This window comes from Sulfitobacter sp. G21635-S1 (genome assembly GCF_027213915.1).
In the GTDB taxonomy this organism is placed as follows: domain Bacteria; phylum Pseudomonadota; class Alphaproteobacteria; order Rhodobacterales; family Rhodobacteraceae; genus Sulfitobacter.
Map to the genome: position 1 here is coordinate 1 of NZ_JAPWGV010000008.1, position 110035 is coordinate 110035.

At 62.8% G+C, this 110035-nt stretch carries 110 protein-coding genes (1 of these 110 cut by a window edge); 50 read left to right on the forward strand and 60 right to left on the reverse strand.

Features of this window, described 5'->3' with window-relative positions; all coding sequences use genetic code 11:
* Positions 1–160: 160 nt before the first annotated feature.
* From O4H53_RS09750 to gpmI, 3 genes are read right to left on the reverse strand one after another with little or no spacing between them, the layout of a single operon-like run.
* Positions 161–1495, reverse strand: a complete 1335-nt coding sequence (locus O4H53_RS09750; RefSeq protein WP_269363359.1) for a S41 family peptidase — start codon at positions 1493–1495, stop codon at positions 161–163.
* Positions 1496–1498: 3 nt separating this feature from the next.
* Positions 1499–2641, reverse strand: a complete 1143-nt coding sequence (locus O4H53_RS09755) for a murein hydrolase activator EnvC family protein (protein ID WP_269363360.1) — start codon at positions 2639–2641, stop codon at positions 1499–1501.
* Entirely contained in the window at positions 2638–4155 is a 1518-nt protein-coding gene (gene gpmI / locus O4H53_RS09760) for a 2,3-bisphosphoglycerate-independent phosphoglycerate mutase (RefSeq protein WP_269363361.1), read from the reverse strand. Before gpmI ends, O4H53_RS09755 begins: the two co-directional genes overlap by 4 nt.
* Positions 4156–4388: 233 nt before the next feature.
* Between gpmI and O4H53_RS09765 the strand changes: the two genes are divergently transcribed.
* From O4H53_RS09765 to O4H53_RS09790, 6 genes are all read left to right on the forward strand, one after another.
* Positions 4389–4568 carry a zinc-finger domain-containing protein gene (locus tag O4H53_RS09765; protein ID WP_114274281.1) on the forward strand — a complete coding sequence of 60 codons (180 nt, stop codon included), beginning with the start codon at positions 4389–4391 and terminating at the stop codon, positions 4566–4568.
* A gap of 226 nt (positions 4569–4794) precedes the next feature.
* Positions 4795–7920 (forward strand): ABC transporter transmembrane domain-containing protein, encoded by a 3126-nt coding sequence (locus O4H53_RS09770; RefSeq protein ID WP_269363363.1) that lies wholly within the window; start codon positions 4795–4797, stop codon positions 7918–7920.
* Positions 7917–8810: a CPBP family intramembrane glutamic endopeptidase gene (locus tag O4H53_RS09775; RefSeq protein WP_269363365.1), complete on the forward strand. Its 894-nt coding sequence runs from the start codon at positions 7917–7919 to the stop codon at positions 8808–8810. The genes O4H53_RS09770 and O4H53_RS09775 overlap by 4 nt, the downstream gene beginning before the upstream one ends.
* Before the next feature lie 57 nt (positions 8811–8867).
* A complete protein-coding gene (accD, locus tag O4H53_RS09780; RefSeq protein WP_269363367.1) occupies positions 8868–9845 on the forward strand; it encodes an acetyl-CoA carboxylase, carboxyltransferase subunit beta in 978 nt (325 codons plus the stop codon).
* Entirely contained in the window at positions 9842–11116 is a 1275-nt protein-coding gene (locus O4H53_RS09785; protein WP_269363368.1) for a bifunctional folylpolyglutamate synthase/dihydrofolate synthase, read from the forward strand. Before accD ends, O4H53_RS09785 begins: the two co-directional genes overlap by 4 nt.
* A 114-nt stretch (positions 11117–11230) precedes the next feature.
* Complete coding sequence (locus tag O4H53_RS09790) at positions 11231–11419, forward strand: hypothetical protein (protein ID WP_269363370.1); 189 nt, start codon at positions 11231–11233, stop codon at positions 11417–11419.
* Between the two features lie 16 nt (positions 11420–11435).
* Here O4H53_RS09790 and zapE read toward each other — a convergent pair whose 3' ends face one another.
* Positions 11436–12494 carry a cell division protein ZapE gene (gene zapE, locus O4H53_RS09795; protein ID WP_269363371.1) on the reverse strand — a complete coding sequence of 353 codons (1059 nt, stop codon included), beginning with the start codon at positions 12492–12494 and terminating at the stop codon, positions 11436–11438.
* Between the two features lie 256 nt (positions 12495–12750).
* Between zapE and O4H53_RS09800 the strand changes: the two genes are divergently transcribed.
* The gene (locus O4H53_RS09800; protein WP_269363373.1) at positions 12751–13992 is read left to right on the forward strand and encodes an MFS transporter; all 1242 of its coding nucleotides are present in this window, start codon (positions 12751–12753) and stop codon (positions 13990–13992) included.
* 39 nt (positions 13993–14031) lie between these two features.
* On the opposite strand, the gene O4H53_RS09805 is transcribed toward O4H53_RS09800, so the two are convergent.
* The 6 genes from O4H53_RS09805 to O4H53_RS09830 all read right to left on the reverse strand — a co-directional run bounded on the left by O4H53_RS09805 (position 14032) and on the right by O4H53_RS09830 (position 18808).
* Positions 14032–14946, reverse strand: a complete 915-nt coding sequence (locus O4H53_RS09805) for an alpha/beta fold hydrolase (protein ID WP_269363375.1) — start codon at positions 14944–14946, stop codon at positions 14032–14034.
* Positions 14943–15863, reverse strand: coding sequence for an ornithine cyclodeaminase family protein (locus O4H53_RS09810; RefSeq protein ID WP_269363377.1), 921 nt, complete (start codon positions 15861–15863; stop codon positions 14943–14945). Before O4H53_RS09810 ends, O4H53_RS09805 begins: the two co-directional genes overlap by 4 nt.
* Positions 15860–16480, reverse strand: a complete 621-nt coding sequence (locus O4H53_RS09815; protein ID WP_269363379.1) for an HAD-IA family hydrolase — start codon at positions 16478–16480, stop codon at positions 15860–15862. Before O4H53_RS09815 ends, O4H53_RS09810 begins: the two co-directional genes overlap by 4 nt.
* A gap of 54 nt (positions 16481–16534) precedes the next feature.
* Entirely contained in the window at positions 16535–16987 is a 453-nt protein-coding gene (locus tag O4H53_RS09820) for a YaiI/YqxD family protein (RefSeq protein ID WP_114274290.1), read from the reverse strand.
* Positions 16984–17817, reverse strand: a complete 834-nt coding sequence (gene fghA, locus O4H53_RS09825) for an S-formylglutathione hydrolase (protein ID WP_269363381.1) — start codon at positions 17815–17817, stop codon at positions 16984–16986. The genes O4H53_RS09820 and fghA overlap by 4 nt, the downstream gene beginning before the upstream one ends.
* Positions 17818–17878: 61 nt before the next feature.
* Entirely contained in the window at positions 17879–18808 is a 930-nt protein-coding gene (locus O4H53_RS09830; protein WP_269363627.1) for an AEC family transporter, read from the reverse strand.
* 115 nt (positions 18809–18923) lie between these two features.
* Here O4H53_RS09830 and O4H53_RS09835 point away from each other — a divergent pair, with 115 nt between their 5' ends.
* On the forward strand, positions 18924–19541 hold the full coding sequence (locus O4H53_RS09835; RefSeq protein ID WP_269363383.1) for a TetR/AcrR family transcriptional regulator: 618 nt from the start codon (positions 18924–18926) through the stop codon (positions 19539–19541).
* A gap of 22 nt (positions 19542–19563) precedes the next feature.
* Positions 19564–19845 carry an I78 family peptidase inhibitor gene (locus O4H53_RS09840; protein WP_269363385.1) on the forward strand — a complete coding sequence of 94 codons (282 nt, stop codon included), beginning with the start codon at positions 19564–19566 and terminating at the stop codon, positions 19843–19845.
* An 825-nt stretch (positions 19846–20670) separates the two neighbouring features.
* Here O4H53_RS09840 and paaK read toward each other — a convergent pair.
* Positions 20671–21981, reverse strand: a complete 1311-nt coding sequence (gene paaK, locus O4H53_RS09845) for a phenylacetate--CoA ligase PaaK (protein WP_269363387.1) — start codon at positions 21979–21981, stop codon at positions 20671–20673.
* Positions 21978–22418, reverse strand: coding sequence for a hydroxyphenylacetyl-CoA thioesterase PaaI (gene paaI, locus O4H53_RS09850; RefSeq protein ID WP_269363388.1), 441 nt, complete (start codon positions 22416–22418; stop codon positions 21978–21980). Before paaI ends, paaK begins: the two co-directional genes overlap by 4 nt.
* Positions 22419–22535: 117 nt before the next feature.
* Between paaI and O4H53_RS09855 the strand changes: the two genes are divergently transcribed.
* A complete protein-coding gene (locus O4H53_RS09855) occupies positions 22536–22883 on the forward strand; it encodes a DUF2794 domain-containing protein (RefSeq protein WP_114276068.1) in 348 nt (115 codons plus the stop codon).
* Between the two features lie 17 nt (positions 22884–22900).
* Here the strand turns inward: O4H53_RS09855 and O4H53_RS09860 are convergent, their stop codons facing one another.
* The 3 genes from O4H53_RS09860 to O4H53_RS09870 form a co-directional block, all read right to left on the reverse strand.
* A complete protein-coding gene (locus O4H53_RS09860; protein WP_269363392.1) occupies positions 22901–23692 on the reverse strand; it encodes a C40 family peptidase in 792 nt (263 codons plus the stop codon).
* Positions 23689–25071 carry a leucyl aminopeptidase family protein gene (locus O4H53_RS09865; protein WP_269363394.1) on the reverse strand — a complete coding sequence of 461 codons (1383 nt, stop codon included), beginning with the start codon at positions 25069–25071 and terminating at the stop codon, positions 23689–23691. Before O4H53_RS09865 ends, O4H53_RS09860 begins: the two co-directional genes overlap by 4 nt.
* A gap of 66 nt (positions 25072–25137) precedes the next feature.
* Entirely contained in the window at positions 25138–25500 is a 363-nt protein-coding gene (locus O4H53_RS09870; RefSeq protein ID WP_269363395.1) for a hypothetical protein, read from the reverse strand.
* A gap of 162 nt (positions 25501–25662) precedes the next feature.
* On the opposite strand from O4H53_RS09870, the gene O4H53_RS09875 reads away from it, so the two are divergent.
* Complete coding sequence (locus O4H53_RS09875) at positions 25663–26313, forward strand: carbonic anhydrase (protein WP_269363396.1); 651 nt, start codon at positions 25663–25665, stop codon at positions 26311–26313.
* Positions 26314–26359: 46 nt separating this feature from the next.
* On the opposite strand, the gene O4H53_RS09880 is transcribed toward O4H53_RS09875, so the two are convergent.
* The 6 genes from O4H53_RS09880 to O4H53_RS09905 form a co-directional block, all read right to left on the reverse strand.
* Positions 26360–27982 (reverse strand): DUF4139 domain-containing protein, encoded by a 1623-nt coding sequence (locus O4H53_RS09880; protein ID WP_269363397.1) that lies wholly within the window; start codon positions 27980–27982, stop codon positions 26360–26362.
* Between the two features lie 206 nt (positions 27983–28188).
* Positions 28189–29211 carry an aspartate-semialdehyde dehydrogenase gene (locus tag O4H53_RS09885; RefSeq protein ID WP_114276074.1) on the reverse strand — a complete coding sequence of 341 codons (1023 nt, stop codon included), beginning with the start codon at positions 29209–29211 and terminating at the stop codon, positions 28189–28191.
* Between the two features lie 86 nt (positions 29212–29297).
* Complete coding sequence (locus O4H53_RS09890; protein WP_269363400.1) at positions 29298–30473, reverse strand: MFS transporter; 1176 nt, start codon at positions 30471–30473, stop codon at positions 29298–29300.
* Positions 30473–31246: an HpcH/HpaI aldolase/citrate lyase family protein gene (locus O4H53_RS09895; protein WP_269363402.1), complete on the reverse strand. Its 774-nt coding sequence runs from the start codon at positions 31244–31246 to the stop codon at positions 30473–30475. The genes O4H53_RS09890 and O4H53_RS09895 overlap by 1 nt, the downstream gene beginning before the upstream one ends.
* Positions 31247–31345: 99 nt before the next feature.
* Complete coding sequence (locus O4H53_RS09900) at positions 31346–32020, reverse strand: winged helix-turn-helix domain-containing protein (protein WP_067290416.1); 675 nt, start codon at positions 32018–32020, stop codon at positions 31346–31348.
* Position 32021: 1 nt separating this feature from the next.
* A complete protein-coding gene (locus tag O4H53_RS09905) occupies positions 32022–32312 on the reverse strand; it encodes a hypothetical protein (protein WP_269363404.1) in 291 nt (96 codons plus the stop codon).
* Between the two features lie 165 nt (positions 32313–32477).
* Here O4H53_RS09905 and O4H53_RS09910 point away from each other — a divergent pair, with 165 nt between their 5' ends.
* The 3 genes from O4H53_RS09910 to O4H53_RS09920 all read left to right on the forward strand — a co-directional run bounded on the left by O4H53_RS09910 (position 32478) and on the right by O4H53_RS09920 (position 34971).
* Positions 32478–32996, forward strand: a complete 519-nt coding sequence (locus tag O4H53_RS09910) for a hypothetical protein (protein ID WP_269363406.1) — start codon at positions 32478–32480, stop codon at positions 32994–32996.
* A 153-nt stretch (positions 32997–33149) separates the two neighbouring features.
* Complete coding sequence (locus O4H53_RS09915; protein ID WP_269363407.1) at positions 33150–33755, forward strand: ribonuclease HII; 606 nt, start codon at positions 33150–33152, stop codon at positions 33753–33755.
* Positions 33756–33870: 115 nt separating this feature from the next.
* Entirely contained in the window at positions 33871–34971 is a 1101-nt protein-coding gene (locus O4H53_RS09920) for a site-specific DNA-methyltransferase (protein ID WP_269363409.1), read from the forward strand.
* Between the two features lie 128 nt (positions 34972–35099).
* Here O4H53_RS09920 and O4H53_RS09925 read toward each other — a convergent pair whose 3' ends face one another.
* The 3 genes from O4H53_RS09925 to mutY form a co-directional block, all read right to left on the reverse strand.
* Positions 35100–35927, reverse strand: coding sequence for a DUF1194 domain-containing protein (locus tag O4H53_RS09925; RefSeq protein ID WP_269363410.1), 828 nt, complete (start codon positions 35925–35927; stop codon positions 35100–35102).
* A gap of 173 nt (positions 35928–36100) precedes the next feature.
* Complete coding sequence (locus O4H53_RS09930) at positions 36101–37252, reverse strand: alkane 1-monooxygenase (protein WP_269363412.1); 1152 nt, start codon at positions 37250–37252, stop codon at positions 36101–36103.
* 309 nt (positions 37253–37561) lie between these two features.
* Positions 37562–38647, reverse strand: a complete 1086-nt coding sequence (mutY, locus tag O4H53_RS09935; RefSeq protein WP_269363413.1) for an A/G-specific adenine glycosylase — start codon at positions 38645–38647, stop codon at positions 37562–37564.
* Positions 38648–38730: 83 nt separating this feature from the next.
* Here mutY and O4H53_RS09940 point away from each other — a divergent pair, with 83 nt between their 5' ends.
* From O4H53_RS09940 to O4H53_RS09950, 3 genes are read left to right on the forward strand one after another with little or no spacing between them, the layout of a single operon-like run.
* Entirely contained in the window at positions 38731–39237 is a 507-nt protein-coding gene (locus O4H53_RS09940) for a DUF721 domain-containing protein (protein ID WP_269363414.1), read from the forward strand.
* Positions 39238–39259: 22 nt separating this feature from the next.
* Positions 39260–39931: a DsbA family protein gene (locus tag O4H53_RS09945; RefSeq protein ID WP_269363416.1), complete on the forward strand. Its 672-nt coding sequence runs from the start codon at positions 39260–39262 to the stop codon at positions 39929–39931.
* On the forward strand, positions 39931–41043 hold the full coding sequence (locus O4H53_RS09950; protein ID WP_269363417.1) for a CaiB/BaiF CoA transferase family protein: 1113 nt from the start codon (positions 39931–39933) through the stop codon (positions 41041–41043). The genes O4H53_RS09945 and O4H53_RS09950 overlap by 1 nt, the downstream gene beginning before the upstream one ends.
* A 55-nt stretch (positions 41044–41098) precedes the next feature.
* Here O4H53_RS09950 and lpxK read toward each other — a convergent pair whose 3' ends face one another.
* The 7 genes from lpxK to O4H53_RS09985 form a co-directional block, all read right to left on the reverse strand.
* A complete protein-coding gene (lpxK, locus tag O4H53_RS09955) occupies positions 41099–42088 on the reverse strand; it encodes a tetraacyldisaccharide 4'-kinase (RefSeq protein ID WP_269363419.1) in 990 nt (329 codons plus the stop codon).
* A complete protein-coding gene (locus O4H53_RS09960) occupies positions 42088–43314 on the reverse strand; it encodes a 3-deoxy-D-manno-octulosonic acid transferase (RefSeq protein ID WP_269363420.1) in 1227 nt (408 codons plus the stop codon). Before O4H53_RS09960 ends, lpxK begins: the two co-directional genes overlap by 1 nt.
* Before the next feature lie 7 nt (positions 43315–43321).
* Positions 43322–43564, reverse strand: a complete 243-nt coding sequence (locus tag O4H53_RS09965) for a DUF4170 domain-containing protein (protein WP_269363422.1) — start codon at positions 43562–43564, stop codon at positions 43322–43324.
* Positions 43565–43615: 51 nt separating this feature from the next.
* On the reverse strand, positions 43616–44392 hold the full coding sequence (locus tag O4H53_RS09970) for a 3'(2'),5'-bisphosphate nucleotidase CysQ (protein ID WP_269363424.1): 777 nt from the start codon (positions 44390–44392) through the stop codon (positions 43616–43618).
* Complete coding sequence (locus O4H53_RS09975) at positions 44379–45725, reverse strand: TldD/PmbA family protein (protein ID WP_269363425.1); 1347 nt, start codon at positions 45723–45725, stop codon at positions 44379–44381. The genes O4H53_RS09970 and O4H53_RS09975 overlap by 14 nt, the downstream gene beginning before the upstream one ends.
* A 284-nt stretch (positions 45726–46009) precedes the next feature.
* Complete coding sequence (locus O4H53_RS09980; RefSeq protein WP_269363427.1) at positions 46010–46885, reverse strand: alpha/beta fold hydrolase; 876 nt, start codon at positions 46883–46885, stop codon at positions 46010–46012.
* 265 nt (positions 46886–47150) lie between these two features.
* Entirely contained in the window at positions 47151–48677 is a 1527-nt protein-coding gene (locus O4H53_RS09985) for a hypothetical protein (RefSeq protein WP_269363429.1), read from the reverse strand.
* 149 nt (positions 48678–48826) lie between these two features.
* Between O4H53_RS09985 and O4H53_RS09990 the strand changes: the two genes are divergently transcribed.
* The 4 genes from O4H53_RS09990 (at position 48827) to O4H53_RS10005 (ending at position 52835) form a co-directional block, all read left to right on the forward strand.
* On the forward strand, positions 48827–49576 hold the full coding sequence (locus tag O4H53_RS09990; protein WP_114276090.1) for an SDR family oxidoreductase: 750 nt from the start codon (positions 48827–48829) through the stop codon (positions 49574–49576).
* A complete protein-coding gene (locus O4H53_RS09995) occupies positions 49573–50187 on the forward strand; it encodes an enoyl-CoA hydratase/isomerase family protein (protein WP_269363431.1) in 615 nt (204 codons plus the stop codon). Before O4H53_RS09990 ends, O4H53_RS09995 begins: the two co-directional genes overlap by 4 nt.
* A 141-nt stretch (positions 50188–50328) precedes the next feature.
* Positions 50329–51660, forward strand: coding sequence for a mechanosensitive ion channel family protein (locus O4H53_RS10000; protein ID WP_269363432.1), 1332 nt, complete (start codon positions 50329–50331; stop codon positions 51658–51660).
* Positions 51657–52835 (forward strand): TIGR03862 family flavoprotein, encoded by a 1179-nt coding sequence (locus O4H53_RS10005; protein WP_269363434.1) that lies wholly within the window; start codon positions 51657–51659, stop codon positions 52833–52835. Before O4H53_RS10000 ends, O4H53_RS10005 begins: the two co-directional genes overlap by 4 nt.
* A 262-nt stretch (positions 52836–53097) precedes the next feature.
* On the opposite strand, the gene O4H53_RS10010 is transcribed toward O4H53_RS10005, so the two are convergent.
* From O4H53_RS10010 to O4H53_RS10030, 5 genes are all read right to left on the reverse strand, one after another.
* On the reverse strand, positions 53098–53691 hold the full coding sequence (locus O4H53_RS10010; RefSeq protein WP_269363436.1) for a glutathione S-transferase family protein: 594 nt from the start codon (positions 53689–53691) through the stop codon (positions 53098–53100).
* 11 nt (positions 53692–53702) lie between these two features.
* Complete coding sequence (gene holA, locus O4H53_RS10015) at positions 53703–54701, reverse strand: DNA polymerase III subunit delta (protein ID WP_269363437.1); 999 nt, start codon at positions 54699–54701, stop codon at positions 53703–53705.
* A complete protein-coding gene (gene lptE, locus O4H53_RS10020) occupies positions 54698–55180 on the reverse strand; it encodes an LPS assembly lipoprotein LptE (protein WP_269363439.1) in 483 nt (160 codons plus the stop codon). Before lptE ends, holA begins: the two co-directional genes overlap by 4 nt.
* Complete coding sequence (gene leuS, locus O4H53_RS10025; RefSeq protein ID WP_269363441.1) at positions 55167–57713, reverse strand: leucine--tRNA ligase; 2547 nt, start codon at positions 57711–57713, stop codon at positions 55167–55169. The genes lptE and leuS overlap by 14 nt, the downstream gene beginning before the upstream one ends.
* Positions 57714–57799: 86 nt before the next feature.
* Entirely contained in the window at positions 57800–58288 is a 489-nt protein-coding gene (locus tag O4H53_RS10030) for a DUF3576 domain-containing protein (RefSeq protein ID WP_269363443.1), read from the reverse strand.
* 288 nt (positions 58289–58576) lie between these two features.
* Between O4H53_RS10030 and O4H53_RS10035 the strand changes: the two genes are divergently transcribed.
* Together O4H53_RS10035 and O4H53_RS10040 are read left to right on the forward strand one after the other, a co-directional pair.
* A complete protein-coding gene (locus O4H53_RS10035) occupies positions 58577–59476 on the forward strand; it encodes a porin (RefSeq protein WP_269363445.1) in 900 nt (299 codons plus the stop codon).
* Positions 59477–59579: 103 nt separating this feature from the next.
* Positions 59580–60233 carry a YggS family pyridoxal phosphate-dependent enzyme gene (locus tag O4H53_RS10040; protein WP_269363448.1) on the forward strand — a complete coding sequence of 218 codons (654 nt, stop codon included), beginning with the start codon at positions 59580–59582 and terminating at the stop codon, positions 60231–60233.
* Between the two features lie 119 nt (positions 60234–60352).
* On the opposite strand, the gene O4H53_RS10045 is transcribed toward O4H53_RS10040, so the two are convergent.
* The 3 genes from O4H53_RS10045 to ribA are packed head-to-tail and all read right to left on the reverse strand — an operon-like array spanning position 60353 to position 62353.
* Positions 60353–60847 (reverse strand): L,D-transpeptidase family protein, encoded by a 495-nt coding sequence (locus tag O4H53_RS10045; RefSeq protein ID WP_269363450.1) that lies wholly within the window; start codon positions 60845–60847, stop codon positions 60353–60355.
* Positions 60847–61251 (reverse strand): GFA family protein, encoded by a 405-nt coding sequence (locus O4H53_RS10050; protein WP_269363452.1) that lies wholly within the window; start codon positions 61249–61251, stop codon positions 60847–60849. The genes O4H53_RS10045 and O4H53_RS10050 overlap by 1 nt, the downstream gene beginning before the upstream one ends.
* 13 nt (positions 61252–61264) lie before the next feature.
* On the reverse strand, positions 61265–62353 hold the full coding sequence (ribA, locus tag O4H53_RS10055; RefSeq protein ID WP_269363453.1) for a GTP cyclohydrolase II: 1089 nt from the start codon (positions 62351–62353) through the stop codon (positions 61265–61267).
* A 164-nt stretch (positions 62354–62517) separates the two neighbouring features.
* Between ribA and O4H53_RS10060 the strand changes: the two genes are divergently transcribed.
* The 5 genes from O4H53_RS10060 (at position 62518) to O4H53_RS10080 (ending at position 66072) form a co-directional block, all read left to right on the forward strand.
* Positions 62518–63204: a response regulator transcription factor gene (locus O4H53_RS10060; protein ID WP_269363454.1), complete on the forward strand. Its 687-nt coding sequence runs from the start codon at positions 62518–62520 to the stop codon at positions 63202–63204.
* Between the two features lie 258 nt (positions 63205–63462).
* Complete coding sequence (locus O4H53_RS10065; protein WP_269363455.1) at positions 63463–64251, forward strand: exodeoxyribonuclease III; 789 nt, start codon at positions 63463–63465, stop codon at positions 64249–64251.
* A gap of 55 nt (positions 64252–64306) precedes the next feature.
* On the forward strand, positions 64307–65221 hold the full coding sequence (locus tag O4H53_RS10070) for a thioredoxin family protein (RefSeq protein WP_269363456.1): 915 nt from the start codon (positions 64307–64309) through the stop codon (positions 65219–65221).
* Positions 65222–65248: 27 nt separating this feature from the next.
* Positions 65249–65893 carry an LON peptidase substrate-binding domain-containing protein gene (locus tag O4H53_RS10075; protein ID WP_269363457.1) on the forward strand — a complete coding sequence of 215 codons (645 nt, stop codon included), beginning with the start codon at positions 65249–65251 and terminating at the stop codon, positions 65891–65893.
* Entirely contained in the window at positions 65890–66072 is a 183-nt protein-coding gene (locus O4H53_RS10080; protein ID WP_114276106.1) for a Trm112 family protein, read from the forward strand. Before O4H53_RS10075 ends, O4H53_RS10080 begins: the two co-directional genes overlap by 4 nt.
* A gap of 40 nt (positions 66073–66112) precedes the next feature.
* On the opposite strand, the gene O4H53_RS10085 is transcribed toward O4H53_RS10080, so the two are convergent.
* On the reverse strand, positions 66113–67339 hold the full coding sequence (locus O4H53_RS10085) for an FAD-dependent monooxygenase (protein ID WP_269363458.1): 1227 nt from the start codon (positions 67337–67339) through the stop codon (positions 66113–66115).
* Between the two features lie 79 nt (positions 67340–67418).
* Between O4H53_RS10085 and O4H53_RS10090 the strand changes: the two genes are divergently transcribed.
* The 4 genes from O4H53_RS10090 (at position 67419) to O4H53_RS10105 (ending at position 74157) form a co-directional block, all read left to right on the forward strand.
* Positions 67419–68747: an amidase gene (locus tag O4H53_RS10090; RefSeq protein WP_269363460.1), complete on the forward strand. Its 1329-nt coding sequence runs from the start codon at positions 67419–67421 to the stop codon at positions 68745–68747.
* Positions 68748–68864: 117 nt separating this feature from the next.
* Positions 68865–70052: an aminotransferase class I/II-fold pyridoxal phosphate-dependent enzyme gene (locus tag O4H53_RS10095; protein WP_269363461.1), complete on the forward strand. Its 1188-nt coding sequence runs from the start codon at positions 68865–68867 to the stop codon at positions 70050–70052.
* 17 nt (positions 70053–70069) lie between these two features.
* Positions 70070–73066 (forward strand): DNA translocase FtsK, encoded by a 2997-nt coding sequence (locus O4H53_RS10100; protein WP_269363462.1) that lies wholly within the window; start codon positions 70070–70072, stop codon positions 73064–73066.
* A gap of 491 nt (positions 73067–73557) precedes the next feature.
* Positions 73558–74157, forward strand: a complete 600-nt coding sequence (locus tag O4H53_RS10105; protein ID WP_269363464.1) for a LolA family protein — start codon at positions 73558–73560, stop codon at positions 74155–74157.
* Between the two features lie 37 nt (positions 74158–74194).
* Here O4H53_RS10105 and O4H53_RS10110 read toward each other — a convergent pair whose 3' ends face one another.
* Positions 74195–74779, reverse strand: coding sequence for a transglycosylase SLT domain-containing protein (locus O4H53_RS10110; protein ID WP_269363465.1), 585 nt, complete (start codon positions 74777–74779; stop codon positions 74195–74197).
* Positions 74780–75118: 339 nt separating this feature from the next.
* Between O4H53_RS10110 and hspQ the strand changes: the two genes are divergently transcribed.
* Entirely contained in the window at positions 75119–75445 is a 327-nt protein-coding gene (hspQ, locus tag O4H53_RS10115; RefSeq protein ID WP_114276113.1) for a heat shock protein HspQ, read from the forward strand.
* Positions 75446–75583: 138 nt separating this feature from the next.
* Here hspQ and O4H53_RS10120 read toward each other — a convergent pair whose 3' ends face one another.
* The 3 genes from O4H53_RS10120 to O4H53_RS10130 form a co-directional block, all read right to left on the reverse strand.
* Positions 75584–77161 (reverse strand): gamma-glutamyltransferase family protein, encoded by a 1578-nt coding sequence (locus tag O4H53_RS10120; protein WP_269363467.1) that lies wholly within the window; start codon positions 77159–77161, stop codon positions 75584–75586.
* 294 nt (positions 77162–77455) lie between these two features.
* Entirely contained in the window at positions 77456–77956 is a 501-nt protein-coding gene (locus tag O4H53_RS10125; protein WP_269363469.1) for an ATP-binding protein, read from the reverse strand.
* Entirely contained in the window at positions 77949–78287 is a 339-nt protein-coding gene (locus O4H53_RS10130) for an STAS domain-containing protein (protein ID WP_269363471.1), read from the reverse strand. The genes O4H53_RS10125 and O4H53_RS10130 overlap by 8 nt, the downstream gene beginning before the upstream one ends.
* A 93-nt stretch (positions 78288–78380) precedes the next feature.
* On the opposite strand from O4H53_RS10130, the gene O4H53_RS10135 reads away from it, so the two are divergent.
* The 10 genes from O4H53_RS10135 to rarD all read left to right on the forward strand — a co-directional run bounded on the left by O4H53_RS10135 (position 78381) and on the right by rarD (position 88682).
* Positions 78381–79553: a thiolase family protein gene (locus tag O4H53_RS10135; RefSeq protein WP_269363473.1), complete on the forward strand. Its 1173-nt coding sequence runs from the start codon at positions 78381–78383 to the stop codon at positions 79551–79553.
* Positions 79554–79629: 76 nt separating this feature from the next.
* On the forward strand, positions 79630–80088 hold the full coding sequence (locus tag O4H53_RS10140) for a GAF domain-containing protein (RefSeq protein WP_269363476.1): 459 nt from the start codon (positions 79630–79632) through the stop codon (positions 80086–80088).
* A gap of 65 nt (positions 80089–80153) precedes the next feature.
* The gene (locus O4H53_RS10145; RefSeq protein WP_269363478.1) at positions 80154–80726 is read left to right on the forward strand and encodes a helix-turn-helix domain-containing protein; all 573 of its coding nucleotides are present in this window, start codon (positions 80154–80156) and stop codon (positions 80724–80726) included.
* Between the two features lie 9 nt (positions 80727–80735).
* Positions 80736–80894 (forward strand): hypothetical protein, encoded by a 159-nt coding sequence (locus tag O4H53_RS10150; protein WP_269363480.1) that lies wholly within the window; start codon positions 80736–80738, stop codon positions 80892–80894.
* 3 nt (positions 80895–80897) lie between these two features.
* The gene (locus O4H53_RS10155) at positions 80898–81281 is read left to right on the forward strand and encodes a GFA family protein (RefSeq protein ID WP_269363482.1); all 384 of its coding nucleotides are present in this window, start codon (positions 80898–80900) and stop codon (positions 81279–81281) included.
* Positions 81274–83724 (forward strand): GcvT family protein, encoded by a 2451-nt coding sequence (locus O4H53_RS10160; RefSeq protein ID WP_269363484.1) that lies wholly within the window; start codon positions 81274–81276, stop codon positions 83722–83724. Before O4H53_RS10155 ends, O4H53_RS10160 begins: the two co-directional genes overlap by 8 nt.
* Positions 83721–84356, forward strand: coding sequence for a LysE family translocator (locus O4H53_RS10165; RefSeq protein WP_269363486.1), 636 nt, complete (start codon positions 83721–83723; stop codon positions 84354–84356). Before O4H53_RS10160 ends, O4H53_RS10165 begins: the two co-directional genes overlap by 4 nt.
* Positions 84353–85234 carry a homocysteine S-methyltransferase family protein gene (locus O4H53_RS10170; RefSeq protein ID WP_269363488.1) on the forward strand — a complete coding sequence of 294 codons (882 nt, stop codon included), beginning with the start codon at positions 84353–84355 and terminating at the stop codon, positions 85232–85234. The genes O4H53_RS10165 and O4H53_RS10170 overlap by 4 nt, the downstream gene beginning before the upstream one ends.
* A gap of 11 nt (positions 85235–85245) precedes the next feature.
* On the forward strand, positions 85246–87690 hold the full coding sequence (locus O4H53_RS10175) for a GcvT family protein (protein WP_269363489.1): 2445 nt from the start codon (positions 85246–85248) through the stop codon (positions 87688–87690).
* Positions 87691–87758: 68 nt separating this feature from the next.
* Complete coding sequence (rarD, locus tag O4H53_RS10180; RefSeq protein ID WP_269363491.1) at positions 87759–88682, forward strand: EamA family transporter RarD; 924 nt, start codon at positions 87759–87761, stop codon at positions 88680–88682.
* A 457-nt stretch (positions 88683–89139) separates the two neighbouring features.
* Here the strand turns inward: rarD and O4H53_RS10185 are convergent, their stop codons facing one another.
* Positions 89140–89796 carry a peroxiredoxin gene (locus O4H53_RS10185; protein ID WP_269363493.1) on the reverse strand — a complete coding sequence of 219 codons (657 nt, stop codon included), beginning with the start codon at positions 89794–89796 and terminating at the stop codon, positions 89140–89142.
* A gap of 157 nt (positions 89797–89953) precedes the next feature.
* Between O4H53_RS10185 and O4H53_RS10190 the strand changes: the two genes are divergently transcribed.
* Positions 89954–91393, forward strand: a complete 1440-nt coding sequence (locus O4H53_RS10190) for an aldehyde dehydrogenase family protein (RefSeq protein ID WP_269363495.1) — start codon at positions 89954–89956, stop codon at positions 91391–91393.
* Between the two features lie 101 nt (positions 91394–91494).
* Here the strand turns inward: O4H53_RS10190 and O4H53_RS10195 are convergent, their stop codons facing one another.
* On the reverse strand, positions 91495–92160 hold the full coding sequence (locus O4H53_RS10195) for an FkbM family methyltransferase (protein ID WP_269363497.1): 666 nt from the start codon (positions 92158–92160) through the stop codon (positions 91495–91497).
* A 76-nt stretch (positions 92161–92236) separates the two neighbouring features.
* On the opposite strand from O4H53_RS10195, the gene O4H53_RS10200 reads away from it, so the two are divergent.
* Positions 92237–93079 carry an alpha-1,2-fucosyltransferase gene (locus O4H53_RS10200; protein WP_269363499.1) on the forward strand — a complete coding sequence of 281 codons (843 nt, stop codon included), beginning with the start codon at positions 92237–92239 and terminating at the stop codon, positions 93077–93079.
* 120 nt (positions 93080–93199) lie between these two features.
* Here O4H53_RS10200 and O4H53_RS10205 read toward each other — a convergent pair whose 3' ends face one another.
* Positions 93200–93847, reverse strand: a complete 648-nt coding sequence (locus tag O4H53_RS10205; protein WP_269363501.1) for a pseudouridine synthase — start codon at positions 93845–93847, stop codon at positions 93200–93202.
* Between the two features lie 58 nt (positions 93848–93905).
* Between O4H53_RS10205 and O4H53_RS10210 the strand changes: the two genes are divergently transcribed.
* The gene (locus O4H53_RS10210; protein ID WP_269363503.1) at positions 93906–94316 is read left to right on the forward strand and encodes a nuclear transport factor 2 family protein; all 411 of its coding nucleotides are present in this window, start codon (positions 93906–93908) and stop codon (positions 94314–94316) included.
* A gap of 21 nt (positions 94317–94337) precedes the next feature.
* Here O4H53_RS10210 and O4H53_RS10215 read toward each other — a convergent pair whose 3' ends face one another.
* The 11 genes from O4H53_RS10215 to rbfA form a co-directional block, all read right to left on the reverse strand.
* Complete coding sequence (locus O4H53_RS10215; protein ID WP_269363504.1) at positions 94338–95045, reverse strand: glycosyltransferase family 25 protein; 708 nt, start codon at positions 95043–95045, stop codon at positions 94338–94340.
* 282 nt (positions 95046–95327) lie between these two features.
* Entirely contained in the window at positions 95328–95888 is a 561-nt protein-coding gene (locus O4H53_RS10220; protein ID WP_269363505.1) for a L,D-transpeptidase, read from the reverse strand.
* Positions 95889–96048: 160 nt separating this feature from the next.
* Positions 96049–98184: a polyribonucleotide nucleotidyltransferase gene (gene pnp / locus O4H53_RS10225; RefSeq protein WP_269363507.1), complete on the reverse strand. Its 2136-nt coding sequence runs from the start codon at positions 98182–98184 to the stop codon at positions 96049–96051.
* 231 nt (positions 98185–98415) lie between these two features.
* The gene (locus O4H53_RS10230) at positions 98416–99537 is read right to left on the reverse strand and encodes an aminodeoxychorismate synthase component I (protein ID WP_269363508.1); all 1122 of its coding nucleotides are present in this window, start codon (positions 99535–99537) and stop codon (positions 98416–98418) included.
* A gap of 37 nt (positions 99538–99574) precedes the next feature.
* A complete protein-coding gene (locus tag O4H53_RS10235; RefSeq protein WP_269363630.1) occupies positions 99575–99868 on the reverse strand; it encodes a Dabb family protein in 294 nt (97 codons plus the stop codon).
* A gap of 157 nt (positions 99869–100025) precedes the next feature.
* Positions 100026–100295, reverse strand: coding sequence for a 30S ribosomal protein S15 (gene rpsO / locus O4H53_RS10240; RefSeq protein WP_269363510.1), 270 nt, complete (start codon positions 100293–100295; stop codon positions 100026–100028).
* Between the two features lie 178 nt (positions 100296–100473).
* Positions 100474–101445, reverse strand: a complete 972-nt coding sequence (locus O4H53_RS10245; RefSeq protein ID WP_269363512.1) for a calcium-binding protein — start codon at positions 101443–101445, stop codon at positions 100474–100476.
* Between the two features lie 100 nt (positions 101446–101545).
* Positions 101546–102079 (reverse strand): DUF1643 domain-containing protein, encoded by a 534-nt coding sequence (locus O4H53_RS10250; RefSeq protein ID WP_269363514.1) that lies wholly within the window; start codon positions 102077–102079, stop codon positions 101546–101548.
* 20 nt (positions 102080–102099) lie between these two features.
* The gene (gene truB / locus O4H53_RS10255; protein WP_269363516.1) at positions 102100–103023 is read right to left on the reverse strand and encodes a tRNA pseudouridine(55) synthase TruB; all 924 of its coding nucleotides are present in this window, start codon (positions 103021–103023) and stop codon (positions 102100–102102) included.
* 102 nt (positions 103024–103125) lie between these two features.
* Complete coding sequence (locus tag O4H53_RS10260; RefSeq protein ID WP_269363518.1) at positions 103126–103860, reverse strand: phosphodiester glycosidase family protein; 735 nt, start codon at positions 103858–103860, stop codon at positions 103126–103128.
* Positions 103857–104285 (reverse strand): 30S ribosome-binding factor RbfA, encoded by a 429-nt coding sequence (rbfA, locus tag O4H53_RS10265; RefSeq protein ID WP_269363519.1) that lies wholly within the window; start codon positions 104283–104285, stop codon positions 103857–103859. Before rbfA ends, O4H53_RS10260 begins: the two co-directional genes overlap by 4 nt.
* An 81-nt stretch (positions 104286–104366) precedes the next feature.
* On the opposite strand from rbfA, the gene dapB reads away from it, so the two are divergent.
* Positions 104367–105188 carry a 4-hydroxy-tetrahydrodipicolinate reductase gene (gene dapB, locus O4H53_RS10270; protein ID WP_269363521.1) on the forward strand — a complete coding sequence of 274 codons (822 nt, stop codon included), beginning with the start codon at positions 104367–104369 and terminating at the stop codon, positions 105186–105188.
* A 136-nt stretch (positions 105189–105324) separates the two neighbouring features.
* Complete coding sequence (locus tag O4H53_RS10275) at positions 105325–105639, forward strand: dihydrodipicolinate reductase (protein ID WP_269363523.1); 315 nt, start codon at positions 105325–105327, stop codon at positions 105637–105639.
* 49 nt (positions 105640–105688) lie between these two features.
* On the opposite strand, the gene O4H53_RS10280 is transcribed toward O4H53_RS10275, so the two are convergent.
* Entirely contained in the window at positions 105689–105970 is a 282-nt protein-coding gene (locus O4H53_RS10280) for a DUF1674 domain-containing protein (protein ID WP_443069598.1), read from the reverse strand.
* Positions 105971–106056: 86 nt separating this feature from the next.
* Between O4H53_RS10280 and O4H53_RS10285 the strand changes: the two genes are divergently transcribed.
* Positions 106057–107331, forward strand: a complete 1275-nt coding sequence (locus O4H53_RS10285; protein WP_269363524.1) for an RsmB/NOP family class I SAM-dependent RNA methyltransferase — start codon at positions 106057–106059, stop codon at positions 107329–107331.
* Between the two features lie 276 nt (positions 107332–107607).
* On the opposite strand, the gene O4H53_RS10290 is transcribed toward O4H53_RS10285, so the two are convergent.
* The gene (locus tag O4H53_RS10290) at positions 107608–108360 is read right to left on the reverse strand and encodes a phosphate/phosphite/phosphonate ABC transporter substrate-binding protein (RefSeq protein ID WP_269363526.1); all 753 of its coding nucleotides are present in this window, start codon (positions 108358–108360) and stop codon (positions 107608–107610) included.
* A 253-nt stretch (positions 108361–108613) separates the two neighbouring features.
* Between O4H53_RS10290 and O4H53_RS10295 the strand changes: the two genes are divergently transcribed.
* Positions 108614–110035, forward strand: partial view of a heparinase II/III family protein gene (locus tag O4H53_RS10295; RefSeq protein ID WP_269363528.1) — the 5' portion only. The gene runs 342 nt beyond the window's last position; 1422 of the gene's 1764 nt are visible here — the first part of the coding sequence; it begins with the start codon at positions 108614–108616; its stop codon lies off the right edge, out of view.

Genomic DNA, 110035 nt, shown 5'->3' on the forward strand with positions numbered 1-110035 from the left:
AATGCGCCCTCCCAGGCTCGGGCGCGGCCCTTCGTTCGAAAACGTAACGCTGAGCGCAGAAGAACGATTTACCTCCGACGGCAGCCGTTTCAGGGTTTGTCAGCAATCTGGGGCCCGCCATCTCTGGCGGGCCTTTTGCATTTTCGGGATCAGCCGGGGCTCAGTCGTTGGGACCCAGCGCCGAGAGGCCCTTGAGGATGTCGATGGCATAGGCGAGCTGGTAATCTTCCTCGCGCAGTTCGGCGGCCTTTTCGGCCTTGGCCCGGTCTTCCTCGATCTGTTTGATCTGGTCCTCGGTCAGGCTGTCGTTGTTCAGGCTGCCGCGCAGGTCCGCTTCGGACCGCAACAGGCGGCGCGGTGTTTCCTCTTCCTCGGTTTCGGGGCGCGCCGGGGGCTGGGCGACGATGATGTCGGGCGATACGCCCAGCGCCTGGATGGACCGGCCCGACGGCGTGTAATACCGCGCTGTCGTCAGGCGCATTGCGCCCTCCCCGCGCAGCGGCATGACCGTCTGCACGGACCCTTTGCCAAAGCTCTTGGTGCCGATGACAACCGCCCGGCGGTGATCCTGCAAGGCGCCCGCAACAATTTCAGAGGCCGAGGCAGAGCCGCCGTTGATCAGCACAACCAGAGGCTTGCCCATGCTCAGGTCGCCCGGTGTTGCGTTGACCCGGTCACCGTCGGCCGGATCGCGGCCCCTTGTGCTGACGATCTCGCCTTCCTCAAGGAAAGCATCCGACACGGCAATCGCCTGGTTCAGCAGCCCGCCCGGATTGTTCCGCAGGTCGATGACAAAGCCGTTTACCTTTTCGATGCCGCCGGCCTTTTCAACCTGCTCGTCGATGGCTTCCTTCATCTTGGGGTAGGTCTGTTCGTTGAAGGTGGACAGGCGCAGGACAACGGTATCCCCCTCGATCCGCGAGCGGACAACGGTCAGCTCGATGGTGTCGCGGATGATCGACACGTCGAAGGGCTCCTGTTCGCCTTCGCGTACCACGGTGATCACGATTTCGGATCCGACCGGCCCGCGCATCAGTTCGACCGCATCGTCCAGCGCAAGGCCCAGCAGGCTTTCGCCGTTCACATGGGTGATGAAATCACCGGCCTCCACGCCCGCCTCGTCCGCCGGTGTCCCGTCGATGGGAGAGACCACTTTGACAAAACCGTCTTCCTGGGTGACTTCGATGCCGAGACCGCCGAATTCGCCGCGTGTCTGTTCGCGCATCTTCAGCGCGTCCTTGGGGGACAGATAGCTGGAATGCGGGTCAAGCGAGGTCAGCATCCCGTTGATCGCGGCTTCGATCAGGTCGCTGCTGTCCACTTCCTCGACATATTGGGCGCGGATACGTTCGAAGATATCGCCGAACAGATCCAGTTGCTCATAGACATTTTCGGTCTTGGCGGCCTCTTGCGCGAGAAGCGGGGCCGCGATCTGGGTGGTGGCGATCACGCCTGCGGCCGTACCGCCCAAAGCGGCCATCAAAAATCTCTTCATTGCCTATTCATCCTTCTCGGTCCGGAACCAGGCTTCTGGGTCCTGTGGAATGTTGTCTCTTCTTACTTCTATATAGAGCGTTTCTGTGCGGTCAGTGCCAGTGCCTTCACGATCAGGTGACAATGACGTGCCGCTTTCTGCCGCCTGCCTTGCGTCTTTTTCACCCATCAGCCCAATCGGTGTGCCGCCTGCGATTACTTGACCCGCCTCGCCATAGACCACGTCCAGCCCCGCCAGCACAAACAATGTGCGCGCTTCGGGTTCCAGAATCACCACATTGCCAAAGTCCAGCAACGGCCCGGTGTATCTGATGGTGGCGGCAGCAGGGCTGGTCACGATGGCCCGCGCGCGGGTCGCCATGATGATGCCGGGGCGCTTGACGCCTGCCGCATCGGCCTGACCGGCACGGCGCAGGACCAGACCCTGGACCGGCAGGGGCAATTCGCCGATCCGGCCCTGCAAGGTGACCGGGGCCGGTTCCACCTCGTCCGTGATGATCTCTGCCAGGCCGGAGGCGAAACCATCCAGCGTTTCGGTGGATGCGATCAGGATCGCGGTGCGCACCGGGTCGGCGGTGAAACGGGTCGGCAGTTCGGTCCGGTTTGCCATCGCCTGGTTCAGAGCGGTGCGCGCCGCCTGCACCTGGGTCAGACCGGCCTGCAACCGCTCGGCGGCATCGACCTGCAGCAGGCGCAGGGTCTGCACATCTTCCAGATCGCGGCGCAGGGCGTCTGCCTGCCGGTTCAGGGCCGGTGTCAGTTCCGCCAGCAACATGCCCGCGCGCGCGGTGCCCACCGGGCCATCGGGGTGCAGAAATGCGGTGGGCGATGGGTTGCCGCCAATGCTTTGCAGGACACCGAACAATTGCGCCACTTCGCCGTCGCGCGATCGCAGCTTTTTCGACAGTTGCGCCTCGTTGATGGCGGCCTGCCGCAGCCCGTCGCGCATGGCGCCGAGCCCTTTTTCAAAGGCCTGAATGGTTTCGGTCAGCGCCATCACCCGGTCCCGCGCCCCTTCGGCCTTGTCCAGCATTTCTGCTGCCGCCTCCAGCTCTGCCGCTGCCGCGCGCGCCTGGGTGGTCGCCGCGGTTTCAGCGGCAGCGCAGATCGGCCAGACCAGCAGAGCAAGGGCAAGGAGGCGGATCATGACAGCAGGTTTTTCCCCGTCATCTCTGCGGGCTGGGGCAGGCCCATCAGATGGAGCACCGTGGGCGCGAGATCGGCCAGGCGTCCGCTGGCCAGATGCGCATCCGGCGCGGCACCAACCACGGCTACCGGCACCGGGTTCAGCGTATGTGCCGTATGCGCCCCGCCGGTGTCGGGGTCGATCATGGTTTCGCAATTGCCGTGATCCGCTGTCAGGATCATCGCGCCGCCAGCCGCCTCCAGCGCCTGCATCACCCGGGCCAGACCGGAATCCACGGCCTCGCAGGCGGCAATCGCCGCGTCCAGATCGCCGGTATGGCCTACCATGTCAGGGTTGGCATAATTCACCACGATCAGGTCATAGCCATCCTTGATGGCCTTCACGAAGGTATCCGTCACCTCGCCCGCCGACATCTCCGGCTGCAGGTCATAGGTCGCGACATTGGGGGATTTCGGCATGTGGCGGTCCTCGCCCTCCGATGGCACTTCCTCGCCACCGTTCAGGAAAAAGGTCACATGGGGATATTTCTCTGTCTCAGCCAGCCGGAACTGACGCTTGCCGTGCTGTGCCACCCAGGCGCCCAGCGTGTTGGGCAGGTCGGGCTTGTGGTACATGGTGGTCATGTAACCCGCATGTGCGTCTGAGTATTTCGCCATGCCCATGCAGGCCGCCCAGCCGGGCCGTCCGGCTGTTTCAAAGGCGTCAAAATCCGGGTCGGCCAGCGCCGCCATGATCTCGCGCGCGCGGTCGGCGCGGAAATTCAGGCAAAAGAATCCGTCACCATCCACGGCACCGGTATAGTCGCCGATGATCGTGGCGGGGATGAATTCGTCATCGGTTCCGTTGTCATAGGCCGCCTGCACCGCCGCGCGCGGGCTGTCCGCCTGCTGGCCTTTGCCCCGGATGATCGCGTCGAAGGCGGTCTTCACACGGTCCCAGCGGTTGTCACGGTCCATCGCGTAATACCGCCCGGTGACCGTAGCGATCCGCGCGCCCGCGGGCAGGGCGGCTGTCAGGGTCTCGAAATATTCCAGCGCGGACCGTGGGACGACATCGCGCCCGTCCGTCAGCGCATGGACCACCACAGGCACCCCGGCCGCAGTAAGCGCCCCGATTGCCGCGATCATATGGTTGAGGTGCCCATGCACCCCCCCGTCCGAGACGACGCCCATCACATGGGCCGTGCCCTTGCTGTCCTGCATGGCGCTGATGAAATCCAGCAGCGGCGGGTTCTTTGCAAAATCGCCCTGTTCGATGGCCAGGTCAATCTGGCCCAGGTCCATCGCCACCACCCGGCCTGCGCCGATGTTGGTATGGCCCACCTCGGAATTGCCCATCTGGCCGCTGGGCAGGCCGACGTCCGGCCCGTGGGTGACCAGCGTGGCATGCGGGCAGGTTGCCATGATGCGGTCGAAGGTCGGGGTTCTGGCCAGTGCAGGGGCGTTACCGGTCCGGTCTTCGCGTACACCCCAACCGTCAAGGATACACAGAACCACGGGTTTCGGGATGCTCATCTGGGGCTGCTCCATCTTTTGTTTTGATGGCCTTTTAGCTGCTGTCGCGCCCGCCGTGAACCTCTTTCCTGTCACGATTGGCTGATGCGCGACATTCGGAGCGGGGCAACTTGCGCATCTGTCAGCGCGGAGGGCCAGGCTGACTGACAGGAGGCGGGTTGCAGGTCTTGTCCATGACCCGCAGTTTGGGCATAACGGGTCCTGCAACCGCCCTTTAGCCAAGGACCTCCTCCATGAGCCAGCCTGCGCCCGAAACCCGGATCGTGAATACCTATCGCATTGCCTGTGATGGCGGCGAAGGGGGGCTGGGCCATCCGCGTGTCTGGCTGCAGATCCCGCGTGACAGCGGTTGGGTCGAATGCGGCTATTGCGACTGCAAGTTCATCCACAGCGATTTCGAAGGCAAGCTCTGAGGGCATTGCCCCGGATGGCGGTGCCGCACGGCGGATTGTCCTGCTGATGAGAGCATTTCGCGCAGCTTGAGCAAATGACCGGCCTGGCGCGCAAAGCGCCAGCTTCGGGACAATCTTATGTCACGGATCACGGCAAGTGCTGCCGGTGATGTTGTAATGGGCCGGCCCCGCGCATAAGTTGCAGCGACCCCGTCAGTACGATGGGTCCCCAGCGAAAGTCCGGTGCATGGAACCCAGCATTTTTTCCTTTATCTGGAAATACTCGCGGCGTGACCAGCTTTACCTGCTGGCCTTCACGCTGTTCACCTTTCCGTTTCTCTACGCCACGCTGGAACTGCCCAAGCGGATCATCAACGATGCCATCGGCGCAGAGAGTGACAGGGTTTCGGTATTTGGTTTCGAGATTACCCAGGTGCAGTTCCTGCTGGCCCTGTGCTTTACCTATCTGATCGCCGTCATCGTGCACGGCTTGCTGAAAATGCGGCTGAACACTCTGAAAGGGGTCCTGTCGGAACGCCTGTTGCGGCGGTTTCGCTATCAGTTGATCAGCCGGATGATGCGGTTTCCGCGCAGTTATTTCCGCAAGACCTCGCAGGGGGAACTGGTCAGCATGGTCACCTCGGAGGCGGAGCCGATGGGAGGCCTGATGGGCGATTTCATCGCCCAGCCGATGTTCCAGGCGGGTCAGATGCTGATCATCGTGATTTTCCTGTTCCTGCAAAGCTTCTGGTTCGGTCTCGCCGGGGTTGCCCTTATCCCGCTCCAGGCCTGGATCATCCCGATGCTGCAGCGGCAGATCAACGAGCTGAACAAGGTCCGGATCAAGGAAGTGCGCCAGTTCTCGGCCGAGATCGGGGAAACCGCTGCGGGCATCGCGGATCTGCGCAGCAACGGTGGCTGGCGCTACCGGCTGGCGGCCTTTACCGACCGGCTGGGTCTGTTGTTCGACGTGCGGTTCCGCATCTACCAGAAGAAATTCTTCATGAAGTTCCTGAACAACTTCATCACCCAGCTGACGCCATTTTTCTTTTACGCGGTGGGCGGCTATCTGGCGATTCAGGGGCAGATTACCGTGGGTGCGCTGGTTGCGGCGCTGGCCGCCTACAAGGACCTTTCGAGCCCCTGGAAGGAGCTGTTGACCTACTACAACCAGACCCAGGACATGTCGGTGCGTTGGGACGTGGTGATAGAACGCTTCAACCCGCCAAGGATGATCGACGAAGCGCTTTTTGAGGGCAGCCCGGAAGAGATCCCGCATCTGCGCGGCGATATCGCGTTTGACAGGGTGACGGTGCGGGACGAGGACGGCACAAACATCCTGCAGGACCTGAGCTTTACCATCCCCGCGGGCAGTTGTGTTGCCATCGAAGTCCCGAGCCAGTCGGAGCGGACGGCGCTGGCAGATGTGCTGACCCGAGAGGTGATCCCGTCACGGGGGCATGTCCATATCGCCGGATACGATCTGGCAGGTCTGCACCAGGCGGTGATCGCGGCGCGAATCGGCTATGCGGGTTCGCAGCCCTATATTTTCCAGGGAACCGTGGGGGACAACCTGCTGATGCCCCTGATGACGCATCCGTCGACCGTTCTGTGGGACCCCAAGATGAGCGACCGGACCACGATCGAGGCGCGCCGATCCGGCAACAGCCCGGACAGCACCAAGGCAGAATGGCTCGACCCGTCGATCGCGGATCTGGAAACCAGGGAGCAGATCGTCGATTTCTGGTACAAGATCACATCGGCGGTGGGTACCGCCGATCTGATTTTCCACAACATGCTGGATTCCCGCATGGACCCGGACAAACATCCGGAACTGGCCCGCCGGATCGTGGCGCTGCGCGATGAGGTGCACCAGCGGCTGAAGGCCGACAAGCTGGACAAGGCCGTGTATCGTTTCGATCCCGAGGCTTTCAACCCGGCGGTGCCCCTGGGCGGCAACCTGATGTTTGCCGCGCCGCGCCGGGCGATCACCCAGAAAGGGCTGGTCGAAGAGGGCGGTTTCCTTGGCATGATCATCGAACAGGGCCTGGCGGAGCAGGGCATCGCCATTTCCCAGACCCTGATCGAGACGCTGCACGATACCTTTGGCCGCGACGGCACGGATCATCATCATCCGCTGTTCACCGCGCTGGGGATTGAGGATACCTTGTATGAGCAACTGGTCGACATCGCGCAGCGCCGCCGGGACAAGGGCGATGCAGCACTCACCGAGCAGGAATTCGCGCTGCTGCTGACGGTGCCTTTCGCCTTTACCGCCGAACAGATCGGCCCCGGTTTTCCCGAAAGCTTTAAACGGGAAATCCTGTCGATCCGCAAATCGCGCGGGCCCAAGCTGCGCGAAAAGGCGAAAGATCTGTTTGTCGAGATTGCGCCCGAAAATTACCTGCCGCGGCTGACCATACTGGAGAACCTGATCTACGGTCGTTTTTCAGCCATGGCAGGGTTGCAGGCCGATCTGGTCCGTGACGCGGTGGTCGAGGTAATGGCGGCACATAACCTCATGCAGATGGTCTCGGCCAACCTCTTTGACGTTCCGACCGATATCGGCGGGGCCAATCTGCCGGTGCTGTTTCAGGAGCGGGCGGCTTTTGGCCGGGCGGTGATCAAACAGCCGGATGTGCTGGTGTTCAATCAGGTCCTTGCCGGAGCCGATGCCCAGACCCAGAAGCAGATCAGCGACCGCCTGAGCGACCTGCTGCCCCATACCACGCAGATTTTCCTGAATGACAAGTTCGCGGATGTGGAGGCCTATGACGTGCATATCGAAATCCGCAATGGTCGTCTGGACGGTGCCTCCGAGGCCGAAGACAGCGACATGGACGAAGGCGCATCGGACGATCTGCGCCGGAAACTGCGCATCATCGCAAGCAACAGCCTGTTCAGCACGCTTGAACCGCGCCAGCAGCGTTTGCTGGCCTTTGCCGCGCAATGGTACAGCGCGGAGGCGGGCCAGGTCATCTTTTCCACCGGCGAGCGGGCTGATGCCGCTTATCTTTGCCTGTCAGGCAATGCGGAAATCGTCTGGGCCGGAAAGAACGGTGACACGCACCATGTCGCCGACGTGGGGCCGGGCCGGTTGATGGGCGATCTTTCGATCATTCTGGACGAACCCCGGCAGATGAACCTGATTGCGACCGAGCCCTGCCTGTTCCTGCGCATCGGGGCAGAGCAGTTCCGCTCTGTTCTGGAAAGCGACAAGACCTTGCTGCTGACCCAGTTGCGCACGGTTGCCGGCCATCTGACCGGCGCGGCCGAACTGATGCGCGCGGCGGGGCTGGAAGTGCCACGGGATTTCGGGCCGCCGCTCCCGCCCGCCATTCCGCAGGAGCCCGAACAGGGGCAAGAACCTTGACCGGAAATTATTCCGGTCTGGGGTCCTTTGTCGCCCCGGCGCGGGAAAAGTCGGAACTGTGGCGTTTCGCGGTGGGTGTGGTCATCGCGATTGCGGCCTATTTTGCCTTGAACCGGCTCTTTTTCGGCGCGGTTTACCAGATTGCCGGAAACCGGAGCAACGCGCTCTACAACAATCTGGTCACCGGGGAGACGCCCCTGGCGATGTTCCTGCTGCTGTCCAGCTTTGCCTGTATGGTGTTGAGTGTGGCCCTTGTTGTGCGTGTGCTGCATCGGCGTCCGGTTCGCAGCCTGATCGGACCTATGCCCCTGGCATGGAAGGATTTTCGCGCGGTCACGCTGATGCTGGCGGGTCTCAGCCTGGTGATCGCCCTGCTGCCGCCCTGGGACATGGGCGGCCCTTTCGTGTCCAACATGCCTTTCGGGCAATGGCTGGTGTTGCTGCCCCTATCCCTGTTGGGTGTTTTCGTGCAGGTCAGCGCGGAAGAGATCTTCTTTCGCGGCTATGTCCAGCAGCAACTGGCGGCGCGGTTCCGCTCTCCGCTTGTCTGGATGATCGCGCCTTCGGCATTGTTTGCACTGGGCCATTATCTGCCTGATTCAGCTGGTGAAAACGCCTTTGCCATCGCGCTTTGGGCTGGTGTTTTCGGGGTGCTCATGGCGGATCTGACCGCGCGGTCGGGGTCACTCGGGCCTGCAATCGCGCTGCACTTTTGCAATAACGTGTCGGCGATCCTGATCGTCTCCCTGCCCGACAGCCTGTCGGGCCTTGCGCTCTACCTCACGCCCTTCGGCATGCAGGACACCGAGATGCTTGCAGACTGGTTGCCCGTGGATTTCGCGATGATGCTCGTGTTCTGGCTGGCTGCCCGAGTCGCGATCCGCCGTTGATTGCATTTGTCGCACTCGGGGCTTATCTGGGGGCAAACAAGTCGTCAGGGGCCTGATATGAACTGGATCACGAACTATGTCCGTCCGCGGATCAATTCGATCTTTTCGCGTCGTGAAACGCCGGACAATCTGTGGACGAAATGCGATGACTGCGGCACCATGCTGTTTCACCGCGAGGTATCGGATAACCTGAACGTCTGTACCAACTGCGGCCACCATATGCCGATTTCCCCGCGTGACCGCTTTCGCGCGTTGTTCGACGGTGGCATTTATACCGACATCAAGGTGCCCGTGCCGCCTGCCGACCCGCTGCAGTTCCGGGATCAGAAACGCTATCCTGACCGTCTGAAGGCGGCACAGCGCGAGACCGGCGAAACCGAGGCGATGCTGGTGGGCACCGGTGAAATCGGCCGCACGCCCATTGTCGCGGCCTGTCAGGATTTTTCCTTCATGGCCGGGTCGATGGGCATGTATGTGGGCAATGCGATCATTGCTGCCGCCCAGGAAGCGGTGAAGCTGAAGCGCCCGCTGATCCTGTTTTCCGCTGCAGGCGGTGCGCGGATGCAGGAAGGCATCCTGAGCCTGATGCAAATGCCGCGCACCACGGTGGCGGTGCAGATGCTGAAAGAGGCCGGTCTGCCCTATATCGTCGTGCTGACCCATCCGACCACCGGTGGGGTGACGGCCAGCTATGCCATGCTGGGCGACGTTCAGATTGCGGAACCCAACGCATTGATCTGCTTTGCCGGGCCACGGGTGATCGAACAGACCATCCGTGAAAAGCTGCCTGACGGATTCCAGCGTGCGGAATACCTGCTGGATCACGGCATGCTGGACCGGGTGACACCCAGGACCGAGCTGCGCGAGGAGCTGATCGGCATCACCCGGATGCTGCTGGGGCTGCCGCCTGCCGTGCGCGGCGATCTGCCCGCGCCCGAAGAGGAGGGCGGGGAACTGGCGCATGCGCTGACAGGCGCGGAAGCCAAGCCCGCGGACGCGTCCAAGAAGGACGCCCCAAAAGCCGAGAAGAAATGACAGCCCCGACATCGGACGCCATCCTTGCGCGGATGATGGCGCTGCACCCCAAGATCATCGACCTGACGCTTGACCGGATGTGGCGGCTGCTGGAAGCACTGGGCAATCCGCAAAACGATCTGCCACCGGTGATCCATATTGCCGGCACCAATGGCAAGGGGTCGACCCAGGCCATGATTCGCGCAGGCCTTGAGGCGGCGGGCAAAGATGTGCACGCCTATACATCTCCCCATCTGGCGCGGTTTCACGAGCGCATCCGGCTGTCTGGCGAGTTGATCGCCGAGGATGCGCTGACCGAGGTGCTGGATGAATGCTACGCCGCCAACGGCGGCGGCAACATCACCTATTTCGAGATCACGACCGCGGCGGCGCTGCTGGCATTTGCCCGCACGCCTGCGGATTACACGCTGTTGGAAGTCGGTCTGGGCGGACGACTGGACGCGACCAATGTGGTGGAAAAACCCGCGCTGAGCATCATCACCCCGGTGTCGGTGGACCATCAGCAATACCTTGGTGAAACACTGGCCGAAATCGCCGGCGAAAAGGCGGGGATCATCAAGCGGGGCGTGCCCTGCATCGTGGGACCGCAGGAGGAAGCGGGCCTTGAGGTGATCGAGGCACGGGCGGCGCGGCTGGGCGCGCCGGTACTGGCATACGGACAGCAATGGCATATCGGCCAGGAAGCCGGGCGCATGGTCTATCAGGATGAGCGCGGTCTGCTGGACCTGCCGCTGCCCAATCTGCCCGGTGCGCATCAGGTGATGAACGCCGGGGCGGCGCTGGCCGCTCTGCGGCATCTGGGCGTGAGCAACGAGGCCTGCGAGGCTGCGGTAACCGGTGCCTACTGGCCCGCACGGATGCAGCGGCTCAGAACCGGGCCGCTGGTCGATCTTGCGGGCGCGGCCGATCTGTGGCTTGACGGGGGCCACAACCCGGCGGCGGGCGAGGCTATCGCGGCATTGCTTGCCGAGGCGCCCGACCGCCCCACCCACCTGATCTGCGGCATGCTGAACACCAAGGATATCGGCGGTTACCTGCGCCCGCTGGCGGCACATGCGCGGTCGCTGCATGCGGTTTCCATCCCCGGCGAAGCCGCGACACTGCCCGCTTCGGAAACCGCGAAGGCCGCGCGGGCGGCAGGGCTGGAGGCTGTGGAATCACCCGATGTGGCACATGCGCTTGCTGATATCGTGGCGCAGGACCCCCATGCACGGGTGCTGATCTGCGGGTCGCTTTACCTTGCCGGTGTGGTGTTGCGCGAAAACAGCTAACGGGCGATATTTCGTTGCAGATGCTCCTCTGGGGGCCAGATGTGGTATGATGTACCTCAATTCACACGTGGTTTGACCACAAGAACATATTGAGGACGACACCGGAGCAGCACCATGGCACATCAATCGAACACCATCTCCGAAAAGCAGAGCGACGACCGTGGCCTGTCTCAGGCGATCTTTATCATGGTTGGCATCGGCATCATCCTGGGCGGTCTTTGGTTTCTGTATCAAAGCACCGCGCCATATCATCCGGACGTCACCGGCGGGCAGGAAGAGATCTATCTGTCCACCGACAGCTAGGATCCCGGTCCAGCGCCTAGCTGCCCCAGCCTTCGGCCTGCATTTCGCGCAACCGTGATGCAGTGCGTTCGAATTCAAAGGTGCCTTCGCCTTCGAGGTAGAGCATTTCCGGCACGGCAGCGGCAGAGCAGATCAGCCTGACGCGCGCCTCGTACAGGGCGTCGATCAGGGTGACGAAACGTTTCGCCTCGTTGAAGTTGCTGCGGCCCAGCTGCGGGATGTCGTCCAGCAGAAGAACCCGCACGGCATCGGCCAGCGCGAGGTAGTCAGCCGCACCCAGCGGTTTGCCGCATAGCCCGTGAAACCCGGCCCGCGCCATACCGTTGCGAAAGGCCGGTATCTCGACCTCGCGGCCCTTGACCTTGAGGATCAGGGGCGCGCCCGGTCCGCCGGCCAGATCGTTCCAGACCGCATCCATGGTCGCGCGGCTTTCGGCATTCACCGGTGTGAAATAGACCTGACTGCCCGCCAGCCGGTCCTGCCGGTAATCCCTGGGGCTGGCCAGTTCATGCACCACCATGCGATCCTTGATCAGATCGATGAAGGGCATGAACAGATTCCGGTTCAGCCCATCCTTGTACAGGTCGTCCGGCACCCGGTTCGACGTGGTCACCACCACGACACCGGCGGCAAAAAGCGCCTGGAACAGGCGGCCCACGATCATCGCATCGGTGATGTCGGTGATCTGCATTTCGTCAAAGGCCAGCAAGCGGACGGATTCGGCCACTTCGGCCGCGACCGGGGCAATGGCATCGTCAACGCCGGTCTTGCGGGCCTCGTGCATGGCGCTGTGGATTTCCTGCATGAAGGCATGGAAATGGACCCGTCGCGACGGAATGTCGCCCATATGATCAACAAACATGTCCATCAGCATGGATTTGCCACGCCCCACTCCGCCCCAGAGGTAAAGCCCCCTGGGCGGTTCGGGTGCCTTGCGGAACAGACCCTTCTTGACGGGGTGCAACAGGGCGCTGCGGATGCGGTCGAATTCCGGCAAAACGGCCTGTTGCGCCGGGTCCGCTGTCAGCTTTCCCTGGGCAATCAGGTCATCATAGGTTTCTTGCAGTGTCGGCATGGGGATTTCTTACAGGCCCGCGCCGGCGATGGAAAGCAGCGGCGCCTGCGCCCGTCGCATAAAGCGCCCCGTCTTAGACCTGCATCGCCAATACCCTGCTGCACTACGCACTCTCGGGACATTGCCGATGTGATCGGTCTCAGGTCAAAGGCTGGACGCGATAGGTCAGGAAATGTGGGTGTATCAACACATTTGATCATTTGACGCGACAATTGGTTTCGGTACTTTTGAGACAAATTCAAATGGCGGATCTGACATGCAAGAACGGACATCCATTTTCACCCCCGTTCTCTTGGTCGGGTGTTTCATCATCATGGTCAGCTTTGCGGTGCGCGCGTCTTTCGGTGTTTTCCAGATCCCGATTGCAGAAGAATTCGGCTGGCTGCGCACGGAATTCTCGCTCGCCATCGCGATCCAGAACCTTGCCTGGGGTGTCGGGCAGCCGATATTCGGCGCTGTCGCCGAAAAGATCGGCGACCGGCGTGCCATCATCATCGGCGCGGTTGTCTATGCGCTGGGGCTGATCCTGTCGGCCAATTCCGGGACCCCGCTGGAGCATCAGGCCTATGCCTGGCTGGTGGGATTCGGCATCGCGGGCACCGGGTTCGGCGTGATCCTGGCGGTTGTGGGCCGGTCGGCTTCCGATGAAAACCGCTCCATGTCACTGGCGATTGTCACGGCGGCGGGATCGGCGGGTCAGGTGTTCGGCGCGCCGACAGCCGAATGGCTGCTGACATTTCTGAGCTGGCAGAGCACCTTCCTCGTCTTCGCGGCGGTCATTCTGGCGATGATCCTGACACTGCCACTGATGCGCGCGCCCGCGATGGCCAGCAAGGCGGAGCTTGAGGAAAGCATGGGCCAGATCCTGGTCAAGGCCTTCCGTGATCCATCCTATACGCTGATCTTCCTGGGGTTCTTTTCCTGCGGATATCAGCTGGCCTTCATCACCGCGCATTTTCCGGCCTTCGTGACCGAGATGTGCGGGCCGATTCTGGCGGGCGGGGTGCTGCATAACATCGGGATCACGACTACATCGGCACTGGGCGCCGTGGCGATTTCGCTGATCGGTCTGGCGAATATCGCGGGGACACTGGCCGCGGGCTGGGCGGGCAAGCGCTATTCCAAGAAATACCTGCTGGCGGGCATCTATGTGGGCCGCACGGTGATCGCGGCGATGTTCATCATGTTTCCGATCACGCCGGTTACGGTGATCCTGTTCTCTGTCGGAATGGGCGCGCTCTGGCTGGCGACGGTGCCGCTGACCTCGGGCCTTGTCGCGCATATCTACGGGCTGCGCTACATGGGCACGCTCTATGGCATTGTTTTCTTCAGCCACCAGTTGGGCAGCTTCATGGGCGTTTGGCTGGGCGGGCGCATGTATGACGCCTATGGCAATTACGAAGCCGTGTGGTGGATCGGCGTGGCCGTGGGGGCTTTCAGCGCCATCGTGCATCTGCCGATCCGGGAAAAGCGGCTGGCAGGGCTGGTGACGGCCTGATCCGGGCGGAGGGCAGCGTTACGTGACCCAGGTCTTGCGTCAGACGCCATAGCCCCGCAGGATTTCCAGTATCTCGTCTGAATGGGTGTAGGTCAGCCCGTGCCCGGCCCCTTCAAGCACCTCATGCGCCGCCTTGCTGTTCAATTCCGCCAAAGTCCCGATGGCGGCGGCCGGGATCACCCTGTCGGCACCGCTCCAGATCGCCAGCACCGGCAGGCCTGCCGACTGCAGCTTCACGTGTTCGGATTCCTGTGTTTTGGACAGCAGCCCACGCAGGCTGGCCAGCACCGCAGGGGTAAACCCCTGATACTCCGTTTCTTTGGTCTGAAGCAGGGTGACGTCCGGCACCGCAGTGGGCAGATCGCGCTCGGCCCGGACGCCTTTGCGATGCATCCGGGGAAACAGGGCCAGCATCAACCAGTCGCCGATCAAGGGGGTGTCGATGATGAACCGCATCAGTTTGCCACGCGCCAGCCCCATACCCGCCGGTGCCAGCAGAACCAGCCGGTTGACCCGGTCGGGATGTTCCGCCGCGAAGGCCGTGCTGATCGCCCCGCCCATCGAATACCCGACAAGTGTGATGTCACCCTCGACCCCCTGATGGGCCAGCAACTCGCGCAGCTGGTCGAGAAAGAACGCTCGGTCCTGCGGCGCCCTGGGCCGGTCGGAATAACCGCGACCGTAGAGGTCATAGGTCAGCACCCTGTAACCCCGCTCGACAAGGCCGGGGGTCAGGCCGCCCCAGACGAAACTGGGCGTGGTCAGACCGTGCACGCAGACGCAGACCGGCCCGTCCGCCGGGCCATGCCAGTTGAAATGCGTGACCCCCTTGCTGAGCCGCACAAACTGCCCCGGTGCCGTGCCGCGCGCGCTGTCGTCCATGCGGCGGCGGTTCCATTCGATCAACGGCGGCAGGGCGATGACCGCCGCCAGAATCAGCAGGACCCAGATCACTGGCCTGCGTTCCAGCGGTCCAGAATATAGCGGCTGGTCATCAGATCCAGATGCGCGCCGCCGCCGTTCTTGAACAGCGTGATCTCATCGCGGGACTCTCGGGTAAACCGGGCAAGGTCGTAGTAATCCGCAATCAGATCGTCGCGGGTGATTGCCCCGGATTCCAGCGGGATATTGATTTCGCCGATATGGCCGATGGTGGTGTCAAAACTGTCGACAAAGATGCGCGCCCGCTTCAGTGCCGCATCATCGGTTTCGCGCATGTCGGGTCGGTAGGCGCCGATCAGGTCGATATGTTGCCCCGGTTGCAGCCAGTCGCCCCTGATCAGGGGTTGGGTCGACATGGTGGCCGAGGTGACAATATCCGCGCCGCGCACGGCGGTTTCCAGATCCTCGGCAACCGCCAGTCCCGGCAATTCGCTGGCCATGGCCTGAGCGTTCTCCGGGGTTCTGTTCCAGACGGTAAAGGCGGCATCCGGAAAGGCGGCGGAATAGGCTGCATGCAGCGCCCTGCCTTGGGTCCCGGCCCCGACGATCAGGATGTTGCGGCTGTCCGGGCGGGCCAGCCTGCGGGCAGCCAGCAGGCTGTCTCCGGCGGTCTTCCATTTGGTCACCAGATGGAAATCGACAATGGCGGCCATCTGGCCTGTGTCGTCCGCATAAAGGCAGACACCGCCGTTCACCATGGAACGGCCCTGGGCCGGGTTGCCGGGAAAGACAGTGGCCGATTTGACCGCGATGCCCAGGCCGTCGATCCAGGCGGCGCGGTTGAGCAGGGTATCCTTGCCCCGGTAAAGGAATGTATCCCCGATCTCTGCCTTGGGCAGATCATGGCCTGCGGCCAGCGCATCGGTCAGTCCGATCCAGTCAAGCAGCGCCTCGCCCGCATCGAAGGGGATGTTCGGGACATCGGTCATTGCGCTTCCTCCTCGCTCAGCAGGTCTGCCGCGACAAGGCGGCGGGCCCATCCTTCGGGACCTTCGAACAGATGGGTCTGCCATCCCCGCGCGGCAGCGGCGGCGATATTGGCCGCGCTGTCATCGGTGAACAGCAGGGCGGCCGGGTCAACGCCGCTTTCCCTTTCCAGATGGGCAAAGATGGCCGGGTCCGGCTTCATCATCTTCAGATGACCGGAGATGAAATCGCGGTCGAAGGCGCGGAAAAACGGATAATGGGTTGCGGCCAGATCATAGGTTTCGATCCCGAAATTGGTCAGCGAAAAGACCGGCACACCGTTCTTCTGCAAGGCCTGCATCAGCCGTACCGAACGGTCGATGGCAGGTGTTGCCATGTCCATCCAGTGCTTTTGCCACAGCAGGATTTCGTCGTACCACTCCGGGTTGGCCCTGGCGGTGGCCTGCACCAGATCGCCAAAGGGTTCGCCCAAATCGACCCGGCGATTCATGTCGAAAAGGTCTACGGAAGCGAACAGCGCCTGCCGGCGTTCAGCCCCGATCAGGCGGTCATAGACCGGGAGCGGATCCCAGTGGATCAGCACGTTGCCAATGTCGAAAACGACGGCCTGCGGTTTCATCTGTCTTTATCTCCCCTGCCTGGAAATCCCGGGCGTTCTTTGCAACGAGAAAGGCTATTGCTGCTGTGCCGCGCGCAGGGCGCGCTCCAGCGCGTCCAGAAAACGGGAGCGGTCGGCCTTTGTAAAGCTCTTGCCGCCGCCCTGCCGAAACGGATCGGCGGCACGCAGGTCGGCCATCAGGTCGCGGGTGGCCAGCACGTTGCCGATGTTGGCCCCGGTCAGGGCCTCACCGTTGTGTTTGAGCACCTTTGCCCCCGCCGCCACGCATTTCGCCGCAAGCGGGATATCACCCGTCACCACGACATCGCCGGTGCCCGCGCGTTCCGCGATCCACATGTCCGCGACATCGGGCCCATCCGGCACGATCACCGTCTCGACCAGCGGGTTCTGTGAAGGCCGCAGGCCACCGTTGGAGACGACGAACATCCGCACCTTGTGGCGGGTTGCCACGCGCTCTGCCTCTGCCTTGACCGGGCAGGCATCGGCGTCGATGTAGAGCGCGGTCATGCGCCCCACAGTGCTTCTGCATGGAAGGCGATGTGATCTTCCATGAAGCTGGAGACAAAGAAATAGCTGTGGTCATAGCCCGGCTGCATCCGGAAGGTCGCCTGCTGGCGTTTGGCGGCGATGGCGGCTGCCAGCGCTTCGGGTTTGAGCAGGTCAAGGAACTGGTCGGAAGCGCCCTGGTCGATCAGGATCGGCCCGTCAAATCCCTTGTCTGCCATCAACAGGGTCGCGTCATGGCGCGCCCAGGTTGCCTCGTCGCTGCCCAGGTAGGCAGCAAGCTGTTTCCGGCCCCAGTCGCTTGCGGTGGGGTGCGCAATGGGGGCAAAGGCGGAGACCGATTTGAACCGCCCTTCGAGGTTCATCGCAAGGGTCAATGCGCCATGCCCGCCCATCGAGTGACCGGTGATGCCCTGCCGGTCCAGGTCGATGGCGAAATTTTCGCCGATCAGCGCGGGCAGTTCCTCGGCGATATAGTCCCACATGCGGAAATGAGGTTTCCAGGGGTCTTCGGTCGCGTTCACGTAGAAACCGGCACCTTTGCCAAGGTCATAAGCCTCGTCGTCCGCCACATCCTCGCCGCGCGGCGAGGTGTCGGGAAAGACCAGCGCGATTCCGTGATCCGCCGCCCAGCACTGTGCGCCGGCCTTTGTCATCGCGTTTTCATGGGTGCAGGTCAGGCCAGACAGATACCACAGCACAGGCACCGGCCCGTCGCGGGCTTCGGCGGGCAGGAAGAGGCCGAACGTCATGTCGCAGCCGCAGGTCGTGGAACTGTGCGAATAGACCCCCTGCGTGCCGCCGAAACAGGCGTTTTCAGAGATCGTTTTCATGGTGTGTCCTTTCGAGGTTTCGGGTCTCATGGAATGATGGAAAGCGGCGCGAACCCCGGTGTCAAACCTGGGTGATCCAGCCCACGACAAGGCTGACGGTCAGGATGCTGACGGCGGTGGACAACAGGATCGCGGTCGAGACCCGGACCGGGGCGACGCCGTAATGCTGGGCAAGCATATAGACGTTTCCGGCCACGGGCAGCGCGGAAACGGCGATGATGACGCCTGCCTTGAACGGGTCCACGCCGAACAGGAACAGCGCCGCAAAGGCGACAAACAGCGGGTGCAGCACCAGTTTGCAAAAGCTCAGCCAGCCCGCGATGTGAATCCGCTCGGGCTGCGTCAGCGCCAGTGAGGCGCCGATGGCAAACAGGGCGCCCGGTGTCGCGGCGCCGCCGAGGATGCTGAGAAAGTCGTTCATCGGGTCCGGGATGGGGATCTGCAGACCCGACCAGACGAAGCCCAGAACGATGGCGACGATCATCGGGTTGCGGATCAGGCCCAGCCCGATGGGCCGTAGCATCTGCATCGGTGCCAGACCGCCACGCGAACCGGTAATCAGGATGACGATCAGGCTGGAGAAGACAACCAGGTCTATCGCCAGCGCCAGCAGCACCGGGCCGACCGCCTCCGGGCCCAGCAGCAGGGCGAGCATCGGAACACCGAGGAACCCGGTGTTCCCGATCACCGCGCATTGCGCCTCAATCGCGGTTGTCGGCACGTCCTGGCCGCGCAGGAAACCGACAAGCGTGGCGATCCCGTAGACAAAGCTCGTCCCCCAGAGATAGGCGACCACAAGGCGGGTATCCCAGACCTCGGCCAGTGACAGATTGGCGGAAAACCGGAACAGCATTGCCGACAGGGCAAAGTAGAAGACAAATTTGGTCAGATATGCGGTGGCTTCGGCACTGAAGAACCTGGAGCGTCCTGCCCAGAAGCCCAGCCCGATCAGGGCAAAGAAGGGCAGAGTTTTCATGAAGATCGCCAGCATGTCCCAAGGGGTATCCAGCAATGCGGTCCGGTGCAAGCGTCCTGCTGCACGGAAATACCGCTTGGAACTGAACGATTCGGTTTATATTGTTGTACCTCAATGTTTCGGAGCAGAAATGAACGTTGCCCCCCCAAAGGTTCGCAAGGGCCGGAAATTCGATCAGGTGCTGGAAGGCGCGCGTTCCGTGTTCATGGCTGACGGTTTCGAAGGGGCCAGCGTCGATGAGATTGCCCGCGTTGCCGCGGTGTCCAAGGCGACGCTTTACAGCTATTTTCCTGACAAGCGGTTGTTGTTCATGGAGGTTGCCAGCTCCGAATGCGCCCGTCAGAGCCAGGAAGCGGTCAAGACCATCGACATGTGCGCCCCGCCCCGCGCGGTGCTGGGCCAGGCCGGGCGGCACTTCCTGCGGTTTCTGACCTCGACCTTCGGGCAGCAGGTGTTTCGGATCTGCGTTGCCGAATCGGATCGGTTTCCCGAGCTGGGCCAGAAATTCTACAGCACCGGTCCTGCGGTTGTGCGGGCCGAGATGGTTGCCTATTTCCAGGGGGCCGAGGCCCGGGGCGAACTGCGGATCGAGGATCACGCGCTGGCCGCCGACCAGTTTGGCGAGCTATGCAAGGCCGACATCTGGACGCGGCTGATCTTTGGCGTGACAAAGACCGTCTCTGACGCCGAAATCGACCGGGTGGTGGACAGCGCGGTCGAGACCTTTCTGGCCCGGTACGAAGCATGAGAACGAGATCAAGGAACAGGACATGAAAACACAGATCGCACTTGTCACCGCCGCCGCGCTGGCGGCCTGCGGCCCGCAACAAAACGGCGGCGCCTCGTCTGATGCAGGCGCGGGCGGTGCTGACACCTGTAACGCGGCGGCCTATGCCGGAATGATCGGTCAGGACGCGGTCGTGGCGCTGTCCATACCGGACCCCAAGCGTCAATACCGCCTGGGCGATCCGGTCACGATGGATTTCAACGCGTCCCGCGTGAACATCGTGCTCAACGATACGGATGTGATCATCGACATCACATGTGGCTGAGCGGTCCAGCTGTCTGACCTGCGGCATGGCGCCTTTGACCTGAGGCAGATCGGCAAGCTTTTGAATCGTATCAGTGGGTGGTGACAGACCATTCCGACCCGGACCCGACTTTCGCCCAGATCTGCGCGAAGGTCGGCTGTGCGGGACAAAGCGGCCGTCCACCAAAGCCCGGAGTCAAGGTGCGCAGCACCGCCGGGCAGCGCCCGACCGCCCCATGGGCGGGCGCTTTCTCACCGTATTGCGGTTCATCATCCCCACGCCAAAGATTAGAAATAAAGTGGCACCCACGGACGTTCCGCTGCCCACCCGCGGTCAGGCGCTGCCCTGTGTGGTTAAGTCACTCCGGACTCTTTCCGGTCCTTCGCTGCATTTTTCACAAATGACCGCTCGGCTCCAGCCCCCTCCTTCGGACGCCGGGCAGCGCACAGGCCCTTTATATCCCGTAACACTTCGGCAAGGGCCTTTCTCGCCCCCCGCGCGGTGTGAACCGAATAAAATTTTTATTAACAATGTATTGAGTACCCCGCGGGGAACGCGGCAGCTTCTCGTTGCTGATGTCAACACGACCTAGTATGGCAGAAACGAAATGCGCATCATTTCCCACTGCCCCGGATCGCTTGCGATCCGGTTCGCACCCGACCCCGCCCCCGTCAAACCGCAGGTTTGCCTTCGGCAAAACGGCGGGTGCGAAACTCCGACCTCGCAAGGTGCTGCGAAGTATGGAAAAATGGAGATGCCCCGCCAAATGGAGGGCCGCCCTCGGTTTCGGGTGCGAACCTGCCGTTGAGAGCTGCATTCAATGAACCGAATTTTGAGTCCGGGTGACTAGGACTTGGGGCGGTTATCCACGATCCGCACGGCTTTGCCTTCGGATCGGGGGACACCGCCGACATCGGCCACATCCACTTTGACGCTGATCCCGACGGTCTGCTTGATCTGGGCAGACAATGCCCTGGCCGCATCGGCGCGCAGCGCGTCCGAGACCGAGGCATCCGCGCATTCACACAAGATCCGCATCTGATCCATGCGGTCGGGACGGGACAATTCAATCTGGAAATGCGGGGCAAGGCCGCTGGTTGCCATCAGCGCCTCTTCGATCTGGGTCGGAAAGACGTTCACGCCGCGCAGGATGATCATGTCATCCGACCGGCCGGTCACCTTTTCCATCCGCCGCATGGACCGTGCCGTGCCGGGCAGCAGGCGGGTCAGGTCGCGGGTGCGGTAGCGGATGATCGGAAAGGCCTCTTTCGTGAGCGAGGTAAAGACCAGCTCGCCCTGTTCACCCTCGGCAACCGGTTGCCCGGTTTCGGGGTTGATGATCTCGGGATAGAAATGATCCTCCCAGATGTGCAACCCGTCCTTTGATTCCACGCATTCCATCGACACGCCCGGCCCCATGACTTCGGACAGGCCGTAGATGTCGACCGCATGCATGTCGAAGGCCTGTTCGATTTCAAGGCGCATCGCATTGGTCCAGGGCTCGGCACCGAAAATGCCGACTTCGAGCGAGCTGGCGCGCGGGTCGATGCCCTGCGCGGCGAATTCATCCAGAATGGACAGGGCATAGGACGGGGTGACGGTGATCCCCTTGGGCTTGAAATCCTCGATCAGGCGGACCTGGCGCGGTGTCATCCCGCCCGAGATCGGGTAGGTCGACAGCCCCAGCGCATCGGCACCCAGATGGATGCCCAGCCCCCCGGTAAACAACCCGTAGCCATAGGCGTTGTGCAACATGTCGCCGGGGCACATCCCCGCCGCACGCAAGGACCGCGCCACCACGCTGGCCCAGTTGTTCAGGTCGGCCTGCGTGTATCCCACGACCGTCGGCTGACCCGTGGTGCCCGAGGAGGCATGGATGCGGGCCACTTTCTCGCGCGGGACGGCGAACATGCCAAAGGGGTAATGGTCGCGCAGGTCGGTTTTGACGGTGAAGGGGAACTTTGCCAGATTGGCAAGCGATGTCAGGTCATCGGGATGTACGCCAGCCGCGTCAAAGCTGGATTTGTAGAACGGCACATTGTCATAGGCATGGCGCAGGGACCATTTCATGCGCTCCAGTTGCAGCGCCTCGATCTCGTCCCGGCTGGCAATCTCGATCGGATCAAGGGTGGATCTTTCTGGCGTCAGGTCTTTCATTCTTGGGTCCCCTCCTCAGGAAAATGCTGGCCTTTGACACTGCGCGACAGACCACGGAACAGCGCGACCGTGCGCCCGTCCGCGCCCGTCACGGTGACGTCGTAGATGCCCGACCGCCCGGTTCTGGATGTCTCCACCGCGCGGGCGGTCAACACCTCGTCAGCCCGGCCGGGGCTGAGAAAGGTGATCTGGTTCTGCTGGGCGACGACGAGCTGGTTGTAGCTGTTGCAGGCAAAGGCAAAGGCGCTGTCGGCAAGGGTGAAGATATAGCCGCCGTGGCAAATCCGGTGCCCGTTCAACATTTCGGGCCGGACCTTCATGGTCAGCGTGGCCTGTCCGGGTGCGACCGCCGTGATGGTCATGCCCAGCCCGGCAGAGGCCTGATCAGCGGCAAACATGATCTCTGTCGATTTTTCCGCACGTTCCTGGGGGGTCATTTGGCTGGCTCTTTATGTTTCATAATTTCTGAGAATTCCACAGTGCTGTAACTCTTTCAATCATTATCATCTACGCAGGCTCTTGAATTGGGCGGCGAAGGGCGCAACTGTAGAAACATGACAGTGCAATTTCCTCCGCAAGTCACCCCCTTTGAGCGTCCTGCCGAACAGGTCGCGTTTCACCGCACCGAACTGTCATTGATCCTGTCGCTTTACGGACGGATGGTTGCGGCGGGTGAATGGCGCGATTACGGCATATCATGTCTGCGCGACGTGGCGGTGTTTTCTGTTTTCCGGCGCACCGCCGAGATCCCGCTGTACCGGATCGAGAAACGCCCGAAACTGCGCAGCAAGCAGGGGATGTATGCGGTGATCGGGACAAACGGTCAGGTGCTGCGCAGGGGCCATGACCTGAAAGCGGTCCTGCGTGTGTTGGAGCGCAAGCTGATCCGCGCGGTGGAATAGACCTCCCGGTCGGAAGCTCAACTTGAGGCCAGCGAAAGGCGCCGGTGCGCCGTCACGTTGCCGTCGCCCTGTTCGCGGATGCGGGTGATCGCCTCGGCAATCGGTTCGTAAACGGTCTGCATGGCGTGGACATTGGCGTGGATCAGCGTTTCGGGGTCAGCAACCAGCGCCACATGCCCCTTCCAGAACAACAGGTCGTTGCGGCGGTAGGGGCCGGATGCCGGTTCCCCCAGGATATGCTGCTGGTCGCTGTCGCCGGGGCAGGGGATTCCACAGGCCAGCAGGGCGGCCTGCACCAGCCCGGAACAATCAATGCCCCAGCGGCTGTTGCCGCCCCAGAGGTACGGGGTGCCAAGGAACAGCTTGGCGATGGCGGCGGGATCGTCAAACAGCAGGTCGGCCTCGCGCAGGTGGACCAGGGGAATGTATCCGATGGAGGTGACGGCAAAGCTGCCCTTTGTGCCGGTCACCGCCACTGCGCTGCCAAAGCTGAGGCTCTGGCGTTCCAGCGATTTGAAATCCGCCGAGGTATAGGCATGGGTGGCAGGCGCGCAGACCCTGTGGGTCGTCTTGGCCGCGCTGCCCAGCGCGCCGGTGCTGACATGGCCACAATAGCCGTCCTTGTCCGCCTGAACATAGGTATATCCGGCAAAATCCTCGCCCAGCAGGGTCAGGGTGTCACCAAACAGCAGCTGGCGGTCTCGCGCCCCACCGGGGCTGCGGCACAGGTCGGTGACGGCGGCGGTGACCTGACCCGGTTCCGACCGTGTCACCAGCGAAGCAACGGGTGTCAGACGCGGGTCGCTCATCGGTTGAGAATCGGCAACAGAGCTGCGTGAAGCGCCCGTGTGGCCTGACCGGTGCCGCCCTTGGGGCGGGCAGGGGCAGCGGCAGGTTGCCATCCATAGATGTCGAAATGCGCATAGGGGCTTTCGGTGACGAAACGGCGCAGGAACAGGGCGGCAGTGATGCATCCGGCAAAACCGCCCTTGGGCGCATTGTCCAGATCCGCGATGCCCGGTTCGATCATCGCCTCATAGGGATCGTGAAAAGGCATCCGCCAGACCGGATCGGCGGTGGCGGCTGCCGCCGCCTCAAGCGCCGAGACAAAAGCCGGGTCATCGCTGAAATAGGGGGCGAGATCGGGCCCGACCGCCACCCGTGCGGCCCCGGTCAGGGTCGCCATGGAGATGATCTGGTCCGGCGCGCCCTCATCGGCGTAAGCCAGCGCATCGGCCAGCACCAGGCGGCCTTCGGCATCGGTATTGTTGATCTCGACCGTCAGCCCCTTGCGCGATGTCAGTATGTCCTGCGGGCGGAAGGCGTTGCCGGAAACAGAATTCTCAACTGCCGGAATCAGCACCCGCAATTGCAGGTCCTGCCCCGTGGCCATGATCATATGCGCCAGCCCAAGCACGGCAGCAGCTCCGCCCATGTCCTTTTTCATCAGACCCATGGAGGCACCGGGTTTCAGGTTCAGACCACCGGTGTCGAAACAGACCCCCTTGCCGACAAGGGTCAGCTTCGGCCCAGTCTTGCCCCAACGCATGTCGATCAGCCGCGGGGCGCGGTCGGCGGCGCGGCCGACGGCGTGGATCATCGGAAAATTCTGCGTCAGCAGGTCATCCCCGACGATGACTTCGATCTCGGCACCATGCTGTTTTGCCAGTGCCAGCGCAGCATCGGCAAGGTCGGGGGGGCCCATGTCCGATGCAGGTGTGTTGATCAGGTTGCGCGTCAGCACCTCGCCCGCCGCTATGGCCTCGATCCGGGCCACATCCAGATCCGCCGGTGCGACAAGCCTTGCCCGCAGGGGCGATTGTTCGCGGTAGCGGTCAAAGGCATATCCGGCCAGGAGCCAGCCCAGTGCCTCGGTCTCTGCCGCGTCCTCGGGCAGGCCGCTGACGATTTCATAGCTGCCTTCGGGCAAGGCCGTCGCCGCACCGGCCAGGTGGAACCGGCCCCGCAGGCGCACCTTCGGTGAGCCGTATCCGACAAGGGCCATGGCGGGTTTGCCCTCGGCATCGGCGATCACCAGCGATTGGCCAAGGGCACCGGTAAATCCATTCGCGCCGATCCAGTTCAGAACCGCTGCCGGCTGATCGGCGGACCAGCCCGTCAGCGCATCTTCGGAAAGAACGTGCAGCGGCAGGGTATCGGCGGTTTTCGGGACAAAGGTGCAGGGCATGGTACGCTTTCGATTTCGGAACAACCTGCGGCGCAGCCTATCCTTTCCAGCGATGCCCGCAAGCCATCAGCTCGGGTTTTCGTCGCTGTGCCAGACCGCGCAAAGCGATCGCTCGCCAACCCGCAGCAAGCGCGAAAGCGTGGCGGCGGTGGCAATGGAATCCCCCCGGTCGATGCAGGTCACGACATCTGTGGCAACGCGGGTCATGGCCAGCATCCCGATCTGGTCACCCACCGCGATCAACGTCCTGGTGTTCTTGCGCAATGCCACCAGTTTCTTGTCATGATACAGGTCCGAACAATGCGACAGCCGCAGCGCGATGTCCTCCAGCGCCCGGCACAGAATGTCTTCGGCATCGGCTTCGCCCAACTGGCGATAGAGCGCGTTCAGCCGTGTTTGATCAACACATACGTTTTCCATAGGTTTCATTTGCAGAACCAGCATAGTCTCACCCCTTGATCAGCCCCCACGGCTGTGGCGTGACTATGCCGTGCAAGTGTTTGAAAAGGGTTGCCGCGCCCTACCTTTTCGCTCGAATTCGCCATTGATTTGGTCTAACTCTGCGGGACCGAAAACAAAGGGATCAGCGCGATGAACAGGGCAAAACCACTGCCGGGCTACCTGATACAGCGGTATCACGGCTGGAAAGCAACGAGCTATGCGGACAACGCATCTTGGTATCGCAGGCTGGCCGACGAGGGCCAGCGGCCACGGGCGATGGTGATCTCATGTTGTGACAGCCGGGTGCATGTGACCTCGATCTTCGGGGCCGACCAGGGCGAATTCTTCATCCACCGCAATATCGCCAACCTTGTCCCGCCCTATGAACCCGATGGCGATCATCACGGCACCTCGGCGGCGGTGGAATATGCGGTGCGGGTGCTGAAAGTTGCCCATCTGATCGTGCTGGGCCATTCCAACTGCGGTGGCGTCAAGGGCTGTATCGACATGTGTCAGGGCAACGCCCCCGAGATGGAGGCGAAAGACAGCTTCGTTGGCCGCTGGATGGACATCCTGCGCCCCAAGTATGAAGAGGTCTCCAAACTGCCCGATGGGGTGGAACAGGAACGTCAGCTGGAAAAACTGGCGGTGATGACATCGCTTGAGAACCTGATGACATTTCCCTTTGTCGCGGAACTGGTCCAGAGCGGCCAGTTGACGATGCATGGCCTCTGGACCGACATCGGCGAAGGCGGGCTGGAATACTACAGCGCGGAAAGCAAGCGTTTCCAGCCGGTATAACCGGGGCGGCGTATCGGGCAGGCGCCACTGGCGCCCGCCCTGTCTCTTATCTCAGGACCATGCCATCGGGCCAGTTCAGCTCTTGCTGGATCTCGATTTCGCTGGTTTCACCGGCCGCCACGTCGATGTTCCATTGCAGCACCCCGCGCTGATCCTCGACATTGGTCTCATCCGGTTCCGGGGTCGCGCTCCACTGGATGACCAGGTCATCCTGAATGGTATAGGGAACGGCCGCCTGAACCTCGACGTCCCAATCGGTTGTACCCAGATTCTCGATGTCCACGCGGACCCGCTGACGCTGGGCATTGGACCGGCTGATGATGCCGCGATCGCCTTCGGACTGGTTCAGGATCGTATAGGTCAGTTGCAGGTCCTCGATGGGGCCAAAGGGGACATCCCCCTCGCCGCCTGCCGGAACCTGCGGGAAGGGCGCGCGCCCGACCAGCGTGTTGTCGATGTAAAGCGCCGCCTCATTCGCCGCCAGCAGGGGTTCCTGCGTGGTATTGGTGAATTCGGCCATCAGATAGGCCGTGGTGTCGAATGCCGGGGCTGCATGGGCATAGCGGCGCGCGTCAAAGCTGAGCTGGTCCAGATTGACCCGGGTCGCGTCGACGCCACTGGCCAGATCAAGCGGGCGCGCCACGGTGTAGGTCACACCCGGCCCGTCAAAGGAGGTCGCGACACTGTCGTTGAACCGGACCGCCGATTCCATGACAGGTGCCGCTGCATCCATGCTGCCGCCTTCCTTGCGCAGGGAGGCCAAGGGGCGCGGCGGCTCAGGCTCTTCGATCCGGCGCAGTACCGGTGCCACGATGCTGGGGCTGATCTGTGATGCGGGTGCCAGCGTCGAAAGGGTGACCGCCACATCCTCCCAGTTCTCGCCGCTGTACTGCGCGATCATGGCCCCCCGGGTGATTTCCAACGTCGAAGGGTCCTGGCCCCGCAGGTATAGGTCATAGACCGGCCGCCAGCCTGCATCGACGGGATAGCTCAGGGACAGGGTCAGCTCGGCCTCGGCCTCGGCTGTGACGGACAGGGTCAGCTGCGACACTTCCTTGGCCGGCGGCGTGAGCGCGGCAAGGGCGGCTTTCGCGTCGTTCAGTTCCTTGTCCAGATCCTCGCGGTCTCTCTCGATGTCCCGGGCGCGCTGCTGCGCCACAAGGGCGGCCTGCCGGGCGGCCAGTGTCTCGGTTTCGACCATCCGGGCGATATCGCTCAGGGTTGTCACATCGCTTGGCAGCCCCTCGTTTGTGCCCAAAGCTCCCAGAAAGCCGACCTTTGCCTCTGCTGCTGCAGCGGCAAGACGGGCCTCGGCAACCCGGTCCTCAAGATCGGTGATCGCGCGTTCGGCGGCCTTGATCCGGTCCTTTGCTGCGGTGATTGCCGCGCTGTCGGTATCGGGACGCGGGGGAATGGCAGAGGAACGGAATTGCGTCGCCCCAAGGCGCGCGCCATCAAGGCTGACCCGCAGCATGTCGCCCTGCAGCCAGGCAGGCAGGTCGGGCAGGATGACCTCATGCGTGCCCGCAGGAACGCTAAAGGCGACCTCGCGCGTGACCTGCGCGCCGTAGCCGTAGACGACCGCGGCAGTGGGGGCACTGGCAAGGGTGAAAGTGTCGGCCTGGGCCATGACGGGCAGGCCCAGGAGGCATGCAGCAACAATACGCATCGGGTAATCCCTGTGATCAAAAACTGATCATATTGTGCAAGTCTGCCGGGCAAAAGAAAAGGGGCCACAAGGCCCCTCATCCCGGTCAAAGCGAAAGCCCGCCTAGCGCATATCGCTCAAAAGTGGGAACCGGTTTTGGGCTCCCCGGATATGCGAAATCAATAGGTTGGAGCGCGTCGCGTGCATGTAAATGAACGCGAAACGCTCTAGCCCTTTTTCAGAACCTCACGGCCCAGCAGTTCAGCGATCTGCACAGCGTTCAGGGCGGCGCCCTTGCGCAGGTTGTCGCTGACGCACCACAGGTTCAGACCGTTGTCGATGGTGCTGTCCTGACGGATGCGGCTGATGAACGTCGCGAAATCGCCCACGCATTCGATCGGCGTGACGTAACCACCGTCCTCGCGCTTGTCGATGACCATGATTCCGGGTGCCTCGCGCAGGATGTCGCGGGCTTCATCCTCGTCCAGGTGATCCTCGAACTCGATGTTGATCGCTTCGGAGTGGCCCACGAAGACCGGCACGCGCACGCAGGTTGCCGTGACCTTGATCTTTGGGTCCACGATCTTCTTGGTCTCGGCGACCATCTTCCATTCTTCCTTGGTCGATCCGTCTTCCATGAAGACGTCGATATGCGGAATCACGTTGAAGGCGATCTGCTTGGTGAACTTGCGCGCGGGCTTGTCATCGACCGGGTTGTAGATCGACTTGGTCTGATCCCAGAGTTCGTCGATGCCTTCCTTGCCCGCACCGGATACGGATTGATAGGTGCTGACCACCACCCGCTTGATCGTCGCGCGGTCATGCAGCGGCTTGAGCGCCACAACCATCTGCGCGGTCGAACAGTTCGGGTTGGCGATGATATTGCGCTTTGCGTAATCATGGATCGCCTGCGGGTTCACCTCGGGCACGATCAGCGGCACATCCGAATCGTAGCGGTAGAGCGACGAGTTGTCGATCACCACGCAGCCGGCCTTGGCGGCGCTGGGCGCGTATTTCTTGGTCGCGTCGGACCCCACGGCGAAAAGCGCCATGTCCCAGCCCGTGAAGTCGAACGTGTCCAGATCCTTGCATTTGAGCGTCTTGTCCCCATAGCTGACTTCCGTACCCATGGACTTGCGGCTGGCCAGGGCCACGATCTCATCCACGGGGAACTGGCGCTCGGCCAGAATGTTCAGCATTTCGCGGCCCACATTGCCTGTGGCGCCCACGACGGCGACGCGATAACCCATCTGAATTCTCCAATGTTATATGTGATGGTGGCTGCCCTTTATCCCGCCTGTCGGCAAAGGGAAAGGGCTGCGCGATATGCAAGCCCTCAGGCGGTGCGGTCGCTGCTGAAAAGGTACACCAGCAGCCCCGCGAACAGGCAGCTGCCCAGCAGGACAAAGACCATCGCATAAGGCAGCACCACATCACCCGTGCCCGCGTAGTTGTGATAGACGCGGGCAGAGGCGAATTGCAGGATGCCGACCCCGCCGATGCTGAAAAGGTTGAGCATGGTCACCCCCCGCCCGATCAGATGCGGCGGCAGAAAACTGCGCCCATGTGCCATGATCACGGCATAACCGCTGCCAAAGAAGCCGATGACACAGATCAGCCCCACCGACAGGGCCAGCGAATGCGCGGGCAGCAAGATTACGGCAAAGGTTGTGAAGCTGGTGACCATTGCGCCGCCCGCCAGCATCCATTTGCGCGAGGGAAAGAGCCGGTCGGCAAAGCCGTAGAACAGAGTGCCGGCGATCATCGCGGTGCCCATCAGCAGGCTGGCAACGCCCACCGCGCTGGTGCCCGCCCCGAACACATCCGTCAGGTAGGGACCGATCCAGAGGCCCCGCACCGCGCCCGGCAGCGCATAGTTGACGCCCATCAGCGGAAAGATGAACCAGAGCGCCCGCAGCCTGAAAAGCTCTGCCAGCGATCCTTTGCTTTCGCCTTCAACCTTGGCAGGGTCCCTGACCCACAGATAGATCGACAAGGCCACCAGCGCGCAAAGGCCGCCCAGCCCCCAGAGCGAGTTGCGCCACCCCAGCAGTTCCGCCGAGAGCGCCATCGGATAGGAGGCCACGAGGTTGCCCAGGCTGCCGACCCCGACCATGACGGACGCCAGAAGGGCAAACCGCATCGGCGGGTATTCGCGGGCGAAGATATAGTAGGAGGCCATCAGCACCGGCGCGCAGCCGAAGCCGATCAGCGTCATGGCGATGGTGATATGCAGCGGGCTGGTGGCCAGTGCAAACACGGCTGCCCCGCCGCCGCCCCCGAGCAGAAGCAGCCCGGCCGCAGTCCGGCGGGGTCCGATGCTGTCCAGGGCCGCGCCGATCGGGATCTGGGCCGCCGCAAAGGCCGCGAACCACATGCCGGAGGCCAGCGCCAGGTCATCGGGCGTGGCACCGATGTCCTGCTCAAGAAGCTTGGCAAGAACCGCCAGGAAGGCGCGAAAGAACTGGCTCAGCACATAGGCGAGCGCCAGCAGGATCAAACCAATATGCATCAGTCGCGGGGTATCCATTTCCGCGCCAGAGCCTGCGCGTTTTGGCTGAGCAGCAGGACATCGGCACCGACAGCAACGAACTGCGCGCCTGCCGCCAGGGCGTCATTTGTCATCTCGTCCCGGGTGGAGAGGATTCCCGGGGCCTTGCCTGCCGCCTTGATCCGGCGCAGGGCGTCCATGATTGCGGCCTGGACATCCGGATGCTGGGCATTGCCCATATGCCCCATGTCCGCCGCCAGATCGGCCGGTCCGATAAAGACCCCGTCCACCCCTTCGACCGCGAGGATGTCATCAAGCGCGGCCATCCCCTTGCGGTTCTCGACCTGGAGCAAAAGGCAGATCTGCGCATCGGCAGTGGTGCCGTAGTCGGTGATCCGGGAAAAGCGTGCTGCACGGGTCAGGGAATATCCGACACCCCTGTCGCCGTGGGGCGGATAGGTCACATCGCGTACCAGCTGCCGCGCCTGCTCGGCGCTTTCGACCATCGGAACCAGAATGGTCTGCGCGCCTGCGTCCAGCATCTGTTTCATCAGATAGGTTTCGCCCACCGGGACCCGGACAATCGGGTGACTGGGCGAGGCGGCAAGGACCTGAAGCTGGGCCAGGATCGACCGCAGGTCGTTGGGCGCATGTTCGCCATCAATCAAAAGCCAGTCGAACCCGGCGGTGCCCATCAGTTCCGCGCTGAAGGTGTCGGCAAGGCCAAGCCAGCAGCCAAAGACGGTTTCGCCCGCGCTGAGGGCCTGTTTGAACGGGTTCACGGGTACGGGCATGATAAGGATCCTTGCAGTTTCTGCCGGACCCTACGCCGTGTCGCGTGGTCTTGACCAGAGGCTGCGCATGCGGGCGCGGCTCTCATGCGGGTGGCGGGGTCAGATGACCTTGATCACGTCCTTGTCGATGGCCAGCATGTAGCCGCGCCGCGCGATGTTCTTGACCAGCAGTTCGCTGACGATCTGGTTGCCCAGCGTGTCGCGCAGCCGCTTGATCCGGGTGGCCCCCGCGGCCTCGTCGCAATCGGCGGCGTTGCGGCCGGAAATGACCCCTTCGATCTCGGAGCCGGACAACACGTCGTCGTCCATCCGGGCCTCGGCCAGCACGCTCATGGTTTCCATCGCCGCATCGGTCAGCTTGAAGCCGAGGTTGTTGAGGTAGACGGTATTCTCTTCGCGGCTGATCAGCAGCGAATTCACCTGGATCCCCGCCCGCTCGATCTGGGCCATGCGGCGGTTGAAGCCGACCAGCATGATCAGAAAGACCAGCGCCGCCACCAGCATCGCGGTGGCAAAGACCAGCAGCACAAAGATCACCATGCGGTAGCTGTTGAGCGTTTCGGAAAAGGCCGTGCCGGATTGTGCCAGAATTTCCAGCAGCTTGATCTCCGTCCCGGAGGTCAGATCGTCGTTCTCGACAAAGATGCGTGTGACTTCGGCGTTGAAGGCATTGGCATCGGGCAGGGACCAGAACAGCAGCCCCGCAGCGATCAGCAAGGCCGCGACAATTGCGGTAATCCCGGCACCCACGATGCGGCCGCCAAAGCGGCGCATGTCAGAAGCGGAGGTAGTTTGATCCTGCACTGTCTCTCCTCTGTGCCAACCCGTCCTCACCAAAGACCGACAGGATATTGAGCAGGGTCCAGCCCTGCGCCGAAAGCCGGGCGGAAAGCTCCGCCTTGGCGGCGCCTGCATTGCAGGCCCCGTTGATCTGCGCAACGCCGTAATGCAGGCGCAGCGGGTTGTCTTGCTTGGCCTTGTAATCGGCATAACACCCGGCCGCCGAGGCGGGCAGGGCGGCAGCGATCAGGGCCGCAGACAGAAAGGAAAGGATGAGGTGTTTCATGCAATATCTCTGCGCCTTTGTGCGCTGATATTCAATATCCAAAGGGGGTTAGCGCAGCTGTTATCCAATAACATCCCCCTGATATTGCCTGTCTGAGCCCCCTGACCCCAGGTTGATCCCATCAGCAGGCGACACCCGTCTGCGCCCTCAAAAAGGATCAGACACATGTATCGCCGCTTTATCGCTACCATCGCTGCCGCATCCATCGCGATCACCGCCATTGGCGCCATTCCCGCCCATGCCGGAGATCGCGACACCGTGCGGGCCCTTGCCGCCATTCTTGGCGTTGCCGTCGTGGGCAAGATCATTCACGACAACAACAAGAAGAAACGCGCCAATCACCAGCCCGCGCCGGTCTATGACCACCCGCGCAGCGCGCCGCCGCGCTATCATCCGCCGCGTGGCGTCCAGCCGCACCACAATCCGCCCCGCTATCATCCGCAGCCGCGCCCGCTGCCGCGTCATGTGAACAACAAGCTGCTGCCCAAGCAGTGCTTCCAAAGTTTCGACACGCGTCGCGGCACGATCCGGATGTTCGGCGAACGCTGCCTGCAGCGCAACTTTCGCCACGTGAAATCCCTGCCCCAGAACTGCCACTACAAGTTCGGGACCCCGAACGGCCTGCGCAGCGGCTTTGAAGCGCGCTGCCTGAGGGATGCGGGATACAGATTGGCCCGCGGGTAAAACCGCAGGCCATACCCCGCAGGCCAGGTCCCTGACCTGCGGGAAACTGGGGGAGGTGTTCGGGCACTTCCCCCACCTTTTTCAAACAGCCAGCAGATGATTTCAGACGGTCCGGGCCTTGCGGCGCGGGCCGTCTTGGGTTTTGGAGGGGTCATGATTCCGGATTACACATTTGAACAGGCAGCCCGGGGCCGGGGGTTCCTTCGGATCGCCGGGGTGGACGAGGTCGGTCGTGGCCCCCTGGCCGGTCCCGTCACCGCAGCCGCAGTGGTGCTGGACCCTGCGCGCATCCCCGAGGGGCTGAACGATTCCAAGAAACTGACCAAGCGGGCCCGCGCGCGCCTCTATGAAGAGCTCATGCAGGTGGCTGATGTCAGCATCGCCCATGCCAGCGTGGAGGAGATCGACAGGCTCAACATCCTGCGGGCCAGCCACCTGGCGATGATGCGCGCCCTGGCTGGTCTGAAAATCCCTGCGGATTATGCCCTGATCGACGGCAACATGCTGCCCCGCGATCTGACCCTCCCGGCGGAGGCGATCATCAAGGGCGACGCCCGTTCCCAGAGCATTTCGGCCGCCTCAATCATGGCTAAAACATGTCGAGATTGTGTCATGTTGTCCCTGGCGCAACAGCATCCCGGATATGGTTGGGAGACCAACATGGGATATGGATCAAAAAGCCACATGATGGCGCTTCAAAATCTTGGTGTGACCCCACACCATAGACGTTCGTTCAAACCCGTACACAATATGTTGTAGCAAGGTAATTTCTTAAGCATTTGATTCAAAAAAGAAATTGACCGCGATTCGCCTTTGACTCATCCTGATGCTCAACCAACGAGTGCAAAATGCACCGGGCACAGAGGCAGAATTGATGAAGACCATGACAAAGGGTGCGGTGGCACTTCCCTTGAACGAAATCCTTGCGGGTGATTGCATCGACGTGATGAACGCCCTGCCGGAGAACAGTGTTGATCTGATCTTTGCGGACCCGCCCTATAACCTGCAATTGCGCGGCGATCTGGTGCGTCCCGACAATTCCAAGGTGGATGCGGTCGATGACGAATGGGATCAATTTGCCAGTTTTGCCGTCTACGACAAATTCACCCGGGCCTGGCTGAAGGCCGCCCGCCGCCTGCTGAAACCCAACGGGGCGATCTGGGTGATCGGCAGCTATCACAATATTTTCCGTGTCGGCGCTGCGCTGCAGGATGAGGGGTTCTGGATCCTCAATGACGTGGTCTGGCGCAAGTCCAATCCGATGCCGAACTTCCGGGGCAAGCGGTTCACCAACGCCCATGAGACGATGATCTGGGCCGGCAAGGACGAGAATGCGAAATATACCTTCAACTACGAGGCGCTGAAGGCACTGAACGAAGGCATCCAGATGCGCAGTGACTGGGTGCTGCCGATCTGCACCGGGCATGAGCGGCTCAAGGACGAAGCCGGCGACAAGGCGCATCCGACGCAAAAGCCCGAAAGCCTGCTGCACCGCATTCTGGTCGGATCGACCAATCCGGGCGACGTGGTGCTTGACCCCTTCTTTGGCACCGGGACCACGGGTGCGGTTGCCAAGATGCTGGGCCGCGATTTCATCGGCATCGAGCGCGAGGAATCCTATCGCAAGGTGGCCGGCAAACGCATCGCCAATGTACGCCGCTTCGATCGCGACGCGCTGCAGACCACAACCTCCAAACGCGCCGAGCCCCGTGTGCCCTTTGGCCAGTTGGTCGAGCGGGGGATGCTGCGCCCGGGCGAGAACCTCTATTCCATGAACAACCGTCACAAGGCCAAGGTGCGCGCCGATGGCACGCTGATCGGCGATGACATCAAAGGTTCTATCCACCAGGTCGGAGCGCATCTTGAGGGCGCGCCAAGCTGTAACGGCTGGACCTACTGGTGCTTCAAGCGCGAGGGCAAGACCGTGCCGATCGACGTCTTGCGCCAACAGATCCGCTCCGAAATGGCGAACTGAAACACCTTCACCTTATCCGAACACCGCCGGTGCCTGCGGCCTTCCAGATGAAGGTCCGCCTATAAGGGCACTCACCTTAGCCCCGCCCTTGTGGCGGGGCCTTTTTTGTTTGACGGCGCACGCCCGCATCATGGCAGAAAACCACCCTGCCCATCGGAAAAATCGCGCCAGATCTTTTCACCGACCTGGCAATCGCGCGGATTCCGGGCCTGTGCCGGGATCACCCGTGCCGCCGGGGACAGTCCCGCGATTTCCAACACCAGTTTGCGTTTCACCGCATCCGCAAAATCGGGCCAGTCGGTGACCGGGATGACAAAGGCACCCGGCCCCCCGATGACGCAGGTCTGGTAATAGATGTCGAGCTGCGGCAGGTCGAACTGCGAATAGGCGCCGTCGCTGGTCATCAGCGGCAGCCCGTTGATGGTGATGCCCCGCGCAAGAACCGCATCCCGGGCAAGGGCCACCGGGCCGCCAAGGTTGTTGGGGCCATCCCCGGAAATGTCGATCACCCGGCGCAGACCGGCATAGGCGTTGGTCTCGATCAGCTCCGCGCCGAATTGCAGCGCGCCCGAGATCGAGGTGCGGCGCAGGCCGGGATCAAGTTTGGCGGTCAGCCGCCGCGCGAAATCGGCCAGATCGGCGCGCGAGGTGACAACACGCCAATCCACCACGACCTGCTGCGTTCCGGCCCATTGCACATAGGTCAGGGCGACGTTCTGAAGCAGGCCGGACTGCACCGCCGCAAAGACTTCGGAAGACCCGAGCGCCGCGGCATAGCCCCGGCGTTGCAGCTCAAGTTCCGCCTGGGACATGGAGCGGGAGACATCGACCAGCAGGACCAGTTCAAGGTCCACTTCAACCACCTGCGTCTGGGCAACTGCGGTGCGAAAGCCGCCCGACATGCAGGCAAGAACCAGGGCCAGCAGGCCGGGAATCAGGCGAAGGCGACAGAGCATTCCGAAACGTTAAATCGTTTCGGGATAAACTTGAAACATCCCACATCACTTTTCGCGTTCGACCGAAGGGAGAGGCAGCGAACAAGTGATTCAGATTTATCCCGAAACGTTAGGAAGTCACCCTGCCTGTGTAAATTGCCCCTTGCCTGACATCACGGTCATTTCATGCGGGCTCAGCGCGGTTCGGGTGTGCTGTGCCTGTTGTAGGGCGCCCAGTCGGTGATCTCGGGATAATACATTGCCCGCCATTTGCGGACCCTCGGGTTCATGATGCGCCGCCAAAGTGGCGGGATCATCGCCGCCAGCGTCATCACCGGATAGCCATGGGGCAGTTGCGGTGCTTCATCAGGGCCATAGTTCTGCAGGACGGGGAACCGCCTGTCGGGTTTGTAATGGTGGTCGGAATGACGCTGCAGATTGATCAGCAGCCAGTTCGATGCCCTATGCGCCGCGTTCCAGGAGTGGCGCGGCTGGACATGTTCATATCTGCCGTCGCCCAGGTGCTTGCGGGTCAGCCCGTAGTGCTCAATGTAATTGACCAGTTCCAACTGCCAGATCGCCACCCCCGCCTGCACCAGGAACAGCACCTGCCCGGACCAGCCGCCCAGCAACAGGGCCAGCGCCAGCAGCGCGGCCTGAAACCCCCAGTATTTGAAGAACGGGTTGGAAAGGTCGGTCCAGGGCAGGGACTTGCGCGCCAGCATCGCCTTTTCTGCCGCAAAGGCCGAGATCAGCGATTCACGCAGCACACGGGGATAGAAGCGGTGGAACCCTTCGTTGTATCGCGCCGTCACCGTATCGCGCGGTGTTGCCACATAGCGGTGGTGCACCAGCAGGTGTTCGGACCGGAAATGCGAATAAAGCACCATCGCCAGAAGCGCATCTGCCAGAAACCGCTCCAGCCGGTTCCGCTGGTGCATCAGCTCATGGGCATAGTTGATCCCTATGGTGCCGGTGATAACACCGACCCCGAAAAAGACCATGAAGCGTTCGAAGGTGCCAAGGTGCTCGGCCTGCGGGACGTACCAGATCAGTCCGAACAGCGTCAGGAATTGTGCAGGAACCCAGATCAGGGTGACAAGCCGATACCAGAACAGGTCGCTTTCCGAGGCAGAGAGGTCTGCGTTGTCCAGGTTCAGCCCCACGACAGCATCCAGCAGCGTGAACAGATACCATGTGATCAGCGGCAGCAGGACAACCGTCCACCCCCCGCAGATCGCCGTGATCCAGGCCAGCGGGATCAGCCCCAGCGACAGCCAGAACGGCAGCGCCCGCGTCACGCGGGCAAGCTCCTTTGGCGCTAAGGTTTTACCTTGTATGGTCATGGTATCGGTTCTCTTTTCGCAATCCGATCCTAGTCACCCGGACTCAAAGTTCGGTTCATTGAATACAGTTCTCAACAGCAGGTTCGCGCCCGACCCCGAGGGCGGCTCTCCATTTGGCGCAGCACTTCCATTTTTCCATACTGGGCAGCATCTTGCTAGGTCGGAGTTTCGCACCCGCCGTTTTGCCGAAGGCAAACCTGCGGTTTGACGGGGGCGGGGTCGGGTGCGAACCGGATCGCAAGCGATCCGGGCGCGGGAGGAAATGATGCGCATTTCGTTTCCGCCATTCTAGCGCAGCTTGCCTGCCGGTCAAAGGCCCGTAACATCCTCTGACTGCGACAAATCGAACGCCTTGCGCATCACCGTCGGCAGATCGGAAGGGCGGAAGTCCTGCCTTGGGACAAAGTCGCCGCGTTCGGGCTGCACCTTTGGCCCGACGCGGGCCGTCCGGACGGAAAGGATCAGGTGGAAATGGGTAAAGGTGTGGCGCACTTCACCGGCCAGGTCACGCCAGCAGGCGGTGACCGGCGGCGTACCCGCTGGCCGCTCGGTCGCAATGTCCAGCCAGTCCGAACCGGGCCAGCCCAGCATGCCGCCCAGCAGCCCCTTGTCTGGGCGTGTCTCCAGCAACCACGCCCCATCGTTCCTCTGCGCTAGGTAGAGCGTGCCGTGGCGCACCGGCTTGGGCTTCTTCGGTGTTTTCATCGGCAGCAGCGGGGCGGTGCCCTCGCGCCGCGCCTTGCAGGGATCGCGCCAGGGACAGATCCCGCATGCGGGCGATTTCGGAGTGCAGATCGTGGCCCCCAGATCCATCACCGCCTGCGCGTAATCGCCCGGCCTGTCACGCGGTGTCAGTGCCGCCGCTTTCTCCATCAGCACCGGTTTGGCCCCGGGCAGGGGCGTGTGAATGTCGTAAAGCCGCGCCATCACCCGCTCCACGTTGCCGTCCAGCACGGTCTGGGGCAGATCAAAGGCGATCGACGACACGGCCGCCGCCGTATAGGGGCCGATGCCTGGCAGGGCCAGCAAGGCCGCATGATCGGCAGGAAAGACCCCATCGTGTTGCGCAACCACGGCCCGTGCGCACTTCAGCAGGTTGCGCGCCCGGGCGTAATAACCCAGTCCGGCCCATTCGCCCATCACATCGGCATCCGGTGCTGCGGCCAGCTCCGCCACCGTCGGCCAGCGCGCGACGAAGCGCGCGAAATAGTCCCGCACCGTGGCAACGGTGGTTTGTTGCAGCATGATTTCGCTCAGCCAGATGCGGTAGGGGTCAGGCCGGATGCCCGCCCTGCGCTCTGCCGGGCCGGTGCGCCAAGGCATCTCCCGCGCATGGAGGTCATACCATTCCAGCAAGATGTGCGGCAGGTTGCCGGGGGACGGTGTTTCACGCAATGTTTATAGGTCCTCGGCGGTGATGGGGTGGCGCAACGGCATCAGACCGCTATGGTATGCTGCACGTTCGGAGATACAAGCCCATGCCACCGCGCCGCACCGGAACCTATGGTTTCAAACGCACCGACAGCCTTTTGTCCGGCCAGATCCGGAAGGCCTCCGAATCGCGTGGCTTCGCGCAGTCGCGGCTGCTGACCCAATGGGTTGAAATTGTTGGCAAGGACATTGCGGAAATCTGCCAGCCCGTCGAGATCAGCTATGGCCGGGGCGGATTGGGGGCGACGCTGACCCTGCTGACAACCGGCTCCCATGCCCCCGTGCTGGAGATGCAGAAAGAGAAACTGCGCGCCAGGGTGAACGCGGTCTACGGATACAACGCCATCGCACGGGTGCGCGTCACCCAGACCGCCGCAACCGGTTTTGCCGAAGGGCAGGTTGCATTCGCCCACCAAAGCCCCGGACCGAAGGCGGCACCAGACCCGGCGCTGCGCGCAAAGGCGACAGCGGCGGCGGGCCAGGTTTCGGACAACGGATTGCGCGAGGCACTTGCGCGTCTGGGTGAGAACATATTGAACAAGAACAACCGCTGAAGAGCTGACAAAGGAATATCACATGCAACGTAGAAATCTGATTCTGGGCGCTGTCGCCGTCGCGGGCCTGGGCGGCTGGGCACTGACCCGCACCTCGGCAACCCCCGGTTCGACCGCCATCGTTGGCGCGGCGAATGCCCAGTCGAGCGATGCGGATGTCGATACCTCCACAATCACCGAGATGGTGATGGGCGATGCGGATGCGCCGGTCACGATCATCGAATATGCCTCTTTCACCTGCCCGCATTGCGCGGCCTTCCATCAGGGGCCATTCAAGCAGCTCAAGGCCGACTATATCGACACCGGCAAGGTCAGGTTCATCTACCGCGAAGTCTATTTCGACCGTCCCGGCCTCTGGGCCTCCATGATGGCGCGTTGCGGCGGCGAAGCAAAGTTCTTTGGCATTGCCGATCTGATCTACAAGGGCCAGTCCGACTGGGTCCGCGGCGGCGATCCTGCGACCATTGTTGAAGGGCTGCGCAAGATCGGCCGCCTGGCGGGCATGGACAACGACACGCTGAACGCCTGCCTGCAGGATGCCGACAAGGCGCAGACGCTGGTGGCCTGGGAAACAGAGAACCGCGAAGGCGATGACATCACCTCGACCCCCAGCTTCATCATCAACGGCACCAAGCAGTCGAACATGTCCTATGCCGATTTCAAGACATTGATCGACGCTGAGCTCGGCAGCTGATGCGCGCACCGCTTGCCGGCCTGAGGGTCATCGAACTCGCAAGGGTCCTTGCCGGGCCCTGGGCGGGTCAGACGTTGTCGGATCTGGGATGCGAAGTGATCAAGGTGGAAAGCCCTGCCGGCGATGACACGCGCCAGTGGGGCCCGCCCTTTGTCACCCGCGATGACGACCAGTCGGCAAGCTATTTCCACTCCACCAACCGGGGCAAGGCATCCGTTACCGTCGATTTCCGGACTGACGCGGGCGTGGCGCAGGTCAAGGCGTTGCTGAAAGATGCCGATATCCTGATCGAGAATTTCAAGACCGGCGGGCTGGCCAAATACGGGCTGGACTATGCCAGTCTCAAGGAAGAATTCCCGCAGCTGATCTATTGTTCGATCACGGGTTTCGGCCATACCGGCCCCTATGCGCACCGGGCGGGCTACGATTTCATCATCCAGGGCATGTCCGGCCTGATGTCGGTCACCGGGGAAGCTGACCGGCAGCCGCAGAAATCGGGCATGGCGATCACCGATATCTTTACCGGCATCTATGCAACCACCGCGATACTGGCTGCCGTGCATCAGCGCAGCCAGACCGGCCGGGGGCAGCATATCGACATGGCGCTGCTGGATTGCGCGGTGGCGATCATGGGCAATCAGGCGATGAATTACCTGACCACCGGCAAACCGCCGGGGCGTATGGGCAACGCCCACCCGAACCTGACCCCCTACGAAGTCTTCGAATCCTCAGACGGTCACCTGATCATCGCCACCGGCAACGATGGCCAGTACCAGCGGCTGTGCCGCCTGCTGGGGCTGGATGACATGGCGGAAGCGTCGGACTATGCCAGGAACGCCGACCGTGTGGCCAACCGGCCCGAGATGATCCGCCGCCTGAACGGCGCAACGCGCCTGCGCGAGCGGGACGACCTGCTGGCCGCCTGCGAAGCGAACAATGTGCCTGCCGGGTCAATCAACGATCTGTCCGATGTCATGGCCGACCCGCAGGTGGTTGCGCGCGGCATGCAGATCGAACTGGACGGGGTGCCGGGCCTGCGCTCGCCCTTCACCTTCTCGGATGCCGAACTGGCGCTGCACCGTCCGGCCCCGAAACTGGGCGAGGACAACTGAGGCCCGCCGATCTTTTCAAAAAGATCGGACCGGAATTTTCGAAAATTCCGCCGTGTCATGCGGGGCGGGGCAGCGCATCCAGCGCTTTGAACAGTGCGTTGTCTTCGGCGAATTGCAGGCGGACGGGCAGGGTGATCACCTTGCTGCGGAAGCTGTCCGGCAGCCTGACGGCATCCTTTTCCGTCGTGACCAGCTGCGCGCCCCGTGCGCGGGCATCACTTTCCAGCCGGGTCATCAGCGCCGCGGTCAGCGGCTGGTGATCGTCCAGTGCTTCGGCATGGACCAATGTCGCGCCCAGTGCCCGCAGCGTGGCAAAGAACTTCTCCGGGTGGCCGATCCCGGCAAAGGCAAAGGCAGTGGTATCCGCCCAGTTCATACCGGTCTGCAAGGGGGCAAGGACAGCCTGCACATGCGGCACGGCAGGTGGCAGGTCCGGTGCCGCAAAGCGATCCTGCGCGGCCGCTGTTCCGATGGACAGCAAGATGTCAGCCCGGCCCAGACCGGCCGTCGCCGGTTCGCGCAGCGGGCCCGCGGGCAGGCACAGGCCGTTGCCAAATCCTTTTTCCGCATCCACCACCACGATGGCCAGGTCATGATGCAGCGCCGGGTTCTGGAAGCCGTCATCCAGCACGATCACCGTTGCCCCGGCCTTTTGCGCGGCCCTGGCCCCGGCAGCGCGGTCCCGTGCCACCCAGACCTCGGCAAAGGCGGACAGCAGCAGGGGTTCGTCCCCGACCTCGGCCGCGCTGTGGCGCGCAGGATCGACCTGCACAGGCCCTTCCAGGGTTCCGCCATAGCCGCGCGACACGATATGCGGTGTGTGAAACAGGTTGCGCAGGTGATCCACCACCGCCATGACCGTTGGGGTCTTGCCGGTGCCGCCCGCGTTGATGTTGCCGACGCAGACCACGGGCACCTCAAGCCGTTCGCGCGCGCCCTGCGCCAACCGGCGCGCGGTGGCCAATGCGTAAAGAGCGCCCAGCGGCTGCAACAGCCGTGCGCGCCAGTCGGGCCGGGGAAGATGCCAGAAAGCCGGTGCCCGCATCAATGCGCCCTTACCACATCATCAAGCGCATCCTGCACAAGATCGGTCACCCGATCCATCAGCGCCGCACCCTGGCTGATCACATCCCATCCCGCATGGGCCATGGTTGCGGCCTGATCCGGGGCGATCAGGCGGGAAACGGCAGTGCCGAGCGCATCGGCATCATTGACGATGCGCGCCGCGCCTGCGGCCGCCAGCCTTGTGTAGGATCCCATGAAATGCCGCACCTTGGGACCGTAGAGCACCGAAGACCCCAGCGCCGCCGCGTCAAAGGGGTCACAGCCGCTTTCGCCCTGCACCAGGGAGGAGCCCAGAAAGGAAACCGGTGCGAGCCGGAAGAACAGGCCCCGGTCACCGGGGTCATCGGTCACGAGGACCTGCGTTGCCTCGTCGGGAAACGTGCCGTCGCTCCAGTTCACGGTCACGAAGCCGCGTGCCTGGGAAAGCTCGATCGCCTCGGCGGTTGTTCCAGGCTCTGCCGCCTGCAGGATCAGCAACAACCGGTGCGACAGGCGCATGGCCTGCCGGTGCGCCGAAAGGATCGTGGGAAATTCCCTGGCCTGCAACTGGGTGGCAAACCAGACCGGCCTGCCGCTGATGACCGCAGAGAGTTCCGTCAGATCCGAATCCACGCAAGGCAGGGCCTGTCCGCCTGCCAGCAGCGGGGAGGTGATTTCAATCTGCTGGCGCGTCAGCCCGAGTTGCAGCAACCGTTGCAGCCCCGGTTCCGACCGGGTCAGGACGTAGTCGAACTGTGACAACATCCGGTAGGTCAGATCGGAAAGCCAGCGGTCGCGGCGGCCGTCAAAGCCCCGGGTGTCGGCGTCAATCAGGAACATGGCGCACTGCCGGGCGCCGGTTTCCAGCACAAGGTTGGGCCGCAGCGCGCCCCAGACCCAGATGCAGCAATCGGGTTTCCAGTGATCGTGAAATGCCTTGACCGTCGACTGGTGTTCGCCGGGCACAGGCTGGACGATCACGTTGTTGTCTGTTTTGGCCAGCGCGGTAACATCCGCGCCCTCCGGCAGGGTGATCAGCACGTTCAACCCGGTCCGCACCGCGCAAAGCCGCAGGGCAAGGTCCTGCACCGCCAGCAGGTTCCCGGATTCAGCGGCGTGAATCCAAACCAGTTCACCGGGGGGCCGCGGCCCGGAGGGCGGGACCACATCCGCCGTCCCGTGCCGGATCATGGCGCGATATGCCGCGAGCCCCAGCGACCGCGCCATGGCCGGTTCAGCCCAGCTCTTCGGTGGGTGAGGCAGGGGCTTCCTCGTCCCGCAGGCGGTGCAGATGCGCGATGAAATAGCGCATATGGGCATTGTCCACCGTGCGTTGTGCCTCGTTCTTCCAGGCGTCGAATGCAGTGGCATAATTGGGGAAAATGCCAACGATATGGATGTCATCGACGTTCTTGAACGCGGTTTCCGTGGGATTGACCAGTTCACCGCCGAAAACGAGGTGCAAGCGTTGTGTCATGGAATTTCCTTTGTCACTTGGGAGTATCCCTGTCGTACCAGAAGAAACGTTTCAGGCAAGTGCAGCGATCAGCGCGGCCTGGGCGGGTGCGCCCCCGGCCACCACCCCGTTCAGCCGGGGATCGGCATTGTTGAAGACCAGCGGCCGGCCCGTCTGATCGGAACAGGTGCCGCCTGCCTCCGTCACGATCAGGGCGCCGGCTGCGATGTCCCATTCCCAGCTGCGGCGCAGGGTGATCATCGCATCGAAACGGCCCTGTCCCACCAGCGCAAGGCGGTAGGCCAGCGAAGGCCGGTAGCTGCGTTTGAAGGTCGGGGCGCTGCGGGATTTCCAGTAGTGGTCCATCAAGGCGGGTTTCGCGGCCAGTACGGTGGTCTGCGACAGGTCGGGCTGATGCGCGGCCCGCAGGTCCTTGCCGTTCAGGGTCGCCCCCTCGCCCTTTGCCGCGGCATAGAGCTTGTCCCGCATCGGCAGGAACACAACTGCCGCGGTGATCACCCCCGCCTCTGCCACAGCCAGCGAATGCGCCCAGGTGTTCGACCCTTCGACAAAGCTGCGGGTGCCGTCGATCGGGTCGATGATGAACACCCTGTCCTTGCCCAGTCTTTCGGTGGTGTCTTCGGTTTCCTCCGACAGCCAGCCGTAATCGGGCCGGGCAAGCCGCAATGTGGTCTGCAGCACATCGTTCACCGCCAGGTCGGCCTCGGTCACGGGGCCCGCATCGCCGGGTTTGTCCCACCGCCGCGCCGTCTTGCCGACAAAGCTGGTGGCGACCCGGCCGGCAATGCGCGCCGCGTCGATCAGAAGGGGCAGATCACGCGCCGGCAAGGGTCATCCCCGGCACCAGCAATGACGGCACGACCCGGCTCAGGTGCGGACGCCCGTCATTGGCAGGGATCATCGCACGCAGCATGTCCCGCAGGTTGCCCGCGATGGTGCATTCGTTGATCGCATGGGTGATCTCACCGTTCTCGACCCACAGGCCACTGGCCCCGCGCGAATAATCCCCGGTGTTGGGGTTGATCGTCGATCCGATCATCGAGGTGACAAGCAGACCGGTCCCCATCTCGCGGATCAGGTCGTCCCGGCTGACCGCGCCCTGGGTCAGGGCGATATTCCAGGTGGTGGGGGAGGGACCCGAAGAAGTGCCGCGTGCCGCGTTGCCGGTCGGCGCCATGCCCAGTTTGCGCGCCGTGGCCAGATCGAGGGTCCAGCCCATGAGCACGCCGTTCTCGACGATCATGCGGCGCTGTGTCGGCAATCCTTCACCGTCGAAGGGGCGCGATCCGCCGACGCGGGGGCGGTGCGGGTCTTCGATCAGCGACAGGTGGTCGGGCAGGATGGCCTCGCCCAGCGCATGCCGCAGATAGGACGCACCGCGCGCAATGGCATTGCCGTTCACCGCACCCAGCAGGTGGCCGATCAGGGAGGATGCGACGCGTTCGTCGAACAGGACAGGATAGGTCCCGGTGGGCGGCTTGCGCGCATCAAGCCGGGCAAGGGCGCGCTGTGCGGCGGTCTGGCCAATGTCGGCGGCATCCCGCAGATCCGATTGGAAGATGCGGTTGTCGCCATCGTAGTCTCGTTCCATCCCGCTGCCGCTGCCCGCGATGGCAACACAGGACAGCCCGCGGTTGGTGCGGCCAAAGCCGCCTTCGAAACCGTTTGTCGTGGCCAGAAAGATCTGCTGCCTGCTGTACCCGGCGCTGGCGGATTGCACCTGGCTGACGCCCTTGACGGCCAGTGCCGCGGCTTCGGTCGCGGCGGCATCCTCCTGCAGGGTCTCGGGCGAGGGTTCCTCCGCCGGATCGACCAGTTGCAGGGCTTCGGCGTCCCAATGCTGCGCAAGCTGCTCTGGCTCGGCCAGCCCGGCATAGGGGTCTTCGGGAGCCTCGCGGGCCATGGCAACCGCGCGGACCGCCATTTCCTCAATCGTGCGTTCGGATGTGTCCGAGGCCGAAACCGTCGCGGATCGTTTCCCCACAAAAACACGCAGCCCGATGTCGGTGCCTTCTGCCCGCTCGGCCTGTTCCAGCATGCCGCCGCGCACGTCGACAGAGACCGAGGTCGCGCGGACAGCCTTTGCATCTGCCGCATCCGCGCCTGCCTTGCCGGCGGCAAGCAACAGGGATTTGGTCAGCGAATCGAGGGGCTGGGACATGAGGCAGGCTCCAATCGGGGTTGGCGCAGAGGTAATCGCCTATGGCCATAAGGGCAAGAGCAGCGCCCCGATTGGGCGCTCCGGGCGCGGGAATGGCCGGGTTGGCGGCCCTTGTTGTCCATGAATTGAACAAAGCTGCGCTTTGCCCCCGGGGCGTCAGATGCCAGGCAAAGCCGACTTTGCGTCACATCGCAGCCCCGGCGTGTGGCGCTATGTCCGAAGGACGCGGCAGGAGACAAGCGGTCAGTCGTGAGAATGCAGAGAATGGCGGGATCGGGTCCAACCTACGTTTTCAGGAATCCTGCTATCTGGGCATTTACTTCATCAGGGGCATCCTCCTGAACGATATGCGACGCATTGGGTATTATGCGATGGATCGCATTGGGCAGCCTGTCAGCCAAAGCATCATTCAACCGCCGAAAAACAACCGGGCTTGAGTTTCCGCTAAGCAACAGGACGGGCATCGTGACACGTGAGAGTGGAACGTTACGCAAATCGGGAAAGCCATGATATAAAGCCTGCGCTCTGTCCGGTCCCCGATTGTCCCAGACCTGCTGGTAGCGCTCTTCTGAGAGGCCGTCAAAGGCCCGATCCCCCAAAACGCCCCGGCCAAAATGTGCAATGGCGGCTTTGTCGTCCCCCTTTCGAAATGCCTTTTCCGCTGGCCCAAATGTCCCTGCACCCAGTTTCGCGATCGCAAAGGCAAGTTTCGGGTTCGAAAGGAACAGCTTGAGCAATTGCAGCGGCTTTGGCGGGATTTCCAGATGAACGGTTACGCTCGGTGCTTCGATCAGAACCAGGCTTCGACACATCTCGGGGCGTTGCGTCGCCAGGACGAGTGCAATCAGCCCGCCCCACGAATGCGCCACAATATGGGTTGGGGCCGTCCCAAGGTGGTCGATCAGCGCGGCCAGATCGTCCACATGGGTTTGGAACGTATCCGGCTGGTCTGGCGGAATGGGGGCGTTCGGTGCGTGAAACCGGCGACTATAGCAGAGAACCCGGAAATCCCTCGACAATGCGGACATCTGACCGGTCCAGCTTCGGAGGTCCGATACACCACCGTGGACAAGCGTGACAGGGTCGCCGCGACCTTGTTGGAATGTGGCGAGGCTGGTTCCGTTCACCTCGATCATAGTGGTGTCATTGAGGTCAAGCATGCAGGACAATAGCATATGTGCCTGAACTTTCCGAACGGCAACTTCGTCTGCCAGCAGGAACTTGCGCGCCCTGCGTCGAAGGTCCTCTCTGGATCGCAAACGCCTGACAGTTGGGCCAGGATTGCCTGGCACGGCCTCCTGTCAGGATTCAGAAAATTCGCCAGCAAGAGCCAGAATTGCGCGGCATGCGCCGCCCCGGGGCACATAGCAAATGAAAAGAGGCGCGGACAGCGCCGCGCCTCTTCGTCCATTCGAAGCGCGCAGCTTACTTGATACGCTGCCCATTGGCCAAGACCTGGCCATCTTCGGTGAATTCGATCTTCGAGCTCAGGGTATCCGGTTCGGTGCCGGGCACTGCGAAGAGGCCCATCATCATCCGTGCGCCCATCGCCTGTTCTTCCGGCAGCATGCCCATCCCGACCAGCTTGTCCAACAGGCCGTTGCCGCCGACAAGCGACAGGTCAACGGCGCCCACAGGCTTCGGCATGCCGGGGAATGTGGTCTGATCCGTGTTGTCGAAGGTCACGTCGCCCTGACCTTCGAGACGCGCACCGGCGGCATCCACCACCAGCGTGTTCACCGTCAGCGCGTTGACCTCGCCCGGAGGGCCCGCAAGGTTTGCCGCGGCTTCCGGGTCCATGTAGTTGACCAGCAGCTTGGCCTGACCGCTCAGATCCAGCTCGATGGTTGCCGGGTCACGCGGCAATTGGCCGGTGGGGTCGAAGATGCCCCAGATCATGTCGGACATGACGAAATCGCCCAGCGTAATCCCAAAGGCAAAATCCTGCGGGTCGTCGGATTTGACCACGGGCGCTTGCAGCTTGAAACCGGAACGCGCCATGCTCAGGTCGATCGGGAACGGCAGATCGGCCACCTTGATGTTCATCTTGGTGTCTTTCTGGGACCCGGCATAGGCAATGCCGCCCGGGCCCATCTCAACGCTCAGATCGCCGCCCTGCGAGGATGTGGTGGCGGCGAAATCGCCTTCGGTTTCATCCTGGAAATTGATGTCGGTGTTGCCGGCGCCATAGGTGATGGAGCCCGACATATCAAAGCCCGCCGCGATCATTGCCGCCATATCTGCCGCATTCAGGTTGTCGAGCGGGATCAGCCCACCCCCCTCAAGGGTCAGTTCGGACATGCTGCCGACCATGGCAAGCTGGCCGGTCTGTTCGGGGTTGTGCACAAACAGGTCATAGCTGACGCTGCCGATCTGGCCGGTCTGCTCATAGCTGCGCATGTCGCCGATGGCCATTGTTGTCCGGCTGGTGAAGTCGGTCGCAACGACGTCGATCTTGGCGTTTTCTTCGCCATAGCTTTTGTCATCCACCATCAGCTCGGTCAGCTTCAGGCCGATGGTGCCCGCATCATAGGCATAGGTCATGTTCTCGGGCGTCCCGCTGACCGTCATGCTGTGGTCGGACTGGGTGTAGTCCAGGTTCATGGTAAAGCCGGGGTCGGTATCGGTGCCGGTGGCGGAAATTGTCATGGGCAATCTGTCCGGCATCACGATTGCCACCGATCCATCGCCATTCGCGATGAATTCGAAGGTGCCCATGGTCATGGTGACAGCAGCGCCTTCATCGGGCATCGGCATGTCCAGGGTCAGATCGCTGACAGTCAGGTTGCCACCTGACTCAGTTTCAGAGGCGCTGATGCCGTAGCCCATCCCCTCCATATACTGGCGCCAGTCGCCCCAGACCTGTGACGGGGTCAGATCGGCCCAGGCGGCAGAAGACAACAGCATCGCGGGCAACGCGAGGCCAATGGAAGCGGAGTTCAGACGAAACATGGGAAAATCCTTATCGCAAATGTGGCCAGAGCCTCTGACAAAGGGCGCGAAGGGTCAAGTACCGTGCAGGGGTGGACCATCGCATTTCACAGCTTTACCACAGGGCAACGACCCTATGCAAAACATCCCCCGATCAAAGGAGCGATCCAATGGATATGACCGGCAAGACAGTTATGATCACAGGTGCGAGCCGTGGCATCGGCGCCGAAACTGCGCGGGTTTTCGCCCAGGCAGGGGCAAATGTCGTCTTGCTGGCGCGTTCTCAGGACGCGCTGAGCGATCTGGTGGGGGAAATCGGCGACAAGGCGATTGCGATTCCCTGCAACGTGGCGCGCTATGGTGAAATGTCTTCGGCGGTCGCCACCGCCCAAAGCGCATTCGGCAGTCTGGACGTGCTGATCAACAATGCCGGCGTGATCGAGCCGATTTCCCGGCTCGCCGACGCCGATCCTGCCGGTTGGGGTCAGGTGATCGACATCAACCTGAAGGGCGTGTTCAACGGCATCCATGCGGTGCTGCCTGCGATGCGCGAAGCGGGCGGCGGGTCGATCCTGACAATTTCTTCCGGTGCCGCCCATGGCGCGATCGAAGGCTGGAGCCACTATTGCGCCTCCAAGGCGGCGGTCAACATGCTGAACCGCTGCCTGGACAAGGAAGAGGCCGAACATGGCATCCGCGCCATTGGCCTGTCGCCCGGCACTGTCGCCACCCAGATGCAGCGCGAGATCAAGGCCTCCGGCATCAACCCGGTCAGCAAGCTGGCCTGGGAAGATCACATTCCCGCCGACTGGCCCGCACGCTGCCTGTTGTGGATGTGCAGCGCGGAGGCGGACCGGTTCAAGGGAGACGAAATTTCCCTGCGCGACGAGGACATCCGCCGCGCCGTCGGCCTGATATGATCCTCTGCGACCGCGCAGACGGTATCTGGACCGTCACCATCAACCGCCCGGACAAGGCCAATTCGCTGACCCATGCCATGCTCAGCGACCTGGCAGAGGTGATGGAGGCGGCAACAGAGGCAAGGGCGGTGATCCTGACCGGCACGGGCCGCGTTTTCAGCGCCGGTGCCGATCTGGAGGCTGCCCGCGCGGGGCTGGCCACCTCCGATGTCTGGGAACGGCTGTCCGGGGCGGTTGCCTCCCTGCCGGGGCTGACCATCGCGGCGCTGAACGGCACCCTGGCGGGCGGTGCCATGGGCATGGCGCTGGCCTGCGACATCCGCATCGCCGTGCCGGAGGCCAGGTTTTTCTATCCGGTGATGAAGCTGGGGTTCCTGCCGCAGCCGTCCGACCCGCTGCGCATGGCGGCCCTCATCGGGCCTGCGCGCACCAAGCTGATCCTGATGGGCGGGCAAAAGATCACGGCAGAAGAAGCACTGTCCTTTGGCCTGATCGACCGGATCGTCGCGCCTGAGGAACTGTTGGAACATGCCCGCGACCTGAGCGCCGACACGGTTGCCGCCAAGCCCGAGATCGCAGCCGGGATCAAGCGGATGTGCCGCTCAGGCTAAGGACCCCTTTGCTGCACGCCGCTGCATTCGGACGGACCAATCCGGATGCGGCGGGTTCTGACCCTTTGCAATATCCTTGATCCTTTGCCGCTGTCCGGGCATGAGGATGGCGTATTTGCTTTTTGTTACAAGGGTCCGGTGATGGAGTTCGACCTTTCTGCGCAACCTGAAATCGTGCAGCAGACCTATGGCTATGCCGTGCAGGGCTGGGAACTGGCGCTCAGCTGGTTGTTGAGCCCGGCGGCCTGGTCCCAATTCGCATTGCTTGTGGTCGCATGGCTGCTTGCGGTGCTGATTTCGACTCGGATGAAGCCTGCGTTGCAGCGGCTGATAGAACCTGGCGACAGTGCCGGTGTCTTCGCCACGCCGCGCCGGTTTGTCCTGCGCTTTCTGCCGTTGCTTTCACCGCTGCTGGCCTATGCCCTGACGGGCATCGGGGAAAGCATCGTCAGATCCCTGTTCGATTCCGGCGCCGTCATCGCCTTTGGCAAGCGGGTGTTCCTCTTCCTGGCCGCGCGGGCGCTGGTCCGCGACATGATCACCGATCCGCTGCTCAAGACCATGGGCCGCTTTATCCTGCTGCCGATCATGGCGATTTATGCCGTGGGGCTGATGGATGTCGTGAACACGGCGCTGACCGAAACCATCGTGGGCGTCGGCAACATCCGCTTTTCGCTGATCACCGTCGTGCGCGGGGTCATCGCCGGGACCTTCCTGTTCTGGCTGGGGCAATGGTCGAACACCCAGACCACGCAGATCATCGCCCAGAAAGAGGAGATGCGCCCGTCGATCCGGCAGTTGCTGATCAAGACGGTCGAATTCACCATCTTTGCCGTGGCCTTCCTGCTGCTGATGAACATCATGGGCATCAACCTGGGGGCCCTTGCCGTTCTGGGCGGCGCCATCGGTGTGGGGCTGGGGTTCGGCCTGCAAAAGATCGCGTCGAATTTCATTTCTGGCGTGATCCTGCTGGTCGAGGGGCAGGCGACAGTCGGTGATTTCGTGGAACTCGACGGCGGCGAAGCAGGCACAATCGTCAAGATGATGGCCCGGGCCACGATTCTGGAAACCTTCGATGGCCGCTGGATCGTGGTGCCGAACGAAGATTTCATCACCACCCGTGTGGCGAATTACTCCGATTCCGGGTCGGCCAACCGATACGAGGCGGCATTCTCTGTCAGCTATGACACCGACATCAACAAGGTGCCGGCCCTCGTGGAGGCCGCAGTGGCCACGCATCCGGAGGTGCTGGATGAACCCTATCCGCCCGATTGCGAGCTGCGCGGCTTCGGTGACAGCGGTGTGGATTTCGCGGTGGAGTTCTGGGTCAACGGGCTGGACGACGGGCCGAACAAATACACCTCCGACGTCCTGTTCCTGATCTGGAACGCGCTCAAGGACGCGAAGATCGAGATTCCCTATCCCCAGCGCGTGGTCGAGATCAAAGGCGGTTTGCCCAAGGCAGGGGCATGAGCCGCGCTGTGGTGATCGGGGCAGGCCCGGCTGGTCTGATGGCGGCAGAGATGCTGGGACGTGCCGGTCTCGCGGTCACGCTCTGCGATGCCAAGCCATCGGTGGGCCGCAAGTTCCTGATGGCCGGCAAATCCGGCCTGAACCTGACAAAGGACGAGCCGTTCACACCCTTCATGGAAGCCTATGCCGAGGCACGAGCCCCATTGTCCCCGATCATCGCGGCATTTGACGCCAGCGCCGTGCAGGCATGGGCGCGCGGGCTGGGCCAGGAGGTGTTCTCCGGATCGACAGGCCGGGTCTTTCCGACGGCGATGAAGGCCTCGCCATTGCTCAGAGCCTGGCTGGAACGCCTTGCCGGGCTTGGCGTGCAGACCCGCACCCGGTGGCACTGGCAGGGCTGGCAGGGCGCGGCACTGGCATTCGACACCCCCGGGGGCGTCGAGACGCTGCAGGCAGATGTGACCGTGCTGGCCCTTGGGGGCGCAAGCTGGCCCCGGCTGGGCGCGACCGGCGCATGGGCCGACATATTGCGCGCCCGTGGTGTCGATCTGGCGGGTTTTGCCCCTGCGAATGCCGGCGTGGCAGTGGATTGGTCTGACCACATGGCCAAGCACTTCGGCGCGCCGCTCAAAGGCGGGGCATGGTCCGCCGGCCCCTATCAATCGCGGGGCGAGGCGAGCCTGTCGGCGCGCGGGCTGGAGGGCGGCGGGATCTATTCGGTCTCCCGCGGTGTCCGTGAAGGGCATGATCTGTTGCTTGACCTGTTGCCGGATCTCTCCGTGCCGGAGATCACGACACGCCTGGCAAAGCCGCGCGGCAAGGCCAGCCTGGCCAATCATCTGCGGAAGGTGTTGAAGCTGACACCGGCGCAGATCGCGCTGATACAGGAAATGGCGCGGCCCCTGCCCGATGGCCTGCGGGCCACGGCGCGGGTGTTGAAGGCGCTACCGATAAGCCACGCCGGGCTGCGCCCGATGGCGGAGGCCATCTCGACCGCCGGGGGCGTCCGTTTTGGCGCGCTGGATGACAATCTGATGCTGCGCGCGGTGCCGGGTGTCTTTGTGGCAGGGGAAATGCTGGATTGGGAGGCGCCGACAGGGGGCTATCTGATCAATGCCTGCCTTGCGACCGGGCGCTGGGCCGGGCAGCAGGCCGCAACCTGGGCCGGGGTCTGATCCGGGGGCTCGCGCTAATCGGCAGTCGCACATCCGGCTATCGAGCCGCGGTTCCGCAACGCCATCCAATAATGGTAATGGGCACTCCCGGTTGATGAACCGTTTTTCCGCAACGCGATGGAAAAGCATTAACGTTCCGTAAATGAAGACATGTCATTTTTGACATGTCTTCATTTGCAGGTGTGACTGCCGTCTGTGTGAATGCCGAAAGCGTGACTGCACCTTGAGGGGCCGAAGCCTTCCGCATCCGAAACGCCAGATCTTACCCCGCACCCTTTTCCTGCGCGGCCTTGAACGCGGGCCGGTCCCGCATCCGGGCGGCCCAGGCGCCGAGCTTGTCATTCAGACGCGGAAACTTCGCACCGATCGACCAGTTCACGCAGTGACAGGCCAGGATATCCGCATGGGTCATCTGGTCCCCCATCAGGAACGGCCCTTCCAGCCGCTCCGCCAGCACATCGGCCGAGCGCAACAGCTCCGCCTTCAGGCTGTCCTTGATCTCGGGCACCCGGCGGTCTTCGGGAAAAACGAAACTGTGTTTGGCGGCCGCCCAGAGAATCGCGTCGAATTCATCGACCAGCCAGAAGGTCATTGCATCCTGCCGGGCCCGGGCAGGGGTGCCTGCCGTGGCCGTCAGCTTGCCATGTTTGTCGCCGAGGTAGGTCATGATCGCCACGGAATCGGTCAGGATCTCATCGCCGTCGACAAAGGCCGGGATCTTGCCCAGCGGATTGTATTTCAACGCTTCTTCGGACCGCGGCCCGGCATCCACCTGTTGGTAATCTTCGCCCAGTTCCTCCAGCATCCACATCACCCGGAAAGCGCGGGATCTGGTCGCACCAATCACCTTGTACATCGTTGTTCCTTTCAGCGTTGAGCGCCCAGCATCGCGAGGCGGATAAAGGCGCGTTCGACCAGTGCCAGCGCCGGCGCGGTCTGCGCTGCCGACCGCAGGGTCAGGTCGGTATCGGTCAGAACCGTCAGCGCGGTTTCCAGCTTTGCCGCACCCCAGGCCTTGGCCTGCCGCATGGCGCGGTCCCGGTCGCGCACCCCATAGACGGGCGCGCCGGGGGATGCCGCAATGCGGTAAAGCGTGCGGAAATGGCGGATCGCCATGATGGTCAGCGTCACCGGGTTCACGCCCTGTCCCTGCAACTTGCTCATCACCGGCCCGATGTCGCCCGCGCGGGCCTCGGCCACCACATGCAGGATGTCATCCACATCCGCCTCGGTCGACGTCGGCGCGCAGGCGGCAACATCCTGCCCGGTCAGGGCGGTTGGGTCATTCAGCTTGTAAAGCGACAGCTTCTCCAGGGTCTGCCGGAAATCGCCGGGATCAAGCGTGCGGGCCAGTTCGCTCAGCGCACCCATGGCATCGGGTTCGGGGCGCAGCCCGGCCTCTGCCAGCAACCGCTCGATCTCCGCCCGGTCTGGCGGGGTGTCATAGATCGCCACCGCATAGGCATTCGGATGGCTCTCAAAGGCTTTGCGCACCTTCGAGGTCTTCTTCAGGTCGCCCCCGGACACGACAATCTGCGCATCGCCGGGCTGCCAGTCTCCCAGCGCATCCAGCAGCGGCTTGGCGATATTGTCGTTCGCGTCCTCGACAAAGGCCGCACGCGGTCCGGGAAAGAACCCCACCGCCTTGATCGCATCCAGCAACATCGCGGGATCGCGGCGCAGCTCGGCTGCAGGGATTCGCGTCAGGCGCATTTCCTCTTCCGCATCGGGACCCAGCAGGGATTTCAGGAATTCCTGCCGTTTCAGCGCGACGCGCATCGCATCGCTGCCAAAGATCAGCAGGCCGGTCTTGCCCGCGTCCGGCTTGGCGAAATAGCTGTTGGCCTCGCGCGGGGACAGTTTCATGCGGGGATCTGCGCGGCGTAAAGCCTTGCGATGATCTGCTCGGCCAGGATGCGCATCAGGCGTTCTTGTGCATCCTGCGCGCTGGCCAGCGTTGCAACGGTTGTGCCGGTGGCGGAATAGCCGGTGAAATTCTCGACGGTGCCGGAGGTCACGATCTGGCCTGTGGTCAGATCCCGCAGGGCGAAATCCACCGCACCCAGCAGGTTGAACCGGGTGATGTTGCCCGCCGAATCGATCGCCAGCCCCTCTTCGGTCGTGGCAATCTTGACCGCCAGGCCAAAGCTTGCGGCGCTGGTACGGCCCAGCCGTTCCTCGATCTCTCGGGTCAGCAGATAGCCGTTGCGGTCATCCGGCTCATCCACCAGCACGCGGTTGCGCAAGGCGCTGCCGCTGCCGCCGGGTCCATAGACCGGCTCGAACCCGCAGGCGGCCAGCGCCAGCGGGGCAAGCAAAACGGTACGGCGGTCAAGCAACGACATTCACGATCCGTCCGGGCACAACGATGACCTTCTTCGGGGTGGCCCCATCCAGGGTTCTGATCACAGCTTCATGGGCCAGCGCGATCTTTTCAACCTCTTCTTTCGGCATATCGGCGGGCACCTGTATTTCCGCACGCCGTTTTCCATTGATCTGGATCGGCAGGGTGACGGTATCGTCAACCAGCATTGCCGCGTCAGCCTTCGGCCAGGGGGCGGTGGCAATCAGGCCTTCGCCGTTCTGCCTGGCCCAGATGTCCTCGGCCAGATGCGGGGTCATCGGGGCCATCAGCTGCGCCAGCGTCATGATCGCTGCGCGCTGGGCGCTCTGGCCCGCCTTGGATTTCTGCAAGGTTGCCGTGAAGGCGTAGAGTTTCGCAATCGCCGCATTGAAGCCGAAACTTTCGACACCCATGGTCACGTCATGGATGGTCTTGTGCATGGCGCGCAACAGATCCTCGTCACCCTCTCCCCCGGCATCGGCATCCATCGCCGCGATCCGGTCGCTGATGTTCCAGACCCGCGACAGGTGCTTGAACGCCGCTTCGGCACCCGAGGCTGTCCATTCCACGTCCCGCTCGGGAGGGGAATCGCTCAGCACGAACCAGCGGGCCGTATCCGCGCCATAGTTCGAGATGATGTGCAGCGGGTCCACCACGTTCTTCTTGGACTTCGACATCTTGGCCGAGGGTATGATCTCGACCTCGGTGCCATCCGCGAGCCTGCCGTCGGTGACATCCTCGGGCAGGTGATAGACAGGACGGCCCCTGTCGTCGCGGGTCTGATAGATCTCATGTGTCACCATGCCTTGGGTGAACAGCGCGTCAAAGGGTTCGATGGCGCTTTCCGGCAGGTGTCCGGTGATCTGCATCGCGCGGGCAAAGAAACGTGAATAGAGCAGGTGCAGGATCGCATGTTCGATGCCGCCGATATACTGGTCCACGTTCATCCAGTACTTGGCATCTTCCATGTTTGTCGGCGTTTCGGCGTGGGGCGCGGTGAAACGGGCGAAATACCAGGAGGAATCGACAAATGTGTCCATCGTGTCGGTTTCGCGCCTCGCCGCCGCGCCACAGGACGGGCAGGCACAGTCGCGCCAGGTCGGGTGCCGGTCCAGCGGGTTGCCGGGCGTGTCAAAATCCACATCATAGGGCAGCTCGATCGGCAGGTTCTCTTTCTTTTCCGGGACCACGCCGCAGCTGTTGCAATGCACCACCGGGATCGGGCAGCCCCAATACCGCTGGCGGCTGAGGCCCCAGTCGCGCAGGCGGAACTTGGTCACGCCGTGGCCCACGCCATTGTCCTCGCAAAAGCGAATCGCGGCGTCGATGGCTTCGTTGCCGGTTTGCCACTGCTCCCCCGCGAATCCGCGGTTGTAAAAGACCTTTTCGTCCTTGGCGGGCACAAAGGCCTCTTCGAGGTCTTCGGGCGCTTCCTCTGACGGCAGAAAGGTCGAAATGATCGGCAGCTCGTATTTGGTCGCAAATTCAAAATCGCGCTGGTCATGGGCCGGGCAGCCGAAAATGGCCCCGGTGCCGTAATCCATAAGGATGAAGTTCGCGATATAGACCGGCAGGTCATGCGCCGTGTCAAACGGGTGGCGCACCCGGATACCGGTATCCAGGCCCAGCTTCTCGGCGGTTTCGATGGCTTCCTCGGTTGTGCCGCCCTTTCGGCACTCTGCGCAGAAGGCCGCGACATCGGCATTGTCCCGCTCCAGCGCCTTGGCAAGCGGGTGATCGGGCGAGATGCCGACAAAGGAGGCGCCCATCAGCGTATCGGGGCGCGTGGTATAGACCTCGATCCGGTCATAGCCGTCCGGCGCGTCAATGGTGGAGAAGGCGAATTGCAGCCCACGCGATTTGCCGATCCAGTTGGCCTGCATCAGCTTGACCTTGGCGGGCCAGTTGTCCAACCCGTCGAGCGCCTCCAGAAGTTCTTCCGAATGATCCGAGATCTTGAAGAACCATTGCGTCAGTTCGCGCCGTTCCACCAGAGCACCAGAGCGCCAGCCGCGCCCCGCCTCGACCTGTTCGTTGGCCAGCACGGTCATGTCGACCGGGTCCCAGTTCACCACGGCGTTCTTGCGATAGACAAGGCCCGCATCGAGGAAATCGAGGAACAGCGCCTGCTGCTGACCATAGTATTCCGGGTCGCAGGTGGCGAATTCACGGGACCAGTCGATCGACAGGCCCAGCGGCTTCATCTGGCCGCGCATGTCGTCGATGTTGCCGTAGGTCCAGTCCTTGGGATGGCCGCCGATGGCCATGGCGGCGTTTTCCGCAGGCATCCCGAAGGCGTCCCAGCCCATCGGGTGCAGCACGTTATGCCCGGTGGCGATCTTGTAGCGCGCGATCACGTCGCCCATCGTGTAGTTGCGCACATGTCCCATGTGGATGCGGCCCGAGGGGTAGGGGAACATCTCCAGCACATAATACTTGGGCCTGGAGACATCGCGGACGGCGCGGAAAATGCCATCCTTTTCCCAGGCAGATTGCCAGCGGGCTTCGATTTCAGCGGGGGTATAGCGGATCATGGCCTGTGCCTTCGTTCAAACGGATTGCGCCGGGCCGTTCATGTCACTGGGCCCGGCGCATAAGAAGTCGTGGATTGTGTTCGGGATCAGAATTTGTTGTCGGCGAGTCGCATCTCACGGGCGCGGGACAGAATGGCGTCCTCCACCGCGCGGGTGGTGGCAGTGTTCACGGTGCGTCCGCCCTGGGTTTGCAGCGCCAGGTTCAGCGACCGCGCATCAAGCGCCGGATCGTCGATCAGAACCGTCGCGCGATAGGCAGAGCCGCCGCCCGGCGGTGTGCCATAGCCTGTCACGATCACGCCTGTGAACGGGTCGATGGATTGAACAGGCAGGAAATTGAGAACCTCAAGCGAAGCTGACCAGAGGTATTTGTTCACCGAAACATTCGTGCCGGTGTTCTTGCGGTTGAAGATCGACCAGATCGTATTGTCCGGATCGGTCTCGATCACGTTGGGGTTGTTGGTGTTGCTATAGGTCGCGGCACGCGGTGTCGCTTCCCGCCCCAGGCCACAAGCGCCGAGACTCGCAACAATAAGAAGTGCCACTGCGCCTTTGCAAACGGTCCTGTACGCCATTTCAGCTTTCCTTTGCCTGTTTGGACAATGGTCTATCCAAGTGCTGCACCATCGGCAAGGCATATGTCTGCAGCGATTCCCCTGTTGAATATGGGCTTTGTGCTCTTGGACACCCCTGAAAAGGGAGGGGCAGAGATAAAACTGTGGCAAAGCTGCACCATTGGCAGCGACATTGCCCCGGAGCGTTTCAGGCTTCTTGCAAGGAGGGGGGGGTTGGGTGCAAACACCCTTCATACCCTTTCCGGATTCCCCGGTCTGGGCATATGAATTCAAACCGAGGGAAAACTCATGAAAAAAGTTCTCTTCGCTACAACAGCCCTGGTCGCGACCGCCGGCGTTGCAGCAGCAGACGTTACATTTGGTGGTTACGGCCGCTTTGGTCTTCTGTACACCGACAACGGCGTTACAGACACAACAAACATCACAAGCCGTTTGCGTTTGATCGTGAATGCAACTGCTGAATCCGACGCTGGCGTCGTCTTCGGTGGTACAATTCACTTCGAATCCGAAGAGCGTGATGCGGCTGTCGGCACTCTGCCGGGCTTCAACGGCGCACGCTTCTTCGCCCGTTCCGGCGGCTTCGAAGTTGGTGTTGGTAACATCTACGGCGCGCTGGAGTTCATGCCTGGTCAGTACCCCATCGACCTGGGTTTGACCGGTCACTCCTATGACTACGTTGCCTACAACTTCCGTGGCGATGCTTACCAGAACGGCCAAGGCCTGGGTAGCTCGGGCTCCAACGGTATCGAAGTTCTGTACTCTGCTGGTGATCTGGCGGTCCACGTGTCCGCAACCAACCCTGCCGGTGCAAACAACGAGCGTATCGCGGGTCACATCGCATACACATGGAACGGCTGGACATTCGCTCTGGGTGCTCAGGACTCCGACTTCGTTGGTGACACTGAGTGGACAGCCACTGTTGGCGGTTCCTTCGGCCCGGCCGACGTGACACTGGCCTTCGCCGACAACGGCGTTGCTGGCGACCACTGGGTTCTGGCAGGTCGCTTTGATGTTGGCGCAGCCACAAACATCGAAGCCTACGTTGCAGATGCTGACTACTTCGCCCAAACATCCTACGGTGTTGACTTCAACCACGACATGGGTGGCGGCACATCGCTGCGCGGCGGTATCTCCAACAACAACGCCGACGTGACCATCGTTGACTTCGGTGTGCGCTTCAACTTCTAAGTTGAGCTCATACACGTGAGTTTGGGGCAGGCCTTCGGGTCTGCCCCTTTTCATTTCTGCCCCCGTGTTGTTCTGTGCGCCTCAAGGCAGCAAGGGGAACATCATGGGTCTGACAGATATCACCACCAGATTGACCAGGGCAGAAGCGGATGCCGGGCGCAAAGCCGGTTCCGTCACCCTGATCGCCGTCAGCAAGGTGCAGCCGGACGCGCGGGTGCGCCATGTGCTTGAACAGGGCCACCGCTGTTTCGGTGAAAACAAGGTGCAGGAGGCGGCGGGCAAATGGCCCGGTTTCCGCGCTGATTTTCCCGGCGTCGACCTGCACCTGATCGGGCCCCTGCAATCCAACAAGGCACGGCAGGCAATCAACCTGTTTGACGCCATCCATTCCCTGGACCGGCCGAAACTGGCCAAGACCCTGGCACGGCTGGCCCAGGAAGAGGGGAAATGCCCCGATCTGTTCATCCAGGTGAACACCGGCGAAGAGCCGCAAAAGGCAGGCGTCCTGCCCGGCGATGCAGATGCCTTTGTCAGGGAATGCCGGGATCTCGATCTGCCGGTGCGGGGTCTGATGTGCATCCCCCCGGTGGATGAAGAACCATCGCTGCATTTCGCGCTGCTGGCAAAGATCGCGGCGCGCAACGGCTTGCAGGGGCTTTCCATGGGCATGAGCAGCGATTTCGAACGCGCCGTGGCCCTGGGTGCCACCCATGTCCGCGTCGGCTCGGCCATCTTCGGAGAAAGAGTGCCGGGATAAGGCCCGAAACCTGGCTCTATAGCGTCTGACGAAATACTTGAAGCATCATGCATCACGTAACGCGTTGAAATCTCTGATTTCAGGCAGCGTTACGGGATTCAGGTTTTTCGCATGACGATCTAGGTCACGATCAACCGTGCATGCTGCCGGATCATCGGGGCAATGGCATGCAGATCGGCCCGCCGCAGGCCGATACAGCCCTCCGTCGGATAACCGGGCCTGCGCCACTGGTGGATAAAGATGGCAGAACCGCGCCCCGCAACCGCATCGGGCCAGTTCCAGCTGGTCAGGATCACCAGATCATAGAGCGGATCCGCGCGGCGCAGCACCTCGTGGCTGTGCGGGTAGGGCGCACGCACCATCCTGTTGTAATCCTTGGCCGCCGGATCGTCTGACCACAGGTCCCGCGGCCCGATCGGCACCGCCCAGTTCACCGGGCAGGACAACCTGTCGGGCCGATACAGCATCCCGACAATACGGTGGGTCCCTTTTGGGGTAGCGCCATCGCCCTCGCGCTTGTGTTCGGTCACACCACCCTTGCCGATGCTGCAGGGGTAAAGCCGCCCGTGAAACCGCAGGCCAACAGGGGTCAGGACCATGTCATCGCGGATCATCAGCGCGGAGGCAGATCGTCGAAACAGAGCTTGCCTTCGGCCACCACATGGAAGGGCTGCGCGTCTTTCATGAAGATCGCAAATTCCGCATCACCAAAGTCTGCCGCCGGATTGTCCAAGGTCCCCGCCTTGAGCACCAGATAATCCCGGCCCGGAATCCGCGTCAGGATATGCGTCCCGCAGGTGCCGCAGAACTGCCGTGTGCGCGCGCCTTCAAGGTCGTCGCGGATGAATTCGGCGGGTGTTCCCTTGGTAAAGGCAAAACCCTCAAGCGGCACTGCCATCGCGAAATTCGGCCCCCCGCCCGAGATATACTGACATTCCCTGCAATGGCATTGCAGCTTCCACACCGGAACGGCTGTCACCTCGTAGTGCAGCGCCCCGCAATAGCATCGGCCTTTCATGGCTGTCCTTTCCCTAAAGAAGATGCCCGGACTTTGCAGCCTTGGTCGCCAGATAACCAGCGTTATGGCGGTTTTCGCCAACCTTCAGCGGCACCCGTTCGGCCACGTCGATGCCCGAGGCTTCCATCATTTCGACCTTGCGGGGGTTGTTGGTCAGCAATCGCACCGCGGAAAAGCCCATGGACCTCAGAATATCCGCCCCCAGCCGAAAATCGCGCTCGTCGTCCTCGAACCCCAGCCGGTGATTCGCCTCGACAGTGTCAAACCCCTGATCCTGCAGGGAATAGGCCCGCATCTTGTTGGCCAGCCCGATGCCGCGTCCTTCCTGATTGAGATAGAGCAATATCCCCGTCCCTTCGGCCCCCATCTGCGCCAGCGCAGCACGCAGCTGCGGGCCGCAGTCGCATTTCAGACTGCCCATCAGGTCACCGGTGAAACAGGCGGAATGCAACCGCGCGAGAACCGGTTTGGTCCGGTCGGGGCGTCCGATCTCGATGGCATAATGCTCCTCGCCGCCATCCTCGGGGCGAAAGATATGCAACCGGCCCGCCTCTGACACTTCCATCGGCAGGCGCGCATTGACGACAGGATGCAAGGGGCTGCGTTCGGCCAGCGCGGGCGTCACCGCGGCAAGCTCAAGCGCCGTCAGGGAATGCCGTGCGGCAAACGCCCTGGCATCGGGCAGCGGCAGGACCAGGGCAGCGGGCAGAAGGCGCGCCGTCTTGCACAATTGCAGTGCGGCGCGATGGGCGGCCACATCACCGCCCCGCGCGCATTGCAGCGGGCCCTTCATCGGTGCGCGCAGATCGTCAGCGGGATCAGCCAGATTTTGCACCCAGACCGGTGTGGCGTCTTCCGGCAGAAGCACACGCGCCAGGTCCCCGTCATAGGCCCGCGCCTTGAGGGTCTGGGCCCGGCGCGCGGTAATCGCAAGAACCGGCTCTCCCCCCAGTGCCAGCACATCGGCCAGCCGCTGCGCGGTCAGGGTTTCTGCCGCCAGTACCAGAACAGGCTCTGCACCTTGCAGAACAATCGGGATACCCATGCGTAAATCCGCCCGCGCGCGGGCCAGTTGCTCGATAATGTCAGGGGCCAGGGCCATATTGTGTTACAACTCCGTAAGGCGATTGAAACTTAACTATGCCACATGGCCCGGAATTGAAACATTGCGGCGCTCTGCCACACGAGGCCGTGAAGCCTGCATCCCAAACCTTGCCGAACTCGTGTGCAAGGCACACCTGTAACAAAATAGTGTGGAGGTTAGAAATGGCCCAGCTCAAGAAAATCCTTCTCGTCGACGATGACGAGGACCTGCGCGAGGCGCTGAGTGAACAGTTGATCATGACCGAAGACTTTGACGTCTTCGAAGCAGGCAACGGCGCCGATGCCATGGCCCGTGCGAGGGAGGCGATCTACGATCTGGTCATCCTCGACGTCGGCCTGCCCGATACGGATGGCCGCGAACTCTGCCGGCTGATGCGCAAACAGGGGGTGAAAAGCCCGATCATGATGCTGACCGGGCACGATGGCGATGCAGATACCATCCTGGGTCTGGATGCCGGTGCCAACGATTATGTCGCGAAACCCTTCAAGTTTCCGGTCCTGCTGGCCCGCATCCGCGCGCAGCTGCGCCAGCACGAACAATCCGAAGATGCGGTGTTCCAGCTTGGCCCGTATACCTTCCGACCGGCGATGAAGATGCTGGTGACCGAAGACGACAAAAAGGTCCGCCTGACGGAAAAGGAAACCAACATCCTGAAGTTTCTCTACCGCTCGAACGATGGCGTTGTCCCGCGGGACGTCCTGCTGCACGAGGTCTGGGGCTATAATGCCGACGTGACCACCCACACGCTGGAAACCCATATTTACCGCCTGCGCCAGAAAATTGAACCAGATCCGTCAAATGCGCGCCTTCTTGTTACCGAATCCGGCGGGTACAGATTAATGAGCTGACCGCCGGAACCAAATCGGGATTTTGCGGTTACCCCTTGCGAGAGGCGGGGTTTTCATGACCCGCCCCTCGGTTTGAACCCCGAAGTTTGTGCCCGGGTATTGGCACATACCTCCCTGTTGGACTTGGCCGGGCTCCGTGCCCGGCCATTTTTTTGCGATCAAACACCGCAGGCGAATATGTCCGCCCGGGGGCCTTGATCCGGTGGCGCTCCCCCGGCCAAGCGGTTAACCTGCCCCTGGTCACTGACGGAGAACCCCATGCCATTCACCCTTGCCACCTGGAACATCAATTCGGTTCGTCTGAGAGAGGGCCTTGTCCTGAAGATGCTGGCCGAGCACGGGCCGGACGTCCTGTGTCTGCAGGAATGCAAAAGCCCGGTCGACCAGATCCCGACAGAGGCCTTCATACAGGCAGGCTATACCCACATGGTCGCGCGCGGGCAAAAGGGTTACAACGGCGTTGCCATCCTGTCCAAATTGCCGCTGCAAGATGCCGGGGACCGGGATTTCGCCGCCCTGGGCCATGCCCGCCACGTTGCCGCGCGGCTGGAAAACGGCACGACCATTCACAACTTCTATGTGCCCGCCGGCGGTGACAAACCCGACCGGACCATCAACGAGAAATTCGGCCAGAAACTGGATTACCTCGCGGAAATGCGGGACTGGTTTCATGGCGAAAAGCCGCAAAAGGCCATTCTCGTGGGCGACCTGAACATTGCCCCCCGCGAGGATGACGTATGGGATCACAAGAAACTCCTGAAGGTGGTCAGCCACACCCCGGTCGAGGTCGAGGCCCTGGGCGCCACCCAGGATGCGGGCGGCTGGGTGGACATCACCCGCCAGGACATTCCGCAGGGTAATCTCTACAGCTGGTGGTCCTACCGCTCCCCCGATTGGGATGCAGCAGACAAGGGCCGCCGCCTCGATCATGTCTGGGCCACACCGGATATTTCCAACGCCGCCCATTCCAGCCACATCCAGCGCGCCGTTCGGGGATGGGAGCAGCCCAGCGACCATGCCCCGGTTTTTGCCACCTTTGACCTTTGATTCGCGCGCCCAAGCGCTCATATAAGGTCAAATACTGCCACGCGAGGACAAGACCATGGAACTGAACCTGACCGCCAATGCCCCCGGTGCCGACCTGATCAAGGATGTCAGCGAAGCGACCTTCATGACCGACGTGGTCGAGGCCTCGCAGACAACCCCGGTGATCGTGGATTTCTGGGCCCCCTGGTGCGGCCCCTGCAAGACATTGGGCCCCCAGCTTGAGGCTGCGGTGACCGCCGCGAAAGGCGCGGTGAAGATGGCCAAGGTCAACGTGGACGAGGCGCAGATGATTGCGGGGCAGCTGCAGATCCAGTCGATCCCGACCGTCTATGCCTTTTTCAAGGGCCAGCCGATCGACGGTTTCCAGGGCGCCCTGCCGGAATCCGAGGTAAAGGCCTTTGTCGACAAGGTGATCAAGGCCGCCGGTGGTGCCGCACCGGGCGATGCCCTGGCCGAAGCGGTGGAAGCGGCAGAAGAGATGCTGGCCGAAGGCGCGGCAACAGATGCGGCACAGACCTTTGCCGCCATCCTGGGCGAAGATCCGCAACATGCCGGTGCCTATGGCGGCATGGTCCGTGCCCATATCGCCATGGGGGAACTGGACCAGGCAGAGGCGCTGCTGAACGGTGCCCCGATCGAGATTTCCAAAGCCCCGGAACTGGAGGCCGCTTTTGCCCAGCTCGAACTTGCGCGGCAGGCGCAAAACGCAGGGCCGGTTGCCGAACTGACCGCAACAGTGGAAGCGGAACCCGACAACCATCAGGCAAGGTTCGACCTGGCCCAGGCGCTCTATGCCAAGGGCGACGCCGAACAGGCGGTCAGCCAGCTTCTCGATCTGTTCCGCCGCGACCGCGAATGGAACGACGGTGCCGCGAAAACCCAGCTGTTCACCATCTTCGACGCGCTGAAACCCAATGATCCGGTGGTCCTGAACGGCCGCCGCAAACTGAGCTCGATGATATTTGCCTGATCTTGCCCGCGCGCTAAGTGCTAGGCCATGAAAAAGCAAACAGAGCTGCCAGATACCATTGCGGTCTTTCCACTGGCCGGGGCCTTGCTTCTCCCCCGTTCGCGGCTGCCCCTGCACATCTTCGAGCCGCGCTATCTGCAGATGGTTGCGGACGCGTTGAAAACCGATGGTCGGCTGATCGGGATGATCCAGCCCAATCTGGTGCCGGGTCGCGATGGGCCCGGTCTGCACAGCATCGGTTGCGCCGGGCGGATCACCCAGTTCTCCGAAACCGAGGATGGCCGCTATATGATCACGCTCAGCGGCGTCTCCCGCTTCCGCATCCTGCGCGAGGTCGAGGGTTTCTGCCCCTACCGCAGATGCGACGTGAAATGGGATGGCTTTGAACGCGACCTGGGCGGGGAAGAACAGGATACAAACTTCAGCCGCAAACCCCTCATGGAACTGCTGGGCCGCTACTTTGAAACCCGCGGCCTCTCAGCCGACTGGAACACGCTGAAAGAGGCGGAGGATGAATTGCTGATCAATTCGCTTTCGATGATGCTCGACTTCGACGCAGAGGATAAACAGGCCCTGCTAGAGGCGCCGTCGCTCCAGACCCGGCGCGAGACCCTGGTGACCCTGATCGAATACGCCATGCGCGGTGGCCATGACGAAGGATTGATGCAATGACCGACACCCCGACATTTGACCGCCGCATGCTGGATGCCCTGATCTGTCCGCGCAACCAGACAACGCTGGAATATGATGCGGAAAATCAGGAACTGATCTCAAGAGCCGCCGGTCTGGCCTATCCGATCCGCAACGGCATCCCGATCATGCTGATCGACGAAGCCCGCAAGCTGAGCTGACCCGCCTTCAGATCAAAACACCCGATTTACAGCGCCCAGATTACAGCGCCTTGCCCTGCATCAACCGTGGCAATTCTCCGGTCAGGCCGGCAGCCTCGCGGATGAAACCGCGCCGCAGGCCGGGCAATGCGTTCACGGCGGCCATCCCGATGTCGCGCGCCATGCGGATCACCGGGTTGTCGTTTGAAAACAGCCGGTTGAAACTGTCGGTCGCCAGCGCAAGCGTCGTATTGTCAAAACGGCGCCATTCCTGATAGCGCGCCAGCGCCGCGTCCGAACCCGGGTCCTCGCCGCGCCGCCGGGCGTCGGCAATCACCTCTGCCAATGCCGCGACATCCCGCAGACCCGCGTTCAGCCCCTGTCCGGCAATCGGATGCACCCCATGGGCCGCATCGCCCACCAGCGCGACGCGCGGCGCCACCATGTTCTGCGCCAGCGACAGGCTCAGCGGATAGGTATAGCGCGCCCCGGCCAGGCCGATCTCTCCCAGAAAATCGCCGATCCGGGGCCGCAACACCTCCAGATACCCCGCATCGGACAGCGCGTTGATCGCCTTGGCGGTCTCTGCCGTCTCGCTCCAGACGATGGAGGATCTGTTGCCGCTCAGCGGCAGGATGGCCAGCGGCCCGGAGGGCATGAACAGCTGATGCGCGATGCCGTTATGCGGTGCGGTATGGTCAAGCGCGCAAACCAGCGCGGTCTGGCCATAGGCCCATTCAACCCGCCCGATCCCGGCACGCCGCCCGGTGCCGGTGCCCCGGCCATCGGCCCCCACCGCCAGACGCGCCCGCAGCGTGCCGCCGCTGGCCAGCGTCAACGTGATCCCGGTGGCCTCCGCTCTCTGGCCAATTACGGTTTCGCCATTCATCTGGCAGATGCGTTTGTCACCCTTGACGGCATCCAGCAGATGCCGCCGCAGATGCCGGTCCTCCACCATATAGCCCATCGGGCCTTCCTCGATCTCGGCATGGTCGAAATGCATGAACATCGGTGACGGCGCTTCACCCGCGCGCCCATCCGTCACCTTGATCTCCAGCATGGGCTGGGCCCGATCCGCAATCCCCTGCCAGAGGCCAAGCGCCTCCAGCATCCGGGCAGAGGACAGCGCCAGCGCATAAGACCGCCCGTCAAATCCCGCATTCCTGCGGATCTTGACCTCAAGCGTGTCGATCAATGTCACCTGCAGCCCCGAACTGGCAAGCGCCAGCGCCAGGACCGGGCCGTTCAGGCCGCCACCGATGATGGCAATGTCGGTATCGAATTCCATGCCCCTTGATATGGCGGCTGCTCGGGGATTGTCCATGTGCGCTATGGTCGCTACCGTCGGCAAAAACAGGGGACCAAACATGCAAGACTGGCTGACCATGACCGCCGCGGATCTGGGGCGCGGCATCGGGGCAAATGAGATTGATCCGGTGGCCCTGTGCCAGACCTATCTGGACGCCATCGCAGCGCATCCCCTGCGGGACCGCATCTATGCCCGCGTCACCGCCGACCGTGCGCTGGCCGAGGCCCGCGCCGCCGCCGTCCGCGCCAAAGCGGGACAGCGGTTGTCCCCCCTCGACGGGGTGCCGATCTCCTGGAAAGACCTCTTCGACACCGCAGGCACCGAGACCGAGGCGGGCTCGAAGTTGCTGCAGGGGCGGGTGCCCGACCGCGATGCGGTCGTTCTCGCCAATGCGACTGCGGCGGGGCTGGTCTGCCTGGGCAAGACCCATATGAGCGAACTGGCCTTTTCGGGCCTGGGCCATAACCCCAGCACCGCCACGCCGCCCTGCGTCAACGACGAAGATGCCGTCTCCGGCGGATCCTCTTCGGGCGCTGCGGCTTCGGTGGCCTTCGGGCTGGCCGCCGCCGCCATCGGCTCCGACACCGGCGGATCGGTCCGGGTTCCCGCGGCCTGGAACGATCTGGTGGGCCTCAAGACAACCTCGGGCCGGCTCAGCCTCGAAGGTGTGGTTCCGCTGGCCCTGAAATTCGACACGGTTGGTCCGCTGTGCCGCTCGGTCGAGGATGCCTGCCTGCTGCTTGCCGCGCTGGAAGGGGAAAAACCCGCCGATCTGCGCCACAGCGAGCTGGAAGGGCGTCGTTTCGCGGTGCTGCGCACCGCCGCCATGGAGGATCTCCGCGAGGCACCGAAAGCGGCCTTTGAAGCGGCGATTGCCCGGCTGAAAAAAGCCGGAGCGGAGATCACCGAAATCGACATTCCCGAGGTGGCAGAGGCCATGCCGCTTAGCGGTTGTCTATATACGACAGAGGCTTACGGGCTCTGGCGCGACGTGATCGAAGCGAACCCCGACGCGATGTTCAGCGAAATTCTGGAGCGGTTCCGCCTTGGCAAAGGTTTTTCCGGCCCGGATTATGTGGCCGCCTGGGCAAAGCTGGATGCATTGCGCGCAGGCTATGACGCCGCCGTTGCGGGTTTCGACGCGGTGCTGCTGCCCACAGCCGCCCTGCTGCCGCCCTCGCTTGCGAAGCTGCAGGAAGATCACGACTATTATGTTTCCGAAAATCTCTTGACCCTGCGCAACACCCGCGTTGGCAACCTGATGGGGCTATGTGCCCTCACATTGCCAACGCATACTCCCTCTTGTGGTCTGATGCTGATGTGCCCCCCATATATGGAAGAACAGCTTCTGAGGCTTGGCGCGGCGGTCAGCGAAGCGCTGGTCTGAGATTGGCCTAAATACCACAACATGCTGTGCTTGCGCCGGTTTTTCTGGACGGCAGGCAGCACCTTGGGTACTTTGAAACAAACGGGGCGATAACGATCCCGATCCGAGGCAGTTGTAATGTTTTATCCTGAGCGGTTTTCGAACCTTCCGGCCCATGCGTGGCCGCGCCTGCGCGCCCTTTTGGACGTGCACGAAGGCGGCGGGCCCTTGATCCAGATGACAATCGGTGAGCCGAAACATGCTTTCCCGGCGTGGGTCACGGACAAGATTGTCGAAGCGGCGGAAGGGTTTAACAGCTATCCCCCGAACGATGGCTCGCCGCAGTTGCGCGCCTCCATCGCCGGCTGGATCAAGCGCCGCTATGGCGTGGACATGGACCCCGATACCGAGGTGATGGCGCTGAACGGCACCCGCGAGGGACTGTACAACGCGGTGATCGCACTCTGCCCCGAAACCAAAGGGGGCCAGAAACCCGCGATCCTGATGCCGAACCCCTTCTACCAAGTCTATATGATCGGGGCGATTTCCGGCAATTCCGACCCGATCATGGTCAATGCCACCGAAAAGACCGGGCAACTGCCCGATTTCCACGGCGTCGATCCCGCGATCCTGGAGCGGACCACGGCCTGTTACATTTGTTCGCCTGCCAACCCGCAGGGCGCAGTCGCATCGCGGGATTACTGGGCCAATCTGATCGAGCTGGCCGAGAAGTACGATTTCAAGATTTTCGCCGATGAATGCTACTCGGAGATCTACCGCGACACGCCACCCGTCGGCGCAATGCAGGTGGTCGAGGAACTGGGCGCCGACCGCAACCGCGTGGTGATCTTTCACTCGTTGTCGAAACGGTCGAACCTGCCCGGCCTGCGCTCCGGCTTTGTCGCATCCGGCCCCGAGACAATTCGCGAGGTCAAGCAGCTGCGCAACTATGCGGGCGCACCGCTGCCGCTGCCCCTGCAGGCCGCCGCCGCCGCGGTCTGGGACGACGAGACCCATGTGGTCGAGAACCGGGCGCTCTACCTTGAGAAATACCATATCGCGGACCGCATCCTGGGCAATGTGCCCGGCTATGCCAGCCCCGAGGCGGGCTTCTTCCTCTGGCTTCCGGTCGAGGATGACGAGGAGGCAGCCCTGAAACTGTGGAAAGAGACAGGCGTGAAGGTCCTGCCGGGCGGTTATCTGGCGCAGGACGTGGAAGGGGTGGAAAACCCCGGTAAAAAGTACATCCGGGTCGCCCTGGTGGCCCCCAAAGATGAAATGGCGCGCGGATTGGAACTGATCCGCGACTGCCTTTATCCGACTTGAGAACGAGGAACCGAGCAATGGCATATCAGACCCGTGGGCGTGACCCCCTGCTGGACAGCAACATGACCGAGGCGCTTGAAAAGCGTGGCAAGGAACTGTTGGGTCTGGCTCTGATCATGCTGGGCGTGATGGCCGCAATGATGATCGGCAGCTACACGCCGGACGATCCCAACTGGATGGTCTCCACCGATGCGCCGGTGCAGAACTGGATGGGCCGCATGGGGGCCTCCATCGCGGCACCGCTGTTCATGATCGTTGGCTGGGGCGCATGGGGTCTGGCCGCTATCCTGCTGTTCTGGGGGGGCCGCTTTGCATTGCATTGGGGGCAGGACCGGGCATTGGGCCGGTTGATCTTTGCACCGATTGCCGTGGCCCTTGGCTCGATCTACGCGGCGACCCTGGCACCGGGGCCGGAATGGCTCCAGACGCACAGCTTTGGCCTGGGTGGCCTGTTCGGCGATACCGTGATGGGCGCGATCCTGACAGTCCTGCCGATCGGATCGGCCTTCACCGTGAAATTCATGTCGGTCGTCATGGGGCTGGGTATCCTGGCGCTGGGCGCTTTCGTGCTCGGCTTCACCAGATCCGAACTGAACCGCATTGGCCGCTTCCTGCTGGTGGGGACAATCATGGCCTATGCCACGATGATGAACATCATGGGGCGTGGCGCATCCGGTGCCGTTCAGGCGGCCCAGACACTGCAGGCCCGCCAATCCGAGCGGCGCGAACGTCTGCGCATCGAGGCAGAAGAGAACGCGGCCTTCGCAGCGCAGCAGGAAGCCTCGGCTATTGCCGTCCAGCGCAACATGCCCCGCGCCGAACCCGTGCTGGAGGAATATGCGCAGGCCGAACCGGCCAAGACCAGCCTGCTGGGCCGCATGCCGGGCCTGATCAAACGCCCCGACCCGATGCCGGAACCCGAGCTGGTGGAAACCTATTCCGACGCCGTGGTGGAAGAGGAAGAACCGGGCAGCGACCGGATCCGCTCCAAGATCGCCGATGTGATCAAGAACCGCGTGCGCAGCACCACTGCGGTGCACACGCCGACAACCGCACCGCTGACCCGCGGGCGGGGCAGGGGGCCTGATCCGCTGGTGTTGAAAACCGCACCCGCCACACAATTGCCGCCCGAACCGCCCCTGACATCGCAGGCGGCACAGCTCGGCCGGGCAGAACCGCCCCTGACCGCGCCGCGCCTGTCGGTCCCTGGCGTCAGCGCCGCCTCCATGGCAGCCCCGGCACCGGTGGCAGAGGACGCGCATGCATATGCGCCGATGGACGACAGCTACGATACCTATGGCGATACATATGACGAAGCTGACATCGGGACTGCCGAGGCCCTGCCGCTGCAACAGGCCGCACCGGGCGCCCCTGCCATCCCCGTGGCCGAGCCGCGCCGCGCGGTGGTGCAGCAACCGGTCCGCAAGCCGGTGCAGCCCTCGAAACAGGCCCAGGCCGAAGCGCAGCCGACCCTGACCTTTGAAGACACCCATCCCGGTTTCGAACTGCCGCCGCTGAGCCTGCTGGAAAGCCCCGACACCGTTCAGCGCCTGCACCTCAGCGATGAGGCACTGGAAGAAAACGCCCGGATGCTGGAAACCGTGCTGGACGACTATGGCGTCAAGGGAGAGATCGTCGCGGTCCGCCCCGGCCCGGTGGTGACCATGTACGAGCTGGAACCCGCGCCGGGCCTCAAGGCAAGCCGCGTGATCGGTCTGGCAGACGACATTGCACGGTCAATGGCCGCGCTCTCCGCCCGGGTTTCCACTGTGCCGGGGCGCAGCGTGATCGGCATCGAACTGCCCAACGAGAGCCGCGAAAAAGTGGTCCTGCGGGAGATCCTCTCCAGCCGCGATTTCGGGGATGGCAATCAACGCCTGCCGCTGGCGCTGGGCAAGGACATCGGTGGTGATCCCATCGTGGCCAACCTCGCCAAGATGCCTCACCTGCTGATCGCGGGGACCACCGGTTCCGGTAAATCCGTGGCCATCAACACGATGATCCTGTCGCTGCTCTACAAGCTGACCCCGCAGGAATGCCGTCTGATCATGATCGACCCCAAGATGCTGGAACTTTCCGTCTATGACGGTATCCCGCATCTGCTGTCCCCCGTCGTCACCGACCCCAAGAAGGCCGTCGTTGCGCTGAAATGGACCGTGGGCGAAATGGAAGAACGCTATCGCAAGATGTCCAAGATGGGCGTGCGCAACATCGAGGGCTACAATGGCCGCGTGCGCGACGCGCTGGCCAAGGGCGAGCTGTTCAGCCGGACCGTTCAGACCGGATTTGACGAGGACACCGGAGAGCCGATCTTCGAGACCGAGGAAACCACACCGGTCGCGCTGCCCTATATCGTCGTCATCGTCGACGAGATGGCCGACCTGATGATGGTTGCCGGCAAGGAGATCGAGGCCTGCATCCAGCGTCTTGCACAGATGGCGCGGGCCTCCGGCATTCACCTGATCATGGCGACACAGCGGCCTTCCGTCGATGTCATCACCGGGACCATCAAGGCGAACTTCCCCACCCGGATCTCCTTCCAGGTGACGTCGAAGATCGACAGCCGGACGATCCTGGGCGAAATGGGGGCCGAACAGCTTCTGGGCATGGGCGACATGCTCTATATGGCCGGCGGGGCCAAGATCACCCGCTGCCACGGCCCCTTTGTCTCGGACGAGGAGGTCGAGGAAATCGTCAACCACCTCAAGCAGTTCGGTGAACCCGATTATGTCTCCGGCGTGGTACAAGGCCCGCCCGATGACAAGGAAAGCGACATCGACGCGGTGCTGGGGCTGAACACAGGCGGCAACACCGATGGCGAGGACGCGCTTTACGACACGGCCGTGCAGGTGGTGATCAAGGACCGCAAGTGTTCGACATCCTACATCCAGCGCAAGCTGGCCATCGGATACAACAAGGCCGCCCGCCTGGTGGAGCAGATGGAGGAGGAAGGTCTCGTCTCTCCTGCCAACCACGTGGGCAAACGCGAAATACTGGTGCCGGAACAGGGATAAGGCTTACCTCCTCTATGCCCTGTTTGCTACATGCGCCAACAGCCGCCGGAAACGCTCCGGCGGCTTTTTTTATAGCGTCAGACGCTATAACGATACCCGCTTTGATGGCCGGGGCTGACCGATGTGGCACCCAAAGCCCGGAACAAGCCGAAGGCGCCGGGCCATCGCCTGCCCGCCCCTCGGGTAGGCGATTTGGTGAGGCTGGGAGTGTCCCCGATGGGGCTCATCATGGTTGAGAGATAAAGTGCCATGAACATAAGCCAGCATCGCCTACCCCGGGCAGGCGACGGCCCGGCTTGCGCTTCGCGTCAGGCTGGTCTTCCATTGTGGAACACCCTACCCAAATCTGTATCACGTATCGACGAAGCAGTAGCGCACCAGAGCCGCCCCGGCGCTTCCGTCGGGATGTAAGCAGAAAACCGCGACCTGATATCGCATATCACCGGGTTCCGCCCTATCTCTGTTCCAACTGAACACACAGGAAGATCACAATGCGACTGATGAAACCCATCGTACTTGCACTTGCCCTGCTGAGCCCCGTTGCGGCTGCGGCGCAAAAACTGCCGCTGAACGACATATCGGCCTATCTGAACCAGCTGCAGACGGCCAAGGGCGATTTCACCCAGATCAATGACGACGGCTCGATCAGCACCGGCACCATCTATATCAAGCGGCCCGGCAAGGTGCGGTTCGAATACAACCCGCCCGACTCCGCAATGGTGGTGGCCGGGGCAAACACCGTGGTGATCTACGACAAGAAGTCGAACCAGCCCGCAGAAAGCTATCCGCTGTCGCGCACACCGCTGTCGATCATTCTGGCCAAAAAGGTGGATCTGGCCCGCGCCAATATGGTCACCGGCCATAGCTATGACGGCACCGCCACCGTGGTAACGGCACAGGATCCGGAAAACCCGCAATACGGCAACATCCAGCTGAAGTTCACCGGCAACCCGGTGGAACTGCGCCAATGGATCATCAATGATGGCAGCGGCTCTCTCACCACCGTGGTGCTGGGGGATTTGCAAACGGGCGTATCGCTGCCCAACAGCCTGTTCGACACCGGCCGTCCCGGCAGCACACCCAAAAGGTAGAAGGCAGCGGCCCCGGCATCAACCGGGGCCAATCACCTCACCGCAAGCGGCAACCCGCGATCTGCTGCTCATACATCAGCGAACGGGCCTCGACCTTGCCCGCCACGGCGACCAGCCAGGATTTGTTGTTGTAGGTGGCCCGCGCAAATCCCGTGTGGCCTTCGTGATAGGCCAGGTACTGATTGCGCGCGTCATGCAGGGCAATGCCGTTGCGGTCGCGGGTCTGGTTCATGTACCAGCCCATGAAATCGCTGGCGTCATTGATCCTGTCCCGCTTGGCCGACCGCCGGTTCTGCGCCTTGCGGTATTCCTCCCAGGTGGCATCAAGCGCCTGAGAATACCCGAAGGCGCTTGACTGCCGCCCCATCGGGATCACGCCCAGCACGTATTTGAACGGCGTGCGCGCGTCCGACACGAACTTGCTTTCCTGGTGGATGGTGGCCATCTGCACATGCACCGGCACACCCCATTTGCGTTCCACCTTGCGGAACGCCTTGTAGTATTCGGGGCGCTCTCTGAGAATTGTACAGGCGTTGTCCAGATCATTTGGCGCAGACGACTGCCCGCCCCCGCAGGAGGCGACCATCAGTACAATTATCATAGCGCGAAGAGTTTTGCTCATTTGCCTCTCGCTTGGTCGTTTTTTTATTTTGTCACAGCATACGCCATTTTGATGCCGGATCACATCAAAAATTTTACAGCAGAACCGCCAGCAAAAGCGGTAATGCGCCCACCGACATCAGTGTCGAAACCACGTCCGGACCGGCCACCGCCTGCGAATCGGCACCAACCGCGTGATGGCACGCTGGGTGACGAACCGGGGCAGGGGAATGGCGATACAACATGAACCGGAAACCCGATAGATGCGAGGTGCAACAGTTTGTTTCCTTTGCCGTTTCATGCGTGATTGGACAAATGCCCCTTGAACCGATTACTAACGAAGGGTAGGGGCTGCAATGTTATGCTACGCACGCGCGCGAAATATCATCTCGGGCAGATTGTCCGGCACAAGAAGCACCCGTTTCGCGGGGTGATTTTTGATGTCGACCCGGAATTTGCAAATACCGATGAATGGTATGAATCGATTCCCAAGGAAAACCGCCCGGTCAAGGATCAGCCCTTCTATCACCTGCTGGCGGAAAACGATCAAAGCTACTACGTGGCCTATGTGTCGGAACAGAACCTTGTCGCGGATTATTCAGGGGAGCCGGTGGACCATCCCGATATCCCCGACCTGTTCGGCCCCTTCACCGATGGATCCTATCCGCTGCATTTCCAGCTGAACTGACGGGCCGGAAACCTCCGGCGTTAACCAATAACTATTCCACATTAGCAAAATGTTGGGTTCTCCGCGGGGAACCTCGATGCCTGTTTTGCTCAACGATGGGCACCGCAGGCGCGCCACTGGCCGCCTGCGGCGGGCCGGTCAGTACCCCAGCGCGCATCCATCCTTGCGCGGGTCGCTGGCCCCTTCCAACATGCCATCCGGGCGCATCAGGATGGCCTGCGCACCGCCAAGGGCGACATCCGGAATTTCGACCGTGTGGCCCATGTCGCTCAGCTGCGCACGGATCGCATCGGGGTATCCCCGTTCCACCTTCAGCACCCCCTGATCGGAAAAGGCGCGCGGCGCGTCGATGGCGCTTTGCACATCCATGCCGAAATCCTGCAGATTCGAGGCAAAGCGCGCATGGCCACAGGGCTGATAGGCCCCGCCCATGACGCCAAAGGGCATGATCACCTTGCCATTCTCGCGGATCATGCCCGGAATGATGGTGTGCATCGGGCGCTTGCCGCCCTTCAGCTCGTTCGCATGGCCTTCCTCCAGGGTGAATCCGGCCCCCCGGTTCTGCAGCAGGATGCCGAATTTTTCCGATGCGATACCCGATCCGAAACCGTGGAAAATGGAATAGATCAGCGAGACCGTCATGCCGTCCCTGTCCACCACCGTGACATAGACGGTATCCTTGTGAACCTGTTCGGAGAGGGCAGCGGGCGAAGCCATCGCGCGCCTGGGGTCGATCAGCGCCGCCAGCCTCTGCGCGGTTTCACCCGACAGCATATGATCCAGCCGGGTGGTGTGATCCGGGTCCGCCAGGAAACGGTTCCGGGCATCATAGGCCAGCTTGGTCGCTTCGGCCTCTATGTGGATACGCTCGGCGCCAAAGGGGTCCATGCCTGCAATGTCGAACTGATCCAGAATGTTGAGCAGCAGCAGCGCCGTTGCACCCTGGCCGTTTGGCGGATGCTCGACCACTTCGATGCCCTTGTAGGGGCCTGCAACGGGAGTGGCCGGCGTCGCGGCAACCGCGGCAAAATCCTCGGGGCTGTGCAAGCCGCCCTGATCGTTCAGCGCGCGCAGCATGTCCTCGGCGATTTCGCCGGTGTAGAAGGCATCTCTGCCGTCTTTGGCGATGCGCCGCAGCACTTCGGCCTGACCGGGCGCGCGGAAATTCTGGCCCACCTGCGGCGCCTTGCCGTCGATCAGATAGTAATCCCGCGCCGCACCTTTCAGCTTTTCCGTCTCGCGCGCCCAGTCAAAGGCGACGCGCGGCGCGACCGGCACCCCGGCATCGGCATAGCGGATGGCAGGGGCGAGAAGCGCGTCCAGACCCGCGGTGCCGACAGTTTCCGACAGGTGGCAAAAGGTGTCGATCGCGCCGGGTATGGTCACCGCATCAGCCCCGTACAGCGGCACGGTGCTCTCCCCGCGTTGCCGCAGCTGCGCCGCATCGGCCTCCGCAGGTGCGCGCCCCGATCCGTTCAGCGCATGCACTTCGTTGCTGCCGGGCAGGGTGTAAAGAACAAAGCAATCCCCGCCGATCCCGGTCATCTGCGGTTCGCAGATGCCCAGCAGGACCCCGGCGGCAATCGCCGCATCCATCGCGTTGCCGCCACGCTCCAGCATCTCGACCGCCGTTTTGGCGGCCAGGGGGTGTGACGTGGCGCACAGGCCGTTGGCCGCAATGACAGGAGAACGTCCGGGCAGGTGAAAGTCGCGCATATGGTTTCCCAACATCAATGTTTCGCGGCAACCTAGCGCGTCGCTTCGGGACTGCCAATGTCGGGTGGGACTGATCGGGAAAGTACCTCGACGCCACGCACTGGGTGGGGGCAATTAAACGCAGCGCCGAGGGAAGCCATATGCAGCTACAAGGCGGAAAATGTCCTACAACGGTGGCGCGAATATGATCACAATAAGGCCTTTTGGCGGTCCGGGTCGTTCTCCCCTGGGTTGTCAGAGCTGCCACCGCCACCCGCCGGTTGCGGAAATGCCTGTGCAGGCGGGCGAAACCGGTTATCCCTGCAGGTTCAGGGCAATCGCCAGCCGCAGGTCCAGAAGGTTTTCCGCGCCGATGCGGCGGTAACACACATCCTTGGCAAGGTCGCGAATCAGGAACCAGCCAAAGCCGCCTTCGGGCAGGTCCTCGATCACGGGGCTGATCGGCTGCGCATTCCCCAGCGGCGGTTTGCCGTCGGGCATGGCCTCGCCCCGGTCGATGATCCGGAAATGCAGACCGTCCCCCCTGTGGTCGCCGCGCAGGGTGATCAGGTCATCCGGCGCCGGCTCCTGCTCCGCATATGCGTGTTCGACGATGTTGTTCAGCACCTCTGCCAGCACAAGTTCTACCGTTTGCAGCTCCTCCATATCCAGTTCCAGAGGGGCCAGCGCCTGACGCACCCCTGCCAAAGCCTCGCGGACAGCGGGCTTGCTGCTTTTGAAGCGGATATCGAAAGGAAAGGGCAGGGTTTCCGGCGACAGCGCCGTGGAACTGGTCATGGCCGCCTGCTCAGGCATGTTGACCGCTCAGCGCGGCGGCAAGTGTGGGGAAGATGGCAAAGACCGAATCCATCCGTGTCAGTTTGAACACCCGGTCAACCGGGGCTGTCATGCCCGCCAGGATCAGCGACCGGTCCGGGGCAAGGAATTTCATCGTTGCCACGATCGCGCCCAGACCGCTGGAATCGATGAAGGTGACGTCGCTCAGGTCCAGAATGATGTTTTCGCCCGCTCCCTGGGCGGCCTGGCGCATCGTCTCCTTGAAATCCAGCGCGACCGCGGCGTCGATCCGCTGTTCGCGCAAACCGACCACGCAGAAGTCAGCTTCTGTTTTGACGGAAACTTGCATAGACAGACCTCTAGACCCAACTGGTGAAGCCGTTAGATAGTGACCAAAGATTATCATTCGGTAACCAACGGCCGGGACAAACAGGAGAATGTGATGCGGAATGTCGTGATTTCTGGTGCGTCTCGCACCCCGATGGGCGGTTTTCAGGGGGCTTTCGCGGGCCTTACGGCGTCAGAGCTGGGGGGCCATGCCATCAGGGCCGCGCTGGAAAATGCCGGGCCCGCCGTGGTCCAGGAGGTGCTGATGGGCTGCGTCCTGCCCGCCGGACAGGGCCAGGCCCCCGCCCGCCAGGCCGGTTTCGCCGCCGGTCTGGGGCAGGACGTGCCCGCCACCACCCTGAACAAGATGTGCGGCTCGGGCATGAAGGCCGCGATGATCGCCTTTGACCAGATCGCGCTCGGCCATACCGATGTCATCGCAGCGGGCGGCATGGAAAGCATGACCAACGCGCCCTATGTGCTGCCAAAGATGCGCGGCGGCGCGCGGCTTGGCCATGGGGCGGTGATCGACCACATGTTTCTTGACGGTCTCGAAGACGCCTATGACAAGGGCCGCCTCATGGGCACTTTTGCCGAGGATTGTGCCGAAACCTATCAGTTCACCCGCGAACGTCAGGATGAATACGCTCTGGCCTCGCTGTCGCGTGCCATCGCGGCACAGGACAGCGGTGCGTTCAGCGATGAAATCGCCGTGGTCGAAGTGACCTCGCGCGGCGGCAGCACAAGCATTGCCGCCGATGAACAGCCCGCGCAGGCCCGACCGGACAAGATCCCGCAGCTGAAACCTGCCTTCCGTCAGGGCGGCACGGTGACGGCGGCCAATTCCTCGTCGATCTCTGACGGGGCCGCCGCGCTGATCCTCGCTTCGGAAGAAGCGGCCGAGGCGCAGGGGCTCAACATCCGCGCGCGTATCCTTGGCCATGCCAGCCACGCGCAGGAACCGGGTCTTTTCACCACCGCCCCGGTGCCCGCCGCGAAAAAGCTGCTGGAACGGATCGGCTGGAAGAAAGAGGACGTGGACCTGTGGGAGGTCAACGAGGCCTTTGCCGTCGTTCCCATGGCCTTCATGCATGAGATGGGGCTGGATCATGACATCGTGAACGTCAACGGCGGCGCCTGCGCGCTGGGCCATCCCATCGGTGCCTCCGGCGCGCGGATCATGGTCACGCTGCTGAACGCATTGGAAAAGCGCAACCTGCGCCGTGGCATTGCCGCGATCTGTATCGGTGGCGGCGAAGGCACTGCCATCGCCATCGAGCGCGTATGATTTCTTTTTACCATACATAATCTCGGGGGGCCGGGCGGCGGACAGCCCCCGGCGCTCCCGTTCAAGGAAACACCCCGTGCAAGTTGACTATGACACCCTGGCCAAGACCATCGCGGCGCTGACCGAAGGCGAGGACGATGCCGTTGCCCTGATGGCCACCGTCGCCTGCGAGGTCCATCACGCCGACGACCGCTTCGACTGGACTGGCTTCTACCGCGTCACCGCGCCGGAACTGCTCAAGATCGGGCCCTATCAGGGCGGCCATGGTTGCCTGGTGATTCCGTTCTCGCGCGGGGTCTGCGGGGCGGCCGCGCGGGAAGGCAGGGTGCAGCTGGTGCCGGATGTGGATGCTTTCCCGGGTCACATCGCCTGCGCCTCGACCACGCGGTCGGAACTGGTGCTGCCCGTCCGCGACGGCACCGGCACATTGATCGCGGTGTTCGACATCGACAGCGATCAGCCCGATGCCTTTTCGCACAAGGATGCCACCGCCCTTGGCGACATCTTGCAGTCGGTTTTCCAACAAGTGAAATAATACTGGAAAATTTCATTTCCCGGGTCTAGCGTGAAAATGGAGACGTAATTTTCACCCAGGGCATCATGCAGCACAGCGCGCCAGATTCACCCTTTTCGCTTGGAGCGGACCTGCGCGCCCTGCGCAAGAGCCGGGATCTGACCCTGACGGATCTGTCCAATGCCCTTGGCCGTTCCGTCGGCTGGCTCAGCCAGGTCGAACGGGGCATCTCTGAACCTTCGATCACCGATCTGCGCCATATCGCGGCCTGCCTGGGGGTTTCCGTCTCCATGTTGTTCCGCCATGCCGCAGCCCCGGCGCATGAGGCGGGCTATGTGGTGCGCCGCGGCGCGCGGCGGCCCATCGGCTCTGATGTGGCCGGGCTGGTGGAGGAGTTGCTCTCTCCCGACCTTACGGATGATTTTGAAGTCGTCCATTCCACCTTTCAGCCCCACAGCCGCATCAAGGCGCCGGTCAGCCGACCCACCCAGGAAGTCGGATACCTTGTGTCAGGCAGGCTGGAGATCGAGATCGAGGGCACAACCCATCTGCTGAACCCCGGCGACAGCTTTCGCATCCGCGGCGAGGCGTTCCGCTGGGCCAACCCTTTCGATGCCCCCGCTGTGGCGATCTGGGTCATCGCGCCGCCGGTGTATTAGGTTGATGGCATGAGCTTTGAAACCCGGATCCTAACTGCCCTTTTCCGGCTGGTGTTTGGCGCCAGACCGGGGGCAGTCTTCGACAGCCCGGTGCGCTGGATCATGGCGCTTTGTTTCATTCTGAACGGTGTCCTGCCGGGCACCGCCACCACCCCGACAAGGAGTTGAACCATGCTCAAAGGCAGCTGCCTGTGCGGCAAGATCACTTTCACGGCAGCGCGCACGGCCCGCGATCCGGCGGCCTGCCATTGCAGCCAGTGCCGCAAGCAATCGGGCCATTACTGGGCCTCCGTGAATGTCTGGATGGAGGGGTTCAGGGTGTCCGGCCCGGTACGCTGGTACGCGGCATCTGACAGCGCCAAACGCGGCTTTTGCCCGACCTGCGGCTCCTTCCTGTTCTGGAAAAGTGAAGACGAGGACGAAATCGGCGTGGCGCTGGGTGCGCTCGACGGGGAGACCGGCCTGCATCTGGAACGGCACATCTTCACCGCCGACAAGGGCGATTACTATGACATTCCGGCCACCGGCCCACGGGAGGCAGGGGCAGATGAGTGAGTTCCCCACAACCGCGCGTGTCGTCATCATCGGCGGTGGCGTCGTCGGGGCCTCGACCCTTTGTCATCTGGCCAGGGCGGGCTGGACCGATTGCGTCCTGCTGGAAAAGAACGAGCTGACGGCGGGGTCCACATGGCATGCGGCGGGCAATGTGCCGAACTTTGCCGGTTCCTGGGCGGTGATGAACATGCAGCGCTATGCCGCCGCGATGTACCGCACCCTGGGCGATGACGTGGGCTATCCGATGAACTACCACGTCACCGGCTCTGTCAGGCTGGCCCATTCGAAGGAGCGGATGCAGGAATTCGAACGTGTCGCCTCCATGGGGCAATACCAGGGGCTGGAGATGACCGTCTGCACGCCGGACGAGCTGAAGGAAAAGCATCCCTTCATGGAAACCCATGATCTGATGGGGGGGCTGTGGGACCCGCTGGACGGCGACATCGACCCGGCGCAGCTGACCCAGGCGCTGGCCAAGGGGGCGCGGGATGCGGGCGGGCGGATCGAACGCTTTTGCCCGGCCATCGGCATTGACCGCGCGGGCGACGAATGGATCGTGAAGACCCCCAAGGGTGATATCCGCTGCGAATATGTGGCCAATTGCGCGGGGTACTACGCGCAACGTGTGGGCGAGATGTTCAAGCCCTTCGGCGGGCGCACCGTGCCGATGGTGGTCATGTCGCACCAGTATTTCCTGACCGAGCCGATTGCCGAGCTTGAGGCATGGACCAAAGAGAAGGGACACAAGGTCCCGCTGCTGCGCGACGTCGATACGTCCTATTATCTGCGGCAGGACAAGAACGGCCTGAACCTTGGCCCCTACGAGCGGAACTGCAAGGCGCATTGGGTCACGCCGGACGACCCGATGCCGGAGGATTTCAGCTTTCAGCTTTACCCCGACGATCTGGAGCGGCTGGAATATTACATCGAGGACGCGATGGCGCGGGTGCCGATCCTGGGCAGTGCCGGGGTTGGCCGCAACATCAATGGCCCGATCCCCTATGCCCCTGACGGGTTGCCCATGGTGGGGCCGATGCCGGGCGTGCGGAACGCGTTCGAAGGGCATTCTTTCACCTTCGGCATTGCCCAGGGCGGGGGCGCGGGCAAGGTCTTGTCTGAATGGATCATGCACGGCCAGACAGAGCAGGACATGTGGGCGGTCGACCCCCGCCGCTACACCCATTATGCCGATCACGACTATACGCTGGCCAAGGCGCTGGAGACCTATGGCCATGAATACGCGATGCATTTCCCGCGTCACGCCTGGCCAGCGGGGCGCGACAAGAAACTGTCGTCGCTGCATTCCCGCCTGCGGGACGCGGGCGCGCAATTTGGCGCCTACAACGGCTGGGAACGGGCCAATTGGTTTGCCCAGCCGGGCGATGACACATCCGAGGAAGCGACCCAGACCTGGGACCGCAACGGCCCCTGGGCGCCCCGCATCCGCGAGGAGGTGGAAGCGGTGCGCGATCACTGCGGGATGCTGCCGATCTGCGGCTTCACCCGGCTCAGGGTCAAGGGCCCGGGCGCGCGGGATTTCATTGACGGGCTGACCGCATCGGCCCTGCCGGTGCCGGGGCGCGTCGGCCTGGCCTATTTCCCCGACGACCGTGGCCGCATCGTGACCGAGACCAGCGTGATGGTGCACGGGCCGGACGACGTGGGTCTGATCACCGCTGCCGTGGCGCAGTGGCACGACGCCGAGTACTTTCAGCGGCAGGCGCCCGCGGGCATTGCCGTGACGGACCATTCTGACGAGGTGGATTGCCTGCTGGTCACCGGCCCGAAGGCACGGGACATCCTTGCCCCTTTGACCCAGGGCCATGACCTGACGGCCCCCTGGCTGTCGGTCAGCATGGCGGGCACGGTCGCGGGGCAGGAGGCCGCGCTGCTGCGGGTGTCCTTCGCGGGCGAGCTGGGCTGGGAGCTGCATGCAGCTCCCGGGGCGATGCCGCCGATCTGGGATGCGCTGCTGAGCGCGGGGGTGAAACCCTTTGGCATGTGGGCGCTGAACGCCATGCGGATCGAAAAGGGCTATCGCGCGTGGAAGGGCGACCTGTCGACGGATTACACCCTGCTTGAGGCGGGCCTTGACCGGTTCATCCGCTTTGACAAGCCGAAGGGCTTTCCCGGCAAGGCGGCTTTGCTGGCCGAGAAACAGGCAGGTGTGAAGAAACGTTTTGTCACCATGATCGTCGCGGCGGGCGATCAGGACGCGCCCTATATGTCCACGGTGATCCACAAGGGCGAGGTCGTGGGAGAGACCACCAGTGGTGACTGGGGCTACCGGCTGGGCAAATCCATCGCGCTGGGCACCATCCGCGCGGATCTTGCCGAACCCGGCACGCAAGTGCAGATCAACATCTTTGGCAAACTCTGCCCGGCGGTGGTGCAGCCGGATCAACCGCTTTGGGATCCTGAAAACGAAAGGCTGCGCGCATGAGCATCGAGACATATCTGATCTATCTGGGGGTGCTGGCCGCGTTTTTCCTGACGCCGCCGGACACGAGCCAGCTGCTGATCATCTCCAATTCCCTGCGCCACGGGCTGCGCCGCAGCGCGGCCACGATTGCGGGCGACCTATCGGCCAATGCGCTGCAGATGACGGCGGCGGCCTTTGGGCTGACAGCCATCATCGCGGCCTCTGCCGATGCGATCTGGATCATCAAATGGGGCGGCGTGGCCTATCTCGCCTGGATCGGACTGCGCCTGATGATGACACGGGGCGGTGCGGCGGCGCCGGGTGCGGCCCGTGACGCCCGCACCGGCATCCTGTTCCGGCAGGGGTTCCTCACCTCTTCCGCCAACCCCTATGCGGTGGTCTTCTTTGGCGCGCTTTTCCCGCAGTTCATCGACCCGGCACAGGCCGTCCTGCCGCAGCTGCTGATCCTCGGGATCACCTATCTGCTGGTCGATGGTGCGGTGCTGCTGCTGTGGGGCTGGACCGCGACACGGACACTGGGGCGCCTGCGCGCGCTCAGCGGGGACTGGGTGAACCGGATTTCCGGCGCGCTGATGATCGCCGCCGCGGCCCTGCTGGCCAGCCGCGACCTGAGCGCCGAGGCGCGGCAATGAGCGATATCACCCTTCTCGATGGCGGCATGGGCCAGGAGCTGATCCACCGCGCGGGCGACAACCCGACGCCCTTGTGGTCCACCCAGGTGATGATCGACAATCCCGGCATGGTGGCCGGTGTCCACCGCGATTTCACCCGGGCCGGGGCGACGCTGGCCACCGCCAATACCTATGCCATCCACCGCGACAGGCTGGCGGGCACCCCGCTGGAAGACCGGTTCGAGGAGTTGCACAGGCTGGCGCTGGCAGAAGCGCGGGCCAGTGGCGTGCCCCGGATCGCGGGCAGCATCGGGCCGCTGATGGCCTCCTACCGGCCTGACCTGCATCCTGAGGCAGCGGCGGGTGCGGTGCATTATGCCGAGATTGCCGGGCTGCTGGCGCAGGACTGCGATCTGCTGATCTGTGAAACCGTCGCCTCGGTGACCCATGCAGAGAGTGTCCTGAAAGGGGCGGCCACAGCGGGCAGGCCCCTGTGGCTGGCCCTGACGGTCGATGACCAGGACGGCAGCAGGCTCCGCTCCGGCGAAGCGCTGTCAGAGGTGCTGCCGCTTGCACGGGCGCAGGCGCAGGCGGTGCTTGTCAATTGCTCGGTGCCCGAGGCGATTGCGGCTGCGATACCGGTACTGGCGCAATCCGGCTTGCCCTTCGGGGGTTACGCCAATGGTTTCGAGCGGATCACGGAGGGGTTCCTGGCGGACAAGCCGACCGTGGACAGCCTGACCATGCGCCGCGATCTCACGCCGGAACGCTATGCGGATCATGTCATGCGCTGGGTCGATGCCGGGGCAACCATTGTCGGCGGCTGTTGCGAAGTCAGCCCCGCCCATATTGCCGAAATCGCCCGCCGCCTGCGCGCGGCGGGTCATGCCATCGTCTGAGGTCGCCTGATATGAACGCCATACCCCGCCACGCCCGCGTCGTCATAATCGGGGGCGGCGTTATCGGCTGCTCTGTCGCCTACCACCTGACCAAGCTGGGGTGGCAGGACGTGGTGCTGCTGGAGCGCAAGCAGCTCACCTCGGGCACCACCTGGCACGCGGCGGGGCTGATCGCCCAGCTGCGCGCCAGTGCCAATATGACAAAGCTCGCGAAATATTCGCAGGAGCTTTACGGCAGCCTGCAGGAGGAAACCGGTGTTGCCACGGGGTTCAAGCGCTGCGGTTCCATCACCGTCGCCCTGACCGGTGAGCGCCGCGAGGAAATCTACCGTCAGGCGGCCATGGCCCGCGCCTTTGGCGTGGACGTGGAGGAGATCAGCGCGGCGGAGGTGAAGCAGAAATATCCGCACCTCAACATCGGGGACGTCACGGGGGCGGTATACCTCGACAAGGACGGGCAGGGCGACCCGGCCAATATCGCGCTGGCCCTGGCAAAGGGGGCGCGGCAGCGCGGCGGGCAGATCTTCGAGCGGACCCGCGCCATCGGCGTGACCCGGCAGGGCCGCCGCATCACCGGTGTCGATTGGGCGCAGGACGGCGACAGCGGGCATATCGCCTGCGAGATGGTCGTGAACTGCGCCGGCATGTGGGGCCGCGAGGTGGGGCAGATGCTGGGCGTGAACGTCCCGCTGCAGGCCTGCGAACATTTCTACATCGTGACGGAGGCGATTGCGGGCCTCACCCAGCTGCCTGTGCTGCGGGTGCCGGACGAATGCGCCTATTACAAGGAAGACGCGGGCAAGATCCTGCTGGGTGCCTTTGAACCCACAGCCAAACCCTGGGCGCTGGACGGCATCCCGGCGGATTTCGAGTTTGACCAGCTGCCCGAGGATTTCGACCATTTCGAGCCGATCCTCGAAGCGGCGGTGAACCGCATGCCGATGCTGGCGGAGGCGGGGATACATACGTTTTTCAACGGGCCGGAAAGTTTTACCCCCGACGACGCCTATCACCTTGGCCTTGCGCCGGAGATGGACAATGTCTGGGTCGCTGCGGGGTTCAACTCCATCGGGATCCAGTCGGCGGGCGGTGCGGGCATGGCCCTGGCGCAATGGATGGACGCGGGCGAAAAACCCTTCGACCTCGGTGATGTCGATATCAGCCGGATGCAGCCGTTTCAGGGCAACCGCCGTTACCTGGCAGAACGGTCCACCGAAACGCTGGGCCTGCTATATGCCGATCACTACCCCTACCGGCAAAAGGCTACCGCGCGCGGCGTGCGGCGGACCCCGTTTCATGCCCATCTGCTGGCGTGCGGCGCGGTCATGGGCGAACTGGCCGGCTGGGAGCGCGCCAACTGGTTCGCCGAACCGGGGCAGGACCGCACCTATCGCTACAGCTGGAAGCGGCAGAACTTCTTTGACAACGTGGCTGCCGAACATATGGCGGTGCGCGGGAATCTCGGCATGTACGACATGTCCTCCTTCGGCAAGATCCGGGTCGAGGGGCGCGATGCCACGGCCTTCCTCAACCACATCGGCGGCGGTCAGTTTGACGTGCCGGCGGGCCGGATCGTCTATACCCAGTTCCTGAACCCAAGGGGCGGGATCGAGGCGGATGTGACCGCCACCCGCCTGTCGGAAAGCGCCTATCTGGTGGTGACCCCCGCCGCGACACGGCTGGCGGATGAAACATGGATGCGCCGCCATCAGGGCGATTTCAACGTGGTGATCACCGATGTGACGGCGGGCGAGGGGGTGCTTGCCGTGATGGGCCCGCGTGCGCGTGACCTGATGCAGGCGGTATCACCGAACGACTTTTCCAACGTGGTGAACCCCTTTGGCACCGCCCAGGAGATTGAAATTGGCATGGGGCGCGCCCGGGTGCACCGGGTGAGCTATGTGGGCGAGCTGGGCTGGGAAATCTATGTCAGCGCCGACATGGCCGCCCATGTTTTCGAGACGTTGCACGCGGCGGGACAACCGATGGGCCTGTGCCTCTGCGGCATGCATATGATGGACAGTTGCCGGATCGAAAAGGGGTTCCGCCACTTTGGACATGACATCACATCCGAGGATCATGTGCTGGAGGCGGGACTGGGCTTTGCCGTGAAAACCGACAAGCCAGGTTTCATCGGCCGCGACGCCGTGCTGCGCAAGCGCGAGGCGGGGCTGGACCGGCGGATGATGCAATTCCGCCTGACCGACCCCGAACCGCTGCTTTACCACAATGAGCCGGTGCTGCGGGACGGCAAGATCGTCGGTTTCCTGAGTTCCGGCGCCTATGGCCACGCGCTGGGCGGCGCGATGGGCATGGGCTATGTTCCCTGTGCCGGTGAAACACCGGCTGATCTGCTGGCCTCCACCTATGAGATCGACGTGGCGGGCACCCGGGTCAGGGCGGAGGCATCGCTGAAGCCGATGTATGACCCGGCGGCTGCGCGCGCGAAAATGTAACGGGTACAAAATTAGCCTTCCCTCTGCCCGGCAGGTTGCCTACCCCTTGGAGCAAAGGACCGTTACCGATGCGCAACCCCGACAGCCTGCCGCCCCCCGCCACAAACGAAGACACGCCCCTGGGCCTTGTCTTTGCCATTACAGCCTATGGTCTGTGGGGGTTTCTGCCGCTTTACATGAAACTGCTGTCACATATCCCGGCGGCAGAGATCGTGGCGCATCGGGTGTTGTGGTCATTGCCGATTGCCGCCGCCGTGCTGATCGTCCTGCGCCGCACCGACGCGCTGCGCGAGGCGCTGAGGTCGCCCCGGATGCTGGGCATGGGCTGCGTGACGGCGGCCCTGATCTCGATCAACTGGGGCATCTATGTCTGGGCCATCAACTCGGGCCATGCACTGGATGCGGCGCTGGGGTATTACATCAACCCGCTGTTCAGCATCTTCCTGGCGGCGGTGCTCTTGGGCGAACGTCTGAACGCCGCGCAGATGGTGGCCATTGCCCTTGCCGCCTGCGCGGTGCTGGTGCTGGCGGTCGATGCGGGGCGGATGCCCTGGGCCGCATTGGGGCTGACGATCTCCTGGGGTTTTTATGCCCTGTGCAAGAAGAGCCTGCCCATCGGTCCCAATCAGGGTTTTCTGCTGGAGGTGCTGATCCTGATCGTCCCGGCAGCGGGATACCTGGGCTACCTCGCCACCACGGGCGAAGCGCATTTCCATTTCGACGGGGGGCGCGATTTCTGGCTGCTGCTTGGCTGCGGGGTCATCACGGCGGTGCCGCTGATGATCTATGCCAACGGGGCCAAGCTGTTGCGGCTGTCCACCATCGGCATCCTGCAATATATCGCGCCGACGATGATCTTTCTCTGTGCCGTGCTGGTGTTCGAAGAACCCTTTGGCCGCGCCCGCGCGATTGCCTTTCCGATGATCTGGCTCGCGCTGGTGATCTATTCCACCGCCATGCTGCGGCAGATGCGGGCGGCGAAAGCGGGCTGACCGGTGGCAGGGGTCAGGGCCGGTTCAGGTTTTTGCTGCATACTCGGACCTTCGCGCAGATCGCGGCGACGGGCGGGAGGGAGGCCAACCTGTCGTGAAGCGCAAGCCGGGTATCGCCCGACCTGGAGGGCGTTTCAAACATATGTGAGGTGCGTAGCGTCGCAACCCGCGAGCCGGTCATGGCTTGGTAGAGCGTGCAAAATCGCCCTCCTGGGGGAGGTCGGGCGATGCCCGGCTTGCGCCGGGCGGAGGCGCTTGGTGGTATGCACCGCACCAATGGCACGGAAGCTTCGTCCGCATCGCCGGACCTTGACCCACACCTCGCGTCAAAGTCCGGTCTGGGTCAGAAATGCGAGAAGACAGTGTCAATGTCGCGTGGCGCGACCCTTTGACAGGATGCAGAGAACCCGCTGCATCCTGTCAAAGAAGTTCGTCGTTCCGGTGATCAAGAACCCGGTCAGGCGTTGGGCAGCTTGGCGGTCCTCAGGTAAGGCAGAACGGTGGTGAATTCACCGAACCGGGCCTTGGCGTCGGCGTCGGACACGGTGGCAGGGATGATCACGTCATCGCCCACATTCCAGTTCGCCGGTGTGGCAACACCCTGCCCGGTGGAGGTCTGCAGCCCGTCCAGCGCGCGCAGCACTTCGGCAAAGTTGCGCCCCACGGTCATCGGATAGGTCATCGAGAGTTTCAGCTTCTTGTCCGGCCCGATGATAAAGACAGAGCGCACCGTGGCGCTGTCCGCCGGGGTGCGGCCATCGGGCAGATAGGCTTCGGCAGGCAGCATGTCGAAAGCCTTGGACACCGCAAGCCCGTCATCCGCAATGATCGGGAAGCCCGCCTTTGCCCCGGCGACCTTCTCGATGTCGCCCTTCCATTTCTTGTGGTCCTCGACCCCGTCGACGCTGACCCCCAGCACCTTGGTGCCGCGTTTCTCCCATTCGTCGGCCAATTGGGCCACGGCACCGAATTCGGTGGTGCAGACGGGGGTGAAATCCTTGGGGTGGGAAAACAGGATCATCCAGTTGTCACCGACAAAATCGTGCAGAGAGATGCTGCCCTGATCGGTTTCGACGGTCAGATCGGGAATCGTGTCGTTAATGCGCAAGCCCATGTTGTCCTCCGGGTCTGTCTTCTACTTTTCCATAACGTAAGGATTAATCCGCGACATTCCATCCCCTCTCTTGCAGCACCCCGCGCGCCCTGACAAAGTGGCGCCAAACCGGACAGGGCCAGTGCTCTGCCCCGTCATAACAACGAGGAGTTTTCCAATGCTGGAGAAACGTGAGTTCTATATCAACGGTCAATGGGTCGCCCCCGCCAAGGCCAATGATTACGCCGTTATCGATCCGTCCACCGAAGAACCCTGCGCGGTGATCTCGCTGGGTGGTCAGGAAGACACCGACAAGGCCGTCGCCGCTGCAAAGGCTGCCCTGCCGGGCTGGATGGCCACATCGCCGGCCGAACGCATCGCCCTGCTGGAAAAGCTGCTGGAGGTCTACAAGACCCGCGCCGAAGACCTTGCAAAGGCCATGAGCACCGAAATGGGCGCGCCCATCGAGATGTCGCGGGCCAGTCAGGTCGGCGCAGGCACCTGGCACCTGAGCAACTTCATCAAGGCCGCAAAGGAGTTCCACTTCGAGGCGCCGCTGGGCGATCACGCCCCGAATGACCGCATCATCCGCGAGGCGGTCGGCGTGGCCGCGCTGATCACGCCCTGGAACTGGCCGATGAACCAGATCACCCTGAAAGTCGGCGCCGCCGTGGTCGCGGGCTGCACCATGGTGCTGAAACCCTCCGAGGAAAGCCCGATTGATGCGATGATCTTTGCCGAGCTGATGCATGAGGCCGGTTTCCCCAAAGGCGTCTTCAACCTGGTCAACGGTGACGGCGTCGGCGTCGGCAGCCAGCTTTCGGCGCACGAGGATGTGGACATGGTGAGCTTCACCGGTTCGACCCGCGCGGGCACCGCGATTTCCAAGAATGCGGCAGACACGCTCAAGAAAGTCCACCTGGAACTGGGTGGCAAGGGTGCCAATATCATCTTTGCAGATGCGGATGAAAAGGCCGTCAAACGCGGTGTGATGCACATGATGCAGAACACCGGCCAGTCCTGCAACGCGCCCAGCCGGATGCTGGTCGAGGCGAGCATCTATGACAAGACCGTGGAAGAAGCCGGTGAAGTTGCCAGCAAGATCACCGTTGGCCCGGCATCCGAAGAAGGCCGGCACATCGGCCCGGTGGTGAACGAGGTGCAGTTCAACAAGATCCAGGACCTGATCCAGAAGGGCATCGACGAGGGCGCGCGTCTGGTCGCCGGTGGCACAGGCCGGCCGGACGGGCTGAACCGCGGCTTCTTTGTCAAACCGACGGTCTTTGCCGATGTCACGCCCGACATGACCATCGCGCGTGAGGAAATCTTTGGCCCGGTCCTGTCGATCATGAAATTCGACACCGAGGAACAGGCCGTCGAGATCGCCAATGACACGGTCTATGGGCTGACCAACTATGTCCAGAGCTCCGATGGCACGCGCCGCAACAGGCTGGCACGCCGGTTGCGGTCCGGCATGGTCGAGATGAACGGCCAGGGCCGCGCGGCGGGTTCCCCCTTCGGCGGGATGAAACGCTCCGGCAACGGCCGCGAAGGCGGCATCTACGGGATCGAGGATTTCACCGAGATCAAGGCCGTCTCGGGCTGGGCTGCCGAATAGGCAGTGCCACGACGGGCGATCGGACAGGGCCGCCTTCGGGTGGCCCTTTTCCTTTCACGCCCATGACTGCCTGAGGCGCAGCGCCGCCGGGGGACGCCGGTTCAGCCTGCTTTGCGCTTCCATTCTTCCCAGAGGAAGGGATATGCCCAGACGCATTCGTGGGTCCGTGCCAGACCCTCGCGGATGGCGTCTCTTTCACCGTCCTGCGCGGGTGAATAGCGGTGGAACTGCACGGTCAGCCTGTCCACCCGTGCCATCAGGCCGGTGTCGATCAGGGCGGGCAGCAGATCGTATTCCCCGCCCTCGATGTTCATCTTGATGCAGGCCACGCGGTCCAGCCCCAGCGCGTCAAAGACCTCTGCCACCGGGCGCACCTCGCCCTGCACCGGGTTGCCGGAGGCGACCAGTGCGGAGGATGCGTTTTCATCGTCGGAGAGGTCCAGCACCCCGGCGGAAGCCCCCATGGCATAGCCTTCGACGGTGACATCCTTGCGTCCTGCAAAACGATCCTGCAGGTGGCGGATGAACCTCGGGTGGGGTTCGAAACAATGGACCTTCACACCGTAAAGCGCGGTCATCCGCTGTGCCCAGTCGCCCTTGTATCCGCCGACGTCCAGCACGGTATCGCCGGGTTTCATCCCGTCGTAACGTTCAGGCGTGCCGCGCCCATGCACGGCGTAGAATTCCCGGACCATGCGCTTGTAGGCGCGAAACTCGGGGTTGGTGGCCAGTTTCCACATCTTGTGCAACTCGCTTGAGATCGACATGCGGCGGTTCCTTTGCATCTGGCGCAGGGCGCAATCTTTATCATAGAAAGCTGGGAAGCAATGGTGAAAGGTAACCATGATCTATACCCGCCTGCACGGATTCCTCGGCAACCAGATGTTCCAATATGCGGCCGCCGCGCAGCTGGCGGCGCGTCTGGGGGTGCCGGTGGCGCTCGACCCGCGCCGGGCGGCGGCCAAGGGGCAGGGCAACCTGACCGAGATTTTCGACCTGCCGGTGGTCGCCCCCGCGCAACTGCCCCCCGATCAGGACCGCAGGCGGCTGGCCTATGCCATCTGGCGGCTTCTGGGCCGGTCACCCCGCCTGCGCCGGGAAAAGGGGCTGGGCTATGATCCGGCTTTCGAAGACTGGGGCGATGAAAGCTATCTGCACGGGTATTGGCAGAGCGAAAAGTACTTTGCCGGGATCAGGGACCACCTGCGCAATGTCTTCACGATGGTGCCGCCCATGTCGCCCGAGAACGCCGACATGGCCCGGCAGATCGCGGCGGGGCCCTCGGTAGCGCTGCATGTGCGGCGCGGCGATTACGTGGCGCTGGGGGCAACGGCGGTCTGTGATCAGGCCTATTACGACGCGGCGCTGGCCGCGGTGACACAGGGGTTGCCGGAGGCAGCGACAGTCTTTGTCTTTTCCGATGATCCGGGCTGGGCGCGCGACAACCTGGCAGTGCCCTTCGACAAGGTGGTGGTGGACCTGAACGGGCGCGAGACCGCCCATGAGGACATGCGGCTGATGTCGCTGTGCCAGCACAATGTGATCGCCAATTCCACCTTCAGCTGGTGGTCCGCATGGCTGAATGCCCATGAGGGCCGCCGCGTGGCCGCCCCGGCCCGCTGGTTTGCCAATGACCACCAGCGCAACCCTGACATCCTGCCCGAGGATTGGATTGCCATCGGCTGACGCCCCGGAGTTTTCAAAAACTCCGGTCCGAATTTTTCGAAAAATTCGGCTCCCCGCCGCCCCTAGGTCGTGTTGACATTCATTGTCGCCCACCCGCGCGACACTGAATGTCAACACGACCTAGAAAGGCGCTTTCGACCTTATTTTCGTCGACCGCCCGCCCTGCGGATGATTGAACCGCAGTTCCTCCGAATGCAGCATCAGCCGGGGATAATCCCGTGCCGGACCCGTGGCATAAAACGGGTCACCCAGGATCGGATGCCCGATGCTCAGCATATGGACCCGCAACTGGTGGCTGCGCCCGGTTCTGGGGAACATCCGCACACGGGCGGTGTCGCCCTCATCCTTGATCCGTTTCCAGTCTGTCTGCGCGGGTTTGCCGGTGTCATGGCAGACCTTTTGCAGCGGGCGGTTCGGCCAATCGACGATCAGCGGCAGGTCGATGGTGCCGGCAGGTTCCGCCGGCACGCCCCAGACCCGCGCGACATAGGTCTTGCGCGTCATCCGCTTTTCGAATTGCAGGCCAAGGTGCCGCTGCGCATAGGGTGTCATGGCAAAGATCATCACACCGGATGTATCCCGGTCCAGCCGGTGCACCAGCAGCGCCCCGGGGAAGACCTGCTGAACGCGGGTCAGCAGGCAGTCGGCCAGATGCGGGCCCTTGCCCGGCACGCTGAGCAGGCCGCTGGGTTTGTCCACCAGCAGCACTTCGGCATCTTCATGCAGGATCACCAGCGGATCCTGCGGCGGGTCATATTCCGTTTCCATCCCTTCCCGTCTCAGATGTAGGGTGGGTTTTCAAGCCACCAGCGCAAATGAGGCCCCCATGCACCCCACCATCGAAAAAATGCAATCTGTCGTCGCCTCGGGCGACCATACTGCGATCGCGCCGATTCTGGCGGCTGATGTGACTTTCCTTCCCCCCACCTATTGGAAGACCTGGACGGGCCGCGACGCTGTTGCGGCGGTGCTGGGCCATGTCGGGCAGGTGTTCAGCGATTTCCGCTATCGCCGGGTGATGGGCGCGGGCAACGACTGGGCGCTGGAGTTTCAGTGCAAGATCGGCGAGTTTGACGCCGTGGGTGTCGATCTGATCACGCTGGGCGATGACGGGTTGATTGCCCATTTCGAAGTGGTCATGCGACCGCATAAATCCATCGGTGCGCTGCGCGACGCGATGAACGCCCGCGTGATGCAGGATCCTGCGTTTCTCAAATTCAAGGATGCGCTGTCGTGACGCGGCCTTGCGGCGCTGCTGTCAGCCCTGCTGCGGTCTCGCCCTGATCCGTGTCCGATAGATCGCGCGTCTGATTTCCCGCATCAGCTTGCCGCTGGCGCGGGTCTTCTTCTGGATGGTCGAAGCGCCCGGCATTTCGCCCACGCCGCTTGGCCAGATCGTATGTATCGGCTGGCCGGTGACCCAATGCATCTGCAGCGTTGTATCCACCGGACGGTCCTGCCGTTCCGTCGCCGCCAGCAACCGCCGTGCCGCTCCCCTGCCGACAACCTGACAGACGGTCTGCAGCCCGATCACACGGGGCAGAAACAGCGCGGCACCGCCATCCTCGGCCAGCACGACCTGCCTGTGTTCGCGGTCCTTTGCGGGCAGGCGGATAAAGCTCTCCACACCCGCATGTGCCGCCACAAGGGCCATGGCCCTGTCCCAGGGTGCCGGGTCAATCACCAGATCATCCTCGGCGATCAGGACAAAGGGGTCCGGCCCCACTGCGATCTCCTGCCAGCATTTGCGGTGGCTCAGGAAACAGCCCACCTCGCCCGGGCCCATGGCAAAAGGATAGGGCGGGGCGTGGCAGTTGCCGTCCAGCACATCCGCCGCGCCGCTTTGTAGCGCCTCCTGGCCGTTAACCGCGGGCATGACCTCGGCCCCCGGCAGGACGCCCATGAGCCGCGCGACATTCTCTGCCCGCGCGCCCGGTCCGGGCATATGGATGATCAGGGATCGCATCTGTCAGGCCCTGTCTTGCGCGGGTGGGTGAAAATGAATGTCAACACGACCTAGTCACCCGGAATCAAAGTTCGGCTCATTGAATGCCACTCTCAACGGCAGGTTCGCACCCGACCCCGAGGGCGGCCTTCCATTTTGCGAGGCATTTCCATTTTTCCATACTTCTCAGCATCTTGCGAGGTCGGAATTTCGCACCCGCCCTGGGGGGCGGGGTCGGGTGCGAACCGGATCGCAAGCGATCCGGGCGCAGGAGGAAATGATGCATATTTCGTTTCCGCAATACTAGTGCAGGACAACGCGGGCACCATTCGGCACGCGGTTGGCCAGGTCGATGACATGGGCGTTGATCATGCGCACGCAGCCGTTCGACACGGCGCGGCCGACGTTTTCCGGCTGCGGCGTGCCATGAATGCGCAGCAGGGAATCCCGGTTGCCCTTGTAGAGATAAAGCGCACGCGCCCCCAGCGGGTTGGGCCCGCCACCCGGCATCCCGGCGGCGTGTTTGGCATAGATATGCGGCTCCCGGCGGATCATGTTCTTGGTCGGCGTCCAGCGCGGCCATTCTGCCTTGCGTCCCACCCGGAAGGTGCCGGAATAATAGCGCCCCTCCTTGCCGATCCCCACCGGATAGCGGACGGCCTTGCCCCCCTCCAATGTCCAGTAGAGCGCGAATTGCCCCGGATCGACATGAATTTCACCGGGTGCAAAGCCGTCCCGGATACGCACGATCCTGGCCTTCTGGTGGTCCGGTATCTGATATTCCCCGGTTGCGGAGATTGCGGGCGTGGCGACCAGTGCGGCAGCACCGGTGATCAAAAGGGTGCGGCGGTTCATCAATGGCATCCGGGTCTCCTCAGGCGCGACAGCTGTTTGGGCTCAACATAACCCGCCCGCGCCGGAGGGCAATTGCGGAAATCCCGACCTGGTGCCGCGCCCCGGCCCAAAGCAAAAGGCCCCCGCGCAGCGCGCGGGAGCCCAGATGGGTCCGGAAAGGAGCCGAGGATCAATCCTCGACCTTTTCCTCTTTCTTCACTTCTTCGCCGGTTTCCTGATCGACAACCTTCATCGACAAGCGCACCTTGCCGCGGTCGTCAAAGCCCAGAAGTTTCACTTTCACTTCCTGGCCTTCCTTCAGCACATCCGACGGATGGTTCAGGCGGCGGTTCTCGATCTGGGACACATGCACCAGGCCATCGCGCTTACCAAAGAAGTTCACGAAAGCACCGAAGTCCACGATCTTGACGACCGTACCGGTGTAGACCGCGCCTTCTTCCGGCTCTGCGACGATGGAGTGGATCATGTCGTAGGCTTTCTTGATCGCGTCGCCGTTGGGGCTTGCGATCTTGATGATGCCTTCGTCGTTGATGTCGACCTTGGCGCCCGACACTTCCACGATCTCGCGGATGACCTTGCCGCCGGAACCAATGACCTCACGGATTTTGTCCGTCGGGATCTGCATGGTTTCGATGCGCGGTGCGTGAACGGAGAAGTCCGCCGCACCTGACAGTGCCTTGTTCATTTCGCCCAGGATGTGGATACGGCCTTCTTTCGCCTGCGCGAGGGCTTTCTCCATGATCTCGGGCGTGATGCCCGCAATCTTGATGTCCATCTGAAGCGAGGTGATGCCCGCTTCGGTCCCGGCCACCTTGAAGTCCATGTCGCCAAGGTGGTCTTCGTCACCCAGGATGTCGGAGAGGATCGCATAGGATCCGTCTTCTTCCAGGATCAGACCCATGGCCACGCCGGCCACCGCCGATTTCAGCGGCACGCCTGCATCCATCATGGACAGGGAGCCACCGCAGACGGAAGCCATGGAGGATGAACCGTTGGATTCAGTGATCTCCGAGACAACGCGGATGGTGTAGGGGAAATCCGTTGCCGCGGGCAGAACCGCCTGCAACGCACGCCATGCCAGCTTGCCATGGCCAATCTCGCGACGGCCCGGGCCTGCGACGCGACCAACTTCACCAACCGAATAGGGGGGGAAGTTGTAGTGCAGCAGGAAGTTGGATTTGAAGTTGCCGTGCAGCGCGTCGATGAATTGTTCGTCATCGCCGGTGCCCAGCGTGGTCACGACCAGACCTTGGGTTTCACCCCGGGTGAACAGCGCCGAACCGTGGGTCCGGGGCAGGATGCCTGTCTCGGCCACGATGTCGCGGATCTCGTCGGTCTTGCGGCCGTCGATACGCTTGCCGGTCTTGACCACATCGCCGCGCAGGATGGAGGCTTCGAGCTTTTTCAGTGCGGAACCCAGGTTGGGATCCTCAAGCTGCTCTTCGCTCAGGCTTTCCTTGATCTTGTCGCGGGCCGCTGAAACGGCGGCTGTCCGCTCCTGCTTGTCGGCGATGGCAAAGGCGGCGCGCATGTCTTTCTCGCCCGCTTTCTTCACGGCTGCCGACAGCTCGGAATAATCGACCGGCTGGAAGTCGAAGGGCTCTTTCGCCGATTCTTCTGCCAGGTCGATGATCAGGTCGATCACCGGCTGAATGCTGTCATGGGCAAATTTCACCGCACCAAGCATTTCCTCTTCGGACAGCTCATAGGCTTCGGATTCGACCATCATGACCGCATCCTTGGTCCCGGCAACCACCAGGTCGAGGCGCTGTTCGGGGTTCAGGCGCAGGTCCTGCATGTCGTCCACAGTGGGGTTCAGGATGTATTCGCCATCCTCGAAACCGACGCGGCAACCGGCGATCGGACCCATGAAGGGCGCGCCGGAAATGGTCAGCGCGGCAGAGGCCGCGATCATTGCGACCATATCGGGATCATTGACCAGATCGTGGCTCAGCACGGTGCACATCACCAGCACTTCGTTCTTGAACCCGGGGACGAAAAGCGGGCGGATCGGACGGTCGATCAGGCGCGCTGTCAGCGTTTCTTTTTCGGTCGGGCGCGCTTCGCGCTTGAAGAAGCCACCCGGCACCTTGCCGGCGGCATAGTATTTTTCCTGGTAGTGGACGGTCAAAGGAAAGAAATCCTGACCGGGTTTTTGCTGACGTGCATATGTCACGTTGGCCATCACGCTGGTTTCGCCCAGTGTGGCAATCACCGACCCATCCGCCTGACGGGCCACTTTTCCTGTTTCGAGTGTGAGCGTTTCTTCGCCCCACTGCATTGATTTCGTCGTTACGTTAAACATCTACGTTTCCTGTGTTGGCCCGCGGGCCTTTGCATAGAGGGCGCATTCCCTCTGACTCCGGTATCTTCTTTATCAGGCGCTGGAGTCCGGGCGCCGGCTTTCAGATTGCGCGGGCATACAGTGTTTCAAAGGGGATGGGAAGGCATTGGATCAATGAGTTCTGGCCACCCGGACAGAATCTGAAGTTCGCTCCGCGCTTCGGATCAATGCGCTGGACTCCGTCTACGGAGCCTATCCGAGCACGGCAAAGCGTGCCTTCAGCAAGGCTTCGGCGTATTCGTCATCTGCGGTGCTGTCATAGACGACCCCGCCGCCAACATTCAGCGTGACGCGATTGTCGGGGCCACAGATCAACGTGCGGATTGCGACGCCAAAAGACATCGCACCATCCGGGGCGATCCACCCGATGGCACCGCAATAGGCATCCCGCGCCTTCGGTTCGAGCGTGGCAAGTATCTGCATCGCGCGGATTTTTGGTGCGCCCGTGATGGAACCACAGGGAAACAGCGCTTCGAAAATTTCCGATATGGTTGTGCCGGATCTGATCTGCGCGGTGATGGTAGAGGTCATCTGGTGCAGCGTCTGATAGGTTTCGATGGCAAAAAGCCTGGGCACTTCTACAGTGCCAATTTGCGAAATACGGCTCATGTCATTGCGCAGAAGGTCGACGATCATCAGGTTTTCGGCCTGGTTTTTCTCTGAGGACCGAAGCCAGTCCTTCTGCTTTTCGTCCGCGTCCTGCGATGCGCCGCGCGGTGCCGTGCCTTTCATCGGGCGGGCGGTCATTTTCCCGCGTGGATCAAGATGAAAGAAAAGCTCCGGAGAACGCGACAGCAGGACAGGACCGCCCAGATCAACCAATGCGCCAAATGGCGCCGCTTGTTTCGCGCGCAAAGCCGCGTAGAGCCCGTCAACCGTGCCGGTCCGCTGCGCGGTCATCGGAAAAGTCAGATTGGCCTGATAAATGTCACCCCGGCAGATGAAATCATGCACCTTGTCGAAGGCCGCGACATAGTCGTCGCGCTGCCAGTCCGGTGCCGGGATGCTCAGCGTCGCAGGGGCCTTTGCCGCTGCTAACCGGCTTGGCTGTGGCGCATCGAAAACCCCGAATTGCAAAAGCGGCGTTTTGCGGCGGGTTGGCAGGAAATCCCGCAGTTTTGGCGACAAAAGATAGCCCAGTTCATAAGTGGCGTAGCCCGCGAGCCAATGGCCCCCGGCCTGCGCATCCTCAAGCGCGGCCAGTGCCGCGGGCACGTCTGATGGCTGGTCTGCGATGATGATGTGACGGGGCGCGGCAAACAGGGTGCCGTCCGGAAGTGGGCCGTGGTCAAAGACAACGCGTGCGGTTTTCATTTGTTATCTTTGATGCAGGTGCTGAACCGCAATTGGGTCAAAAGTCGGCGGCAATGCGCATATCGCGAAGCGGTCTGACAACCCTGATCGATTCCTGGTAGATCGGGTCCGCTTTATAGGCCGTCAGCTTTTCGACGCTTTCGAACTCGGCATAGACAATGACGTCCACCTCGCCGGACAATGCGTCGTTCTGGATGTTCTCCCGGACCTCAAAAAACTGACTATGGGGAATATCGCCAAGCATTTTTAGCCCGGCCACGATGGCGGGAATATCCGATTTTTCTTTTGCGCTGAAGAAAACGATGTGGCGGATCGCTGGTCTGGATGTCATTTTTGGGCCTGCATGTGGTCTAGTGCGGATCGCATCCGGGGTGCTAATCATATTCAATCGGTCTGATCAATGCCGCGATTGAGAATGCCTGCCAGACATGAAAAAGCCGCCCCCTGCTTCCAGAGCGCGGCCTAGTCTTTTTGTAAAGCGGTCAGGCTTAGCGGCGCAGGCCCAGACGTTGGATCAGGTCCTGATAACGGGCCTCATCCTTGCTTTTGACATAGTCCAGAAGTTTGCGGCGTGTTGCCACCATCTTGAGCAGACCACGGCGGCCGTGGTTGTCTTTCTTGTGGGTCTTGAAGTGCTCTGTCAGCGTTGCAATACGCGAGCTGAGCACGGCAACCTGTACTTCGGGCGAACCTGTGTCGCCTTCCGAAGTACCGAATTCCTTGATCAGGCGTGTCTTTTCTTCTGCAGTAATCGACATCGGGGGCTCCTTCTTGAGAAAGGGTTAATCGGAATGGCGCAGGCCGGGATGTCGTCCAGCACAGGCCCATGGAGAATTCGACCCTGAATCAGATTCGGGGCCGATGGGGGCGTATATGAAAATCCCCGGGCTTTGGCAAAGGGTTATTCGCTGGCTGCTGTGTTGGGGCTGTCCGTCCCTAATCAAGGAACCCCAGACCCTGCGCGGTGCTCAGCGGGATCAGCGAGATATCGGCGGCCTCCAGCAGGCTGTTGCCCTGCAATGTCGCCATCACCTGGCTGCCCATGACGATCTGAAGCTGGCTTTCATCCTCCGGGTTCCGGACCACGGAAATCTGCGGTTCCTCTGCCCCGTCACCGCTGTCGTCCCAGACAAACAGCAGGGAATCCTCCTGCGGTTCGAAATCCAGCACCTCCGCCGGCCCGCCGCTTCCGATCCAGTCGCCCAGAACGATCTGGTCCGCCCCCTCTCCGGCAGTGACGATATCGCCCTGACCGGCGATAATCAGGTCATCACCGCCGCCACCGTTCAGATAGTCGCCGTCATCGCTGTCGCCGGTTCCCGGTGCCGGGGTGCCATCCGCAATGCCCGAGAGCGTGTCGTCGCCCCAGCCGCCAAACAGGGTATCACTGCCCGCACCGCCATGCAGGGCATCGTCATCCAGGCCCCCCATCAGCGCATCGTCACCCGCCCCGCCGAACAGCCGGTCATCGCCGGCAGAGCCTTGCAGGCTGTCATTGCCTGCGTTGCCATGGATCACGTCATCATCGTTGTGTCCGGCAAGCTGGTCATCCGCAGCGCCGCCGAAAAGGTCGTCATCGCCGTCTTCGCCATGCAGGGTGTCATCGCCGATGCCCCCCTCCAGCGTGTCGTTACCGCCCGCGCCGTGCAGATCGTCATTGCCTGCGCCCCCGTCGAGGATATCGTCGCCGCCGTATCCGCCGATCTGGTCGCCGCCATCGCCGCCGATCAGCGTATCGGCACCCTCCGTTCCGGACAGGATATCGTCTCCACCTGTCTGCGAAAGGATATCGTTCCCACCTGTCTCCGACAGGATATCCTCGTCGGTATCGGAATCCCGGGCGCCGATGTCCACGTAAACAACGGCGCTGACCGCCATCAAACCCATCAAACCCGCAAGAAACATCATCGGTACACACCATCAAATCAGGGGATGGTGCAACGCGCACCACCCCCCTGAGATCATCCGGGAGAACGGCCAGCGGGTCAAAAGCAAACCGGAAAGTTGGTTAATGCGACGCTATCGCCCCGGCACTCCAACGCCATTCCTCGGGTTGCCGGGCATAGGGCAGGTAGAGCGGATGGCGCGGGTGCCCGGCCTTGGACAGGCCCAGGTGGAACAGGGGCGCGGTACCGGCGCCAAGCATCCGTGCCACCTGCGGTCCCCGGTCCAGATGTGCCCCGTGGACACCCCATGCCGCGATGACATGATCGGCCCAGACCATGCCCTCGGCCAGCACCGAATCGTTTTCCGGCCCCACCGGATCATCCGCCGCGCGCATGTCCCGCGGGTCGGTGGCGCGCCAGGCAAAGATGTTGGTCACCCGAAACCCGCCATAGCCCAGGTGCCGCGCGCGCCGCTCGCAGCGCTCCACCGTCGGATCGTTCTGCACTTCGGTTGCCGTGGAGGGGTTCAGCATCACGAACATCACCTTCAGGGCCGCCGCATCCCAGACCCGCGTCAGGCTGTAGCGATAGGCCTCGCAGTCGGAATAGACCGCGGTGGAGGGGGCGTCGCCCTTGGTATGGCTGCGGGTGATCATGCCTGCTGGGTCAACCTGCCCTACGCATCGCCGTCCTGCGACAGGTTGAACACCCGCGAGGGGTGCAGCTCGCCCGCCTTGAACCGGCCCACGGCAACCGCCCGACCCTCGAAAGAGGCCCAGCATTCATCGCCGTATTCGACGCCTGACGCGACTACCATGCCGGGATTGCCATTGCGCAGCCGGGTGGCCCCCTCGGCGGTGGCCTTGACCTCGGGCAGGTCGTCCAGCCCGATCTCAAGCGGTTGCAGGTGCTGGTCCAGTTCCGGCGTGCGCGCCATTTCGGTAACCTGGTCCAGGGACAGACCGTCCGCCACATCAAAGGGCCCGGACCAGATCCGGCGCAGATTGCGGACATGGCCAAGACAGCCCAGTTTCTGCCCCAGGTCACGGGCAATCGACCGCACGTATCCGCCCTTGCCGCAAACCATCTCTAGCGTGACATGATCGGCATCGGGCCGGTCGGTCAGCAACAGGCTTTCCACAAACAGGGGCCGCGCCGCCAGTTCCATCTCTTCCCCGTCCCGCGCGCGCTTGTAGGCGCGTTGCCCGTCGATCTTGACGGCGGAAAACTGCGGCGGCACCTGTTGGATGTCGCCTATAAAATCCGCCAGCGCCGCCTTGATCGCCTCGTCATCGGGGCGCAGATCGGATCTGCCCAGCTCTTCGCCCTCGGCGTCATCTGTGTTCGTGGCGATGCCCAGCCGGACGGTGAACTCATAGGCCTTGTGCGCGTCGGTAATATAGGGAACCGTCTTGGTCGCTTCCCCCAGCGCAATCGCCAGCACGCCCGTGGCTTCCGGGTCCAGCGTACCGGCGTGCCCGGCCTTCCTTGCGTCCAGCGCCCAGCGGACCTTGTTCACAACGGCGGTCGACGTGGGACCTGCCGGTTTGTCCACGACCAACCAGCCGGAAATATCTCTGCCCTTGCGTTTGCGCGCCATGTCTCACCCTTCTGTTTCGCGTGCGAGCCTATACAGACAGCCGCCACCGCTGCCCAGCAGATATCTGCGCCCCGGCACCGCGGCGCCCGTCAGCACAGACGCTCAGTCTGATTCGACCACGCCGACGATGGGCCCGATCGTGGTAAAGCCCGCATCATCGCGGCCCAGACCGGGCGCACGCAGGCGCGATACATTGCCATCGAAATAAAGCGCATTCGGCAGGCCCAGACGGTCCCGGAAAAACGTGCCGAATTCGTGAAAGGTGACGGTATTGTCCGAAATCACAAAGATTGCCCGCGTGCCATCGGCCGTGGTGCCGACGCCATTGCGGATATAGCGCGACGTGCTGTTCTTCAGGAAACGCGGATGCAGCTTGCCGTCGATGACCAGCATCGGACCCGATTGGGTCGCGGACCGGCAGGCGGGCCTGGCCTTGAGAAAGGCGGTTGTTTCCATGACGTCGGCACGGGTGTCGCGGATGCAGAAGATCCCGTTCGGCAGCAGGCCGAAATTGCCGGGGCCATCGGTGCTGATCACCTCCTGCAGCTGGCGGCCATTCTCAAGGTAATAGCCAACCGGCGCGCGGTTTTCGTGGTACATGCCCGCATTCATTGCAAAGCCAAGGTGAAGCCCCCTGGCAGCAAGGGCCTTTTCCACGTTTCCGAAATGTCCGTAGGTGCTGCCGGTCTCATCCGTCAGGAACAGCTCCAGCCGCTCTTTGGTCAGGTCCACTTCGCAGATGGAATATTTATTCCCGCCATAGCTTTCCTTGCGGCAGTCCGTTGCCTGGGCAGTGCCTGCCACAAGCATCAGGCCAAGCCACAGGAGCAATCTCATCCGTCACTGTCCGGGCCGGGCGCATCGCCGGGTGCATCGGCGTCACGGCGCACCGCTTCCTGGTTCAGCATGCGGCGGGTCTCGTCCATCTGGTCAAAGGTCTCGTCCAGGCGAAACCGCAGTTCGGGGGCGAACTTCAGCGTCAGCTTTTTTGCCACCTGCCTGCGCAGCTCGCCCTTGTTGCGGGCCAGCAGCTTGATCAGCTCGTCCTGACCTTCGCCGCCCAGCGGCAGCACATAGGCCGTGGCAATCTTCAGATCGGGAGAGGTTCTGACCTCGCCCACCGTGACCGACATGCGGTTGAGGTCGGTATCGTGCACATCGCCGCGCGCCAATACCTCGGACAGCGCCCGGCGAATGGTTTCACCGACCCGCAATTGGCGTTGTGACGGGCCTGCGCCCTCGTGACTCTTGTTTCTGGACATGCCCTCCATCTAAGACGTTGCAAGGCTTTTGCCAAGGCGGCGAATGCAGGCTAAACCGGCCTGAGCAAAGGAGCGCAGATCATGGCAAAACTTCCCGGGGTCACAATCACCGGCGCGTCCGGGCGCATGGGGCAGATGTTGATCGCACAGGTGCAGGCGTCAGAAAAGCTGGCGCTGGTGGGCGCGATCGAACGGCCCGGGCATGCCTGGGTCGGACAGGACATCGGCCTGGCCATGGGCGGTGCTGCCATCGGCGTGACGGTCAGCGATGATGCACAGGCGGCGATTTCGGCTGCCGATGTGGTGATCGACTTTACCGCGCCTGCCGCCACACTGGCCTTTTCGGCCATCGCCGCTGCGGCGGGCACGGTGCATGTGATCGGCACCACCGGCATGACCGAGGCCGAAATCGCGCAGCTTGCGCCCGCTGCGGAAAAGACGGTCATCGTCCGGGCCGGCAACATGAGCCTTGGGGTCAACCTGTTGACGCAGCTGACCAAACGCGTCGCGGCGGCGCTGGACGCCGATTACGACATCGAGATCGTCGAGGCGCATCACAACAAGAAGGTCGATGCGCCCTCCGGCACGGCCCTTATGCTGGGCGAGGCCGCCGCAGAGGGGCGCGGCGTGAAGCTGGCAGAGGTCTCCGACCGGGCGCGCGACGGCATCACCGGGGCGCGCCGGCGCGGCGACATCGGCTTTGCCGCGATCCGGGGCGGTGACATCGTGGGCGAACATGACGTTATGTTTGCCGCCGAAGGCGAACGCATCATCCTGCGCCATGTGGCATCCGACCGTTCCGTCTTTGCCCGCGGCGCGCTCAAGGCAGCGCTTTGGGGTCTTGGCAAAGCGCCGGGGGCATATGACATGCTGGATGTTCTGGGCCTGAACGACGCCCGCTGAACCGGCGGCTTTCTGCGCGACTTCTCATCGGGGGTGAAACTTCACCTGGCCTTTCGGCGTGGTTGTACCAAATCATGCCAAGAGGAGAGTACAAATGAGACCCTTTGCACCTGCATTGTCCGCGGTCCTTGTCACAATGGCCGCTCCCGCATTTGCCGATTTCCAGAAAGTCACCACCCGCAGCGATTTCATCGCGCTTGTCGGCGGCAAGACCCTGACCCGGCCGCTGGTCAAGATCCAGGTGCTGCCGGACGGCCAGATCGCCGGCAGGGGCGCGGCCTGGGCCGTGACCGGTCAATGGCAGTGGAAAGGTGAATATCTGTGCCGCAGCCTTGAATGGGGCGGCGACGATCTTGGCTACAATTGTCAGGAAGTGAAGGTGGACGGGGCGAATGTCCGCATCACCTCTGACCGTGGCACCGGGGAATCAGCAGACTTCAGCCTCCGCTAGGCGGCAGGGCCAGATCCTTGAATGGTCTGGCCCTTGAAAAGCCCGACCCTCAAAAATCCACCGCGATGCCCTTTTTTTCCCAATCGCCATATCTGACCGGCTCTGGGCCCTCCCTGCCACCCAGCTCGGGCGGCAGATCCAGTGCTTCGGCGGCCTTCCGGCGTGCGGCGGCCTCGTCCAGGGCGCGCTGGGCGGCGGGGGGAATGGGTTTGGGGGCCGGATTCGGTTGCGGCGGCAGATCGGGGCCCGGTGTCGGGACCGGATCGTTCGGCGTGTCCGGGATCGGCTTTGGGGCCGGTGTGGGGTTCCGCAGGTCGGCGGGCTCTGTCATGTGATCCTCTTGAGCGGCTGCCGCCTTTGATATACGCCGCCTCATGGGCAGGGCAACCCCGGCCCCCGACCAGAAAAGGCGACGGCATGGCAGACACAGGCGTACAGGCGCGCAGAAGCGCTGTATATCTTCTGGACCAGATCCTGGGGGAAGAACCGCGCCTGATGTCGGAACTGCTCGCAGGGGGGGCGCTGGACAAACTGCCGCCCGACGACCGCGCCCGCGCCCAGCGGCTGGCCCAGGAAACCCTGCGGGGCATGGAGCGCGCCGACCGGTTGCTGCAAAAGCATGTCAAGAAATCTCCGCCCCTCACGGTGCGCAATGTGCTGCGGGTCGGCACTGTCGAACTCTGCCAGGGCGGCGCGGCACATGGGGTGGTGAACGCCATGGTGACCCTCGTCTCGCAACACCGGACATTGAGCCACCTCAAGGGGCTGACCAACGCCGTCCTGCGCAAGATCGCCGCCGAAGGGCCTGACGCCTGGGGCGCGCTGCGGGCGCCGCGGCTGCCGAAATGGCTGCGTGGCCCGCTGACCGAAGCCTGGGGCCCGGAGGCGATTGCCGCGATGGAAGTGGCGCATTTCGCCGGTGCCCCCCTCGACCTGACGGCCAAGGGCGATCCGCAGCTGCTGGCAGAGGCGACCGGTGGGGTGCTGTTGCCCACAGGTTCCGTGCGGGTGGCGGAAGCGGGTCAGGTCTCTGCCATGCCGGGATTCGCGGCGGGCGACTGGTGGGTGCAGGATGCCGTCGCGGCACTGCCCGTCCGCATCCTTGCGCCCAAAACGGGCGAACAGGTGCTGGATCTCTGCGCGGCACCGGGGGGCAAGACCATGCAACTGGCTGCCGCAGGCGCGGCGGTAACTGCCGTCGATTCCTCTGCCACCCGCATGGCGCGGCTGCGCGAAAACCTGACCCGCACGGGATTGCAGGCCGAACTGCAGACCGGGGACGCCCGCGCCGTCACCGGCTCCTTTGATGCGATTCTGCTGGATGCGCCCTGTTCCGCCACCGGCACGCTGCGGCGGCACCCGGATCTGCCCTATGCCAAGGACGGATCGGAATTTGGCGATCTGATCGAATTGCAGGCGGAGCTGCTGGACCACGCCTGGTCCCTGCTGAAACCCGGCGGGCGGCTGGTGTTCTGCACCTGCAGCCTCTTGCCCGACGAGGGGGAGGTCCAGGTCGACGAGGCGCTGGAACGGCATGGCGACATGGTGGTTGATCGCGAGGCGCTGATGGTGCCGGGGGTTGAAGCGGATTGGGTCACCTCGGAAGGTGGCCTGCGGCTGCGCCCGGATTTCTGGGCGGACCGGGGCGGGATGGATGGTTTTTATATCGTCTGCCTGCGCAAGGGCGGCTGATGGCGGATCAAGGAAAACTGCTGCGGTCCTGACGAACCCGTCCCAAAATGCGCAGACTACATCCGGACTGGCCGCGCCAGCCTGATCGCGCCGGATCGGCCGTCTGTGCCGCCCTGTGAATCTTTGCCCACACCGCCCTGAGAGCGACGACACGCTCTGCCCTACACCGCCCTGCAAATGATGACATGTCAAAAATGACATGTCATCATTTACGGAAAGTTAAGAGGAGCGCCCGGGCCGGAAACACCCATTGCGGCGACCGCGCCGCAGCAGGCGTCAAACGTCGGCAGGCGGCGGGTTGGGAACAGCCAGGTAATCCCGTGAAGGGATCGCAACCATCCCTTTCAGCCCCAGCGCCGCGCGGTCCGGCTCTGACAGCGCCGCCATCGCCTCGGCCACTGCATCGAATATGGCAGAACCGTCCCTGCCGCGCGCGGTGATATAGGGCAGGCCGGGCGTCGGCTCTGTCCACGCCAGCACCCGCAACTGCGTTGCACAGGGTTCAAATTGCCGGATCAGCCGCCAGGTCACCGCGTCAAGCGCCGCAATATCGGCACGGCCCTCAGCCACGGCCCTGGCGGAATTCACATGCCCATGGCTCTGGCTGCGGTCCTGAAACCAGAAACCTGCCGCGCGCGCAGCGGCATGTATCGCGGCAAAGCCGGATTGCGACAGGGTCTGATTGTAGATGAACCTCGCACTGGCAAAGTCGGCCAGCGCAGCGCGGTCATCCCCGGCGCGCACCACGATGGCACTGCGGTAATACCCCGGCGGGCACCCCGTGACGCCGAAATCCGGCGTGCCGACCAGGGTCACCTTGTCATGCAGCTGCGTCCGGTAGGGCATGCCGCAGGTCTGGCTCAGCACCAGTTCAGGGTCGGTCCAGACCGCAAAGGCATCGGCGCTGTTGGACAGCGCGACCGGTGCGTCAATCCCGCGCCCGGCCAGTGCGGCGCGGATATGCGCCCAGTACCGCTCCAGCGCGGCATCGGTTTCAGGTCTGGCATACATCATCAGGCTGGCGATCATGTTGGCAGGTTAACCCCGTCGCCGCCCCTGCAACAGCCCAATTGTGACCAAGAGCGTTTCGGGAAAATGTTGAATCGCAAATACCTTGCCACGTTTCGCGTTCCCAGGACATTTGCGATCCTTGTGCTCCAACCATTCCCCGAAACGCTTTATCGCGCCGATCCCGCGACGCCCTGCCAAAAAGCGGTGACACCCGCCGGGTCAGCCGCTATGCTTCCCGCAAACGCCAGCAGAGCGTCAAGGGCAGCAAATCATGTTCAACATCCCCGGCCTGACCGCACGGAAAGAGCGGTTTCTCAACCGGTGGCACGCCCGTGCCGCAACCCGCACGCCTGCGCAAGTCAAGGGGTTTGTCTCTTCGCCCGAACCACGCACCATCGGCTCCTATGCCCGTGGGCGGCAGCTGATCGCCGGCAATTACCTTTTCGCGGGCACCCTGATCAACGCGCCGGACCGCACCCTGTGGCAGCTTGAGGTGCCGGACGCGGCCTATGCCGCCGATCTGCAGGGCTTTGCCTGGCTCGACGATCTGGCGGCCGTGGGCGACGGTGCCGCGCGGCAGGTCGCGCAGCGCTGGCTGTGGGACTGGATCGGACTTTACGGCAAGGGGCGCGGTCCCGGCTGGACACCGGACCTGACCGGCAGGCGGCTGATCCGCTGGATCAACCACGCGCTGTTCTGCCTGCGCGGGCAGGAATCCGATCAGAGCAGGGCCTTCTACCGCTCGCTTGAACAGCAGACCCGGTTCCTGTCCCGCCGCTGGCACGGTGCCGCCCCCGGCCTGCCGAGGTTCGAGGCGCTGACCGGCCTGATCTATGCGGGCCTTGCACTTGAAGGTCAGGAAGCGCTGGCCGACCCCGCGATCAAGGCCCTGGCGCGCGAATGCCGCACCCAGATCGACGCCGAAGGCGGGTTGCCCACCCGCAATCCGGAAGAGCTGCTTGCCGTTTTCACCCTGCTGACATGGGCCGCCGCCGCGCTCAGCGACGCGGGCCGCAGTACTCCCAAAGATCATCTGGCCGCGATTTCCCGAATTGCACCCACCCTGCGGTCCCTGCGCCACGCCGATGGCGGGCTGGCCCGGTTCCACGGCGGCGGGCGCGGGCTGGAGGGCTGGCTGGACCACGCCCTTGCCGCGGCCAGGGTTCGGACCTCTCCGTCAGAGGGCCTGTCGATGGGCTATGCAAGGCTGTCGGGCGGGCGCACCTCTGTTGTGATTGACGCCGCTGTCCCGCCCAGCGGTGCCGCCTCCGGCAATGCCCATGCATCGACCCTCGCCTTCGAACTGACCTCCGGCCGCCGCCCGCTGGTGGTCAACTGCGGATCGGGGGCGTCCTTCGGGCTGGAATGGCGCCGTGCCGGGCGGGCGACCCCGTCGCATTCGGCGCTCTGTCTCGGCGGATATTCCAGCGCCCGCCTGTCCGAGCCGGACCGCCACACCGGGCGCGAGGCCCTGATCGACGGGCCGACCCATGTGCCGGTTGAAATGAGTTCCGCAGGAGACGGCATCCGCTTTCAGGGCGGGCACAACGGCTATGTGCGCTCGCATGGGCTGACCCTTGCCCGCACCCTGGAACTGACGCTGGATGGCCGGGGCCTCGCGGGCGAGGACATGCTGCTGGCGCTGGAGGACATCGAGAAACGGCGCTTTGACAAGGCGCTGGACCTTGCCGGG

What these genes read in the sequence shown, in the direction of transcription:
- O4H53_RS09830 (WP_269363627.1), bottom strand. Translation starts at nt 18,808, where the DNA reads ATGCTGGCGATCTTCATGAAAACTCTGCCCTTCTTTGCCCTGATCGGG.
- lptE (WP_269363439.1), bottom strand. Translation starts at nt 55,180, where the DNA reads ATGTCGTTGCTTGACCGCCGTACCGTTTTGCTTGCCCCGCTGGCGCTG.
- O4H53_RS10280 (WP_443069598.1), bottom strand. Translation starts at nt 105,970, where the DNA reads ATGACAGAGCCCGCCGACCTGCGGAACCCCACACCGGCCCCAAAGCCG.
- O4H53_RS10230 (WP_269363508.1), bottom strand. Translation starts at nt 99,537, where the DNA reads ATGAAAACCGCACGCGTTGTCTTTGACCACGGCCCACTTCCGGACGGC.
- paaK (WP_269363387.1), bottom strand. Translation starts at nt 21,981, where the DNA reads ATGAAAGACCTGACGCCAGAAAGATCCACCCTTGATCCGATCGAGATT.
- O4H53_RS10100 (WP_269363462.1), top strand. Translation starts at nt 70,070, where the DNA reads ATGGCATATCAGACCCGTGGGCGTGACCCCCTGCTGGACAGCAACATG.
- O4H53_RS10185 (WP_269363493.1), bottom strand. Translation starts at nt 89,796, where the DNA reads ATGGGCTTGCGCATTAACGACACGATTCCCGATCTGACCGTCGAAACC.
- O4H53_RS10125 (WP_269363469.1), bottom strand. Translation starts at nt 77,956, where the DNA reads ATGCCTGAGCAGGCGGCCATGACCAGTTCCACGGCGCTGTCGCCGGAA.
- rpsO (WP_269363510.1), bottom strand. Translation starts at nt 100,295, where the DNA reads ATGTCGATTACTGCAGAAGAAAAGACACGCCTGATCAAGGAATTCGGT.
- O4H53_RS09975 (WP_269363425.1), bottom strand. Translation starts at nt 45,725, where the DNA reads ATGTCCCAGCCCCTCGATTCGCTGACCAAATCCCTGTTGCTTGCCGCC.
- O4H53_RS09800 (WP_269363373.1), top strand. Translation starts at nt 12,751, where the DNA reads ATGCAAGAACGGACATCCATTTTCACCCCCGTTCTCTTGGTCGGGTGT.
- O4H53_RS09770 (WP_269363363.1), top strand. Translation starts at nt 4,795, where the DNA reads ATGGAACCCAGCATTTTTTCCTTTATCTGGAAATACTCGCGGCGTGAC.
- O4H53_RS09875 (WP_269363396.1), top strand. Translation starts at nt 25,663, where the DNA reads ATGAACAGGGCAAAACCACTGCCGGGCTACCTGATACAGCGGTATCAC.
- rbfA (WP_269363519.1), bottom strand. Translation starts at nt 104,285, where the DNA reads ATGTCCAGAAACAAGAGTCACGAGGGCGCAGGCCCGTCACAACGCCAA.
- O4H53_RS10135 (WP_269363473.1), top strand. Translation starts at nt 78,381, where the DNA reads ATGCGGAATGTCGTGATTTCTGGTGCGTCTCGCACCCCGATGGGCGGT.
- O4H53_RS09885 (WP_114276074.1), bottom strand. Translation starts at nt 29,211, where the DNA reads ATGGGTTATCGCGTCGCCGTCGTGGGCGCCACAGGCAATGTGGGCCGC.
- O4H53_RS10120 (WP_269363467.1), bottom strand. Translation starts at nt 77,161, where the DNA reads ATGCGCGACTTTCACCTGCCCGGACGTTCTCCTGTCATTGCGGCCAAC.
- O4H53_RS10250 (WP_269363514.1), bottom strand. Translation starts at nt 102,079, where the DNA reads ATGATCACCCGCAGCCATACCAAGGGCGACGCCCCCTCCACCGCGGTC.
- O4H53_RS09940 (WP_269363414.1), top strand. Translation starts at nt 38,731, where the DNA reads ATGCCACCGCGCCGCACCGGAACCTATGGTTTCAAACGCACCGACAGC.
- O4H53_RS09835 (WP_269363383.1), top strand. Translation starts at nt 18,924, where the DNA reads ATGAACGTTGCCCCCCCAAAGGTTCGCAAGGGCCGGAAATTCGATCAG.
- O4H53_RS10035 (WP_269363445.1), top strand. Translation starts at nt 58,577, where the DNA reads ATGAAAAAAGTTCTCTTCGCTACAACAGCCCTGGTCGCGACCGCCGGC.
- O4H53_RS10105 (WP_269363464.1), top strand. Translation starts at nt 73,558, where the DNA reads ATGCGACTGATGAAACCCATCGTACTTGCACTTGCCCTGCTGAGCCCC.
- O4H53_RS10040 (WP_269363448.1), top strand. Translation starts at nt 59,580, where the DNA reads ATGGGTCTGACAGATATCACCACCAGATTGACCAGGGCAGAAGCGGAT.
- O4H53_RS10075 (WP_269363457.1), top strand. Translation starts at nt 65,249, where the DNA reads ATGAAAAAGCAAACAGAGCTGCCAGATACCATTGCGGTCTTTCCACTG.
- O4H53_RS09945 (WP_269363416.1), top strand. Translation starts at nt 39,260, where the DNA reads ATGCAACGTAGAAATCTGATTCTGGGCGCTGTCGCCGTCGCGGGCCTG.
- O4H53_RS10160 (WP_269363484.1), top strand. Translation starts at nt 81,274, where the DNA reads ATGAGTGAGTTCCCCACAACCGCGCGTGTCGTCATCATCGGCGGTGGC.
- O4H53_RS10190 (WP_269363495.1), top strand. Translation starts at nt 89,954, where the DNA reads ATGCTGGAGAAACGTGAGTTCTATATCAACGGTCAATGGGTCGCCCCC.
- O4H53_RS10070 (WP_269363456.1), top strand. Translation starts at nt 64,307, where the DNA reads ATGGAACTGAACCTGACCGCCAATGCCCCCGGTGCCGACCTGATCAAG.
- O4H53_RS10045 (WP_269363450.1), bottom strand. Translation starts at nt 60,847, where the DNA reads ATGATCCGCGATGACATGGTCCTGACCCCTGTTGGCCTGCGGTTTCAC.
- holA (WP_269363437.1), bottom strand. Translation starts at nt 54,701, where the DNA reads ATGAAACTGTCCCCGCGCGAGGCCAACAGCTATTTCGCCAAGCCGGAC.
- O4H53_RS10290 (WP_269363526.1), bottom strand. Translation starts at nt 108,360, where the DNA reads ATGATCGCCAGCCTGATGATGTATGCCAGACCTGAAACCGATGCCGCG.
- O4H53_RS10090 (WP_269363460.1), top strand. Translation starts at nt 67,419, where the DNA reads ATGCAAGACTGGCTGACCATGACCGCCGCGGATCTGGGGCGCGGCATC.
- O4H53_RS09905 (WP_269363404.1), bottom strand. Translation starts at nt 32,312, where the DNA reads ATGAAACACCTCATCCTTTCCTTTCTGTCTGCGGCCCTGATCGCTGCC.
- O4H53_RS10050 (WP_269363452.1), bottom strand. Translation starts at nt 61,251, where the DNA reads ATGAAAGGCCGATGCTATTGCGGGGCGCTGCACTACGAGGTGACAGCC.
- truB (WP_269363516.1), bottom strand. Translation starts at nt 103,023, where the DNA reads ATGGCGCGCAAACGCAAGGGCAGAGATATTTCCGGCTGGTTGGTCGTG.
- O4H53_RS10010 (WP_269363436.1), bottom strand. Translation starts at nt 53,691, where the DNA reads ATGTACAAGGTGATTGGTGCGACCAGATCCCGCGCTTTCCGGGTGATG.
- paaI (WP_269363388.1), bottom strand. Translation starts at nt 22,418, where the DNA reads ATGACCCCCCAGGAACGTGCGGAAAAATCGACAGAGATCATGTTTGCC.
- O4H53_RS10065 (WP_269363455.1), top strand. Translation starts at nt 63,463, where the DNA reads ATGCCATTCACCCTTGCCACCTGGAACATCAATTCGGTTCGTCTGAGA.
- O4H53_RS09915 (WP_269363407.1), top strand. Translation starts at nt 33,150, where the DNA reads ATGATTCCGGATTACACATTTGAACAGGCAGCCCGGGGCCGGGGGTTC.
- O4H53_RS10030 (WP_269363443.1), bottom strand. Translation starts at nt 58,288, where the DNA reads ATGGCGTACAGGACCGTTTGCAAAGGCGCAGTGGCACTTCTTATTGTT.
- O4H53_RS10170 (WP_269363488.1), top strand. Translation starts at nt 84,353, where the DNA reads ATGAGCGATATCACCCTTCTCGATGGCGGCATGGGCCAGGAGCTGATC.
- gpmI (WP_269363361.1), bottom strand. Translation starts at nt 4,155, where the DNA reads ATGAGCATCCCGAAACCCGTGGTTCTGTGTATCCTTGACGGTTGGGGT.
- fghA (WP_269363381.1), bottom strand. Translation starts at nt 17,817, where the DNA reads ATGAAAACGATCTCTGAAAACGCCTGTTTCGGCGGCACGCAGGGGGTC.
- O4H53_RS10285 (WP_269363524.1), top strand. Translation starts at nt 106,057, where the DNA reads ATGGCAGACACAGGCGTACAGGCGCGCAGAAGCGCTGTATATCTTCTG.
- O4H53_RS09960 (WP_269363420.1), bottom strand. Translation starts at nt 43,314, where the DNA reads ATGGCGCGGTCGCTGGGGCTCGCGGCATATCGCGCCATGATCCGGCAC.
- O4H53_RS09980 (WP_269363427.1), bottom strand. Translation starts at nt 46,885, where the DNA reads ATGCTTGACCTCAATGACACCACTATGATCGAGGTGAACGGAACCAGC.
- O4H53_RS10110 (WP_269363465.1), bottom strand. Translation starts at nt 74,779, where the DNA reads ATGAGCAAAACTCTTCGCGCTATGATAATTGTACTGATGGTCGCCTCC.
- O4H53_RS10215 (WP_269363504.1), bottom strand. Translation starts at nt 95,045, where the DNA reads ATGCGATCCCTGATCATCCATATGCCCGGACCGGGCGCGCGGGCAGAG.
- ribA (WP_269363453.1), bottom strand. Translation starts at nt 62,353, where the DNA reads ATGGCCCTGGCCCCTGACATTATCGAGCAACTGGCCCGCGCGCGGGCG.
- O4H53_RS09840 (WP_269363385.1), top strand. Translation starts at nt 19,564, where the DNA reads ATGAAAACACAGATCGCACTTGTCACCGCCGCCGCGCTGGCGGCCTGC.
- O4H53_RS10060 (WP_269363454.1), top strand. Translation starts at nt 62,518, where the DNA reads ATGGCCCAGCTCAAGAAAATCCTTCTCGTCGACGATGACGAGGACCTG.
- O4H53_RS10210 (WP_269363503.1), top strand. Translation starts at nt 93,906, where the DNA reads ATGCACCCCACCATCGAAAAAATGCAATCTGTCGTCGCCTCGGGCGAC.
- O4H53_RS10095 (WP_269363461.1), top strand. Translation starts at nt 68,865, where the DNA reads ATGTTTTATCCTGAGCGGTTTTCGAACCTTCCGGCCCATGCGTGGCCG.
- O4H53_RS09810 (WP_269363377.1), bottom strand. Translation starts at nt 15,863, where the DNA reads ATGACCGATGTCCCGAACATCCCCTTCGATGCGGGCGAGGCGCTGCTT.
- leuS (WP_269363441.1), bottom strand. Translation starts at nt 57,713, where the DNA reads ATGATCCGCTATACCCCCGCTGAAATCGAAGCCCGCTGGCAATCTGCC.
- O4H53_RS09765 (WP_114274281.1), top strand. Translation starts at nt 4,389, where the DNA reads ATGAGCCAGCCTGCGCCCGAAACCCGGATCGTGAATACCTATCGCATT.
- O4H53_RS09950 (WP_269363417.1), top strand. Translation starts at nt 39,931, where the DNA reads ATGCGCGCACCGCTTGCCGGCCTGAGGGTCATCGAACTCGCAAGGGTC.
- O4H53_RS09785 (WP_269363368.1), top strand. Translation starts at nt 9,842, where the DNA reads ATGACAGCCCCGACATCGGACGCCATCCTTGCGCGGATGATGGCGCTG.
- O4H53_RS10080 (WP_114276106.1), top strand. Translation starts at nt 65,890, where the DNA reads ATGACCGACACCCCGACATTTGACCGCCGCATGCTGGATGCCCTGATC.
- O4H53_RS09865 (WP_269363394.1), bottom strand. Translation starts at nt 25,071, where the DNA reads ATGCCCTGCACCTTTGTCCCGAAAACCGCCGATACCCTGCCGCTGCAC.
- O4H53_RS09910 (WP_269363406.1), top strand. Translation starts at nt 32,478, where the DNA reads ATGTATCGCCGCTTTATCGCTACCATCGCTGCCGCATCCATCGCGATC.
- O4H53_RS09895 (WP_269363402.1), bottom strand. Translation starts at nt 31,246, where the DNA reads ATGCCCGTACCCGTGAACCCGTTCAAACAGGCCCTCAGCGCGGGCGAA.
- O4H53_RS09995 (WP_269363431.1), top strand. Translation starts at nt 49,573, where the DNA reads ATGATCCTCTGCGACCGCGCAGACGGTATCTGGACCGTCACCATCAAC.
- O4H53_RS10130 (WP_269363471.1), bottom strand. Translation starts at nt 78,287, where the DNA reads ATGCAAGTTTCCGTCAAAACAGAAGCTGACTTCTGCGTGGTCGGTTTG.
- hspQ (WP_114276113.1), top strand. Translation starts at nt 75,119, where the DNA reads ATGCTACGCACGCGCGCGAAATATCATCTCGGGCAGATTGTCCGGCAC.
- O4H53_RS10220 (WP_269363505.1), bottom strand. Translation starts at nt 95,888, where the DNA reads ATGCCATTGATGAACCGCCGCACCCTTTTGATCACCGGTGCTGCCGCA.
- lpxK (WP_269363419.1), bottom strand. Translation starts at nt 42,088, where the DNA reads ATGCGGGCACCGGCTTTCTGGCATCTTCCCCGGCCCGACTGGCGCGCA.
- O4H53_RS10165 (WP_269363486.1), top strand. Translation starts at nt 83,721, where the DNA reads ATGAGCATCGAGACATATCTGATCTATCTGGGGGTGCTGGCCGCGTTT.
- O4H53_RS10145 (WP_269363478.1), top strand. Translation starts at nt 80,154, where the DNA reads ATGCAGCACAGCGCGCCAGATTCACCCTTTTCGCTTGGAGCGGACCTG.
- O4H53_RS10085 (WP_269363458.1), bottom strand. Translation starts at nt 67,339, where the DNA reads ATGGAATTCGATACCGACATTGCCATCATCGGTGGCGGCCTGAACGGC.
- O4H53_RS09930 (WP_269363412.1), bottom strand. Translation starts at nt 37,252, where the DNA reads ATGACCATACAAGGTAAAACCTTAGCGCCAAAGGAGCTTGCCCGCGTG.
- O4H53_RS10175 (WP_269363489.1), top strand. Translation starts at nt 85,246, where the DNA reads ATGAACGCCATACCCCGCCACGCCCGCGTCGTCATAATCGGGGGCGGC.
- O4H53_RS09920 (WP_269363409.1), top strand. Translation starts at nt 33,871, where the DNA reads ATGAAGACCATGACAAAGGGTGCGGTGGCACTTCCCTTGAACGAAATC.
- pnp (WP_269363507.1), bottom strand. Translation starts at nt 98,184, where the DNA reads ATGTTTAACGTAACGACGAAATCAATGCAGTGGGGCGAAGAAACGCTC.
- O4H53_RS10245 (WP_269363512.1), bottom strand. Translation starts at nt 101,445, where the DNA reads ATGATGTTTCTTGCGGGTTTGATGGGTTTGATGGCGGTCAGCGCCGTT.
- O4H53_RS10200 (WP_269363499.1), top strand. Translation starts at nt 92,237, where the DNA reads ATGATCTATACCCGCCTGCACGGATTCCTCGGCAACCAGATGTTCCAA.
- rarD (WP_269363491.1), top strand. Translation starts at nt 87,759, where the DNA reads ATGCGCAACCCCGACAGCCTGCCGCCCCCCGCCACAAACGAAGACACG.
- O4H53_RS10205 (WP_269363501.1), bottom strand. Translation starts at nt 93,847, where the DNA reads ATGGAAACGGAATATGACCCGCCGCAGGATCCGCTGGTGATCCTGCAT.
- dapB (WP_269363521.1), top strand. Translation starts at nt 104,367, where the DNA reads ATGGCAAAACTTCCCGGGGTCACAATCACCGGCGCGTCCGGGCGCATG.
- O4H53_RS10260 (WP_269363518.1), bottom strand. Translation starts at nt 103,860, where the DNA reads ATGAGATTGCTCCTGTGGCTTGGCCTGATGCTTGTGGCAGGCACTGCC.
- O4H53_RS09750 (WP_269363359.1), bottom strand. Translation starts at nt 1,495, where the DNA reads ATGAAGAGATTTTTGATGGCCGCTTTGGGCGGTACGGCCGCAGGCGTG.
- O4H53_RS09900 (WP_067290416.1), bottom strand. Translation starts at nt 32,020, where the DNA reads ATGCGCCGCTTTGGCGGCCGCATCGTGGGTGCCGGGATTACCGCAATT.
- O4H53_RS09985 (WP_269363429.1), bottom strand. Translation starts at nt 48,677, where the DNA reads ATGTTTCGTCTGAACTCCGCTTCCATTGGCCTCGCGTTGCCCGCGATG.
- O4H53_RS09870 (WP_269363395.1), bottom strand. Translation starts at nt 25,500, where the DNA reads ATGAAACCTATGGAAAACGTATGTGTTGATCAAACACGGCTGAACGCG.
- O4H53_RS09815 (WP_269363379.1), bottom strand. Translation starts at nt 16,480, where the DNA reads ATGAAACCGCAGGCCGTCGTTTTCGACATTGGCAACGTGCTGATCCAC.
- O4H53_RS09820 (WP_114274290.1), bottom strand. Translation starts at nt 16,987, where the DNA reads ATGACCGCGCTCTACATCGACGCCGATGCCTGCCCGGTCAAGGCAGAG.
- accD (WP_269363367.1), top strand. Translation starts at nt 8,868, where the DNA reads ATGAACTGGATCACGAACTATGTCCGTCCGCGGATCAATTCGATCTTT.
- O4H53_RS09925 (WP_269363410.1), bottom strand. Translation starts at nt 35,927, where the DNA reads ATGCTCTGTCGCCTTCGCCTGATTCCCGGCCTGCTGGCCCTGGTTCTT.
- O4H53_RS09890 (WP_269363400.1), bottom strand. Translation starts at nt 30,473, where the DNA reads ATGCATATTGGTTTGATCCTGCTGGCGCTCGCCTATGTGCTGAGCCAG.
- O4H53_RS09965 (WP_269363422.1), bottom strand. Translation starts at nt 43,564, where the DNA reads ATGACACAACGCTTGCACCTCGTTTTCGGCGGTGAACTGGTCAATCCC.
- O4H53_RS09990 (WP_114276090.1), top strand. Translation starts at nt 48,827, where the DNA reads ATGGATATGACCGGCAAGACAGTTATGATCACAGGTGCGAGCCGTGGC.
- O4H53_RS09755 (WP_269363360.1), bottom strand. Translation starts at nt 2,641, where the DNA reads ATGATCCGCCTCCTTGCCCTTGCTCTGCTGGTCTGGCCGATCTGCGCT.
- O4H53_RS09860 (WP_269363392.1), bottom strand. Translation starts at nt 23,692, where the DNA reads ATGAGCGACCCGCGTCTGACACCCGTTGCTTCGCTGGTGACACGGTCG.
- O4H53_RS10235 (WP_269363630.1), bottom strand. Translation starts at nt 99,868, where the DNA reads ATGACATCCAGACCAGCGATCCGCCACATCGTTTTCTTCAGCGCAAAA.
- O4H53_RS10195 (WP_269363497.1), bottom strand. Translation starts at nt 92,160, where the DNA reads ATGTCGATCTCAAGCGAGTTGCACAAGATGTGGAAACTGGCCACCAAC.
- O4H53_RS09855 (WP_114276068.1), top strand. Translation starts at nt 22,536, where the DNA reads ATGACAGTGCAATTTCCTCCGCAAGTCACCCCCTTTGAGCGTCCTGCC.
- O4H53_RS10000 (WP_269363432.1), top strand. Translation starts at nt 50,329, where the DNA reads ATGGAGTTCGACCTTTCTGCGCAACCTGAAATCGTGCAGCAGACCTAT.
- O4H53_RS10155 (WP_269363482.1), top strand. Translation starts at nt 80,898, where the DNA reads ATGCTCAAAGGCAGCTGCCTGTGCGGCAAGATCACTTTCACGGCAGCG.
- O4H53_RS10275 (WP_269363523.1), top strand. Translation starts at nt 105,325, where the DNA reads ATGGCCGCTCCCGCATTTGCCGATTTCCAGAAAGTCACCACCCGCAGC.
- O4H53_RS10005 (WP_269363434.1), top strand. Translation starts at nt 51,657, where the DNA reads ATGAGCCGCGCTGTGGTGATCGGGGCAGGCCCGGCTGGTCTGATGGCG.
- O4H53_RS09880 (WP_269363397.1), bottom strand. Translation starts at nt 27,982, where the DNA reads ATGCGTATTGTTGCTGCATGCCTCCTGGGCCTGCCCGTCATGGCCCAG.
- O4H53_RS10150 (WP_269363480.1), top strand. Translation starts at nt 80,736, where the DNA reads ATGAGCTTTGAAACCCGGATCCTAACTGCCCTTTTCCGGCTGGTGTTT.
- zapE (WP_269363371.1), bottom strand. Translation starts at nt 12,494, where the DNA reads ATGCCGACACTGCAAGAAACCTATGATGACCTGATTGCCCAGGGAAAG.
- O4H53_RS09790 (WP_269363370.1), top strand. Translation starts at nt 11,231, where the DNA reads ATGGCACATCAATCGAACACCATCTCCGAAAAGCAGAGCGACGACCGT.